This is a genomic window from Peribacillus sp. FSL E2-0159 (assembly GCF_038643155.1).
Lineage (GTDB): Bacteria > Bacillota > Bacilli > Bacillales > DSM-1321 > Peribacillus > Peribacillus simplex.
The window spans coordinates 1358946-1474288 of record NZ_CP152053.1; the positions used below are offsets into that span (position 1 = coordinate 1358946).

A 115343-nucleotide genomic window follows, 5' to 3' on the forward strand; every position below is an offset into this window, starting at 1 on the left:
TTCTTTTATTCATTGATGAATTACACACAATTGTCGGTGCAGGAAGAACAGATGGCGCACTTGATGCCGGAAATATGTTAAAGCCGATGCTTGCGCGCGGTGAGCTGCATTGCATCGGTGCGACGACCCTTGATGAATATCGACAATATATTGAAAAAGATCCGGCCTTGGAACGCCGTTTCCAACAGGTTCTGGTTCCTGAACCGGATGTGGAAGATACGATTTCAATTTTGCGGGGATTAAAGGAACGGTTTGAAATTCACCATGGCGTCAGGATACATGATCGGGCGATCGTTGCTGCCTCTGTCCTTTCGAACCGATATATAACGGAGCGATTTTTACCGGATAAAGCGATAGATCTTGTGGATGAAGCATGTGCGATGATCCGAATGGAAATCGATTCAATGCCATCCGAGTTGGATGAAATCACGAGAAAAGTCATGCAACTTGAAATTGAAGAAGCTGCCTTGAAGAATGAGGAGGACCCTCAAAGCAAAGCAAGGCTTGAGGTGCTTCAAAAAGAACTATCAGAACTTCAGGATCAAGCGAATAGCATGAAATCCAAGTGGCAAATGGAGAAATCAGCGCTTCAGAAGGTGCAGGATAAACGTGAAGAGCTTGAGAAACTGCGTCATGAACTGGAACAGGCAGAGAATGACTATGACCTTAACCGGGCAGCTGAACTTCGGCATGGAAGAATTCCGCAGCTTCAAAAAGAATTGGAAACAATGGAAGACGAATTGGAAAAGGAAAAACAGGAATCACGATTGCTTCGCCAGGAAGTGACGGAGGAGGAAATTGCCTCGATTGTTGCAAGGTGGACCGGAATTCCGATAAGCAAGCTGGTGGAAAGTGAAAGGGAGAAACTGCTTCGCCTATCTGATATCCTGCATGAACGCGTAATAGGTCAAGGAGAAGCGGTGGAACTCGTATCCGATGCCGTTTTAAGAGCAAGGGCGGGAATTAAAGATCCAAACAGACCGATCGGTTCATTCATTTTTCTTGGGCCGACTGGTGTCGGTAAAACCGAATTGGTAAAAGCTTTGGCAGAAACGTTATTCGATAGTGAGGAACATATGATTCGAATCGATATGTCGGAATATATGGAGAAACATTCCGTGTCCCGCCTAGTTGGTGCACCTCCTGGATATGTTGGATTTGAGGAAGGAGGCCAACTTACGGAAGCTGTTAGGAGAAACCCATACTCAGTCATATTATTAGACGAAATTGAAAAGGCACATCCAGAAGTCTTCAATATTTTGCTGCAAATGTTGGATGATGGAAGGATAACAGACTCCCAAGGCAGAACAATCAACTGTAAAAATACGGTAATCATCATGACTTCCAATATCGGTTCCCATTTCTTATTGCAGTCCAACCGGGAGGATGGTGGCATTGAAGAAGAAATAAAAGATCAGGTCTTTAAAGAATTAAGAGGCCATTTCCGTCCGGAATTTTTAAATCGCGTTGATGACATTGTTTTATTCAAACCTCTGACGAAACAAGAAATCGTTGAAATCGTGGATAAAATGGTTCATCAATTACAGGTAAGGTTAACTGAACAAAATATAGTCCTGAACGTCACAGAAGCGGCTAAGGAATTCATTGCGGACCAGGGATATGACCCGGTATATGGAGCAAGACCGCTGAAGCGATTCATCCAAAAGCATCTGGAAACGAAAATCGCCCGTAAAATCATAGCTGGGACTGTTGAGCTTAAAGAAGGAATAACGATTGATCATGATCATGATGAATTGGTCCTCATATAAAAACGTTGAAATGTAGTTTACACGTAAGCAAAGTACGGTATAACAAAAAGGACATCCTAAAAAGGATGTCCTCTTTTGTTTCTTCTTAATGTTGATGAGAGTCTTTAGCTGGCCCGGCAGGCAAGATAGCAGGGATGATAAGAATCAGGATAGCAGCAGCTAATCCTAGAATCGTTCCCTGCGCAGCATCGTATGAAAGTCCGATCATGGAAGAAACAACATATACAGTCATATGCACTAATAAGAATGTCCAAAAAATTGCCCAAGCATAACGCATCGAATTTCACCTCATTCCACTACATTCATTTTTATCTTACCATAATTAATATACAGTTAAAACGTGTTTTTAATAATAACCTTTAAATAATTCAATACATTAAATCATAAGAGAACTTTTTCCGGCAGACAAGTTGGTTCCAAACCCTAAATGGGAGATCATAGGGGGGAATTAAAACAAAAATCGTTCCTGCTTGGTTAATTTAAGATAAGAAGTTAGGCGTTTCCACTGACCCTTTCTATTTTTCGTCATAAATTAATATAGTAGTAGTAATATTCCTTAAAGGAGTTTGAACGATGGAACAACGAACTTTTCAAATTGATGACCAATGGAATATCATCTATTATCCAGAGCGGCCCAGTGGTTTTTCCGTAATGGTAATTGGAGACCGTAGTCATTTTGTCGAAAAAGACAGCAGCTTTTGGCTGCAGCATCCTGGCAGGCTGCAGATATTGGAATATTTAAAGGAATACGGATACACGCTATTTTCATCGAATTTTCACGGAGCCAACTGGGGTAGTCCTAAAGCACTGGACCTTTCTCTTAACCTATATATTCTTTTCTTGAAAAAAGAAATAGTCAATCAAAGGGTTCATATATTGGCAGAGGGGACAGGCGCGCTCCTTGCCTTAAAGTTAATGAATGAACTTGGTAATAAAATACGGTCTGTCGTATTGATCGATCCTGTTTTATCCTTGAAAGCACAACTGGAAAAAGAAAAGGAAAATAAGTTCTTCTATAAAAAGTGGCTGTCCGAGGTCGCTGCTGCATATGAGCTCGATCTGGCAGAATGTGAACAGCATATCCTGGACACTGAAGATTCAGTAATCGCAGAGAATATCCCCATGAAAGTGATCCAGGTTTTTGGAAGCTTACGGAAAGAGCAAGCCTCCCTTTATCGGCAAATCCAGCTGGCTAGAAAAGCAGACTTGCAGCTGACGTATATATTGCCCGAAAAACGTTATAAAATCCCCTATCAAATACAAAAGTTTTTCAATGAGAATGAAGAGACTTTATGAGAAGAGATATATTTTTACAATAGTTTGCATACGATACAGCATCTAAAAAAACTAGACGTGCCGGATGAAGTGGGCTTGATGGCATACGAGGAGGCTGTATTTATGCAAACAAACATTGTCATTGGCACTTATCGATTCGTGGGATTCTATGTGTCTCAATATTTATTGAACCAAGGTGAAGAAGTAATCGGAATCGATTGGGCTGATTCAGAAGCAAGTCAATATATTATGGAAGAAAAGGAACTTGAAATAGGCAGGAATTCAAATTATATATACTTTCCGATAAATAAACTTAAATTATTGGATATTAAACAGCAGGACACGGTGTTCATATCTTGTTACGATATTCAAAGCGGAAAAATGGACAAAATCGATTTTGTAATAGGCGAAATCGTTTCCCTCATTGAGAAATGCAAAAAAAATGGCAAGAATGAAACGCCAAATTTCGTTCTTTTCATGCCCATTGAAAAAGATGTCAGTATATTTCAGTCCATATTAAACTCGATTCGTGGAATGGATTCTGCAAAAATCATATTTTTACCGACAATTTATGGACCTTGGCAATCGGAAGGCATGAGCTTTGAAGCTGGAATCAATCAGCTTGGACAGTCTGATATCAAAGCGGCAATTGCTGCCGAATATACCGGAGATGTTCTCTACATCACTGATTTAGTTAATGCTTTGGAAGCAGTGCTTACCTCTTCTTCCGATAGGGACATCCAATTGTGCAGCAGTATTGATGATCATTGGTATAAATGTGCCAAGTTAATATTTGATGAAAGTATGGATTCGTTTACTTCCCAATCAACAACGACTAAAATCAATAAAGGGAAAATATTTGAGGTGCAATGCAACATGGAGCCAGAAGAAGGCATTGCTTTACAAAGAAAACATAATAAACGATTAAACTTACTTAAAACATGGAGAAAGCGTGATTAACAGGGAGACCATAATCAAATATGATATCGGATTTTTTGTTATTTTGGGAAGGACGAAACTGCATATTTGCCTCTAATCCATATGTCTTGTACTATAATGTTCAAGGATAGGAATTATCTTCAAAAGATATTCATGATTTTATATGTGCGCACTTTACGAAAGGGGCATGTGGAATTATGATAATATTGAGGTTTATTTGGGCATCACAATGATCACAAAAGATAGGGGGAAAGCGAATGAGTTCAGATAAAACTCTTGAATTTATGGGAATCGCCATGAAGTACTTCCCAGAGGCTAAAGCGAAGCTTGAAGCAAGCGGGATTCCATTCTCAATGGAGATGGCAGAGCCCTTCATGGAGCTCTTTAAAAGCGTAATGCAAGAAGCTTATGAGCTTGGAAAACAAGATGCTCAGCGTTAATTAAAGGCAGGCTGTCCGGTAAAAGGGCAGCCTTAAATTTTTTTATTCTTTTTTCAAGAACTTGGCGATCAATGGGTTAAGATTAATTTTATCAATGGTCGGTTTGTATTGACTGTATAAGCCCATCAATGTTTCGACTCTCTCCATCAATTGCATGGAATCAACCTTCGATTCCTCTTGCACAGGTTCAGCTTTCCTGCCAAACATCAAATTCGAAAAATGATCATCCTGGTCTCTCTCGCTGTTGCGATTGAATATGTCCATAATAAATGCCTCCTATCTCCTTTTATTAATAATGTATGTCCCTAATTTCGCCTGGCATAGGCGCTTGTCCGACTTCGGAAAGAGATTTCTTTAGCTTTTCAAATTGTTAACTCTTGCAAGGAAGTGTTTTTTTATATAAAATTAGTACCAGGTAATAATAGATGATTATAATATCTCATTAAAATATAAGGGGATGGCAAGATGAATGCTGGAATACTAGGGCTTGGCCGCTACTTACCCGACAAAATCGTTACAAATGCGGATTTAGAGAAAATTATGGACACTTCCGATGAGTGGATTCGGACTAGGACGGGTATTGAGGAAAGAAGAATTGCAAAAGATGATATTGATACATCAGATATGGCTTATGAAGCCGCAAAAGCTGCATTGAAAAATGCGGAAATTTCGGCTGAAGAGATAGATTTAATTCTTGTAGCTACTGTTACACCGGATCAGTCATTTCCTTCTGTCGCTTGCATGATTCAAGAGAAATTGGGAGCGATGAAGGCAGCTGCAATGGATGTAAGTGCTGCATGTGCCGGTTTTATGTATGCAATGATCACGGCACAGCAATTTATTAAGACAGGTGCATATAAGCATGTGTTGATTGTCGGTGTTGAAAAGCTTTCGAAAGTAACCAATTGGGAAGACCGTAATACTGCTGTACTTTTTGGTGACGGAGCGGGTGCAGCTGTACTTGGACCTGTATCTGAAGGCAAAGGGGTCCTTTCCTTTGAATTAGGCGCAGATGGAACTGGTGGGAAGCACTTATTACAGGAAGGAGATTTCATTCATATGAATGGACGTGAAGTATTTAAATTTGCTGTCCGTCAGATGGGGGAATCCAGCCTGGGTGTATTGGACAAAGCTGGTTTGACAAAAGAAGATGTGGATTTACTTGTTCCGCATCAAGCAAACATACGCATTATGGAAGCCTCAAGGGAACGCTTGGGTCTCCCACCTGAAAAAATGACAAAAACGGTTCATAAATATGGAAATACTTCATCAGCGTCCATTCCAATGGCCCTTGTGGAAGAAATGGAAGCAGGAAGAATCAAGGACAATGACTTAATCGTCATGGTCGGTTTTGGTGGTGGCCTTACATGGGGAGCTATCGCTCTTAGGTGGGGTAAATAAAAGAAGAAGCAAAACGTAAGAGCTTTAAAAATAGGAAGGAGCCATTTTTAATGACTAATCGCCGTGTAGTTGTAACAGGTATTGGAGCAATCTCTCCAGTTGGTAATGATGCAGAAACTGGATGGAAGAATATAATCGAGGGGAAGTCGGGGATAGGGCCTTTAACTCGTTTGAATGCTGAAGAATTCCCCGTTAAAGTGGCTGCTGAAATCAAAGATTTTGATATAGAGACATATATAAATCGTAAAGAAGCACGCAAAATGGACCGTTTTACCCATTATGCAATTGCAGCTTCCGTTATGGCATATAATGATAGCAAGCTGGAAATAACCGATGAAAATGCTGCACGAGTCGGGGTCTGGATCGGTTCGGGTATCGGCGGACTGGAGACACTTGAAACACAGCATGAAAACTTTTTAAACAGAGGATATAAGCGGGTGAGCCCATTTTTCGTTCCAATGATGATTCCGGACATGGCAGCCGGCCAGGTTTCTATCTTACTGGGTGCAAAAGGAATCAATTCATGTACGGTGACAGCCTGTGCAACAGGAACAAATTCAATTGGTGACGCGTTTAAAGCCATTCAACGGGGCGATGCCGATGTCATGATCACAGGTGGAGCCGAAGCGCCAATCACAAAAATGTCGGTTGCAGGCTTCTGTGCAAATACGGCCTTATCGACCAACCCTGATCCACAAACGGCTAGCCGTCCTTTTGATCTTAATCGTGATGGTTTCGTAATAGGAGAAGGAGCTGGAATTATCGTTCTGGAGGATCTTGAACATGCATTGAATAGAGGAGCCAAGATTTATGCTGAAATAGCTGGTTATGGCTCAACTGGAGATGCCTTCCATATTACCGCTCCGGCACCAGGTGGAGAAGGCGGGGCAAGAGCGATGAAAATCGCAATTGAGGATGCAGGTTTGAATCCGGAAGACATCCAATATGTGAATGCCCACGGAACGAGTACGCCATACAATGACAAATACGAAACGATGGCAGTCAAAGAAGTCTTTGGCGACCATGCTAATAAACTTGCAATAAGTTCCACTAAATCAATGACAGGCCATATGTTAGGTGCAGCAGGCGGTGTGGAAGCAATATTCACGATTCAGGCAATCAGGGACAGCATTTTGCCTCCAACCATCAATATTGAAACACCAGACCCTGAGTGTGATTTGGACTATGTTCCGAATCAAGCAAGGAAGGGCGAAATTAATGCAGCCATCAGCAATTCACTTGGATTCGGTGGGCATAACGCAACTATTCTTTTCAAGAAATATCAATAAGTTTTGAAGGAAGGGCAGATCTTTTGGGATCTGCTCTTTTTATGTTGAAGGGAAAATGCAAATGCAAAGGATGTAATATGTGTCAACCGCCCTCTTTAAATCATACGATAATCAATAGAAGCGGAGGTGTATGGGAAATGGGAGTCATTTCAACCAATGAATGGATGAGGAAGGATTTCAACCGCCCGGTCCAGATGATGGAAAGACTTAAAAGTACATTCAACAACCTTAATGCGGACATGATTTATCATCATTTATTGAAGCATGGCATGTATTCGCCGAATCAAAAAACAAAACTCACATGGGAAGACTTAAAAGAAAATAATATATGGGAAAAAACACAAAGCTTGTTTACAGCTTATAAGAAGCTATGGGGAGGGCCTGATGTTCCCATATATATTTTTCCGCTCATGTCTTCAGGGATATGGAATAAAAAAGTTGAAACGAAGTCAGGGTTGGCATTTAAAGATAAACTATTCCTTTTTTACGGAAAGGGGATAGCCGAAAAGGAAATGGAGGCACTGTTGATTCATGAATATCATCATGTTTGCCGTCTGCATCATTTGAAAAAGGACCAAAAAGAATTCACTCTCCTGGATACGATGATCATGGAAGGACTGGCGGAAAGAACGGTAGGAAAATATTTAGGAGCAAAATTTTTAGCGAAATGGACTACGTTATATCAGGAAGATAAACTACGAGAATTTTGGAGCAAGTATTTAGAGGAAAAGCACATGATAAAACGTACAGATCCTCTTCATGATGTACTTCTGCTTGGGACGAAAGGATATCCATATATGCTTGGATACTGTAGCGGCTATTATCTGGTGAAAAATTCTGATAAACTCTCTGTGAAAAAATCATTCACTATTCAATCTGAAGAATTCTTATCAAAAAAGAGCTAATATATACGTTCTTTTTTTCTTAATCTGTTTTCTAGAATAGGAATAAATTGTATGGTTCCTGCCTATACTGATTGACAAACAGAAATTTGTTTAAGTGAGGGATGAATGATGCTATATCTTCATGATGTATGGGTTAACTGGTTTGAAGGAGAAGAAAACGGCTATAATATTTGTCATTTTCATGAATGGAGGAAGGATGATGGGATTGAACTACTAGATCAAGTTCCTTTGTTGAAAGTGTCATCAACATTGTTCCACTACATAGAAAACGACTTGTCGGAATTACCTAAGCCATTGCTGAATGATGTGTATCAAAAAGCATATGCAAGGAAAAATCATGAACGAATACAGCTTGACTATTGTTTTATCGTGACTGACGGAAATGGAATTTTAGCTGTTGATACGATAGGTTATCATATTCCGATAAGGAAAAGCAGAATAATTCCCCGGCAGGAACAAATTGTTTATGACATGATAGAAAACCATGATGAGATGGATTACACCTTTACTGAAAAACCTACATCTGAGAAAGAATATCATATTTTGTCGCCGTCTCCCTTATTCATGAACGGTTTGACAAGAAAAGAAAGACAGCTTAAGCAATTGCTATTCATGGCCATGGACCAATTATTCACAGCGAAAAACACTGCTGAAATCCGCTATTGGTACACAGAATGGGCCCCTGAAAAATATGAAAGCATTCAAGAAATGGATTTTCAGATAGCTTGGCTTGAGTTATATGAAGAAATGAAGGAGGGCTGGTCAGAGAAACACCTTCAACTTTGTGAAAATCTTGTTAAGGGTCAGCCTTTTTTTGAAAAGCTCTGGCAAGTGGAGGCTGGCGATAGCCCATCAATATTATGAACAAAAAAAGACGATCCGTTGAGGATCGTCTTTTTTTTATCTCTTTCTCCCAAGTCCCATGCCATTATACATTTTTCTGATCATTTTATTGGCTTCAATGTTCGCCTTTTCTGCACCGCGGTCCAGAATTTCATCCAATTCAGGCGAATCGATCAATTCATTATAGCGTTCCTGGATTGGTAGGATTTCTCCAAGAACCACCTCAGCCAAATCACTTTTAAAGTCACCATACCCTTTGCCCTCATACATCTCTTCAATTTCTGAATAGGATTTTCCACTGAAGATGGAGTATATGGACATCAGGTTGGAAACGCCCGCTTTGTTTTCCTTATCGTAACGGACAATTCCTTCCGAATCGGTAACTGCGCTCTTGATGTTTTTTTCGATTTGCTTCGGATCATCCAATAGGGCAATCGTTGCCTTTTTATTAGGATCAGATTTGCTCATTTTCTTGGTTGGTTCTTGAAGGGACATGATACGGGCCCCTTCTGTAGGAAGGCTGATTTCCGGGATTTTAAATATATCATTATGCTTTTTATTGAACCGTTCAGCTAAATCGCGTGTCAATTCAAGATGCTGTCTTTGATCTTCCCCGACAGGAACCACATCTGTACTATAAAGGAGAATATCGGCAGCCATCAATGGCGGGTAAGTAAGCAGTGCTGCGGATACCCCTTCTTTGCCAGCGGATTTGTCCTTAAACTGCGTCATTCTCTCAAGTTCACCAATATAGGAGATACTTTGTAAAATCCAGCCCGCCTGTGCATGCGCTGGTACTTCTGATTGAATGAAGATGGTATTCTTTTCAGGATCCAAGCCAATGGCCAAATATAAAGCGGCCAATGTTTTAATGTTTTTCCTTAACTTTATGCGATCTTGTGGAACTGTAATTGCATGCTGGTCAACAATACAAAAGAAACAGTCATATTCATTTTGTAAGTTAACGAATTGTTTCATGGCTCCGATGTAATTTCCTAAAGTAACGGAACCGGATGGCTGAATGCCGGAGAAAATCCTTTTCAACTGCTAGTCACTCCTCTAATTACGTTTATTGATAAATGGATATTCGCTCTTCATTATTGTAAGGATAAATAGAAAATGAATCCACTTTCTTTGAAAGAAATGTGCGGTGCTCCCATGATAGGGAAACGCTCATTTAAATCTTGTGGAGGGCCGTTTTGTCCTGTATCGATGCCATTCTGAGAATACGAAATGTCCACTATACTGTATTTTAGCATTTATTCATATTAAATGTATAATCGAAAAGGCAAACAAGCAAATAGAACGGTTTTTCCGTTTCTTTTTTTTGAATATGGAAGAAATGAAGGGTTCAAGGAAAATCAAACCGTTTAACATATTTCACAATGAGCAGACCATTTTAGGGAAGGATACTCACAAGGGAATACAGGATTGTTAACGTATTCTTAAAGCTGAAACTTTGTAAGGCAAGTTTTTTAATTATTTATAATATATAGGATTAAAGTTAATTGTTTGTGGTATTAAAGAAAGGGGTTTATTATATTTGTTGAATATTGATGACTGATGGCGAATGAGGTGGAGAAAATGAAACCAATGTGTAAATGGTTGATGACAGGTATGTGCATATTCCTGATTCAACAGCCAGTTCATGCACAAGACATGAACGAAGCCAGGCAGGTGGCATTAGAAAATAAAGAATTGCCTGCGAGCGTACCGCGTTTTGTTTTTGATTCGGGGTTGAAATTTGGCTATCCGGATGCTGTGCGCGGAATATATGTGACCGCACCTGCAGCGGGTGGCAATAAATTGAATGAACTTATTAAATATGTAGATGAAACCGATTTGAATGCAATGGTCATTGACATTAAGGATGACAGGGGGAACGTTACGTATCAAACCGAAGATCCCGATTCTCCATATGCTGGGATTGGTAAAGACTACATAAAAAATCCAAGGGCAATGCTGAAAAAATTTGAGGATAAACAGATTTATCCGATTGCAAGGGTAGTCGTCTTTAAAGATTCCCTTCTGGCTAAAGAAAAGCCTGAATTATCATTTTTAGATGGTGAAAAGGTATGGAAGAATGGTCGAGGGGAAGCCTTTGTTAACCCATTCTTAAAAGAAGTGTGGGATTATAATGTCGGTATTGCCATTGAAGCGGCAAAGATGGGTTTTAAAGAAATTCAATTTGACTATGTCCGTTTTCCTGAAGGATTCGAAAATAAAGAAGAAGATTTGAAATATGATGTTGGTGAATATGATGAAGCGAAAGTAAGTCATACAGCCAAAAGGGTTCAGGCAGTGACAGATTTCGTAAGTTATGCGAGGAAACAACTGGAGCCATATGGTGTTGAGGTGTCAGTGGATATTTTTGGATATGCAGCTACGTTGCCTGAAGCTCCTGGAATTGGGCAAAACTTCACTAAAATCTCTGAGAATGTCGATGTAATTTCCTCGATGATCTATCCAAGCCACTGGACATCTTATTTTGGTATCGATAAGCCAGATTTGGAGCCTTATAATCTCGTAAAGGAATATGCGAAATTGGAGAACGGGAAGCTGAAGGAATTAAAAACACCACCTACTTCAAGACCTTGGCTACAAGATTTTACTGCCTCATATTTAGGAGAGGGTAATTACCAAAGGTATGGTAAGGAAGAAGTGGAAGCCCAAATAAAAGCATTGAATGATAATGGTATTGATGAATACTTATTATGGAATGCAGCAAATCGATATACAAAGGGAGTAGACTATACCCCATAAAAAAAAGGATGACCTTGGAAGATCCTTCCGGTCATCCAAATTCTCTCTGAATTACCGCTTTTTATTCCCGCCAACTTGACTCCACCCTGACTGAATTCGTTTCGATTGATCGAAAATATGAGAGTGACGTTTCCCGCCAAACCATTTTTCGCCGATGCCATTCGTCACAACGCCATTCACAGCTGTAATGCCAATAACGCAAGCAGCGACTAAAAAAAAGTCCAAAAAGTAACTAATCATCAAAACCCTCCTAATATTTTCAAGCTATTCAAGTTCCATTGTAGTGGATAAGAAAAAATCTGGAAAGTATAAACTAGCAAATGAGGAGATTAAATTATGAATTGGTATGAAAAGCTAAACCAGTATTTCCCTATTGAAGAAATGAAGTCCAAAGAGCATATAGAAGTTCTTTTAGAAGATAAGCAGGAAATATATAAAAAGGATGAAGGTCCCGACCATGTTTTATTGTATGTGGAAGGGGAAGAGTTTATATTCGTTGATTACCTTTTTGTATCCAAGAAATCAAGGGGGCAGGGACTAGGAAGGAAATTGATTCAAAAATTACAAAAGAAGCAGAAAACGATCTTGCTGGAAGTAGAACCAGTACAAGAAAATGATGATGATACATTTAAAAGGCTGAAATTTTATAAAAGGGAAGGATTCCAGCATGCTTCTTCGATTTCCTACAGCAGAAAATCACTTGCGACTAAGGAGAATACGCCTATGGAAATCTTATATTGGCCGGCAGATCCATCTGTTGATGAAGAAGACGTATTTGATTTCATGAAAGAAATTTATTCTGAAATCCATACTTACAAAGATGATGATCTTTATGGGAAATCTTATCAAGATGTAGAAGATGTACTAAGCTTGAATGCAGGTCAGGAAACGGATATTTTTAAAGAGATGGAAGTTTGAGAAAAAAGGGCCGGTTGCACTCCGGCCCTTTTTAGTTTGTCGAAGAAAGTACGGAAGAGGACGAAAAATTGCGTGAACGGCCGAAAAAAAGCTCAGGATAACGAAAAAGTTCTCCAGCAGAAAACAACCGGAACATTTTTCACAGAAAAATTGAGGCAAACTGTCTTTTCATAGAATTTGTCAATAAAAGGAGGTTCGGAATGGTTTTACCCCGAACCATGTTTTTTAAAAGAAGACTTGGTTAACCTTCAATTTTCACTTTTTTTATTTGGATGTAACCCCCAATATATTGAAAGAATTTGCGACACTGCCGAAATACTGGCTTGGGAAGACCCCACAGGCGCTTGAGGCAAGGAGGCTTGGCAGACAATCGGCGGAAAGGGATCGGATTTCTGTAATCAACTGGATAAAATCGTTCTTTGAGGGATTGTAAAATTTGAAAGTTGCCTCAAGGCAGTCTCGTACCTTCCGTTCCAATCAACTTTGTTTTAAAATTCAGATAGAAACCATCCTTTTGACAAAAGGGTATTCGTAATAGTCTCATCCCGAACCATGATTTTAAACAAGATTAGATTATTCTTCATGTTTTTTTACTATAATCCTTTTTGGATTGAAGAAATTTGCGACACTCCTGCCGAATAACTGGCTTGCTGAGACCCCACAGGCGCTTGCGGCGAGGAGGCTTGGCAGACAGTCGGCGGAAAGGGAGCGGATTTCTGAAATCAAGCTGGAAATTTAAAATAAAAAAACTGCAGGCAAATTGCTCTATATGTTTTTTTTTTTTGCATATTTTGCAGGAAAACGAATATCTATAACTTCTTGGATGGTAGATTGCTCCCTTATCGCTGATTTTTTCGAATTACCTTTTTTACTTTTGGAAATATATGTGCTAAAAGAATGGTTTTTCTTGTAAAAGGAGGAATTTGCTTTTTATTAAAGAAAATATATTAACATGATCTTGTTTATTGACAAAGATTGGGGGTAAATAAAAGTAACGAGTTAGTTAAAAAATCATGAGGGCCGTATTGAGAGTTAAATGAGAATGGTAGGTAGGTATTTTCAATTAGAAAAAGCGGTTTTAATGTATTACATAAAAAACAGAAATAGCTATAGTACAGGCAAAACTAGAAGTTTAAAAGGATTTTTCCAAATATCAAAAAGGGTATTCATTTTAAAAAAATTAGTGTATAATAAAGAAAATGAATTACTTATTTAAAATTATTTCAAATTAGAGTGGTACTTATGAATACTAATAGTAGATTTCCCCTCATAGATCACCGATTCTATATTTAGGGAGTGTGAGTAAACATGGTAACATTATATACATCACCTAGTTGTACTTCATGCAGAAAAGCAAAAGCATGGTTAGAGGAACATGAGATTGGATATAAAGAAAGAAACATTTTTTCAGAACCGTTAACGATTGATGAGATTAAAGAAATTCTTCGAATGACAGAAGATGGAACCGATGAAATCATTTCAACACGGTCAAAAACTTTCCAAAAGTTAAACGTAAATTTAGAGAGCCTGCCTCTTCAAGAATTATATAAATTGATCAAGGAGAATCCAGGTCTGTTGAGACGTCCAATTATCCTTGATGAGAAACGTCTTCAAGTTGGTTATAATGAAGATGAGATAAGACGCTTTTTACCGCGTAAAGTTCGTACCTTCCAGTTACGGGAAGCACAACGTATGGTCAACTAATAAGGTCTTTCAAGCTCTGCCAGGATATGTGCAGGGCTTTTTCTTTATACATAACCGATTTTCCGCTGGTTTTTTTAACTTAATGACGGGGAACATAACAGGATTCATAGGCGACAGCAGACGTTTCCGATCTGCAGCAGGTCCCTTGAACCGGTCATCATTTAAAGAAAAAATAAGAATGCAGATCATAATGCCGTGTATATAATAAGGCATTAACGGCAGTAAGATTAAAATTGAATAAAGCATTATGATAGTTGCATGCGGATGAATTTTTTTATAGAATGAATGGAATATTAGGCAAACAATTGTTTTTTAGATAAGTAATGTTTTTTATTTCCCTTCTTCAAGGTTTTGTCATAAAATGATGTAAAATAGTCTGTTTTAATGACTATCATGATTTACAGTATTCACTTACGGGTAAAGAGCTTTTAAGAGCAATTTTCGCTTGGGGGTTATTATCCCTTCAAAATGAGAAAGGAAGGGAGAGGGGAATCATGGAAATCGAACGCATTAATGACGATACAGTAAAATTTTATATTTCCTATATAGATATTGAGGAAAGAGGCTTTGATCGCGAAGAAATTTGGTACAGCCGCGAGCGAAGTGAGGAACTTTTTTGGGAAATGATGGATGAAGTGCATCAAGAAGAAGAATTCATGATTGAAGGACCTTTATGGATTCAAGTTCAAGCCCTTGAAAAAGGCTTGGAAGTTTTGGTCACAAAAGCCCAGCTTGCCAAAGATGGTCAGAAACTCGAGCTGCCTCTTTCAGATGATAAGTTAAGGGATTTGAATGTATCAGACAAGATGGATACGCTTCTTGATCAACATTTTCATGGTAAAGATGAAGAAGGCGGTATGACATTCGAAGATGGTATGATTGAATTCATCACGATATTCGAGGATTTTGAAGATGTCATTTCATTAAGCAAGCGTCATGGCTTGGATGACTGGACGACAAAACTTTATGTTTATCAGAATAAATATTATCTTTATATCGAATTTTCCGAGGCAGAGATTGATGAGGAAGAAATCGATAATGTTCTAAGTCTTTTATTGGAATATAGTCAGGAGTCACCTATAACGGTGCACATGCTTGAAGAGTACGGGAAGATAGTTATCGATAATGATGTATTCACAACGGTCGATAAATATTTCGCATAGACTGTTGAGGCCGATTTCAGTAGAAATCGGCCTTTTCGTCCAAGAATAAATGTTTTTTACCTTAGCAGGGAGGTTTTTAAATGTGCCTGTGTTTGTTAATTGGAGGTAGTCTAGGTGAAGAATATAGTTGGCATCGGTCTGCTTATTCTCTTGTTGGTCAGCACTTGGTATTTTCTAATAAATGGTGTCGATAGCGGGCTGATTTTTTACTCTAGCCTTATATTGACCCTTTTCTTGGTGATAATTGGATTCAACATTTTCCTGGAAAACCGAGATCCCATCCAGACCATAACATGGATTGTTATTTTTGGCGCTTTTCCATTCATCGGTTTCATTTTTTACTTTTTGTTTGGCCGTAATTTTCGGAAAGAAAGGATATTTCGCAAGAAGTACTTTTTGGATAAACAGAGTTTCGTGAAAATAAGCGGCGAAGCTGAATATAATGAACGAATAAAGGAAATGGGCGAGAACCCTCAGCAGTTAATCACTCTTGCAAATAGACTGGGGAATAGCCCTATTTCATTTACAACTGAAACTCGAGTTTTAAGGAATGGTGAGGAGACATTTTCCAATATCATCGAAGAATTAAAAAAAGCCAGACATCATATTCATTTAGAATATTATATAGTGAGGGATGACCGCATTGGCGGTCTGCTAAAGGACATCTTGATACAAAAAGTAAAAGAAGGGGTAGAGGTCCGATTTCTCTATGATGCGGTTGGTTCTTGGAAGTTAGCTCGCTCTTATATCGATGAACTGAGGAATGGGGGAGTCGAAATGGTGGCCTTTGGTCCGTTGCACCTCCCTTTATTAAATAATAAATTCAACTTTCGTAACCATCGTAAAATAATTGTGATAGATGGCTCTGTCGGTTTCATCGGCGGCCTCAATATTGGGGATGAATATTTGGGACAAAATCAGAAATTCGGTTCTTGGCGGGATACGCATCTTATCATAAAGGGGGAAGCGGTCAGGACTTTACAGCTTATATTTCTGCAGGATTGGTATTATAGCACCAATAATAGTTTTTTAAGTGATGAATATCTCATGGCTGGCCTGCCGAACCACCACGGACATGGCGGAGTTCAATTGATTGGCGGCGGGCCGGATAGTGAGTGGACGATCATTAAAAGCATTTTTTTTAAGATGATAACTTCTGCAGAAAAGTCCGTCTGGATTGCCTCCCCGTATTTCGTTCCTGATGATGATATCTTACAAGCGTTGAAGGTGGCTGCTTTAAGTGGTTTGGATGTCAGGCTGCTCGTCCCGAAGAACCCCGATAAACGTATCGTATTTCATGCTTCGAGAACTTATTTTCCCGAATTGCTTGCTTCCGGAGCTCGTATATTCCAATATAATGAAGGCTTCATGCATAGTAAAATCATCATCGTTGATGACCAACTGGCCTCAATTGGGACAACCAATATGGATATGAGAAGCTTTCACCTGAATTTCGAAGTCAATGCTTTTCTCTACCGGACAGAAAGTACTCAGCAGCTGGTGAATGATTTTTTGGAAGATATAAAGGTATCCCAAGAGGTGGAGATTGATGCGTTTTCCAAACGGAATTTCGGTTTGAAAATATTGGAGTCCACTTGCCGTTTGCTTTCACCCCTTCTTTAGATACTTTCCTTTATGCCGATCAGGCATTTTTTTTTGCTGATTAAAAGGATTCCTAAGCGAAGCAGGCGAATGTAGTGGATGAGGAGGAGATTTATGCTAACTGCGATAAAAAAGGATGGGACATGGATTACCCTCCCTGAAAAGATATCGGCAAACGTGATTGATGAATGGAGAAAGTCAGCAGATTATTATTGTCCATGCTGCAAGATGGAAATGACCATCAAAGCGGGAAACGTCAGGATTCCGCATTTCGCCCATAAAAATGGTTCGTCATGCCGTGCTTTTTCAGAACCGGAATCCGCCTATCATTTAATGGGAAAAAGACAATTGTTTCAGTGGTTTTTATCACATGGTTATCAAGTGGATCTAGAAGCCTACCTTCCCGAAATTAAGAAAAGGGCTGATATTTTAGCTAGGATAGGAGGTAATCGCTATGCAATAGAATTTCAATGCTCAGTTATCCCTGAGGCTGAATTCATGGAAAGGACAAGAGCCTATCAAAGCATAGGCATCAAGCCAATCTGGATCCTCGCTGCAAAACGCTTAAAAAGAAAAAGCTTGTATGAATTCAGTTTATCCCGCTTCCAATGGCTCTTCGTCACCGGCAGCTTCCATCATCCGTTTCTTTGGATGTATTGCCCGGAAACTGATCATTTATCAGTTTTGAAGAACCTCACTCCTTTTACCCCTAGAACCGTCTTTGCCGAATTGACAACAGCTTCTTTAAAGCTGCTTCCCCCTAATCGTGCATGGCCCCAAAACTGCTTTAGTTTCCCTTTTCTGCCTGCGTGGAGATATAAACGAAATGGCTGGTCCCTCCATCGAGTGAAAACAGCACGCAAATGCGATCCTTTTTTCGAAGGGTTATATTTACATCATATTTCACCTGCGACACTTCCCATTGAATTGGGTGTTCCCGTCAGTGGGATGCTGTTAATCGAAACTGCCTCGATCGAATGGCAGGCATGGTTATACATGGATGTGTTTCAAGAGAAAAGAACAGGGGAAAAGATTTCTATGGCTGATATTATCCACATTTTTAGAAAGCGTTCAAAAAAAGGGGAGATAAAGTTCAGACCGTTGCCATTGCTCCATGAAAAACCCATCGAGTTTCCTGTAGGTCAATATATCATGCTTTTGGAGCAATTGGGTTATCTATCAAAGCTGGAAGAAGGGGTTTTTAAAGTTGAAAGGGAATTTCCCCTTCCCTTAACCAGTGATCAAGCTCAAATTTTGGAAAAAAGTTTCTATGATAAGCATAAATTGATGATGGAAAAGGGGAATATCCAGTATAATCAGTGATAACATCTCTATTTATCTTGAATTCAGGTGAATTGGCAGGATTATTTTTGTGAATGGAGAAATAGTAATAAGAACTGGGAATTAAAAACTTTAAAAAGAATGAACGCCGAATGAAGTATTGCGGCGTTCAATCCGGTTTAACGAGTTAGCCCAATGGCAAGTTTCTATGAGAATGGGGAGGAATTTTTTATGGCACAGGAAACAAAAGCGAATACATTACCCTCAAGAAGTGAAATAGCTCCTGAAGATACTTGGAGACTGGAAGATATCTTCGCAACCGAGGAAGATTGGGAAGCTGCCTTCAAAGCGGTAAAGGAAGACCTCAAGAAAGCGGGGGCACATAAAGGGACGTTAGGAGAAAGCGCAGAAAAATTATATGCGGCCCTTCAACTCCAAGATGAAGTATTCGAGAAGCTAGGGAAAGTTTATTCTTATTCACATATGCGCAATGATCAAGATACGACCAATCCTTTTTATCAAGGGATGGAGGATCGGGCAAAAGCTTTATACGCCCAGGCAGCGGCTGCGTTTTCATATATGGTTCCTGAACTATTGAGTATTGACGAAAGCAAAGTGGAAGGGTTTTTGGAAGAAAAAGAAGAATTGAAATTATATAAACATTCTTTAGAGGAAATTAATCTTCAGAGACCCCATATCTTATCTGCAGAGCAGGAAGAATTATTGGCGCAAGCATCAGAAGTACTCGATGCATCGGGCAATACTTTCGGAATGCTTAACAATGCCGATTTGAAATTCCCGACCATCAAGGATGAAGAGGGAAATGAAGTGGAAATAACTCACGGAAGGTATATCAGTTTTCTTGAGAGTGAAGATCGCCGTGTACGTGAGGAGGCATTTAAAGGGGTATACAGCAAGTATGGGGAGTTCCGTAATACATTTGCTTCAACCCTGTCAGGTGAGGTGAAAAACCACAACTTCAATGCCACGGTTCGAAAATATGATTCAGCACGGCAATCGGCGTTAAGTAATAATAACATTCCGGAGACCGTATACGATAATCTCGTTAAAACGGTCAATGACAACTTGCCATTACTGCACCGTTATCTTGATTTACGGAAAAAAGTACTGCAATTAGATGAACTTCATATGTATGATCTATTCACTCCCCTTGTTAAAGAAGTGAAGATGGAAGTGACATATGACGAGGCCAAAGATTATGTCCTTAAAGGTCTTGCTCCGCTTGGGGAGGACTATTTGAACGTTTTGAAAGAGGGATTTGAAAACCGTTGGGTCGATGTACATGAAAACAAAGGGAAACGAAGCGGTGCCTATTCTTCTGGTACATACGGGACGAATCCTTATATTTTAATGAACTGGCAAAATAACGTCAATAACTTATTTACGCTCGTTCATGAGTTTGGGCATTCGGTCCATAGCTACTATACACGTAAATATCAGCCATATCCATACGGGAATTATTCAATATTTGTAGCGGAAGTTGCATCGACTTGTAATGAAAACCTGTTGAATGATTATTTACTGAATTCAATCGAAGATGAAAAGAAACGCATCTATTTATTGAATCATTACCTGGAAGGTTTCCGTGGCACATTGTTCCGACAAACGATGTTTGCAGAGTTTGAACATACCATTCATTTAAAGGCTCAAAATGGGGAAGCGTTGACAGCGGATATGCTTACTAAGGAATATTATGAGCTGAACAAGAAATACTTTGGTGAGAACGTGACCATTGATGAAGAAATCGGTTTGGAATGGGCTCGTATTCCACACTTCTACTATAATTACTATGTTTATCAATATGCAACCGGAATCAGTGCAGCAACAGCATTGAGCAAGCAAATCCTTGAAGAAGGAGAGCCTGCTGTCAAAAGGTATCTGGAGTTCTTGAAGTCAGGAAGTTCCGATTATCCGATTGAAGTACTAAAAAAGGCTGGCGTCGATATGACAAAATCCGAGCCTGTACAAGAAGCCATGAATGTATTCGAAGAAAAATTAAACGAGTTGGAAGAGCTTTTGAAATAAATAGGATGTAGAAGGGACCCGAGCACTTCGGGTCCTTTTCAACTTATATGGATGTCCGTCATAATCCTTTAAAACGATTTCTCTGATTTAAGCTATGAAGAATTATGAATAAAACAAAAAATAAAATAGGGGAGGTAAAATACAGAGGAATGAGGTTCATGATACCGAGTAGCTGGACAAATAGCGACCCTATCAAGAGTATGAGTAGAATAAATCCTTTCAATTTGGTCACCTCCAACCTGGCAGCAGTAAAAGCTCATCTGCTCTTTATTAGATAGTATGTTTTAGAATAAGCAGTATTCTAAGAATATGACAATAATGTGAAGTTACGCACAAAGTTCTTGCAAATAAGGTGTATAATCTGCTATAGTACAGATATAGAAGTTATCACATCCCAAACATATACCCCTTTGTTTGTTCGTCGTGAAATTTCTCCCATCCCCTTATTCGTATAAATAGATGAAAACCCCAGCAAATTTCGCGATTTGCCGGGGTTTTTCATTTGCATAAAAAGTAATAAGATAAAAAATGGTACCGATTGTAACAAAAGTTGAACAAAAGATTAAGTAATAAATAGAAGTGATTTAATTATTATTGTGATATGATTCACAATTAGATTATTTCCCAATCTATATCAGATATCAAAAACACTTATAACTTAAATTTAAAAGGGCTCTTATTTAGCTATATTCCTGAAGGGATAATAAAAAATGAAAAATATATATTGTGAACAATTTGTGAAAAGTTACACATATTGTTGAAACATAAATGGGTTATCTGTTATATTATTTATTGTGAAGTGAATCACAAACAAACTTATACCCCTTTGTTTGATCGTGAAAAAAATTTCTCCCATCCCCTTATTTCTTATAAAAAAACCATGCAATCTTTCGATTTGCATGGTTTTTTCTTTTTTTATATAACAAATTAAAGAAGCAGTCAAATTCATGACTGCTTCTTTGTATATCTCCAAAACGTTCCGTATTTAGCAGGTATTTTCTCTGCCAACTGTTTTAAAACAAGTTTTTTCATTTCCAACTCGACGTTATTCTTATTCATATTATAAACCGTTTCAATTTCCTTTGTGGCCACTAGTTTGAAACAGCTTAAAAACTCTTCGAGAGAAGGGGGCTTTGCAGGGGCGGGAAGACCATTCAGCATATCTTCTAAAATTTGAACATATACCTCGTAAGAATAGACACCCGAAACTTTAATTCCCTCTTCTTCAATATTTTGATTGAAAAAAACAAGTGAAGGTATTTCAGTTACTTCCATTTCGCTTGTGATTTTCATGTCACATTGAAAGCCTTTGGCTGCACTGGAAGAATTGATGTCATAAAGGAATTCCTCCACATCCAATCCAACCATTTTGGCACATTCGGTCAGGACTTCGATATTGGATATATCCTTTTTTCCTATGAATACATATTCTTGAAGCTGCCTTAAAAAGCGAATGGCCAATTTACGGCCCTGCAATTCCGCTGCTTTTATTGCGATGGAAGCTGTGTATGGAGAAGAGATTGGGTTTTCGGACCAAAGGCTCCCGTCGCAGGACATTCCTGAGCGGCTGGCTGTCTTTTCCCAAACTTGAGCAATGTTTTCATAATTTTTATTTTTCCCCATATTAAGAGAATCGATTTTACCGCTTAAAACATGGCGTAAACTGAACAATTGGCCATATTCTATCTGTAATTTCCTAATAATTGGTTCTAAGCCCCAGCATTCGGGACAAAGCGGATCAACAAAAACATAAATTTCAATTGGCTTTTTTCCTATATCATAGCAATGCTGCGTCTTGATCCAATCGGAAATATTGAAAACTGGTTTTTGTGCGCTCAACTGCCTTCTCCTTTCCCGTCAGTTCCGGATGTATTGATCATATGCTGTGCCGTCAAATAGAGGCGGTGATAGAAAAACTCCCTAATCTCACCCTCAAGTCCAACTTCGTCCATAGCTTGATACATGCATGAGAGCCATGCTTTCGCACGTTCTGGTGTAATTTCAAAAGGTATATGTCGAGCCCGCAACATAGGATGGCCATGCTCTTCGGTATATAAAGAGGGACCGCCTAAATATTGAGTCATAAATTGTTTTTGTTTACGGACCGTTTCAGTTAAATCGTCAGGGAATATTGGCTGCAGATCCGGGTGTTGACTAACGTTGGAGTAAAACACATCAATTAATTTGTGTAATTGCCCTTCTCCAATTAATTCATATGGTGTAGGGTTCCCTTGCATCATGTTGATTACTCCTTTTAAAGAAAGATGGTTGATATTTATTCATATTTTATCAATGACGTACTGATATAACAAATATATAGCTTAAAGAAAATTTTACATCTGTAGTATGACACGGGGGAATGATCGGAAATGAGAGCTTTTGGGGAGCTTTACCATTTGTTCTGGATTCGTGGAATAAGCATATATAGACATGAAAAAACTGACCCGTCACAATAAAAACAGGGTCAGCTTGATTTAGCTTGAAAATGTGCCATAAACTTTTTGAACATAGTTCTGAGTTTCTTTAAATGGCGGGATGCCGTTATATTTATCGACGTTTCCTGGCCCTGCATTATAAGCAGCAAGGGCAACCTGGATGTCCCCGTTATAGCGTGCCATCATTTGACTTAAATATTTACTCCCGCCCATGATGTTTTGTTCTGGATCGGTTGCATCATCCACCCCAAGGCTTTTTGCAGTTGCTGGCATTAACTGCATAAGACCAGTTGCACCCGCATAACTGGTTGCTTCAGGGTTGAAGTTCGATTCTTGTTTAATGACAGACTTAATCAGTTTTTCCGGGAGATTGTATAAACTGGCCGCCTGGCTGATGATATGATCATAGTTTGTTGCGGTTTCGCTGTTCTGATTGTTAGCATGTGCAGTGGATATCGGGTTGATGTTCATGGATGTTAGGCCGCCGGGTTGAAGAAAGGACTTCGTTTCCGCTTCCACATTGGACAATAAGGAACCCAATGTCTGCGAAGTGCCTTCAAGTGCATCACCCGAAACTAGTTCCGAGAGCATGTCCTGGAAAACGGATCGAGATGAATTTGTATTTGTGATGTTGCCATTTGTGAATTGCTGGATTGGCTGCAATTCCATAAACGTTTTGAAATCTTGGATTTTCAAACTCTCCACCTCCGAATGGGTTCAAACAGGATTATTTCAGGAATTTGGCACGATAAAACCTCTTAACTTTATTTTCGGTTTCCCTTACCGGAATTTTAAGGGTTTCAAGGAGGGTCAGGAAATTTTTTTTCCCGGCTTTTGCATCCGTCACTTCATATTCAAGCTCAAAGTCTTCCTGATTCAAATACGAACTATAATCTAAAACAAGTAAACCCTCTTTGTAAGGAAATTCAAAACGGTCCGTCTTTAGTGTCCCAAAGCAGGTAAAGTCTTTTGGATCAATTCCGCATTCGAGGATAAGATGGTGGATCTCGCCATCAGGGAATGTGTTATGTTTCAGAAACGCATATGCGGTTTCTTCAGGAATATCTTGATTCGTTTCCAATAATCCTTCTGTAGCGGGCTGTTTTAAAGTCAGCTCATAACGCCCGTTTTTCTCCCGGATCCTAAGCGCAGAGTCTTGATTTTTCAAAGAGAATCCGAGTGTATCGAAGTAATGATTTTTCTGTGTTTTAAAGTTCGAAGCCCCGACATCAAAGTATTCGATCAGTTGACGAAATTCTTTTTCGGTTATGAGGTTTTTAAATTCAATTTCAATATGCTGGTTCATGTGTACCTTCCTTTCCGGCTGATTCTTAGGTTAATCATATAAGAACCATTCCAGCTGTCAAATTGAATTCAATAATTTTTTGCTATTGTACTTGAATATTTAGGAATCAATTGCAGGATATGATAAAATATAAACGTTGAGCATTGGAAATGGATTATCGTATATATAGAAATTTAATACATACTTTTTGCTAGAGAAAGATTTAATAGGATCCAGTGGTGAATTGGCATAAAGTCATGTGACTGCTGGATTTAGGAGAGCGTTCTGCCCATACCAGAGTTGAACAGGCGCTTTTTAGATAGATATAGGTGGTGTGGCAATGGAGAGTTGGGACGATTTCTTGGCGCCTTATACTCAGGCTGTCGAAGAATTAAAGGTTAAGCTAAAGGGATTAAGGAAACAGTTTGAGAGAGAGAATATTCACTCACCGATCGAATTTGTAACAGGCAGGGTAAAACCGATTGTCAGCATTTTGGATAAGGCGAGCCTGAAGGATATTCCCATTGATAAATTGGGAACTGAAATTCAGGATATTGCAGGGCTTCGCATGATGTGTCAGTTCGTGGATGATATAGAACAGGTAGTTGAACTATTACGAGGTCGCAATGACTTTGAGATAGTCGAGGAGAGGAATTATATTTCCCATAAAAAAGCAAGCGGCTATCGTTCTTATCATGTTGTAATCCGCTATCCGGTCCAGACGATTCATGGCGAAAAAAATATCCTTGCCGAAATTCAAATCAGGACTCTTGCAATGAATTTTTGGGCGACGATTGAACATTCTTTAAATTATAAATATAAAGGCATTTTCCCGGAAGATATTCAACTGCGACTTAAACGTGCAGCGGAAGCGGCGTTCCTGCTTGATGCAGAGATGTCACAAATCCGTACGGAAATCCAAGAAGCACAGCGTCTTTTTTCCAGGAAGAAAGATTCTTGAACGCATAAATGGGTTAACGAGAAGAAATCTAATTTGTGAGGTGGGATTACATGAAATTTGCGATTACGTCAAAAGGAGATGCGAAATCGAATACTTTAATGCAAAGGATGCGAACGTACCTTCAGGACTTTCATTTGGAATATGACGAAGATCAGCCGGATATTGTCATTTCTGTCGGTGGTGATGGCACTTTATTATATGCTTTTCACCGTTATAAGAATCGATTGGATAAAACCGCCTTTGTTGGAGTACATACAGGACATCTTGGGTTTTATGCAGATTGGACCCCTGATGAAATTGAAAAATTGGTGATAGCTTTAGCGAAAACCCCATTTCAAATAGTGGAATATCCACTGCTCGAAACGATCGTCCGTTATCAGCATGGAGGACGGGAAGCCAGATTTTTGGCTTTGAATGAATCAACAGTCAAAAGTGTTGAAGGGACGCTCGTCATGGACGTTGAAATACGCGGCCAGCATTTCGAGACGTTCCGTGGAGATGGTTTATGTATTGCGACGCCATCTGGAAGCACGGCGTATAATAAGGCGCTTGGCGGGGCCATCGTCCATCCATCAATCGATGCCATCCAGATTACCGAATTGGCATCCATTAATAACCGGGTGTTTAGGACGGTAGGATCTCCACTTCTGCTGCCGGCACATCATACGTGTATGTTCAGGCCGGTCAATGCGGTCAATTTTCAAATTACGGTCGACCATTTGTCCTTGCTTCAGGAAAATGTAAAGTCGATACAGTGCCGAGTGGCAGATGAAAAGATCCGATTTGCCAGATTCCGCCCTTTTCCTTTCTGGAAAAGAGTGCATGATTCATTTATTGCTAATTAAGGAGATATACTCACCTCATGTCAAATCAAAACTTTTCTTTGACCTGGTCGGTTTTTGAAGAGGATTCTGGCTCTTTATTGAGAGAGTTCCTCAGCAAATGCGATATTTCAAAACGAGCATTAACGGATATTAAGTTTAAAGGTGGATATATCCAGTTGAACGGCGAAGAAGTAACCGTAAGGGAACGGATTGAAACAGGCGACATCGTCACCGTCATATTTCCGCCGGAGCAGGCAAGCGAAGGCCTTTTGCCGGAACCCATCCCCCTGAATGTCAGGTATGAAGATGAGTTTGTATTGGTGGTGGCCAAGCCCCCTTCCATGAATACCATCCCTTCCCGCGAGCATCCCAACGGCAGTCTGGCGAATGGCTTGGCGGGTTATTATAGGAAGACTGGTATACAGGCAACGATCCATATAGTTACACGTCTTGACCGGGACACATCAGGTCTGGTATTAATTGCCAAGCACCGGCATATCCATCACCTTTTAAGTGAACAGCAAAAATCAGGACAGGTTAAACGGAGATACCAAGCCATAGCTGAGGGAATCGTTGAAGGACCAGTAGGAGAGATAGTGGCGCCAATCGGACGAAAATCGACCAGCATCATTGAACGGGAAGTCAGGGAGGATGGCCGTTATGCCCGTACCCTATTTAAGGTATTGGCACACACAGAGTCCCATACATTCCTTAATTTGGAATTACAAACAGGGCGTACACATCAAATCAGGGTCCATATGGCGCATATTGGTCACCCGCTGGCTGGTGATGATTTATATGGAGGGAACAGGAGAGGGATCCCTCGCCAAGCCCTTCATTGTTTTGAATTGAAATTTTTACATCCTTTCACCAAGAAGATGATGTTGTTTCAAGAAGCGTTACCAGAAGATATGACCCGTTTGCTCGAGGGAAGTAAAGGATGAGATTCCTGACTTTATAACGGGGCCGCATTAAAACGAATTCAAGTTTATGAAAAAATCCATAGACGGCAAAAAAAACTCACCAAGATGGCGAGTTTTTTTGGTTAATCAAAAGATGTCCTGAATTTTTCCGCTATATATGGCATGGTTGAAGGCACCTCTTGAAGTTCCATTTCGGGATAACGGACAGCCGTCAGTTTTCCACCGAAGACGCAGCCTGTATCAATGTTGTATGTATGATTGACTCGTCTAGCTTCAGGGACTGGTGTGTGTCCATATACGATCCATGTTTCCCCTTTATATGATTGGGCCCAGTCTTTCCTGACCGGGGACCCATCGGGATGTTTGGAGCCATTGATATCACCATAGAGGACAAAGGTTTTTACCTTACTGCTATATTGACCAATATAGTCACTGCGAATTCCTGCATGGGCAATGATTAATCCCCCTTCATCAATGAGTTGATAAAGTGGGGAACGTTCATACAGATCCATGAATTTTTTTCGGATCTTCTTCTGCTCCCGAATGTTCAGTGATTCATATTCAGCTACAGTAGTCTCTAAACCGTGTGATATTTGAACTTTATTGCCTGAAAAATAACGATACAATTTATTGCAGTGGTTACCTGGGGCATACCTTGCTATATTTTGGTTAATGACTAATTCATGGACAACCTCGATTACTTGAAGGGAGTTTGGGCCGCGATCGGTTAAATCCCCTACAAAGCCGAGAATCCTTCCAGAGGGATGTACAGGAACCCCAGTCTCCCAGGTATAGCCCATTTTTTCGGTCAGCTGCCTGAATTCAGCGAAACATCCATGAATGTCCCCTATGATATCGATGTTCATTTGACACACCCTTTGTTTGTTTTGTATATGTTTATGGTATTAGTATAGTATTATTTAAAAAAATAAAATATAAACGAGGAAATGAAAAAATATGTTTTAGGAGGTGTATGGCTTTGGAGGAGATGAAGGACCGGGAGCGGGAGAGTAGTCAAATGAATAACGAGCTTTTGCTTGAAGCGCTTAAAACGGAAAATCTAGAACAGTTTCGTACGGAGTTCCTTGAAATGCATCCGTATGATCAGGCTCAATTTTATACAAGCTTGTCAGATGAAATCAGATCCGTCGTTTACACATATTTGTCACCGGAAGAAATGGCGGATCTTTTTGAAAATATAGAAATAGATGAAGAGGATTACGAAAGCCTGTTGGCTGAAATGAATCCTTCTTACGCAGCCGATATGCTTTCCCATATGTATGCAGATGATGCGGCTGACGTCCTGAATGAAATCAATGATGAGCAGGCCGTCAGCTATTTGACCATCATGGATGATGAAGCGGCAAGTGAAATCCAGGAGCTTCTGAACTATGAGGAATCTACGGCAGGAAGTATCATGACGACAGAGTTCATTGCCATTGAAGCAAACGAAACGGCTCGATCAGCCATGCAGATCTTAAAAAGGGAAGCTCCGGAAGCGGAAACGATATATTATGTGTTCGTTACCGATCAGGATAAGAAGCTGCTTGGTGTTTTATCGCTCAGGACATTGATCATAGCTGATGAAGATGCTTTAATCGGTGATTTAATGGATGACAGGGTAGTTTCCGTACCTGTATCTGAAGACCAGGAAGAGGTGGCACGAAAAATAAGGGACTATAACTTCCTTGCCGTGCCGGTAGTCGATTTCCAAAACCATTTGTTAGGGATTATTACGGTTGATGATATCATTGATGTCATGGATGAAGAAGCATCCGATGATTATTCTAAATTGGCAGGTATATCTGATCTTGATCATGTTGATAAGAGTCCATTTTCTGCTGCAAAAAAACGGCTGCCATGGTTGGTCATCCTCTTGTTTTTAGGCCTGCTGACTGCTAGTTTGATCGGCCGATTCGAAGAGACACTAAGCCAAAAAGCGATTCTGGCTGTATTTATTCCATTGATTGGCGGCATGGCTGGAAATACGGGAACACAAGCATTGGCAGTAGCGGTCAGAGGAATCGCAACAGGTGAATTAGAACAGGAAAGCAAGTGGAAACTAGTCCTTCGAGAGGCTGGAACTGGCCTTATTATTGGCCTGACTTGCGGAATTGCCATCATTTTTATCGTTTATTTTTGGCAAAATGATTTAATGCTAGGATTATTAGTCGGTATTTCGATTTTCATAACATTAATCGTTGCCACACTTGCCGGTTCAATTGTCCCGCTTCTCATGCATAAAATGAAAATCGACCCAGCAGTAGCTTCAGGTCCTTTCATTACAACTATCAACGATCTTATCAGTATTCTTATTTATTTTGGATTAGCAACATTATTAATGGGCTATTTACAATAAGTCAAAGAAGGTCCTCTTGGAGGGTTATTGCCAGAGGACTTTAGAAAACGGTGTTTTTATCAAAGGAATTTTGATATACTGTCATTAGTAGCAGGTACTAATAACTTGTATTAAAAAATAGGAGGTCACTTACGATGACTTTTTCATTAGAGGGAAAAACGTTTGTCATAATGGGTGTAGCGAATAAAAGAAGTATTGCATGGGGAGTTGCCCGTTCCTTACATAAAGCAGGTGCAAAGCTGATATTCACTTACGGAAAAGACCGTACGGAAAAAAGTGTTAGGGAACTATCTTCTACATTGGAAGGGGAGCCTTCCACCATTTTACAATGTGATGTAACGAAGGATGAAAGCATTGAAAAATGTTTTGCGACGATTAAGGAAGAAACAGGTATCATTCATGGCGTGGCACACAGCATCGCATTTGCTAACAAGGAAGAGCTGGACGGTGAGTTCGTCAATACGAGCCGTGAAGGGTTCTTGCTTGCCCATAATATCAGTTCATTCTCTTTAACGGCTGTATCTAAAGCGGCGAAGGAAATCATGCCGGAGGGTGGCAGCATTGTCACAATGACGTATCTTGGCGGTGAACGGGTCATGCCAAATTATAATGTAATGGGAGTGGCTAAGGCTTCACTTGAAGCCAATGTCCGTTACCTCTCAAGTGATCTTGGCAAAGATAACATTCGAGTGAATGCAATTTCAGCAGGACCAATCCGTACCTTATCCGCTAAAGGTGTTCGTGACTTCAATACAATTTTAAAGAAGATTGAGGAAGAAGCACCGCTCCGTCGTACAACGACTCCGGAAGAAGTAGGGGATACGGCAGTATTTTTATTAAGTGACATGTCCCGCGGAATTACCGGGGAAAATATCCATGTGGATTCTGGTTACCATATAATTGGATGACAGTAAAGGAGGGGGCCGATATCGGTCCCCTTTTTTATTGTCCACTCTGTATATCTTGAATTGCTACATCCTCATTTGAAATCTTTCTGATTTATTCATTTTCAAATGTTTTAGTTTTCTCAGCTAATACCCAACATACTTAAGATTGGTTGATGTCCTTTTTTGGGGGAATGGCACATCCCCAGCATAAAGAAGGGTGAATCTCATATAAATGATACATAGCGCTGATATTCATTGTTTGCGAGAATCGGCAATAACCTGCTTTCAACCCTATTCGTGAAAAAGAAGGAGGGGCATCATGGACGTGAAGAAAGTTGGTCTGCCTTGTGCTGTTGGAAAACAAACCATACACAATACGCTGAAGAGACAAATTAATTTGAATGAAAAAAATATCAGCACTTCATATACCGCCGAGGAATTGGTGGAGCTATTATCCCGACTTCCAGCCTTTGCACCTAAGCCTGTATGTAAGTTCATCATCAATGACCGTACACTATTCGGGAAATTGGAACAAAAAAAAGAATCAAGTTTATTCATAAGGCATAAATTTGGGAAAAAAGTTGTCCAATACCAGATGGAACAGCTGCAGTCTGTGGATATTCTGAAATATTAAGGAGGGTTTTCATGTCAGAGAAAAATGGCGATAAGGAATCCAAACCCCTTTTATATGTCGATCAAGCAAAAATATCAGATCTGCGTGGGAATATGCAAAGTGATTTTAGAACGAAAAAAGGTACACCTCAAGACAGCGTTGAGCCGGAACTTCAGGAAGACGAGGAAAAAGAAGAAAAAATTGAAAAAGTCAAACGCGAATTTGGTGTTTATGATGCCATGAAGGAAATTGAAAAAGAGATTTCGGGATTAAGGAAAATCACCGGACAATATGTCCCTGAGCAAACTCCGGTTGAACAAATGGAACATCCTGAACAAATAGAACAGAAAAACGAAAAGCCAGTTAAGAGAAAAAGGAAAAAGGTGGAGAAGAAAGAATCTTCCCGGGACATCATTTCCCGCCTATCCAATCATCAAGGTTTTCCAAAGCCATTATGTGAGGCTGTTATTAACGGAGAAACGCTTCAGTTTTATGTGTTGGGAATGAAGGGGGAATCAGTGAAGATTAAAAGAGGGAACCATATTCGTTTCGTGGGTCTGCCGGATATTATCGATGCCAAAATAATTGAAGAATCCAAGTGAAGGAGCAATATTAGATGTTTCTCCCGCAAAATGAATTTACCTTATTTATTATATTAGGCTTGGCTTCCTTCAGGCTGACCCGCTTGATCGTTTTCGATAAAATCATGGAGCCGTTGCGCCGCCCCTTTTTTAAAGAGATAGAGGAAAAAAATGAAGAAGGAGAAGTGGAAATATTTTTAATGCCCAAGGAAAAGGGCCTGCTTGGCTGGTTTGGACAATTGCTAAGCTGTTTTTGGTGCGTGGGTGTCTGGGTCAGTCTTTTTCTGGTTTTTCTTTATATCCAATATTGGTTTATAGGCGACGTACTGATATTAATTCTTGCCGTAGCAGCAGTAGGAGCGATTATTGAGGTCATAATCAGCAAAATTATGGACAATTGATTGGAAACAACTTGTCTCTTCGTTCATATAATATGGTATAGATCTTAAAGGAGGAGTCATAAATTGAATCAGAAACAGAATCCATGGGCTTATGCCAAACCGATCAAAAAAGATCAGCCGGTCAAAATCAAAAAAGACTGTGGTTGTAATAATAACAATAAAAATAAAGGCTATTGAGTAAAAAAACCTTTCCACTTCGGAAAGGTTTTTTATTTCCTAATCCTACCATTCATAAAAATACAGTTAAACAAGAAAATAACAATAGAACGATAAATTAGGATGTGATTCAATGTTCAGACAAGGAAGGTATTTTAAGGGCAGCTTGCTGGTTTTTATAGTTGTTTTGTGTGTGCTTTCTGCATGCAGCAATAAGAATGATGGAAAAACGGAGAATTTAGCAATGATTAAACGTACGAATCCTGAACCGATGGATATCATTAATGGAATGGATGAGAAGGATGAAAAGGGACTGATCTCAAAGGTCAAGGAAACAGTTGCTAACGAAGACACGATCTATGATGTGATAGTCGTGAAAAACGAAAAAAAGATTATCGTCGCTTATAAAGTTAAGCATTTACAACGCTTTCATATGAAGAAAATTGAAAAGGCTGTTACTGAAAATCTGGAAGAGAAGTTTCCCAAAAATGATTTTATCGTATCAAGCGATTATAAAATCTTTTTGGAATCTGTAAGATTGAATGAGTTACTCAAGGAAAAAGATGTACCTGAGAAAAAGGCAAGGAAGAAGTTCAAGGAAATTGAAGAACTTCAAAAAGAATTAATTTAGAAGAGAGGTTCAGCACTATGAGCGGCAAGGAGAAAACGACCCCTGTGCAGGATGCGTATCAAGAGCTCCAAGGGAAGCATGAAATTAAAAGACCAATAGTGAAGAATTGTTTGAAAGCCTTTTTAGTAGGTGGCATTTTCTGCATAGTGGGACAAGCTATTTCCTACTTCTATATTTACTTTTTCAACTTTACGGAACAGACAGCCGGTGGTCCGACAACTGCTACCATGGTGTTCCTGGCTCTTTTGATGACCGGTTTCGGATTTTACGACCGCATTGGCCAGTTTGGTGGGGCAGGAAGTGCCGTCCCTGTTACAGGATTCGGAAACGCAGTCATTTCGGCAGCAATCGAACATCGGACGGAAGGTTTTGTACTTGGTGTTGGATCCAATATGTTTAAATTGGCCGGATCGGTCATTTTATTTGGAGTATTTTCAGCCTTTGTCGTGGCATTGATAAAAACGATTTATCAAATGATTGGGGGCTAAGCGGTGTTAAAGGGAAAACAATCATGGATGTTCACCAATAAGCCGGTCATCTTGGAAACAGGGGTAACAGGCGGGCCATTTGAAGCAAATGGAGAAATCGCGGGTGATTTCGATATTCTATACGACGATTTGTGGATGGAGCAGGATTCATATGAGAAGGCTCATCGACATTTGATTGAAAAAGCGGTTGAGCTTGCATTGGAAAAAGGTAAGATCGACAAGGAACAGGTACAATTTTTCTTGGCTGGTGATTTAATCAATCAGGTTACACCTACAAGTTTTGCAGCCAGAACTAATGGAATTCCATATTTCGGCTTGTTTGGAGCCTGTTCCACATCAATGGAAGGGCTTGCTCTAGCTGCCTTCATCACTAATTATGGCGGGGCTGACTATGTGTTGACAGGCGCCTCGAGCCACAATGCAGCTGTTGAAAAACAATTTCGCTATCCAACTGAATATGGAGGGCAAAAACCACCTACAGCTCAATGGACGATAACAGGAGCAGGGGTGGCGCTGGTTGCTCCTAATGGAAGCAAGCAAGGGGAATTTCCCCATATTGTCTCAGCCACTATCGGAAAGGTCATTGACATGGGATTGAAAGATCCTTTCAATATGGGGGGAGCGATGGCCCCGGCGGCCGTCGATACGATACTTGCCCATTTCAAAGATACTGGTTTGACCCCGGATGATTATGATTTCATCATTACCGGTGATTTAGGTCAAATTGGGAGGGAGACAGCGATTGACTTATTAAAGCAAAAGGGCTGTGACATCAATCAGGAAAAATTCAAGGATTGCGGATTGATGATTTTTAAAAAGGATCAGCCTGTTTTGGCTGGCGGGAGCGGTGCGGGATGTTCGGCAGTGGTTTTATACGGTCATATACTAAATGAAATGATTTCTGGTAAATATAAAAAAATCCTGCTTGTCGCAACAGGAGCATTATTGTCACCACTTTCGGTCCAGCAAAAAGATACGATTCCGTGCATTGCCCATGCGGTAGCCATTGAATATGGGATGAATTCATGAAAAAGGAGAGATTTCGATGTTAGCAATGTTTTTTTGGGCCTTTGTCATCGGTGGCTTGATCTGTGTAGTCGGCCAGCTTCTTTTTGATGTTGCTAAGCTGACACCAGCACATACGCTAAGCTTGTTCGTTGTAATAGGAGCTGTCCTTGGCGGATTTGATTTATATGAGCCACTTGTTGACTTTGCCGGTGCTGGAGCAACCATACCGATCGTTTCGTTTGGGAACTCGCTAGTGAACGGGGCGATGATGGAATCGGAAAAGCATGGTCTGGTTGGCGTACTGACTGGTATGTTTGAAATTACAAGTTCCGGTATCTCTGCAGCAATCATCTTTGGATTCATCGGAGCTTTGGTTTTCAGACCAAAAGGATAAAATAAGCTAATTAGGCAGCCTGGACTAGGACATGGCCTATACATATTTGTCCAGACCTACATATGTTATCAGTAAGCTTTAGCGAGAGCGAGGTGATATATATGTTTGGTTATGGTGGCTACGGTTGTTGTGTCAGCGGTTATGGATACGGCGGCGGTTATGGCGGAGGCTGCGGTGGCGGCGGTTCTACTTTCGCGATAATCGTTGTATTATTTATCCTATTGATCATTGTAGGGGCTTCTTTCTGCTAAGGTAAATGGAATAGGCAGAAGAAGCCTATTCCATTTATTTTTTTATTTGTATGGGCCTAGCACCATTTTTCTGATAATGCCATAGGATAGGTACAGAAAAGGGAGGGGCTTAGGTATGGATAATAACTTTTTTAAAAACATAGAAGGTAAAACGGGCGTAAATATGAAAGATGTATTAGAATTGGCAAACTCGCTGCAAGGGGCCAATTTCAAAGATGAAACAACAGTTAGGAACGTCATAAAGCGCGTATCAAAAATAGCGAACAAACCGGTCAATAAGGAAACGGAAGATAAAATCGTCCATTCCATCGTAGCAGAAGGGAATAAATTGGATTTCGGGACTATTTCCAATATGATAAATAAAAAGTGACAAAAAGGCCTGCTATCATGCAGGCCTTTTTATTTTATCAAAGCTTCAGGAAACGTGATGGATGGGCGGTCCGTCCGCGTCTAGTTTGCAGGATGGAAAGGTAAAGATCTCTTTTAGCCCTGGTTGCCGCTACATAGAGCAATCGTCTTTCCTCTTCAAGAGGGGATAGTTCCCCTTTTCGGTAAGATTCAAGTGCGAAATCATGAGGAATGCTGCCATCGACAGCAGCAAGAACATAAACGGTTTGATACTCAAGCCCTTTGGAACGGTGTATGGTTGTAAGCTGTATCGCATCCTTAAAATGTTTAGACAGCTGTTTTATCTCTTGGACCATGGCAGTCATATGGTCGACATGTTCAAGGAAAGCAGCGACTGTAGGAAAACGATTTGCTGCCACCTTTAGGTCGCGGATGTCATCGGAACCTTTTTCAAGGTTCGCTTCATTTCCGCGTTTTTTTACATATTCCTGGTATCCTAAATCTTTCTCGATGATTTCTAAAGCTACGAGCGGCGACATAATTTTTAATGAGCGGATCTGCCCTGGGATCGTTTTTAGTTTTCGTTCTTGAAAAGCATGTCCCGTCTTAACAAAAGCAAATGCATCAATAAAATCACAGTCCTGGAGGATTGTCTGTGCTTTTAACTCCTGTAATATACTTTGTTTTAAAAATAAGGCGGAAAGGACATCGGATGCTGCCTTGCTATCATGGGGAAATAAACTCAAGCGCATAAAGGCAAGCATGCCGCGAATGACCCTGCGCTGATAAAACGAATCCGCATCCTTTTCAATGACGAATGGCAGGTTGGAAGCGGCTAGCCGTTCAAAAATGGCCCTGGACATCGTGTGTGTCCTGTACAATACTGCAAAGTCCCCAGGGTTTGCTCCCTTGGATATTTTCTCTTGGATATCGGATACGATCATCGTTGCTTCCAATTCTTCATCATAAGGATAAAATAAAACAGGGGGATTTCCTGAATCATGCTGTGCCCTCATCTTTTTCTCCATCCGGTTCTGGTTGCGCTTGATCAATCTGTTCGCTGTAGCGACAATTTCATGGGAAGAGCGGTAATTCTCCGTCAGCTTCACAACTTGGGATTGAGGGAAATCATGATTGAAATTCAAAATATACTTCGGATCGCTTCCCCGGAATGAATAGATGGATTGATCATCATCTCCAACTGCACATACATTTTTTGATTCAGCAGAGAGGAGTTTTATCAGTTCATATTGAACTTTATTGATATCCTGAAACTCATCTACCAAAAAATAGTTAAACCTTTGCTGATATTTCTTTAAGAAATCCGGGTGATTTTTTAAAAATACATAACAGCCTACAAGCATATCATCGAAATCATACTTCCCTGTTTGCTGTTTATATTCTTCATATTTCTTATATAAAAATAAACACGATTTCTCCCAATCGTCCTTAGGGTGAATATCTTCTGGAAAGGCCAATGAGTTTTTCCAAAGCCCAATTTGTTGAAGGGCTTGGTCATATGCAAATTCCTTATCATCAAGTTCCATTTCCCTGCCAGCCTGTTTCAATATCTTTTCTTTTTCCCACTCCCACTTCAATAGGAAATCGCGCTGCCATTTGGTTGGTTCATGGAAAATCAGGATTTTATAAAAGATGCTATGAAAGGTCCCGCTAACGATTTGAGAAACAAGGGAAGGAGTCATATAGGGATAGCCGAGCAGACGCTGCTGCATTTCCTTTGCGGATTTCGCCGTAAATGTTACAAGCATGATGCTTTTTGGATCAATCTTTTTCACTGTAAGCATATAGGCAGTACGTACCGTCAATACGCGGGTTTTACCGCTGCCTGCTCCTGATAGGACGAGAATGGGACCATCGATAGTCATTACCGCCTTGAGTTGCTCTGCATCGAGAACTACCCCTGATGAGGATAATTCTTGAAAGTATGGTTCCTCAGATGGTGCCTGGCCATATGGTTTATCTGAATATTTCGGATTGCCGGTTATGGGCCGGCTTTTAAGGAAAGGTTCTGTAATGGTTTTTGTTTCAGTAATGGTTCGTGATGTAGGAATCCTAAATCCATTCTGTTCCATATATTCTAATGGCTTGTCCTCATTTATTGGTTCTGAAATTGGCATTTCACAGGGTCCCTGCGATGGGTCACTATGATAAAAATATGGTGTCTCATGGATTCCAATAAATAATTTCACTGGTTTATGACAAATGATACAAGAAAGCTGATCACGTTTTCCTTTTTCAAAAAGTGTCTGCAGCTCACCAGCTGAAACGGTATGTAAATGTACGATTTCATTGCCAGATTTTGCTTGATTCATATAAATGGATACCTCTAATCTATTAAAAATATCGGCAATACTCATCATACCAGAAGATTAGAAAAAAAGAATGCGGAAATCATGTTTAAATATTGTTCTGGATGGGTAATTAACTGGCAACACACATATTTAAATATAAGGATGGGTTACTATGGGATACATAGCACCTGTCACACAATTTGATTATATTCAATATGCCAACCGGACGGCCGAAGCTGCAGAGAAAGTAAGAATTGTTATAGGTACGACACCCATTCAACCTATCCGTTTTGATCAGGTGTTGGTTAGGGAAAGGGGATGCGTTGAAGGATTATATCAAAATCAAGATAATGATCGAGTAAGTACATATGGAGCAGGCACATATAAATATCAACGGGGCATGAGGGGCAGTGAAGAATTAATGGCTGAAATGACAGGAAAAGGCGGCCTTTTCAACGAAATTGTCTAGATATGCCATGAAAAACAAAAGAGGACACGTGAAGTGTCCTTTTTGTGTTGATTTCTTAGAGAATGTCAATTTCCACGATTAGAGCTAACAATAGTTGCAACAATAGTTGGATGTTAAGAGCGATTTGTGCATCAGTTGTTGTAATGTCGATATCACGGCTGTTTTCAACAATTGTTTTTTGGCGCGTGATTTGTTTAACATTTGAAGATTGGATTAATTCTTGAGTGATCTTTTCAGCATTATCAGCATCTGCGATGGAAATGCTTACGATGACCGCAATTGCAGCCTGGAGAGCAGCTTGTAGAGAAAGGGCCGCTTTAACATCCGTTGAAGTGATATTTACATTACAAGAATCTTTAATGTAAATAAGTTCTTCGGAAAGCTGAAGTTGATTATTATCCTGTTTTGCCTCTTGGTCAATTCGTGTGTCATCGTCGTTACAGAATCCTGACAGGGGATGTCTGGAAGCGGAATCCAGAGCCGACCATGATCTTTCAGAATCATCTGTGTTACAGTTGCTACGATATACATTTTGGTTCATGTTGTTTTTTCCTCCTTAGGTTTTATTCCCTATTAAAATATGCTTTGATGGGTAATCGGGTTGGACGAATAAATCAGTTAATTCGTCTATTTTTTAAATACTTAGATAAAGTATTAGTGTGTGGGGGATGAATAATAAAGAAGCTGGAGCTTTAGGAATGAAATGTAAGTGCTGCTATGTCTTGTTTTACTTATTTCTCGCCAGCAAGTAAGGTTTAATTAGGTGATATGGTGCATCATTTTTTTTTGGAATCCGTGAATTTGTTGTGAATGGAATTTGTAACTGGATTAACATCATGTTCCGTGATGTTCTTTTCTTGGTTTATGATTTTTTGTGATTGCTCTTGTAAATAGCGAATGGTTTCTTTAAGGTTGTTTCTCTCTTTTTCAGTTAAATCGACATTTTCCTTTTTGAAACCATGTTTTCTCATAGTCCTTGAAACCAACAGTTCCATCAGTCTTTTTTGAGACTCCTCCAGGTTAAATTCATTGTTACCCATAAAATTTTCCCTCCTTCTTGCTTTCTATATATAGACTATGTATTTTTGCGGAGATTGCCATTGAACGGAAATGGTTTTTTTATAAAACGATAATTTAAGTTCATGAACAAACAAAAAAAGCTGTCCAATCAGAAGACTGAAAGGACAGCTTTTTTATATCATAAAATGGTTTTCTTCATAGTTTTATGAGGAATGCCAGCATCCATGAATTCGTCGGAAACGATCTCATACCCTAATTTCGAATAAAAAGGGATCGCATGTACCTGGGAATCAAGCTTCAATTGAAGAACTTCTTGCTGGATTGCGTATTCCTCAATAGCATTCATGATCATGGCACCGGCACCATTTTTACGGCCCGATGATAGTACACAAATGCGCTGGACTTTACCGATGTTGTCGATGACCCTGAAGCGGCCGGCACCGATTGGCTGTTGCTGCTCATCATATAAAACGAAATGTGTAGACTCTTCTTCATATTCATCGATCTCTTCTTCAAGAGGGACGTTTTGTTCTTGGACAAACACTTTTTTTCTAATCATATAAGCATTTTCAAGCTCTTGGCTGTTCTCTGCGATCTTTACAAACACGAAATCATTCAGCTCCTAATCTAAATGTTTCATAAACGGTCCATGCCCCGTCTTCAAGTTGATACAGCAAGTGAACTCGTTTCACTTCTTCTTCATGGCTAATGTCAAGCATGCTTAGTTGGCCTAAAACATCAGAATGCTCATTATCGGATAAATCTTGAGCGATGGTAATATGAGGGACAAATGCATGTTCACTTTCACTTTTGATGAAGTCCTCATTGTTAAGTGCATCATGCAGCTCTTGAAGCCCTTCGGATAATTCCACTTTGAAATAAATAGTATTGCTTACGGGTTGGAAAGACTTCGTTTTCGTTACGCTCAACGTAAAAGGCCTGCACTTTTGAGCTATGCCTTTTAATTGTTCCGCGATTGTTGAAATTTCCATATCCGTCGCTTCGAACGTTGGTTTAAGCGTCAGATGCGGTGGTATGAAAGCATATTTCGTATCATACCGTTTGCGATAGGAGTTAGCTAAATCTTGAAGTTTTTTTGAAGGGAAAATTGCAACACCATATTTCATAAATAAAACCTCCTGATATTTTTTATTGTTGTATTATAGTTGGACATGTTATTTCAAGAAACCATCTCAAAGAGATGATTTCGAGTAAATTAGAACATTTCCAATAGTGCTCGTTTTAAATCTGCCTGCCAGTATTTCCAGGTATGATTACCTTCAAATTCTTCATAGAAGCAAGGAAATCCTTTTTGGTTTATTAATTTATGCAATTCCCTATTGGGTTCTATGAAGTTTGCCTTGTTGCCATCCGTAGTTGGAACATCTGTTTCACCAGTCCCAATCACATGGTAAAGTTCGAGGAGATGCGGATCCTCAAAATTTCGTACAGCATCCATTACTGCTTCATTGGCAAGTGGAGACTGCATGATGCATTTCCCGAATGTATGCGGATACTTTAGAGCGGCCAATAAAGAAACTGTACCGCCAAGAGAGTCACCGATCAAAGTTCGACCATGTCCCATTTGATAGGTTGGGAATTCATCATCTAAAAACTGGACAAGTTCATGGGCAAGAAAACGTATGTATGCAATGTGCTGTTCCCCGTCCGGATGATATTTGCTCCTGCGGTCAAAGCGGTCTTTATAGGGAACGCCGACAATGATGATATTCTCGATCTCATCGTTCCCTAACAGTTCATCTGCTACCCGACCAATTCGGCCCATTTGAAAATAATCACGGCCATCCTGAGCAATCACAAGCGAATATTTATACAATGGCGAAAAATTTGCAGGCAAGTAAACAAGTAGTTCCAATTCTTCTGCTAAAGCTTCGCTTTTAAACATGTACTCTTTAATTGTGCCTTTGCGTAAACTCATTCTTCCGCACCTCGATGATAATTAATAATGAAAAACAACTTACTTGATTATTTTAGCATAGCCTTGCGACTTTTTCTCGTGACAAGAATTTAGAATATAAAATTTTCGTTATATTTTCTAAAAATTTAAATTATAAGGTGGTATAATACAAGGATATAGAAAAATAATACAAAAAAGGTGGCGAATAAAATGGCAGATGTACACGTACACAGCAGGGAAGTAACAAAGGCGGCTAAGCGAACATTATTAGAGCGTGGTGTCAGTGTGGAGGCAATTGCAAAAATCGTTTATGAATTGCAGTTCCAGTACAAACCTGATCTTAAGCTGGAGGAATGCATCCACAGCGTTGAGCGTGTCCTGTTGAAAAGGGAAATTCAACATGCCATTTTAGTCGGTGTGGAGCTGGATAAACTGGCAGAGCAAAAAAAGCTATCAGAACCCCTGCAATCGATTGTTGAATCTGATGAAGGGCTATTCGGAGTGGATGAAACGATTGCCTTTGGTGCAGTACTCGGTTACGGAAGCATTGCTGTAACGACCTTTGGCCATTTGGATAAAAATAAAATAGGCGTCATACACGAACTTGATAAGAAGCAGGAAGGAATCGTGCATACCTTCCTGGATGATATCGTTGCAAGCATTGCCGCGAGTGCCGCCTCAAGGTTAGCTCATCGTCTGAGAGATGAAGAAGAATCGTTAACTGAACAGGAAAAGGACATCCAGGAAGAGGAAGAGTTAATAGGTTGAACCTTGATTAATAATCTTCATCCAGACCTGTCAAACCTGGCTTTAATGAGGCGGGCAGAAAGGATATTAGCCACTTTAAACGTCCGTTTTGTCTGCCTTAGAAAACAGAAAGCGTGAATATGACCTGGATAAATTTCAAGCACCTGAATTTTCCGCTGCGTAATCTTACCTTGTTCGGAGAGATAAATTATCTCCAATGGAGCATTTTCTTCCATATGTTTACGAAGTATATATTTCATTACCTGTCACTCCTTTGCTGACTTGCTTGCTATTATTGTATGCGAACGTACGTTTTATATGCAAGTGAAAAGGGATCGTTTGTTCGATTTTTTGGTGAGGGGAAATAAAATAAGATGAAATTAAAACTTTTTTTAAATAATGCGTTGACTTTTTAATGAAAAAACATATAATTAATTATGTACTTAAGTACAAACATGTTTATACATACGACTTGTTAGCTCAGTGGGAGAGCACTTCCTTGACAGGGAAGGGGTCGTGGGTTCGAATCCCTCACAGGTCATCAACTACCAAAGGCTCAAATCCTTGATATCACAGGGGTTTGGGCCTTTTTTATTTTGTCTTACTGGATGCGTTTAGATCAACGATAGTGATTTGCTCACATTTTGCTAACGGGACTTCTTAATGTAGGTAAACCTTGTTGAAATAACGGGTGCGTTAGCCGAGGATCAGAGCTGTCTTTAAGGCAGCCTTTTTCTTATGGCACTATCGGGGCAGGTTAGTGGAATAAAAAGTGATTTAATCCATTATTATCTGTAATATGTTAACTGCATAAATTAGTTGTACAGAGATAATAAAGTTGTTTAATTTGCAATTATTTTGCGGTAATGAAATTAAATATCAAATAAAGGAAATATCTTCTTGACAGTCGAATATTAGCCTAGAACCATAATTAACTATTCCGATGAGGAGGATTCTTGTGCGTCCACGACCATTATCTATTGAAAATCCAGAGTATGATAGGTATGTTAGTCTTGTGCCAGATGGAGATATTGAAGAAATACTTAGTAAGCAACGAACTAAGACCATTACCTTCTTGAGCAGCATATCAGAGGAGTCAGCAAGGAAGGCGTACGCACCAGGGAAATGGACTTTAAAAGAAGTGATTGGGCATCTGGCCGACGTGGAACGTGTGATGTCGTATCGAATGCTTGCCATTGCACGAAATGAAAGTGCACCACTCCCAGCAATGGATCAGGATCAATACGTTTCTGCGGCAAACTTCAACAAATTATCCTGGGAGCAGCTACTAGCTGGTTTAGACACGGTACGCTCCAACACGTTAAGTCTTATTTCAACCATTGATGATGCAGCGTGGGATCGTAATGGAACTGTAATGAACAGCCCAGTTTCGATAGGTACCTTTGCATATGGCATTGTCGGGCACGAGTTACACCATATGAAAGTGATTAGTGATAAATACTTATAAGTCTTTTTCTATTAATGAAAAAACCTAATTTCTCATTTAATGCTGAGAAATTAGGTTTTTTAATATTGAAACTTCCTTAACGTTGTAAATCCGCATTTTCCTGACTCTACCCCATATAGAACTAACGGGTGCGTTAGTTCCATAATCTCATCGAACTGAATATACTCAAAGGAACTATCTTTCAATGTTTCATTAACTAAATTGCCCCTTTACAAAATTAATGAAAATGAAAACCAAAACTATAACAACCTTAAATATAACTATCATTTCGTAGAAGGATTAGCAAGGGCCTTTTGGGAAGAAGGTCGATGGGAAGAAGTTTCAAAAGGAACGCACGTTCCATTATGCCGACAAGAAAAATATACCAATTCTATTATTTAAATAACATTGGAGAATCTATTAATAAAAACTAATTATGGTAAAATATAGCTAGATTGTTAACTAAGTAGAATGGAGAATGGAATAATGAAATCTATCTTATTGAGAACAGGATTATTAACATGTTTATTACTTGGTTTGGTCAATGAAGAAACCTCTGCCGCGTCAGAATTGTCTTCCAAATGCACAAAGTTTGGTGTAATTAAGCAAAATGTCAATCCCGATTTTCAGCATATTAACTGCTTACTGACGAATGCTGCTTTGGATGCAGAAATCCCTCCTGAAGTTGTAAAGGCTGTGGCTTGGAGAGAAAGTTATTGGGTGCAATTCATAGCGCCGGGCAAACCTAATATCTCCTCAGATGATGGAATCGGTATCATGCAGGTTACAGATATACCAGAGAAGTACGACGATGATGAGAAATTAAAATACGTAGAGAAATTAAAATACGATATCGCCTTCAATATTGAGGAGGGGGTCAAAATCCTCAACGAAAAGTACAATTATCTCGATAAAAATATTCTTCCAAAAATACAAGGTGCAGGAAGACAGGAAATAGAAAATTGGTATTTCCCTATAATGGCGTACAATGGAACAAAATCTATTAACGGTCCTGTCTATCAGAGTAATGGATTGAAAAATACAAACGCTTATCAAGAAGAAGTCTTTTCTTCTATTGAAAGTGATAGCTTCTTAACAAAAACTCAATTTTTAGCACAATTTCCATTTAAGAAAGAGCACTTCTCATACGACCCTGAAACCAACAATATTAATTTTTTACAGAAAACCTTTACACTAGTGGACCCATTGCATACTTCTGTCTACTTTGTAAAAAACGGGCAAGATGTAGTCGTAACAGGAGGGAATAGGTATTTAAGAGCAAAGCCTGCTGCTTCCAGTGAGATAAATTATATAGCTCCAAAAAATACTTTATTGGAAATCACAGGAGAATTGGCATATACCTTAAAAACAGAGAAAACAGCAAATGCAAATCAGTTTGTCTGGTTTCATGTTAAAACGAAAGATGGGAAATCAACTGGTTATATTTCCTCTGCTTATATTAAAAAGCTAGATTCGTCTTGGACACCACCTGTAGATAACGCAGCTCCTGCATTACCAAAAGTGAATGAAGTAACAGATAAAACGACGAATATTATAGGGGAAAGCGAACCTGGTTCCATCCTTATGGTTAAAGCCGGAACTACAGTAATAGGGGCTACTACAACAAGTACCGATGGTAAATTCACCGTCCGAATATCCAAACAAAAAGCCAGAACAAAATTAACAATTACTGCTACAGATAAAGCCGGAAACACAAGTGTAGCAAAAGAGATAACGGTTAAAGATGTAACAGCGCCGTCCACTCCAACTGTGGATGCCGTCTATGATAATGCGATGGTTATTGCTGGTAAAGCTGAAACCAATGCAAAAGTATATGCGATGGTGGGAAGAAATAAAATCGGGGAAGCAACAGCGAAAAACAGTGCTTATTCCATGAAGATTGCAAAACAGAAAGCCGGTACATCCATACTTGTTTATGCGGTTGATGTAGCAGGAAATAAGAGTGCAAGTAAATCGGTTAAAGTAATAGATAAAACAGCTCCATCTACCCCAAGTGTTAGTCCAGTTTATGATAATGCGACGACTATTTCGGGTAAAGCGGAAACGAATGCAAAAGTATATGCGATGGTGGGAAGCAATAAAATAGGAGAAGCCACATCAAAAAGCGGTTCGTATACTTTTAAGATTTCGAAGCAAAAAGCTGGCACTTCCATTGTTGTTTATGCGAAAGATGCTTCCGGGAATAAAAGCTCCAACAGAATCGTTAAGGTAATCGATAAAACAGCCCCACCTGTCCCAACGGTTAATAAAATAACTAGTAAGACCGTAACGGTTACTGGTAAGAGTGAAAAAGGCGCATCCATTTATATTTACAATGGAAGCAAGAAAATCGGACAAGGTGTAGTAGATAGCCGAGGAAATTTTAAAGTGAAAATCAAGGCACAAAAGAAGGGTTCTACTATAAAGGTATACGCTCAAGACAAATCAGGGAACAAGAGTAAAAGTAAAACAACTAAAGTAAGCTAATGTTAAATCAAAAGACACTAACAAAAATGGTCATACTTCTCCAAGTATGACCGTTCTTTTTTGTATATTCTATTAAACAATAATGTTGGTGCACTAGATTAATAGAACAGGTTCAACGCTTAACACAAAAAGAAGCTGCTGCTTATAATTCTAATCATTCATCTGTAAGGATATATAAATTAGAACGACGTCGATTCCTCCATTTGGTAGACGATACTTTTTATTATTTCTTTTGACTAAAAAGCAGGTCCCATATCTTGTGACCAAACCATATCGCCATCCATTTTCTTTTCAATTTCTGAACCAAATATCGTATTTCTTGAAATGTCTACGTTTACTTAAATTCATCCATCAAACAATCTACTATTTGATTCTTGAAATCTGGACTTCCCACTTTTATTTACCTTTCCTGTTTCCTTTTGTAAAACAACTATTGATTAAAATATTGTTACAAGAGATAATAAACCGTGCTAAAAGAGACACCATACAGGGGGAAAATGATTAATGAAGTTTTTAAAAGTATTAATAATAGGTTTATTGTCTGTCATTCTTTTATCGGCATGTTCAGACAGTTCAAACGGAGATGTCAAAAAGGTTGAAGAACCGAAGAAAGAGCAAAAAGAATTCTCAACATTGGAAGATTTCTCTAAAATAGATTTTGAGAATCCAGATAAAGAGGCATGGGCTAAAATTTATATGCCAAAAAAAGATTTCAAAACAATTCTAAAACAGATGGCTGGTCCTGATGACGAAGGCACTATCGCCTATAAAAGCATGGAATTAAAAGATTCCAAAACAATTGAAATGAAAGTAAACAATTCAGACGGCGGAAGCTTTGAAAACAGCATGCAAGCAGCAATTATGGATGCCTACATACGAGAACTATATAAACACTCTGAGCTCTACGATGATAAAAAAGAACCTACTATCCGTACCGTTGATTTGAGCAACACAGTTATTGCGGAAAACAAGAAGCCTATTGAATTCGATGAAGATTCCGAACAAAAACCTAAAGAGCTTGGAACCTTTAAACTAGGTGAAAAGGTAAATGTAGAAGGTCATATCATAACATTAACAAATGCACATTATACAAAGGAAAGAAACGAATTCGAAGAAACACAGCCCAAAGAAGTATTGGGATTTGATATTGAATACCAAAATGGTACAAAAGAAGAACAAGTAGTTAGCGCAGGAGATTTTGAAGTGTATGACAGCAAAGGTGAAAAGATGGAGGTATATGCTCTCGATACATTAACCGAGAGTGTTCAAGCTGGTAAGCATGTTAACGGACCTGCTGCTTTCGGAGTAACCGGTAATGCACCTTATGAAATCTTTTACACAGATTATACTTCGGGTAGCAAAGCAAAATGGATTATGGAAGTGGAATAATCGTTTTCATGTTCATTTTTTGAAGCAAAAATTTTAGGCGTCAAGAAGGATGGTAGCCAACATCGAAAGCGGCTAAGAATCCTATCTAACATCCACTTCCTTCAATTGACCAAGGAAAGCGTTTGGTTGATTGTACTACCGATTTATCATATTATGAAATTGAGCATGTGGCTAACATGTTGGTTAAGGTAAATGACAAGGCTACAAGTTGCATTCATGCAACAGATTAGACGCAGATTGTCTATTTTGGAGCGTCCGTTGGTTACTTCAAGAGGGGAAGGAAAAAGCTATATATATGCTAATTTTAACCCTAAGAATGCCCAATATGCTTTAACCATCCTTGTAACTTTCTACAACTTCTGTTTGCCATACAATTCATTGGATAAAGTGAAGGCTACACCAGCTCAAAGATTGGGAATTGCCGATAAACAATTTACGATGAAGGATATTATTTATTTTAAGTAGGTTCTGTTATCTTTCGTTGTTGATTTACTTTATTAAACTATTGGGAAGTTTTGTTGAACAAGTTGTAAATTTAATATTTTAAAATAAGAGCATTTCTTTGTAATGAGAAATGCTTTTTATTTTTGTCAAAATTAAAAGGATGTAATAATAACAATAATAATATAATTAAAAACGATATGAGTTTATTGTAAAACAATAAAATGCGTGTTAAAGTCATTTTATTATAAAAATCAGTGAGGTGCTTTAAATGAATGTTAAACAAGGTTCAACCACTTTCTTAAAGGTAATTATTTTTCTGATTGGAATTGCGATGCTTGCTTTATGTATCTATTGGTTGCCTGAGATAGCCATTAAAGATGCAAAGGTACATCCAGATACGGCTTATTTCCTAATCCCCTTTTTAGTATGTGCATATGGATTCTGTATTACGTTTTCTGTTGCGTTGTATCAAGCATTTAAACTTCTAACCTATATCGAAAAAAACAATGCTTTCTCTGAATTATCCCTTAAATCTTTGAAGGTTATAAAAAAATGTGCTTTTACAGTCATTTTCCTCATTCTGTTAGGAATAGTAAGCTTAAAGGTGCTTGCTAAAATCACAGGAGACGACCCAGCAGGTCCTATATCACTAAGTCTAATGGGTATTTTAGCAACAAGTATCATCGCAGCCATTGTGGATGCACTTCAAAAGCCATTAAAAAATGTCCCAGATATTAAGTCAAAAATTGATTAACGGTTTGAGAAAATTTAATTAACGAGGTACTTTTTATGAAACAAGTTACGACACTCTTTTTAAAGCTAGCTGTTATTTTTATAGGAATCCCAGTTCTTGCATTGTGTATATTTTTAGTGCCCCATATGGCGAATTTCGCAACAAAATTGTATCCAAATATTGCCCCCAATGAAATATCTCGTTTTCTTCGTGATGTATGGAGCGGCTGTGCCTTTTTACTTTGCTCTCTATCAGGCTTTCAATCTTTTACGGTACATTGACGAGAAACACAGCGTTCTCGGAATCATCTGTAAAGGCGTTAAAGAACATAAAGTGCTGTACGATTACAATCAGTGGTTTGTATGTATTAGGTTTGCCACTCTTTCATTTTATAGCGAAGAAAGTTGACCCTCCTATTATATTAATGGAACTCATCATCATTTTTGCTTCGTTGGTTATCGCCGTTTTTGCTGCTATCCTCCAACGGCTTCTACAAGAAGCGATTAACATAAAATCAGAGAATGATTTGACGGTCTGAGGTGAAGGATATGGCAATTATTGCAAAACGAAAAATGAGCGTAACGTAGCTTTCTGAGAGGGTTGGAATTACTATGGAGAATCTTTCCATTCTGAAAAATGGGAAAGCAAAAGCGGTTCGTTTTTCAACATTAGAAGCGATATGTAAGACTTTGGATTGTCAGCGCGGGTGATATTTGGGAGTACAAAAGCGATGAGGACTCTCAATAAAAACAGACAACAAATTTATTTAACTAACGGGAGTCGATAGAGAATTTAAGGGGTAGCCATTAAGCTATCACTTCTTTGCGTATGTTAGGAAAGGGACATTTTTTGTTGGGTTTTACTTAGGATACAAATTTCCGAAATGCTGGCGATACCGCTTCTAACATCATTTTCGATTTTCACCCATTCAAGTTTTTTCCTTTTGAATTTTAGCATTCGATGTGTGTTCCTAATGAATTCACAAAGAAAGCTTTAATCAATCAACTACCTTTTGGATTTATCTTTTATAGTTTTTACTATGGCTAAAAAAACTATAAATCCAACTATACCCGCGAAACCTAATATATTAATTATAGTGACAGTAAACAAACCGAATCTTCCTTTCTGTTGATAATCTTATTCTTTTTCTTGAATCACAACCCTAAAGGATCCGAAAGTTTGTTGACTCTCATAATTATCAGGACTTACTCCATAAGGAAATGGAAAGGCGATGAGTTGGAAATTTTCTTCGCTTTCAACTTCAGGTAGTTTAAAATCAAAAAGATGTCTAGTATCTGGGGGAACAGTGGTATATAAGACGTCTGTGTTATCTTTAACTGCAACTTGTTCCCAATCTTTAAAAGCTATGATTGCATATCCGATCTCATCATTCGTCTCATTTCCGGCAGAGAACTTAAGCTTCTTGTCTTCATTTTCAGTCATAATTGATTGCAACTTTTCCTGACTATTTGTGATAGATATATTTTCATTTAAACCATCCTTCACAATAGCATCAGGATTTACTTCCTTTACTTTTTTAACATTTCTCTCGTTGTCAGCTTTGTAGATGGAAAACCGCATACTTAAAACTTGTTCCAAAATTCCTGCCTTAATTAGATCGAGCTCCTTCAATTTATACTCTGGCTTTTGCACGATTACAAAAGTCAATTCACTGGAGTCGGAACGAATAGGAACAGAAACATTGATGTTTATGGAGCTGTTAGGTTTCATATCAAAGAAATATTTATTTACGTCCTGCTCCTTATTTTTAACTTTAAATTTTACTTGTTTATAATCTTCAAAAACAAGTAAAGCATACTTTCTGTCCTCATCAATGTCGTTGTCTACTGAGGCAACAACTGACACTTCATTGTCTGTACTATGAAGTGTACTTCCTTCATCGATAACTTTACCTTTCAAATTTTCCAACCCATATCCAATCGAACCATAATCAGCCGCATTCGTTACTTCTCTATCTTGTTCAATATCAACCATATCAGAAGTGCGTAATTCTTTAGGTGTAGATGAAGAATACAACCAGTAAAAAACTCCAAGCAATAACAACACTGATAACGCAACTAGGTAGTATTTTTTCATATACCAATCTTCTCCTAATTAAAAGAGATATGCAATAAAACAGCCTAAAAAGAGGGTGTAAACGGTTCCTTCAAACTAAACGAAGGTGTATAGGAATGTAATTAATTGTCGAAAGAATCTAATATCATCGGAGATTGCTAAAGGTTATTATTAAATAAACTGGTAACATATCGCATATAAAATGGTCGTCTGTTTAAACAACAAGGCTCAACTTATTGCAGCCGGTGGAGGGATTTTTGTGAGTATAGCTATCGAAGAAAAACCGTCATTCCTATGTGCTAATTTTGAAGATGGAGTATTAATAGAAAAGGTCCGGCAAGGAAATATGGAGGCACTTGAAGTTCTGATGAAGAAATATCAATCTTTTGTAAAGATTAAGGCTAACAGATACTTCTTAATTGGGGCAGATAGAGAAGATATTATCCAAGAGGGGATGATAGGATTGTTCAAAGCCATTAGGGATTATAATGGCGAGAAACAATCTTATTTTAAAGCGTTTGCAGAACTATGTATCACGAGGCAAATCATTACAGCCATCAAGGCAGCTACTCGTCAAAAACATACTCCGTTAAATTCTTCTATTTCGCTTGATATGCCTATATATGAAGAAAATCCGGAACATACTCTTATGGAAGTAATGACAGACACCGTTATTTCTGATCCCGTTGCGATATTGATAGATAAAGAATCTGCTGATGACTTGGAATTAAAATTATCTGAAGTTCTAAGTCCATTAGAAAAGAAGGTTTTGGCTTTTTACTTAGAGGACCTTACCTATATAGAAATGTCTGATAAATTAAATACTCACGCCAAGTCTATAGATAATGCGTTGCAGAGAGTGAAGAGAAAATTGGAGAGTTTATTGGAACTTAGAAATAGACACGCAATTGAAGGTCACATTCAATAGATAAAAGAGCCGTTTACTATTAAGTTGCTCTTTTGGCTAAAGGGTTTTATAGCCCTTTGGCTTTATGTGTTTGAAAAACCTTAATAGTATTTCATAGTGAAATAAAAATACAACAAACACCGGTATGGAAGGAAGGGCACTGATGTTAACAGAAAGATTAAAACGAATATCCTCTCAACAAGCAAGTGGAATAGACTATGCCATTCTACTAGCACCAATACTGTAATTAGCTACTTAATTTCTCTAGCTCACCAATATGGTGAACTTATTTTTTATGGGTACCCAACCTTCTTTACACTTATTTAATTCAGTTAAACCCGTTTGATTAAATGAAACAAAATTGACAAGGAAGGGGTCGTGGGTTCGAATCCCTCACAGGTCATCAACTAAAAAAGGCTCAAATCCTTGATATAACAAGGATTTGGGTCTTTTTTGTTTTCAAAGATATAGTTCATTATGTATTATTTACTCAATTGGTGGCGGATAGAGAAGGATTAAAAGGTATTACAGGACAATTTTTTGTAATAATTAATATTTCAAGGCACTGTAGGTAAAGCCTTATGCTTATTCAGCTCACGATGGATGTTAAAAATAAGACCGTATTTTTGGCTTTTCTTTAAAAGGTACATAATCATATTCTTCGGTAAAACCCACTGTTACTATAATGTGTTGGATTACCTTTACTACCAAATACCATGCACGGGAATACTTCTTGGAAGCTCTGAACATGACGTATGTAGACTTTGTTAAATATTGGTAAATGATGAAAGACTTCAGAGATAAATTTTCGTTCACAGAGAGAGTGGTTACAACGAATCTGTCCCCTACTTTGATATTGCGCATAATGTAGCACTTCATTACGTTTCTTGGCTTGAAAGGTATAATACAATGCCTTCACTTGAAATGATGGTAGAACAATATCAAGAAGAATTACAACCAATGATAGAAAGTTATAAAGTGAAATAAATAGAAGGAGGAAAGTATGGTAGAGTAATTAGAAGCAAATTCCTTTCCTATTAGGGGATTAATCACACTTCTCGTAGGATTTACCCTCCAATTCAGTATTATATAGTAAATATTTCCTTTACTTTTAACTGTGTGATTTTAATATCTCAACAGTTTATTATATTGATAAAGGAAGAATAACTTAATCTACTACTATAATGAAGTAAGTCTTTAAAAAGGGAAGTGATAGTTAAATGCTTTATATAAGCGATATCGAAAAGATAATTAATAACACATTAAATGAGCACAATTTGGATATTATTTATGAGTTTGACAATAATCTAAGTGCACCTATGAGTTATAACGTATCGACTAATACTATAAAATTCAATTACCTTCAAGTTAACGGTTATAAAGGGAAAATTAGAATTAAAGAGACAGAGGAAGACTTTGTTAAAATTATTCTTTATCGTATGATTGGTTATTATTTAGATTTTAAGAAAAACAAACATGATTTAAGGATTTTAATGTATGGTTACGAAGAAGAAAAAGAAAAGCTAAAATCTGAAATAGAAACTAATGCTTGGGATTATGGGAGAACATTAATACCTGAACAACTATTGAAGTCATATGATAAAGTACGTGAATTAGATAAAATGCTAATAAATTAATGTACTCTAAGAAAATGGAGACCCGACTTTAAACTAAAACAAGAAAAAGAAGCCTCCTTGGAGAATCTCTCTGGAGCTGACTTTTGAGTGAGAAATTAAACTGATATCCAATAAGACAAGACCCAGAGAAATAGGAGTTGTCTTAGAAAGCTTGATAAATAAACAAATAGAAAATGAAGTTCAAAGTTCGTGCTCAATTTTTAAGAGAAAACATGGAAAAAGCATATCGATTACTTGACTAAAGAAATACACTGAACATACTTCTGATGAAAGGTTTTATGAACAACATATACTAGATAAAAAGGAAAGAGAATTATTGTTGAAGTGGGCTACAGAGAACGATTGCGTAGATAAGGATTATGACCTGCTCATCCAACAATTTGTTCATAGCAGTAATTTCGATACAGCAGACCATAACTACGATGTTTTTATCCAACCAAACTTGAAGCAATTTAATTGAGAACAATTTCTTGCTATATGATGGTATTAACAGAAACCGTCAATGTTATGCGCATAGATTTGGACGCTTGTGCTATCATAGAAAATTCGGTTTTATTAATATTTCCTTTTGTATATATGATTATAGGAAAAGTGATACTTGGTGTTTAAGTTTTTGATAATACTGATGATCTTTCTTCAATTAACAGGTGCTTTACTTCAATATGAGAGTTGCTTTGGCAGCTCTTTTTCTTATGGAACTATCGGGGCAGTTTAGTTGAACAAGGAATTAGATAATTATGCTAATATTAGACTTAAGTTAGGGGGCGATAATGTGGAAGACAAATTAATGGAAATGCCCTTTCCAGAACTTATCTCAAAATTAGCGGTAGCACCTTTATATATTTTAGTGGTAATAGTGGCTATTTTAAATGTAATACTAAATAGAAAAAATAAAGGATGTTTTAATTTTTTCTTGATAATGGGTTCTTGGGTATACATTTGTATATATTTATTAGCACTGTATTTCTTTTTCTTTGGAAAATAAATAGTTATACAACTACCATGAAAATAAGTTTCTTTAAAAATGAAAAATGACAATACTTAAGAAGACCCTGCTCAATCGTTTAAAAAAAGAGGAGAGCGTTAATTAATTAGTCTATGGATTAGGGTTGACTGGATTAAGGTCAGTATCAGTATTGACACTTCCTAACCATTTTCATTCTTTGTGGTGAATCGCCGATTTTTGCGATTCATGGATGGCTAACGGGTGCGTTAGTTCTATAGGGTGTAATAAAAGAGAGTACAAGAAGTAGTCTCTTTTATTTATACATAATCAACATTAATGTTTCACAAGTCTAAATAGATGGACAGTCAAAGGGGACACTCATAAATGAGGTCCCCTTTCATAATGTATTACGGTAATAAAGTTTTATATTGTTCCATTAAATCACCTGCATATAAGCTTGTTATCATTAAGAAAATGGCAAGCCCAATGTATAATGAGAACCAGATGACTTTTGTTTTGAGACTCGATGAGTAATAGGATTTCTCTTTATCCCTAATTTCAGTTTGTTCTTGCACTTCTTTAAAGAACGTTGCTACTATTCGTTCATACGTGCCTATATTTTCAAAATCGGTCGGTCCGTACTGGTATTCATTCGAATTAGCAGCATCCAGTAAGGACCTATAAATATTTAATTTTACCTCGGTCAGCTGTTTTTCTTTAAGCTTATTATCATCAAATAGCGGGATATGCCAACTCTTCATGTTGTTAAACTTTTCATGTAGTTGGCTTAATTCCATATTCCAAATATTAACCAGGCGAATTTTTTCTTCATCTATTGCACCTGCATATTGTTCTAGTTGCTTTAAACCAAATTGATTCAATTCAATGATGTTGTCTCTTTGATTTCTGGTTGTCTCGCTACGGAATTCTTTCCACCACTTTGAAATACCCAATAATAAGAAAAGAATTAAAAATGGATTTGGATGGAGAAACAAATATACAACCATTCCGATAATCCCTAATATCCAAAGCTTTGTGGAGATGACTCCCACTATACGTCCTCCATCAAGAGGATGCACAGGCATTAGATTAAATAGGTTAATCATGGCTCCAAGTGTAATAACTAAAAGCCAAAATGGATTTTCCGTCATCATAAATAGGGGGATGGCTGGTAGAAATGCTAATGTACCTAATAAAGGACCTCCGAAGGCAAGATAAGCTTCTTGGTTAGCATTCTTTGGTTCTTGTTTAAGGGCAATTAACGCTCCGACAAACGGGATGAAAATGGCATTGGATGTTTTGATGCCTTTTCTCTTAGCAGCAAGTAAATGCCCCATTTCATGGATGTAAATTAGATAGACTAGGGCTACGGCAAATTTCCAACCGTAAACCAAGGCATACGCTCCTAATGAAACGAAAATAGAAATCAGAGAACCTACTTTTGCTATTTTCAATAGCGCAAATAACCATTTCATTTTCCCTAGGAAAAATAACCCGATTGCCCCCAAACTTAACCATCCTTTATTCGATTTAGATTCTTTCAAAATGTACCTCCTAGAGTAAATGGGAAAACAGATGACCCCAGTGACACTATGTCTATCTGAGCTCCTTCTTGATTTATCATCTGGCTAACATCCTTATTATATCGTATTCGATAATCCTTTTCTTTTCCTTTGAGGAAAATTTTTCTAGATTATTAACTTTCAAGATAGAGTGCACCTATCACAGAAATACTAGATGGAGGTAATGAACATGATTTTTGATAAAGAAGCTGTTGATGATTTAGAAGACTATGGGAAATTAGTCCCTGCAAAAGAAGTGCCATAGAAAGTACATTAGAAGAAAAAAGTATGTTTTTCCAACCGGATTATAAGTACGGAGAGTAAAAAAGGCTGAAAGAAATGAGGTTAGCAATGCGAAAAATGGTGAGAAAAAGTAATACAGTCCTGGTATTATTTATTAGGAGAATAAATGAAAAATTTAATCCGCTTAGCAATATGGATTACTGAAAGAATCCCAACTTAGTGAGGTAGTATATTATTTTAGACAACCTTACGATTGGCTTGATGTGATAGGGGGGGCTTTTCACCAAAACAATGGTCTCGTCAACAGATTCAATGAGTAGAAGTTCCACCCCTACGCCTAGCAGAGTTATGTTATCTAGCCTGTATATCACCGTTTTAGCGTACTTTCCTTGATAACAATTTTTAAAAATGAATAATAAAAGTCCTTTCTTAATATGAACTGTGTCCTTCAAAAAGGACAGTCTTAAAAAAAGTCCTATAATTTAAGCAGTTAATAAATAACTTGCTTATTGTGCGGGAGTCATTCTTTTTAGGCTCCATTGGTAACGATTTTTATTGTAATCTTCCATATACTCTTCAATTAATTGGTGTAACTTATTAAATGATTGACACTTCAAATAATCCACTTCATCTTTAAAATGGCCAAAGAATGATTCCATAGGGGCATTGTCCCGGCAGTTCCCGCTTTCGGGACATTGATTGTTTTAGCCCTAGTTCTTTTTACTCTGCTCTGGAACTCAGGGTGGGTATAATGAGCGCCTTGGTATATTAGGGTTTCACTTGACGAATTGTGGCCTTAAGATTGAAATTGTGCATGAGCCTCCAAATCTTTTAATAGTTCATCGTGACAAAGTGCTTATTCTATAAAATCATTTTGATGGAGAGTGCACCTGCTTTTTTCGTATTTGCCTTAAATATTTCCTTAATAAGATCATAATCCTGCCAATCTTTCTTAATGTGCGTAAGACGAATCCTTCAGCGAGTATCCAGGCATGATATCCACTGCGAATGACTTCGGCTATTTCACAAAAAAACGTCCTTATTGATAAGATTATATTGACCAATAATTTGTTCGATTAACATACATTTTTTACTCGTTGTTATGTTTCCTTCTTCGAAGCTCCTTTCGAGTTCGTCTAGCTTTTTTAGGAATTCAAATTCTGCCTCTTTTTTAACTGATCTTCCTGTTCTTCCTTTCCCACGTCGTTCTCTAGAAGCCACTCTTCCCATATTGTTCAAACGTTTTCCCCCAACATTTTAAGAAACCTAATAAATCTTACCGATTTTGATTTCCCTAGCCCTATATCTAAAATGATTATCCAACCGGTTCCAATAAAAGGACATTGAAAAATCCACAACTCTTTTGTTTAACTTCTTAAAACGTATAAAACTAGTAGATTTTTGTTGTTTTTGATTAGACTTATTTTTACTTATGTACCATATTGTACAAGCAGTTTTTCTAATAATGAATAAAATATCTCGAAATTAAAAAAAGAAAAAGGTGATTAAAATTAAAAATTATAATCCCGTCTATGTGGTGTCTACAAAGGTATTACAATGTGAACTAAAAAAGAAATGTGATCAAAAGCAACCGGACTGTTATTGTGGTCAAAAGAAACACGATGACTGTCAGTGTGGTCAAAAGAAACACGATGATTGTCAGTGTGGTCAAAAGAAACACGATGATTGTCAGTGTGGTCAAAAGAAACACGATGATTGTCATTGTGGTCAAAAGAAACACGATGATTGTCATTGTGGTCAAAAGAAACACGATGATTGTCATTGTGGTCAAAAGAAACACGATGATTGTCATTGTGGTCAAAAGAAACACGATGACTGTCATTGTGGTCAAAAGAAACACGATGACTGTATTTGTGATGAAAAGAAGTACGATGACTGCCATTTGTGCCATAAGAAACATAATGACTGTCAGTGTGACTTGAAAAATAATCTAGTACGAGCATCTGCTTTTAGAGCAAATAAGAGCGTTTCACAGCGTTACGAAGCAGCGGTTACTCCCTTTGTAAAAGTTTTATACCAAACTGAACAATTTGACTTAGCAAATGAATATAATCCGCATATATCAACATTTATTCCAACTAAGAATGGAATTTATGAGATTACTGCAAAGGCTTCATTTTGTCCATCAAAAAGTAAAAAAGACAATTGCTCAAAAAACAAGGAGGATAATTACAAATGTGATTATTGCAAAAAAGATAATTGCAAATGTGATTATTGCAAAAAAGATAATTGTAAATGTGATTATTACAAAAAAAGTAAATCTTCAAAAGACAAAAAAAAGCATTCTTCAAAAGAAGAATATGTAGCATCTATTTCAATTTATGTAAACGGAGATGTTTTAGATATCGATAATGGCTTCTTTGATAAATCAAGAACCATTGGACTATCTGTTACTACAATCCTTCAGTTACAAGCAGGAGATCGAGTAGAAGTAATATTTAGCGCAGGTGCAAACGGAGAAATTTTAGGAGAGGCTCCTTTAACTAACTTTCAAGCAGTCAGATTTCCCTCTCCAATGTAATAGTCTTATTGGTTAAGTCTTAGATTGAGTATGTAATATTCTTGGGGTATACACCTCGAGAATCATCTTCTTATGGAAATTACGATAGCTATAAATGCTTTTCTTTTATACCCAGACGAAATTAGATGGGGTTTCAGGCGTTATCCTTCTCCGGAAAAAGATAGTCCAACTTGGTCTGGAAGATTTGATGAATTTAAAGCGAAAATGGAAAATGTAGAAATACAGGGACGTAGTAAGTAGTTATTGAGCTAACGAGTTTAACTTAAGATCGGAGCTGTCTTTAAGGCAGCCTTTTCTTTATGCAACTAACGGGGAGGGACAGTCATTGAAGAGTGAACCATTGGTCTATTTACCCCTTTAATTCGTATTATATTAATGTATATAACGAATTAAAGGGGTAAATGAAAGCGATCGTGTACACTAAGTACGTTCTCCCCGACGTTCTTCAACTGAAAGAGTTTGAAAAACCTAACCCTAAAGAAAATGAAATTATGGTAAAAGTAAAAGAGACAACCGTAACAGTAGCAGATATTCGGTCATGGAAGCTCCACTTTACACTTATCGATTCCCACTTCTTATACACGACCTCAGCTGATCCAATATTCTCCAACCTGATACAAAAAGTCAAGTGAAGCAGGCCAGTTTAAAATACGGATTCCAGATTCCAAAAAGGGCCGACCTATTTTCCACTTCTAATATATAAAAAATAGTAGTGCAAACCAATGCCTTGGTCTGCACTACTAATCTTAGTATGTTTAAAAGTGGGTACCCTGAAAATTAAAATTACCGGTTTAATTTTTAATTGTGGGCCTGATTGATTTGTTTCCAGTAAGTTAATAAGTACGTTCAAAATTGAACTAAATTTTCAAATTGTAATAAAAAGGTACCGCTAGAATGCAGAGAAAAACCTCGGATGTTTGCTTAGTAATTAGGAGAGTTTTTTCTTGCTTCCCCAACAACCGCATCCACCACCTGATTTTTTTTGAATAACTTTTTTTCCAGTTGAGGTGGTGTTAATTATTATTGGATTGCTTTTTGGTTTGGGTATTTTCTGTTGTAGGCCATTTTTAATATTCAAATTAAACAACTCCTTCGCGTTATATTATAGTATAAGCGGTTTTATTAAAAAGATATGGGCTAATGCGTGGGTGAAATTAAAAAAGGGCGTTCTTTGTATAATCCGTTGCTTATGTCGTAGCATTTCACTTTTACAACATTCAATTTGTAAGAAACAATTACTAATTTCACTGAAGGATCAGGGTGATTGACAATATCCAAATAGGAAGGTACAGGTGTTGTTGAGGGATGAGAGTGATAAATTGCTAAAATGTCTTTTTCCTGCTTGGAAATTTCTCGGACAGTCTCCTCAATTTTATTCTTACTGATGAAGAAACGCCGATCCGATTTTAATTCATTTTCAAGTTTCCAAATAGAGTCGACTTCGTTGTTTCTTCCAGCTAAAATCCCGCATGCCTCATAAGGCAGATTTAAGCTGCAATGGTCAATCATCATATCATACTGGATACCATGAATAATAAACTTATTTTCCTCCATTTGAGTTTTCCCTTCTAAACCTTAGTTGTTATTAACCGTTAACTAAAGTCAATCCTGCGTCTGATCAGATTGTTCATTTTCTATTGGGGTTTGTTGCTTTAATTTACCTTTAGTATCTTGTGTTTGATCAATATCTTCCGGAATATTATTTTGAAGATTTGGTATTTTCGTGTTGTTCATGGCTAATTTGTTCATATTATTCTTGAAAATGTCTAATTGATTTTGATTTTTTTCAGGTTTTGCATTTCTTCGCATTGGATTTATTTTTGATGTCCCTATGCCCTGGCCTGGGACGCTGTTAGAGAATATAGAATTTTTATTGTTATTTAATCCACTAGTGGAAGGGATGTTTTGTGGGGAATTTTGTTTAATGTGATGGTTTAATTGGTTTACATTTACATCGTTTGATCCTGTAAAAGTTCTTTTTTGATCTGGTGGGAAATGCGTTTCATTGGATGTTTGGAGTAAATTTTGAAGTTTTTTGTAACTAGATGGCAGTAAGTTTGAATTTTGATAAGATAGATTATTGACATGGTGTTCAGGAAGGGATTCCTCTTTTTTTATGTTCACTTTATTATTGTCTTGTTCAGATGCAGATATTAAAATCTGTTGAAGTTCTATTAAGGTATTTAATTTATCATCTAGCTGAGTAACATTACGTATATTTATTGTGTTTTTTAAGTCTGTCAGTTCTTGCTGTAAATATTTTAAAAGATCATTTGCATCTTGAAACTGATCGGAATTTTTTTTATTCTGTTCCGCATAGTGTGATAGGTGACTTGTCTGAGTTTCTTTAATCTTTGTGATGACTTCTTCTAAATTCTTAACCTGTCGTTTTATTTCTTGATTTTCCTTTTTTGTAAATAGATAATCATTTACTACCTCGCCTTCTTTTATTGATTCCAAAATCTGTTTATAAGTATCGAGTTTATTCTTTAATAATTCGATATCTTTTAGGCTATAAAGATTATTATGATTCATCACACATACCTCCATCGTTTATTCTTACATACATCTATTTAAATCTAAATTGAATTTAAAATCGGAAATCTGCTCTAATCTCTTCACCCATCTTTAATTACCATCATATGCTACAAACGTGCAAGACATTAATATGAATTTGGAGGTGTTTGCTTTATGCAAGCAAAAAGTTTATCGGGGGGGCAGGAACTCCTCTGTATTAACACTACCAAGGTGTACGATTGGATTGTAAATGAAGCAACGTTTGATGTTTCCATGTGTGTGGACTTAGAGGATACAGATTGTGATGAAGTAGAAACGGTAACATGTGAGGTTGAACCACTTAAATCCGTAGTTTTAAATAGGCAAGATAGGGAATTTATAATTGATGGTGAACCGATTACCCTGCAGTTGGTTACCATACAAAAAACTTTTGAGGTGACAGTTTTTGTTACCAAAACGAACGGCGCAACATGCCAAGTAGACAGTCAAACTTTTACGCGGTGTGAACAAGTCATATTATGCGCACCGGATGGTACTAAAGTTAAGGTGGATTTCACGGATGTAGATTGCTTTGTATGTGTATTGGAATGTAAAAGAACTTCTGGAGGTCCATTGACTCTAGAATTGGGCGTTACAGTCCGTTTATGCCAAAGTATTCAAGTTACCTTTCCTGTAACTCTTGAGATAGTAGCGGAATTTTGCCAACCAAGAGATATCCTTCCTTTCAATCCTGCTTGTCCTACTCCAGCCATTCCGTTACAATGTCCTGTTCTTTTCCCGACTACTCCAGAATAAGTAAGCACTAAAGTAAAAGAGAGGAGGAAATCTCCTCTCTTTATAACTTAAGGGGGGATAATGAGAAGAAAACCCAGATTACTGAATTTAAACAAAAGATAAAGTAAATGGATTAAATTGTCACATCCCATATCGATATAAAGATTATTACAGATATAAAAACAAAACACGATGTTAATGTAATCAGCTATTTTACATATTCAATAGATATCTCACGCAATAAAGAAAATTTATTGAATGGGACATACCATATTCGTAACTTGGGAAATAAACTTGTCAAGAATCCATATATTTGTATTAAACTACCTCAAAATTCTCCATTTACAATGTCCTGTTCTTTTCCCGACTACTTCAGAATAAGTAAGCATAAAAATAAATGGGAGGAGGAAATCTCCTCTCTTTATAACTTAAGGGGTGGTATATTGTGAAGAAAACCCAGATTACTGAATTTAAACAAAAGATTAAGCAAATGGATCAAATTGTTACATCCAATATCGATGAATTTAAAAAAATTATTACAGATATTAAAACAAAACACGATGTTAATGTAATCAGCTATTTTACATATTCATTAGATATCTCACACAATAAAGAACAAGAAAATTTATTGATTGGGACATACCATATTCGTAACCTAGGAAATAAACCTGTCAAGAATCCATATATTTGTATTAAACTACCTCAAAATTCTCCATTTACCTTTTCCGGTAAAATTATTAACAATAAAAATAAAAATAAAATATTAATGAGCGCTCCTGGTGCCTGGGAACGAATCAACGATGAAGCAAGTAGTCAAGAATTTTGGCTGAAACCGGTTAATGTACAATTATTGCCACCTTCAGAAACGATTACCTTTCAAAACTTCCAATTGAAGTGGATTGCCTTAGACTCCTATTCAGGCAATATTATGGGATTCACCTATTGTGATGAATTTAAAGAAGGCAAACCAGCAATCAATCAAATTTCAATTAGCGGTAATATTAATTCGTGAGGTGAAAGCAATGGAAAATAAAGATGCTCAAGAACAAAACCTGTTGTTTAAACAATTAACCCATAAATTTATTAAAGAGCAGCTGGAAGATCTAAAAAATAACAAAAACGACAAAAACGGAAGTTTTATTTATTTGGAAAGCAAAACTTTAAACATGTTTATATTGTATATGTTACTTAACTTGGAAAATAAAAAAAGTACCATTATAGGTAATGATGATGATGATGATGAGACTGTTTTTTTGCCCGAGGAACTGGTAAAGGACATAGATTCTGTTATTGATAGGAACAAGTTAGCTATTGATGAACTAATTAGCTTATTAAAAGAAGATGAGTAATTATTACTTTTTTTGTTGTTTCAGGTGGATATTGGAAAGTAACCATAATTTTTTTTATTGCATAATGTAAGGGAAATGTGCTTTTGACCACTATGTAATGGGAGGCTTAGAAATTGAAATCAAATTATCCCCCTAACTTCAATATGGTGAATGACCCTATCCAGTTGCAACAACAAATTATTCACTACAGATCGGAAATTACGAAGTATAGAGATATTGTGAACAATTATAAAAAAAATTATCATTATTCACAGTTGGATGAATTAAAAAAACAAAATTTTCAGTTGCTCGAGGAAAAGCAAGAAATTTCGCAGAGATTAAACGGTATAAGTATAAAGATGCAGAATTATATAAAGGAAACCGAAACGAATAATGCAGCTATTAAGCGTCTACAGGATGATATTTTTGGATATAAAAAAAGACACACAGATTTTGAAAAAGAAATCTCCATTCTTGACAAGGAGCGTCAATCCTATAAAAAAATAAATCATTCTTTAAATGATGAAATGAAAGCATTGTCCGAAGAATATAAAAACTTACTAAATAAATTGAAGTTGTCCGAATCGAAACTTCAGAAATTAGAATCTGAAGTATATGTATTATCAAAAGCAAATAAAAATCAACAAATAACGATAAATCAGTTCGAGACTAAAAACAAGGACTTAAACGAGAATCAAAAACAGTTACATTCTTCAATAAAACAGTTGGAATCAAACCTGAAAAACGAGCAACTCCAACAACAGCCACTTCATGAGGAAATTAAAAAACTTCGTATTGAGCTGAATGGAAGCAATGAAAAAATCATCTTGTTTGAGAAAGAAAATACCCATTTAAACTCCAATATTTTGCTATTGAAGAAGGAACAAAAACAATTAGAAGTATCGTTCGCCCAAATAACGGATGAAAAGAACGATATAGAATTAACAACTTTTGAATTGGAACAAAAGTTAAATGATGAGAAAAAGCAAACCCAAAAAGTAAGTGCGGAAAATGATCGATTGAGAAATGATATTACAAATATAAAAGCTTTACGTCAACAGGATCAACATTTTATAGAGGAAAAAGAGGAAACTATAAAAAAATTAAATAGTAAAATCATTTCACTAAAAGAGGAAAATGAAGCCTTTAACCAACAAGAAGAAATTAATAAAGAAACTAATAAGCGACATCAAGATGAAATTCTTAAATTAAATAAAATAAACACAAATCTTGAGGGTGAAATATCTACACGAGATAAGGATCAACAGTCCTTAAAAAAAGTTAACCAAGAGTTAAAGGATGAAGTTACTGCATTATTTAAAGACAACCAACAATTAAAAGATGAGGTACAAACGGCCGAGTCTGAATACCTCGAATTGCAATTGGAGGTAGAACAATTAACGGAGACCAATCAAACTTATCAAAATACTGTAATTCAATTGGAGAAAGAAAACAATGAATTAATCGGGAAAAACAAAGAATTAGTTTCTTCAAACAATCAGATAGAGTCGAATCAAGAAAAGGAACGAATAAAGTTCCAGGAATCGTTAGATCAAATGAATAGTGAAAAAAACGAACTGAAATTAACAACACTGGAATTGAAGCAAAGGTTAAATGATGAGAAAAGGGTATCCCAAGAATTATCTACACAAATAGATTTTTTAACAGAAAATGAAACAAAAATGAAAGCACAACATCAACAGGATCAACAGTCCTTAAAAAAAGTTAACCAAGAATTAAAGGATGAAGCAACTGCTTTATCTAAAGACAACAACCAACTAAAAGATGAGGTACAAACGGCCGAGTCTGAATACCTCGAATTGCAATTGGAAGTAGAACAATTAACAGAGACCAATCAAACTTACCAAAATACTGTAATTCAATTAGAGAAAGAAAACAAAGAATTAATCGGGAAAAACAATCTGTTAGAGTCAAATCAAGAAAAGGAACGAATAAAGTTCCAGGAATCGTTAGATCAAATAAATGGTGAAAAAAACGAACTGAAATCAACAACACTGGAATTGGAACAAAGGTTGAATGATGAGAAAAGGGTGTCCCAAGAATTATCTACACAAATAGATCTTTTAACAGAAAATGAAACAAAAATGAAAGCACGACATCAACAATTAAAAGATGAGTTACAAACGGCCGAATCTGAATACCTCGAACTGCAATTGGAGGTAGAACAATTATCGGAGACCAATCAAATTAACCAAAATACTGTAATTCAATTGGAGAAAGAAAACAATGAATTAATCGGGAAAAACAAAGAACTAGTATCTTCAAACAATCAGTTAGAGTCAAATCAAGAAAAGGAACGAATACTGTTTCAGGAATCGTTAGATCAAATAAATAGTGAAAAACTCGAACTGAAATCAATAACACTGGAATTGGAACAAAGGTTGGATGATGAGAAAAGGGTGTCCCAAGAATTATCTACACAAATAGATCTTTTAACAGAAAATGAAACAAAAATGAAAGCACGACATCAACAATTAAAAGATGAGTTGCAAACGGCCGAGTCTGAATACCTCGAACTGCAATTGGAGGTAGAACAATTATCGGAGACCAATCAAATTAACCAAAATACTGTAATTCAATTGGAGAAAGAAAACAATGAATTAATTGGGGAAAACAAACAGCTAGAGTCAAATCAAGAAAAGGAACGAATGCAGTTTCAGGAATCGTTAGATCAAATAAATGGCGAAAAACACGAACTGAAATCAACAACACTGGAATTGGAACAAAGGTTGGATGATGAGAAAAGGGTGTCCCAAGAATTATCTACACAAATAGATCTTTTAACAGAAAATGAAACAAAAATGAAAGCACGACATCAACAATTAAAAGATGAGTTGCAGACGGCCGAGTTTGAATACCTCGAATTGCAATTGGTGGTAGAACAATTATCGGAGACCAATCAAACTTACCAAAATACTGTAATTCAATTAGAGAAAGAAAACAATGAATTAATTAGGAAAAACAAACAGCTAGAGTCAAATCAAGAAAAAGAACGAATGCAGTTTCAGGAATCGTTAGATCAAATAAATGGCGAAAAACACGAACTGAAATCAACAACACTGGAATTGGAACAAAAGTTGAATGATGAGAAAAGGGTGTCCCAAGAATTATCTGCACAAATAGATCTTTTTACAGAAAATGAAACAAAAATGAAAGCACAGCATCAACAGGATCAACAATCCCTCAAAAAAGTTAACCAAGATTTAAAGGATGAAGCAGCCACGCTATCTAAAGACAACAAACAGCTAAAAGATGAGTTGCAAACGGCCGAGTCCGAATACCTCGAATTGCAATTGGAGGTAGAACAATTATCGGAGACCAATCAAACTTACCAAAATACTGTAATTCAATTAGAGAAAGAAAACAATCAGTTAGAGTCAAATCAAGAAAAGGAACGAATACAGTTTCAGGAATCGTTAGATCAAATAAATAGGAAAAAAAAAGAGCTGATATCAACAACACTGGAATTGGAACAAAGGATGAATGATGAGAAAAGGGTGTCCCAAGAATTATCTACACAAATAGAGCTTTTAACAGAAAATGAAACAAAAATGAAAGCACAACATCAACAGGATCAACAGTCCTTCAAAAAAGTTATCCAAGAGTTAAAGGATGAAGCAACCGCATTATCTAAAGGTAACCAACAATTAAAAGATGAGTTGCAAACGGCCGAGTCTGAATACCTCGAACTGCAATTGGAGGTAGAACAATTAACGGAGACCAATCAAACTTATCAAAATACTGTAATTCAATTAGAGAAAGAAAACAATGAATTAATCGGGAAAAACACTCAGTTAAAGTCTAATCAAGAAAAGGAACGAATACAGTTTCAGGAATCGTTAGATCAAATAAATGATGAAAAAAACGAACTGAAATCAACAACACTGGAATTAGAACAAAGGTTGAATGATGAGAAAAGGGTGTCTCAAGAATTATCTACACAAATAGATCTTTTAACAGAAAATGAAACAAAAATGAAAGCACAACATCAACAGGATCAACAATCCTTCAAAAAAGTTATCCAAGAGTTAAAGGATGAAGCAACCGCATTATCTAAAGACATCCAACAATTAAAAGATGAGGTACAAACGGCCGAGTCTGAATACCTCGAATTGCAATTGGAGGTAGAACAATTAACGGAGACCAATCAAACTTTCCAAAATACTGTAGTTCAATTAGAGAAAGAAAACAATGAATTAATGGGGAAAAACAATCAGTTAAAGTCTAATCAAGAAAAGGAACGAATACAGTTTCAGGAATCGTTAGATCAAATAAATGATGAAAAAAACGAACTGAAATCAACAACACTGGAATTGGAACAAAGGTTGAATGATGAGAAAAGGGTGTCCCAAGAATTATCTACACAAATAGATCTTTTAACAGAAAATGAAACAAATATGAAAGCACAACATCAACAGGATCAACAGTCCTTCAAAAAAGTTATCCAAGAGTTAAAGAATGAAGCAACCGCACTATCTAATGACAACAAACAACTAAATGATAAGTTAAAGACGGCCGAGTCTGAATACCTCGAATTGCAATTGGAGGTAGAACAATTATCGGAGATCAATCAAACTTATCAAAATACTGTAGTTCAGTTCGAGAAAAAAAACACTGAATTAATCGGGAAAAACAAAAAATTAGAGTCTAATCTAGAAAAGGAACGAATACGGTTTCAGGAATCGTTAGATCAAATAAATGGTGAAAAAAAAGATCTGAAATCAACAACACTGGAATTGGAACAAAAATTAAAAGATGAGAAAAGGGTGTCCCAAGCATTATTTATACAAATAGATCTTTTAACAGAAAATGAAAAAAAAATGAAAGCACGCCATCAACAGGATCAACACTTTAAAGAGGAAACCATTAAAAACTTAAATAGCAAAATTATTTCACTAAAGGGGGGAAATGAAGCCTTAAGAGAAAAGATAAAACGTGAGAGGGCTACCCATTTTATACCTTCAATAGAGCATGCCCCTGACAGTTTACAGTCAAGTGATAAAGTAGGAGGTTTTGGTGCTTTTGTGCAATTAGAACAGCAAATTCATGGAATGCTGAAACAATCTTTTGAATACGAAGAAAAATTGGATTCCAGGATTCTTTTAATAAATGAACTAGAGAATAAGTTACAAGAATTAACAAAAGAAATCGAAGAAATACAATCAAATTTAGCGGTACAAGAAACACCTTCCGATAACCCAGTAAATGAAAGTTAGCATGTACGAAAGCAACTAACTAAAAAGAAATATAACCGAAAAAATGGCGATATTTATATCGGCATTTTTTCGGTTATATCCATTCACTGCGTTAATTAGATATAAAAGTACTACTAACAAATAGGAGAGTGAGAAATATGCTGCATTTCAAACAATTAGAGCTTTCCTTTTTAGTCCCTCTATAATTATGGCTTAAATATGTTTATTAACAGATTAATCCCGAGGATCCTTCCCTTGATCCAGTATACAATCGAAATACCGTAAACATCGATTAGGAGATGAAACATTAGACATCGTTCTTGAACGGGTAGTAACAAGCTCTAGTAAAAGGGTTCACATTATCCCTAGCTTGACATTTGAGCATATGCAAAGCTCGACGAGGGTAAGAAGGACGTATAAGCGAATTGAGCCATCATGTGCTAAACGAAGCATTGTCAGTTTTTGGGGGCTATAAGCCGGGAGCAAAATCAAAGTCATACTCGACCCGAATCATTTCAACCGATCAAAAGGAAATGGTTATCGGATAACAAACTCGAAGAATGCATAAATGAAACAGATCCATGGGATGAAAAAAAATCCAGACCCATAACCATATGACATAATTTTATCTCCCTTTTATAATTTAGTAGAGAAATTCTTTTCTCTCTTATCATATAGTATTTAGTAGAGGTAGATTTTGACCAAGCTTGTACCCATAGGGAATAGCACATTTATTCATTTAAGTCGTGTGATGTAAAGAAATTTAGAAATAAACTCATTTCGTAGGTGCTTTGAAAACGTTGAATTACGAAAATCAAGCTTCAAGTTGTACAGAAACTGCGCGTGACGGTGAATCGTTCGTTGCATGACGTTACCCACTTTGGTACACTATGCAAAAGTGCATTTCACTTTGATAGCTAGGAGGATTTACTATCGAGTGGCATAGATAATATGTATATCTTTACATAAATCATGGTCCTTGTAAGCGGTGGGGTGATCCAAAACGAAACATGAAATGGACCTCGTTTTACTGCACTCACTGAAGACTTGTGGAAATTAGGGAATAAAGGGACAAAACCTCATTATTTTATGATATAAAACCCATTAACAACTTAACATTTTAAATGTGTTTGTAAGGAAAGACCATCTGTTCCCTCATACAGCAGGAGTTGTATGGGGGCTTGTATTTTATCAAGAATTTTCTGTTTAGAGGGCTATACAGTAATAGGAGGAAGCAATGAACAATTATAAATTGACCATTCAATATGATGGCGGGCGCTATAAAGGCTGGCAACGACTCGGTAATAGTGATGATACGATTCAAGGAAAAATAGAAAATGTATTAACGGAAATGGTAGGGGAAAAAATCGAGATCATCGGATGCAGCAGAACGGATGCCGGTGTACATGCCCTTGCTCAAATCGCCAATTTTAAGATCGGTGAAAATTTGACTGAAGCTGAAATCATGAATTATTTGAATAGATATTTACCAAGAGATATCAGCATTGTCGAGGTCAGGCTAGTTCCTGAACGTTTTCATGCCCGTTATAATGCTAAGGATAAAACCTATTTGTATAAGATCTGGAACGAGCAATATACAAATCCTTTCATGCGAAAGTACAGTATGCATGTAGAGAAAAAGCTGGATATCACAAGAATGAAAAAAGCATGTCAACATTTTATAGGTGAACATGATTTCACTGCTTTTTCAAATGCAAAGTCTAAGAAAAAATCCATGGTGCGTGAAATATATTCCATTGATATAGAAGAAAATGCCGGTTTCATCCAAGTTATAGTGCGAGGCGATGGATTTCTTTATAATATGGTTAGAAAGATTGTCGGGACGTTGATAGAAGTTGGGTTGGGTGAAATAGATGCTGAAAGTATACCAAGTATTTTAGAGTCAAAAGAAAGAGTCCAAACGGGCCGTATGGCGGAGGCAGCTGGGTTATACTTGGTAAAGGTTGATTTTTAGACCAAATATTGATGCATCGGTTAATGCATGTAAAGTGTACAGGCAGTAGAATAAGGGAAGTAAAAGGGAAGAATGGTAAAAAAGAAGGAGAGATTTTCATGAGATTAGCAGGAAAGAAAATAATCAGTCTTGTGCACCATGATTTTGAAGATTTAGAGCTCTGGTATCCGATTTTACGACTAAAAGAAGAAGGAGCTATTGTTCACCTCGCTGGAGAAAAGGCGAATGAAACATACATTGGAAAATATGGTGTACCAGCTATATCTGAATATGAGTATGGCAGTATTAAGGCTGAAGAATATGATGCCATTCTTGTACCGGGCGGATGGGCACCTGACAAAATCCGCCGGTTTCCCGAAGTGATATCACTTATCCAAAGCATGGAAGAAAATAAAAAACCCATCGGGCAAATTTGTCACGCTGGTTGGGTGTTGATCTCAGCTAAAATTTTACATGGGAAGAATGTAACGAGTACACCGGGCATTAAAGATGATATGGAAAATGCAGGGGCAACTTGGATAGATAAGCCCGTCGTCGTAGATGGAAACCTTGTATCAAGCAGGCGTCCGCCTGATCTACCGGATTATTTAAGGGAATTGATAAACGTGATTGAAAAGAGTTAAATCATCCTAGGCTGAAAAAGTGGTTTTTTCTTCTGGAAAAACCACTTTTATTATTTCTGCTATCCAATTGCCCGAATGTGAAATATTAAAATAACAAGGAGTATTTTCACGCATTTATTCCAGTTTAATTTTATGAAACAAAATGGACAGGGAAGGGTCCCGGGTTCGAATCCCTCACAGTTCATCCGAATGGCGAAAGCAATGTTCATGCCGATTTTTATTTTTCCAATATAAAAGACTACACAGAACTCCACTTATGGGCGCATTTGGACTCAGCTTTTTCACAGATTACTTTTATTAAGATATTAGTTGTACAGGGTTTATGTTATATCTAGAGGGACCGTGTGATACAAGGTAATGGAAATTACTGATGGAATATCTGAAGCTGTTTATTGGTCAAACCATGATATAGGTTGGTTTATTGTTAAGATATTTATTATTAATCTTGATTGTGATTTGAAATGCAAAAAATCATTCTCTTGAATGATCCTTAATCAAATCAATATACAAATTTCCTTTTGTCCCTACGACAGCATACGAGATATCAAAAACATCAAGGTTTCTTTTTGTGAGTTCAGTCATTAACCATTCGTCATCGTAGGAATGTTTGTATAAGTTATCATATAAAATCTTCCCGTCATAGACCAGTTCAATCGGTACAGTTCCTGCTGAGGGCAGTAAAGGTAAATCCTGCTTGGTGGTATTTTGGTATTGTTCTTTTTTTAATACAGAAAGGGAGCCATTTATCTCTAAAATGGCACATTCCACTTCTTCTATGTTGAAGATATCTTTTCCACGCAAAGCCTGATTAAGAGAATCCAGTGAATATCCCATTCGTTCCATTGACTCTTCGAGAATTATTCCTTTTTGAATTAAGGTAGCAGGTTCTCCAGCGATCCATTTCCCGAAGCGCGGATTTCGAACCGCTAGAAGATTCAGCATAAAAACGACGGTACCCATAATAATAATTGCAATGATAAAATACAGGAATTTAATTTTAATATTGAATGCTAGATTTCCTGCAATTGTCCCCATCGTAATTGAAGCAATATAAAGGTGATAGGTACTCTGGGCAATCGTCTGTTTACCGAGGAGATGGACAAATACCCATAATAAAATAAAAGAGGTAAAGGTTCGAAAGATGATTTCAACAGCTTCTGACATGACTATTTCTCCCTTACAAAACTCCCGACAGTTAGTTTGTGATAGTATGTTCTTGCACCTTGCCGTTTATTCTGTAACTAAAAAGGAAAAAGACAAGAAATCGTTTTGATTTGGGAACCCATCTTACATAAATTGATAGATTGATTCAATAGGTGCGATAGATCAAGAATAAAGTTAAACAAATAAAAAGAAGCAAGTAGTTCGATACTTGCTTCTTTTTATTTGTTTCATAAATCCATGGATATGTTTACTTAGTATCGATTAAGAAATTTCTTCGAATAATAGTATCAAAATACATTTGCACGGGGGTATGTTTTGAGAAATATTCGGGAAATTTTCATTGACGATTTAAAAAGCATTTATAAAAATTTCTTTGTTTGTATCGTAGTAGTTTTTCTCATGTTCATCCCTTCCATTTATGCATGGTTTAATATTGTCGCATCTTGGGACCCATATGCAAATACGGAAGGAATTCTTGTCGGTGTTGCCAATAATGATAAAGGTGCGGAGTTAAATGGCGAAGCCGTGAACATAGGCAAGGAAGTCATAGAGGGGTTAAAGGAGAATAAGGATTTAGGCTGGAGATTCACTTCGGAAAAAGAGGCGAAAGCTAAGGTGGAAAAGGGGGATTATTATGCATCCATCATCATTCCGGAGAACTTTTCCGAACATATTGCGACAATCATGACCGATGACCCTAAAAAGGCGGAGATTGATTACTATGTGAATGAAAAAATCAATTCCATTGCTCCTAAAATTACGGCAGCGGGTGCAAACAGCATTGTGGACAATGTGAGCAAAACCTTTATCAAATCGGCCAGTGGGAGTATCCTTGCGATCTTTAATGAACTGGGAATCACATTGCAAAACGAGTTGCCGACAATTCAAAAAATGAAGAATATGGTGTATTTATTAGAGGGTCAACTGCCTGAGCTTGAACAAAATATCAAAACCGTTCAAACACATGTTAAAAAGGCTGAAGATATCATTAAGAAGGTCAATGATGGATTGGATTCAATAGAAGGAATAACGTCGCAGAAGGACAAATTGGTATCGGACGTTTCTAGTTATGTAGATTCAACAAGGCAGGCATTCGAAGGAATCAATTCCCTCTTGAAAAATGATATTGCGAACATCAGGAGCGATAATGAATCCGTTTTAGTACTGGCAAAACGGTTAACGGGTCAGGATTTGCCTGACAATGAGTCGAATCAGCTAGTGGAACAAGGGGTAACGAGGATAAATAAAGAGCTGTACCTTTTGGACAGTATGTATAATTTATTGGTGAGAGTAAATAAATTTAATGAGAAAAACTTGCTTCAGCCAGAAATTCAACTAGTTGATGAATTAAGGGATAATACTTCGAACCAACTTCAAGCTCTGGATAACCGATCCTTCGGCAATCTTATCGAACTTGGCGGGAACAATGATCAAGTTTTGGCGAACTTCCAGGAAAGTTATTCAAAAGAAACAGCGCCAAAATTCAATGAAATCTGGAACGAAACGGAATCAATATTGAATAATGTCCAGGTCACGATGGCGGAGGGAACCAAGGTTCTTCCTGAGGTGAGGACGCTGTTGAATGAGACCAATCGAACACTGGAAACACGTACAGGGGATATCGATAAGTTAATGAATAAGTTTCCGGAAATCGAAACGAAAATAAAGGCTCTAGCTTCTAAAATGAGGGAAATCGATAAGTCTTATGATATGGAAGAAGTGATTGATTTCCTAAGGAATGATATTGAACAAGAAAGTGAATTTTTTTCAGAACCAGTGCTGCTCAATAAACACAGTCTCTTTCCGATTCCGAATTATGGATCCGCCATGTCTCCTTTCTTTACGGCACTTTCCCTTTGGGTCGGCGGTACAATATTGATTTCCATGCTTAGCGTGGGTGTTTCTCAAAAAGTCTACAGTCCGTATCAAATTTATATCGGGAGGTATCTTATATTTTTCATCATTGGGGTAATGCAGGCTCTTAGTGTTTCCATTGGGAATATCATCCTTATCGGTGTTTATGTAGCGGATAAATTTGAGTACATCCTGTTTTCTGTTCTGATAAGTACAGTATTTACACTCATTGTCTACACCTTCGTATCCGTTCTTGGAAATGTTGGAAAAGGGATAAGCGTCGTCTTGATGGTCCTTCAAATATCAAGTTCTGGCGGCACTTTCCCCATTCAAGTCACTCCGCCCTTTTTTCAACATATAAACCCTTTCTTGCCATTCACCTATGCTGTGGGTTTACTTCGTGAATCTGTTGGGGGAATAACATGGAGCGTAGCTGGCAAGGATATTTTTATCTTAATTCTCTTTTTAATAATCACGCTCATATTAGGTATCATTTTGAAAAAGCCTCTGCATGCAAGGACACAAAAAATGAAGGATAAATTGTATGGAAGCAGGATTTTTTAATGTTATAGAAGTGGATATTAAAATTAGCCTGAACCCTTACAAGGGCTCAGGTTTTTTATTTGCTGAATGGAATTTGCCCGTATATTTTTATGTGAGTTTGGAATATTTATCAATAAATTGACAGTTAAATAGAAAGATACCGATAAATTAGAATTTTTGCATTTTTATAGTTGACAAAAACCATTGGATTAATCATTATTAAGAAATAATGTTTAGTAAATCGATGTGATGTAAAAGTGGGGTGACTTTATGTATTTAACAATAGATGGCATTGAAAAAAGTTTTAAGAATGAAAAGAAAGAAAGCATAAAGGTGCTCGATAAGATAAACATAGAGGTCGAGAAAGGAAGCTTCGTTTCGATCGTCGGCCCTTCAGGATGTGGAAAATCCACACTCCTTTATCTAATTGCCGGCCTTGACAAGGCAGATGTAGGTGAAATACGTGTAGCTGGGAAAAAAGTGATGAAGCCAGGTCCGGAACGGGTCGTAGTGTTTCAAGAGGCAGGGTTATTTCCTTGGTTGACGGTCCTTGAAAATGTTACATACGGATTGAAGTTAAAGAAAATTCCCAATGAAGAGGCTAAAGCCAAGGCATTGGACATTTTAAAGATGGTTCACCTCAGCCGATATGTTGACTCCTATCCACATCAACTCTCAGGGGGCATGAAACAGAGGGTAGCCATCGCAAGAGCGTTGGTGATGGAACCGGATATCCTGTTGATGGATGAGCCATTCTCTGCACTTGATGAGCAAACAAGGATGGTCTTGCATAAAGAGCTGCTCGAAATCTGGAGAAAAACTAAAGTGACAATCTTTTTCGTGACCCATAATATTCGTGAGGCTGTACAGCTTTCCGAAAAAATCATCGTCTTTGCAACCCGTCCCGGGAAAATTAAAGAGACGATTTCCGTCCCTTCCATGAAAGATGGGGTTATGCCGGATAGTGTAACTTTGCATACAGAACAAAGGGTTCTATCGATTTTACAGGAGGAAATTGAGAAAGTGCTGAAGGAGGAAATGGGGAATGATTACAGCTTTAAGACGAATCATATTCATCGCGATGATAGCGGGGATATGGGAAGTCACATCTAGACTTTCCAGTCTTCCGGAATTCATGTTCCCAAGCCTGACTCAGGTTTTGGAAACTCTTTTTAATGGACTGATGAGCGGACAAATAACCGAAGCGATCGGAAAAAGCCTTGGCCGTATCCTGATCGGCTTTACGATTGCCATTATAGTAGGGCTAATATTAGGATATTTCATTTGGCGCTTTAAATTGGTTGAAGACACTTTAGGATTCGTCGTGACGGCATTACAGTCCATCCCGAGTATCGTCTGGTTCCCTTTAGCGATTATTTGGTTTGGATTGAATGATTTTTCGATTCTTTTTATCGTCACCATCGGCGCTACTTGGACGATGACGGTTAATGCAACTAGTGGATTCCGGAATGTACCCCAATTGTATCAGCGGGTTGCCAAAACATATGGATCGACAGGATTTCATTTTCTTCGTACCGTGATTTTACCAGCATCCGTCCCGCAAATAATATCCGGTCTGCGAATTGCATGGGCCTTTTCCTGGCGTGCATTGATGGCCGGTGAATTACTTGGCGGGGGAGGCGGTCTTGGACAAATGCTGGAAATGGGCAGATCACTGGGACAAATGGATTTGGTCATCTCTGTGATGATCATCATCGCAATCATCGGAACAATCGTGGATAATGTTGTCTTCTCCCGCCTTGAACGTAATGTTCAACTGAAATGGGGAGTGAATCAACGGTAGTTTAGTAAAATAATAGTTAAAAAGGAGAGAAAAATATGCTGAAAAAATCATTTTTTGCCCTTATACTGTCTGTATTGTTAATTGGAATAGTAAGCGGATGCACTCAAACCAGCAGTAATGATGAAGAAGGAGAAGGTTCTGGGAAAAAATCCGTGAAAATCGGTTATTTTCCTAACTTAACTCACAGTGCAACGATCATTGCACTTGAAAAAGGCTTTTTCGAAGAAGAGTTCGGTAAAGATGTTAAGATTGAAACCAAAACAGTGGCCAATGGCGGATTATTCATGGAAGCAATGGCCACAAACGCCATTGATGTCGGAACGGTCGGACCTGGTCCATTGCTTAACTTTTACGTAAAAAACCCTGAATACCACCTGATCTCCGGGGCTGTTAATGGAGGTGCCGTACTAGTGGCTAGCGAGGGCAGCAAGGTTACGGATTTAAAAGATTTGGACGGTAAAAAGGTAGCGATTCCCGTCATTGGGAGCACACAGGATGTCATGCTTAGGAAGGCCCTTCAAGATGTTGACTTAAAACCGACTACGAATGGGGGGACAGTCGAGCTGTATGCGTCAGCACCTGCTGACACAACAGCCCTTTTTGTCCAAAAATCTGTCGATGCAGCAGCAACTCAGGAACCATGGGGTTATGTATTGGAAAACCAGGCAAAAGGAAAGTTATTGCTTGACTGGGATCAATTTGCATGGGGGAAAGATTCACCTAACACGGTAGTGGCTGCAAGCCAGAAGTTCTTGGATAAAAAGGGGCTCGCTGCTTCCTATTTGAAAGCGCATGAAAAAGCGGTGAAATTTATTCAAGACAACCCTGAAGAAAGCCAAGAACTGGTTATTAAGCATTTAAAGGAACTGACTGGTAAAGAATTAAGTAAAGAAGAAGTGGCTTCAGCATTTTCACGCCTTGAAGTGACAACTGAAGTTAATGAGCAAGTCATTCAGGAAATGGCAGACATAAGCAAAGAAGCTGGTTATATCCCTAGCAGTGATGTAAAAGGCATGATCGATTTATCAATTCTTGAAGAAGTGTCCAAATAAATTGAAATAAGCAAGCGCCTCAGTCATCCTGGCTTTGGCGCTTTTTTTGTAATCAGGTAAAGGCCGGAATAATTCCTGAAAAGGTCGAAATAATCCCCAATTTAGGTCGGTTTATTCCGTTGTATTGGACCTGGGAATATAATCATACATATAAACTCGGCAGGGAAATGATCGCTGTCATGATAAAGAAATCATGCACATCCTGTTATGGACAGGCTTGATCCAGCGCTTGGATAACTTGATCAACCTCTTCCCAGGAATGGATGGTAGCGCCTGAAGCCAGTGAATGTCCTCCTCCATTGAATTGACGTGCGACTGAATCGATGGGTATATTCCGTGAACGTATCCTGACACGGATTTCAGAAGGATATTCGATGAAGAAAGCCCAGATTTTATTGCTCCTTACACTTGATAGCGTATTAACTAAATTCGAAGCTTCGAGTCGATCTACACCATACATTTTTAAAAGATCCTCCGTAATAATGAAGTAAGCTACCCCTTTATCGGTTACCTTGAAGCTCATGAGAATGTCTTTTTGAAGTCGGGAAGCGTTTTTCGCCTTTACATTAAGGTTGTTGTGGATTCTTTCTGGCTGAATATTATAAGTTCTTAAGTGCGAAACAATTTTTAATGTCCTTGGAGTGGTATTCCCATTCATGAAATTACCTGTATCACTAAGTATTCCTGCATAAAAGGATTTAGCCGCTTCTTTATTCATGATAAATCTTTCTGGAAATTCCAAGAATAAATCAACAAGCATTTCACTGGCAGAGCTATAAGAGGGGTCGACCCAAGAAAGATCACCAAATTGCTCATAATCGGGATGGTGGTCAATTTTGATTAGCATGTCCCCGTGATCAAATCGGGAATCACTGATCCGTGAAATGTTGGCAGTATCACAAACAATCACTAAGGCACCTTTGTATTTGTTTTCGGAAATGACATCCATATCACCAATGAATAGAAGCTTATCCACTTCCTCGCCTACCGCATAGACTTCTTTAGAAGGATAGGAATGCTTCAATAGTTTCTTTAAACCGATTTGTGATCCCAATGCATCCGGGTCCGGATTAACATGGCGATGAATGATAATTGTGTGGTATTTCTTAATCGCTTTGATTATTTCCGCTTTTTTATTGCCCATATCGCCATCTCCTTTTAATCTTTTCTTTTCTGTCGAGCGATAATTGATAGTATGAAAAATTCATATATTGACAGTTATGCATATTCAATCATCACATGCCTCACGAATAAAGGCAATTTCCGATAACTCTGGATTGAGGGATGTATTTTTATATTAAACGGGAAGTATGCTAAAGAGTATTTCAATGGAAGTAATAAAAACACCTGAACAAAATTATTGCAAAATTCAAATAATGGCTCTATACTTAATTTACCAAACCGATGACAGCAAGTTACCTTGCTGCATGGCCGGCTTGTCATAAAACTGTAATCCATAAAAATTGACTTGGTTCACTTGATCTTCCTTTGCAGGAAGACAGTTCGTGGATAAGGGTCAGTGAAACATTCAATGTAATGACATTGTTGGTTTTACTGGCTCTTTTTTGTGTATCCCGACAGTTTGAAAGGGGTGATGATATGAATGGAGCTTTGGAAGGAGTCAGGATTATCGATGTATCCCGTGTTTTGGCGGGGCCGTTTTGTTCAATGATCCTCGGTGATTTGGGTGCCGATGTAATTAAAATCGAGCATCATGAGTCGGGTGATGAAACGAGAGGATGGGGTCCGCCATTCGCCCAAGGAGAAAGCGCTTACTATTTATGTGCCAATCGAAATAAGCAAAGCATGACCTTGAATTTAAAGTCGGAACAAGGGAAAGAGATTTTCCGGAAGTTAGTGGCTTCAGGGGATATAGTGATTCAAAATTTTAAGACGGGTACGTTGGAAAAAATGGGGTTAGGTTATGAAAATTTAAAGGAATACAACCCTAAACTGATCATGGCCTCGATTACGGGATTTGGTTTAACCGGTCCTTATAAAGATTTACCTGGCTATGATTATATCATTCAAGCGATGAGTGGTTTGATGAGCATCACAGGAGAAAAAGATGGAAGCCCCGTGAAGGTCGGGGTGGCCATAGCTGACATATTGACTGGATTGTATACATGCATTGGCATTTTATCCGCTTTGCATCATAGGGATAAATCGGGGGAAGGACAGGAAATTGATATTTCGTTAATGGATTGTCAGGTTTCTTCATTGGTGAATGTCGCCAGCAACTATTTATTCAGTGGCCAGACCCCTGAACGAATGGGAAACCAACACCCCAATATCGTTCCATACCAGACGTTCCGGACAAGTGATGGGGAGCTTGTTGTGGCTGTAGGAAATGATGATCAGTTCAGGAGGTTTTCAGCCGTTATAGGCAGACCTGATTTAGCCGAGCAGGAACAGTTTAAGCATAATGAAAAACGTTTGCTGAACAAGGAAGGATTAATACCGATAATAGAGGATTTGTTGAAAGGAAAGACAAAGAAAGAATGGAAAAGGCTATTTGATGATGCAGGGATACCCAATGGTCCGATTAATGATATCGCAGAGATGTTCGAGGATCCGCAAATCATCGCAAGAGGCATGTTGGTGAACATGGAACATCCCACAATCGAAGAACTTAGAGTGACGGGATCGCCCCTGAACCTTTCAAAAACGCCGGTTACGATGAGAAAGCATCCGCCATTGTATGGTGAGCATACCGGTTCCATTTTATCTGAAATTGGATATAGTCCAGACCAAATAAGCAAATTCAAGGAAAATAAAATTATTTAGGAGGAATTTTAATGATGAATTTCGAATTAACAGAAGAGCAGCAAAGTGTGAAGAAAGTGGTAAGGAAATTTGTGGATAAGGAAATTATCCCATACATTCAAGAGTGGGATAGGCAAGGTCAATTCCAGCCGCATATTTTAAAAAGGTTAGCGGAATTGCAGTTGATGGGCGTTTGTATACCCGAAGAGTATGGTGGAGTCGGAATGGATTATAATACCCTTGCCATCGTTTGTGAAGAGCTGGAGCGAGGCGATACGGCTTACCGAACTGCAGTTTCTGTACATACAGGGTTAAATAGCATGACCTTGCTGCAATGGGGGACGGAAGAACAAAAACAGAAATATTTAGTGCCGCAGGCAAAAGGGATCAAGATTGGCGCTTTTGGGCTGACTGAACCGAATGCAGGGTCTGATGTTGCGGCAATGAAATCAACGGCAAAACGTGTTGGGGACCATTATATCTTGAACGGGTCAAAAACATGGATTTCGCTCTGTGATTATGCGGATCATTTCCTCATTTTCGCCAAGACTGATCATGATGCAGGTTCAAGGGGAATCACTGCTTTTATTGTGGAACGGACTTTCGAGGGAGTGGAGTCGAAAGCCATTAAAGGTAAATTAGGAATTCGTGCAGGGAATACAGGCGAAATCTTTTTAACGGATGTAAAAGTTCCGGTGGAGAATAGGCTTGGTGAAGAAGGTGAGGGCTTTAAAATTTCCATGTCGGCATTGGACAGCGGCCGGTTTACAGTGGCCGCAGGTGCTGTAGGGTTAATAGAAGCAAGCCTGGAAGCAAGCTTGAAATATTGCCATGAACGAAGTACCTTCGGAAAAGAGATTGGCAGGCATCAGCTCGTTCAACAGATGATTGCCAAGATGACCGCAAATTTAGAGATTTCAAGATTGCTGGTCTTTAAGGCGGGTACCTTAAAAAATCAAGGAAAAAGGAATACGAAAGAAACATCACTTGCCAAGTGGATATCATGTAATGCTGCTAACGAGGCGGCCAATGATGCTGTTCAAATTCATGGTGCCTATGGCTACTCCGATGAATATCCAGTCGAACGTTTTCTGCGGAATTCAAAAGCACCGGTCATTTACGAAGGAACCCGTGAGATTCATACTGTAATGCAGGGTGAATATGCACTTGGCTACAGACAAGATAAAGAGCTTCGTAAGCAATTGCCTGCATGGCCCTTCGAGCAAGTTTCCGTACATTAACTATAGATAGAGGAGATCAGATGATGAACACATACCTTATTGCAGGGCATGCAAAGCTTCCACAAGGGATGGCGGCGAGAAATATATATGATTCCATCACGATTACGGTAGAGCTTGACTTTAAATATGGAGTAATAGTCGAGTCTTCCTGTACACTTGCTACAGAACATGGCAGGGAATTCATTCGTCAACTGCTGCGCGGTTATTGCCTGAAAGATGGTATCGAAGAATTGATTGATCGTGTGCAAATGCATTATCGTGGGAAGGCTGGTCAAGCCATTCAAGCAGGGCTGAAGGATGTGTATGCACAGTTCGAATTGGTCTCCGTTAAATAAGCGAAACTTGAAGGATCCTACCTTATGTATGAGGGGAGGGTCCTTTTTTATTGTTTAAGGAAAGGGACATTTGACTGGATTTAACGATCGTGATAATTTTAAAAACACAAAACTCGCCCCTACCTATAGGACGAGTTTGTGTTTTTTTATAGAAATTGGACTTTAAAGTAAAGCTTAATATCCAGTAAAAAAATATTAGTTGTACATTAAAACGGTACCATGAAACTAGAAGCACCTTTTCCGTTTATTGCGAAAGTTATTGCCGCAAAGCCAACTGCAGTGGTTGGACGAACACCGGTTTCTGTTGGAGCGCCTTTGTCTGCTGCAAGTGGACCTTCTCCTGCTAGTACGCCTTTGCGTACGGAAAGTGGACCTCCTCCTGCTAGTGCGCCTTTGCGTACGGAAAGTGGACCTCCTCCTGCTAGTGCGCCTTTGCGTACGGAAAGTGGACCTCCTCCTGCTAGTGCGTCTTTGCGTGCGGAAAGTGGACCTCCTCCTGCTAGTGCAACGTTTAGTGCTTCTGCGGCGGGAAGTTCGCCTATTATTGTTGTTTTTACGTGAAGAACGGCCTTTTGAACATGGGTCATTATGCATGAAATAGCCTAACCCGAAGGAATTGGCTCTATCCACCGCATTTTGTATATTTCGAATGATGTCAGACATATTTATTTATCCTCCTTTCTATACGTTAAACTATGCGCTTGTACGTAATATGCCAGAGATAATAGCACAATTTTTTAAAAAAATTTGTTTTTGGTGACACCCCTCGCTTTTTTTCATAATTTAATATGAAAGTGAAAGGGAAGTGAAGGGTTATATGAATTCTGACAAGAAGCTGCCTGTGTACCAGCTTTTTATTCCACCAGTTAATTTAATGGAACTTCGCAGAGATATATGGTGCAATGATCCTTTACCGGCAAAGTTAGCACTTAACAGAAAAAAATTGGATATTGATATTGTTTACCGTGGCTCACATATCCGCGGTTTTCGCAAAAAATCCTATAATGTAATCTTTTATAAACCTAATACTTATAAGAATGCCAAGGAAGTTCATTTAAATGCCGAATATAAAGATAAATCTTTACTAAGAAATAAATTATCTTTAGACTTTTTTGCGGATATAGGCACCTTATCGCCAAACTCCCAGTTCGTTTTCCTGAATCTGAACGGAAAGGACGAAGGGATATACCTGGAATTGGAATCGGTGGATGAATATTATTTGAAGAAAAGGGGGCTGCCCAAGGGGTCCATTTTCTATGCAGTGGATGGTGATGCCAATTTCTCATTGATGAGCGATTTGGATAAAGGAATCAAAAAATCATTGGAGATGGGCTATCAAAAAAAATGCGGGACAGCAAAGGATGAATTATATTTACAAGAGTTGATCATTCAGATTAATACAATTTCAAGAGTGGATTTTGAAAAGGAAATCGTAAAATATGTCGATGTGGAAAAGTACCTCCGCTGGCTGGCCGGTGTCATATTCACGCAAAACTATGATGGGTTCGTTCATAACTATGCCTTGTATCGAAATGGAGATACTGGACTCTTTGAAATGATTCCATGGGATTATGATGCGACATGGGGCAGGGATGTTAACGGGAAAGAGATGGAAGAGGATTATGTGGGAATTGAGGGATTCAATACATTGACTGCTAGAATCCTTGATGTAAGGGGATTTCGTGTACGATACCAAGAACTTCTTAAGGAGATTTTGAACAATCATTTTAACGTGGCCTATATGAAACCTATCATTCAGGAAATGCATGATCAAATAAGACCTTATGTTTCAAAAGATCCTTATATCAAGGAAAATATTGTGAAATTTGATAATGAGCCCGCATTCATTCTAAAGTTCATTGAGGCCCGTGCAGAGTATATAAATAGCCGGCTGCATAAATTGGATTAATAATTCCTTTCCTTTAGTGATGGAACATTGAAAAATTTAAGAGCAGGAGTGTTGAAAGAAAAGCATTCCTGCTTTTTTCTGTTCGATTCCATTTGCTTTTCTATACTATTACAGCTATGTTTGATAGAAAGATATAATCTAAAGTAATGAAGGATGGGAATGGATTGACTAATCATAGCCGCAAACCGGCATATATATATACGTTTACATGCAGCCCTGACGAACGCTCATTATCTAAAATGGAGATGCGCTCGTTCTTTGGCTTTGAGACTTCAGGAAATATATTGAAAAGTGATATAGCAATTGAACCGAGCAGGAGCCCTTTTATAAAAGGGCGGGTCGACGTCATGTTTGAAGGGGAAAACATATCCGAAATCGTTGAGCAAGTTAAGGATATTCATTTGCCTGATTCGACGTTCAAAGTATTATTCGTGAAAATTAATGATTTGAATAAAGAAGCAAAAATAGATTATGATGGACAGCGTGAAATTGAACGGGAGATTGGCTGGCACATTCAGGGAAATGCCGATGTACGTAATCCTGATCAGGTTTTTGGGATCGTGACCCTTGGTGGACGTTGGTATTTTGGGAAGTATGTCAAACCTGAAGCGGTTTGGTTAAAACACATGAAGAAGCCCCGTGAATATTCAACAGCGCTAAGCACAAGAGTGGCGAGGGCCATTGCCAACATAGCCGTTCCACATCCGGATGGAGTGAAGGCAATTGATCCATGCTGCGGAATTGGAACGGTATTGGTAGAAGCCCTGTCGATGGGGATCGATATTGATGGCCGCGATATCAACCCGCTTGTTACCGACGGTTCCAGGGAGAACATTGCCTATTTCGGACTCGAAGGTGATGTAACTACAGGTCCGATTTCGGAGGTCACCAGTAAATATGATGTAGCGATTATCGATATGCCTTACAATTTATATACACATGCGACGCCGGAAGATCAGCTATCGATCCTTAAACATTCCAGAAGCTTTGCTGACAAGGTCGTCGTCGTAACGATCGACACGATGGATCATATGATTGAAGAAGCAGGATTTGAAATTGCTGATCGCTGTGTGGCCAGGAAAGGCATTTTTTCCAGAGAGGTTGTAGTGTGTGTGTAAGTTTCATCAGCAAGAAAAGGCTGAAATCTTTAATGATTTCAGCCTTTTTTGATGTCATTTAGCTTGATAATGAATTACATTTTCAACGAGTTGCTTCGTGACCTTCCCCTGATATTCTAAATAATCCAAATGGCCGATGATTTCCGACATGACGAGCGGGAATTCTGCTATATACTTTTGTTTGTAAAACTCCTTTGCCAGTTCATTGCCGGTAGAAATTCCGGATTCTATCAAGGCCAGGATTTTTTGTGATTTTCTCTCTATGCTGTTGAGTCTTTTTTCAATCAGATGACCGGGTTGTTCAATGATGTTACCATGACCAGGAAAGAGGAGATTCACCTGAAATGCTAAACATCGTTTTAATGAATCGATATGATCAACAAGAGTCAGCATTCTATTACCGTTTTCATCAGGTTCGATCAAGGCGTTGCTTGATATATGTTCAATCAATAAATCACCGGCAAGAAGCCGTTTCCCTTCTTGGTCAAGGAAAGCAATTTGATCCGGGGCATGCCCGGGAAATTCGATCACTTCAAAATTCAGCCATTGTTTTTCCGTGATTGCGATGATGTCACCATTCAGTTTTTGATCTTTATTATTATCGACCGCGTTGAATAGGTAAGCCACTTGTTTATCTCCAAGTTCACCACAGCCCATCTCAAGATAAAGCTGCTTATAAAATTCAATTCTCATACTTAAGAAGTCAGGGTCCCTTTTTAAACGGGGAATGGATTTAGAATGGGCATAAACGGGAATCGGATGAAGTTCGGTAATCCGGTTGACCAAACCAACATGGTCTCCATGGTGATGGGTTAACAAAATTTCCGTGATATCTCCAACCGTAAATCCATTTTCCTTTAATGTTTGCTGCAGTGCATTCCAGCAGACGTCATCATTCATACCTGCATCGACTAAAGTTAAAGATTCATCCTGTTTAACTAAATAAAAGTTTATACTTTTTAAAGATAAAGCGCTTGGAGCTATAATTGGATAAATTTTAAATGTTGTATTCGTTTTCATGAACGTCCCATATCCTCCTAAATCGAGATAAACTTCATCTGGAAAATTGCGATATTACTAATGACCGAATAGATTTAAAGGGTTATTATTCTATGATTAGTTGAATGAACTGAAACTGTCAAGCGGAAGCTTCCAGGCAATCGAGAAATTTAATAGTAAGATTGATTGGAAATGGATGGTCTATTTATCTAGTTTATTTTAAAATTGAATAAACAAGCCAGTAATTTATCCAATATTCTTATAATTAATTATTGTGTAATGAATACTGAATGTGACGAATGGTGCAAGAATGCGTTCCATGGAACGAAACGGTATAGGAGGTTATGGTTTGAAGCCAAAAATTTATATTACAAGGAAATTGCCAGAACAAATCATCGAAGGTCTTAGCCGGAAATATGATGTCAGGATGTGGGATCAAGAGGATATACCGGTCCCTAGAGAAGTCCTTGAAGAAGAAATGAAAGAAGTCGAGGGGCTGCTTTGCCTATTGACGGAACAAATCGATGAGTCACTGATTGAACAGGCGCCTAATCTGAAAATCATCGCGAATATGGCAGTGGGCCATAATAATATTGATGTTCAAAGTGCAACAAAACGGGGCATCATGGTAACGAACACACCGGGGGTTTTAACGGAAACGACTGCTGATTTAACCTTTGGCTTACTGCTTGCAACGGCAAGAAGGATGATGGAGGCAGAAGATTATTTAAGGAGTGGAAGGTGGGAAACATGGTCGCCGATGCAGCTGACCGGACAAGACGTACACGGCGCAACCCTTGGCATAATCGGATTAGGTAGGATTGGGGAAGCCCTTGCAAAAAGAGCTAAGGGATTTGATATGAACTTGGTTTATTTTAATCGAAGCCGTAAATATGAACAGGAAAAAGAATTAGGAATCGAATATCAGCCCCTTGAAAAATTGCTCCAAATATCGGATTTCGTTTGTGTCATGCTGCCGCTCACTCCGGAAACCACTTATATGATTGGCAAGGAACAGCTGGAATTAATGAAAGGGACGGCTGTGCTCATAAATACCGCAAGAGGCGGGATTATCGATGAAAAAGCGTTGTACCAGGCGCTGGAAAATCGAGAGATTTGGGCGGCTGGTTTGGATGTATTCGAAGAAGAGCCCGTCCCTGTGGACCACCCGCTGCTAACATTGCCCAATGTGGTTACTTTACCGCATATCGGGAGTGCAAGTATTGCCACAAGATTGAAAATGGCAACTCTTGCTGTACAAAACTTGATGGAGGGATTATCTGGTGATACTCCCAGAAATTTAGTATTGTTGAATAAATCAAAATGACCATATAAGGGGGTTCGGAATGGAAAACAACTGGCACGTTTTTTTGAGGGTTTGTAAAATTTGAACGTTGACTCCAGGCACTCACTTTTCGCGGGCGGTCGCCCCCGGCGCTCATTGCACCTGTGGGGTCTCCCTTGGACACGCTTTTCCCGCAGAAGTCTCGAACACCCGCTCCAATCAACTTTGTTTTAAAATATAGATAGAAACCCTCCTTTTGACAAAAGGGTATTCGGAATAGTCTCATCCCGAACAATGATTATAAAGCAAGAATAGATTATCCTTCATGTTTTTTTACTATAATCCTTATTGGATTGAAGAAATTTGCGACACTCCTGCCGAATAACTGGCTAGCCGAGACCCCACAGGAGCTTGCTTTGATGAGGCTTGGCAGACAGTCGGAGAAAAGGGAGCGGATTTCTGAAATCACCTGCAACCTTTTTTAATAAAAAAATGCAGGCAAACTCGCTTTCTTCGAATTTGTCTACAGTCTGAAATGACCCTGAAATGGGGTCATTTTTTATGGGGAATTGTTTGGAACTTTAATAGTTTTTCTTTGGTTAGAAGTATCTTCAAATATATTTCCTGATTTAAGATTTGTCCTTTTTAGAAGATTTCTGAGTTTTGAAGCATTACTTAATTGAGTGCTGGAGGGAAGAACCAATTCAAGGGAAGCATACTTATCGTAAATTGTTCGGATCTTTTGTAAAATAAAGAAAGTCGAGTTTTATTTAGGAAAAACAATTAGTTGAAAGGGATAGGGGTAATAATGATTGAAATGAAGGAATCGATATCATCAGGCAACGAAATGACTAAATCCAAAAGGCTATTGATGGCTCTTATGCTGGGATCTTTTGCAGCGATTGGACCACTGTCACTTGATATGTATTTACCGGGACTCCCTACACTGGCAGAGGATCTGAAAAGCAGTACATCTTTAGCCCAGCTGAGCTTGACTGCCTGCTTGTTAGGATTGGCTTTAGGCCAAATTTATTTAGGGCCACTAAGTGATGCAAAAGGAAGGCGGACACCGTTAATCATATCTTTATCCATTTATTGCATTTCATCTCTATTATGCGCTTTTGCTCCAACCATTGAATTGCTTTTATTATTACGTTTTATCCAAGGTATTGCGGGAGCGGGAGGCATTGTCATTTCAAGGGCCATAGTTCGTGACCTTTTTTCAGGAACGGATTTGACCAAGTTCTTCTCCATGTTAATGTTGGTGAATGGGGCGGCACCGATATTGGCTCCGGTTTTTGGTGGTCAACTTTTGCAGTTTACTTCTTGGCGGGGAGTTTTCGTTGTCATTTCAGTATTAAGTATCATTATGGTTGCGGCTGCATTTTTTGGGATAAAGGAAACTTTATCGTCTAATCTCAGGAGTGCCGGTGGGGTAAATGATACTATCAGGACATTTGGGAACTTATTGAAGGATCGTGTGTTTATGGGCTATGCTTTTTCACAAGGGTTCATAAGTGCCGCTATGTTCGCTTATATTTCCGGATCGCCTTTTGTTCTTCAGAACATTTATGGGGTTTCCCCACAGACCTTCAGCCTGATCTTTGCAATTAACGGAATTGGGATCATCATCGCTTCACAAGTTGCCGGGAAGCTGGCAGGGAAGGTTAAAGAAGAAAAACTGCTTCAAATGGGATTATTTCTAGCTTTGTTTGGGGGAATATTTCTTCTTGCCTCAGTCCTTCTCGAAATTGGGTTGGCAGGAATCTTGGTCGCTTTATTCCTCTCCGTCTCCAGCGTCGGTATTGTCGGTACAACGAGTTTTTCTTTAGCGATGCAAAATCAGAAAAAAACTGCAGGCAGTGCTTCGGCTTTAATTGGCTTGCTTCCCTTTATATTGGGATCACTAATGGCTCCCCTGGTGGGATTAGGTTCAGGTGAGTCACCCCTGCCGATGGGAATTGTGATGGTAAGTTGTCATGTCATCGCCATGTTCGCTTATTTACTCCTTGCCCGTCGTGGGTTAAGGCGAGTGGCTTAATAAGGAAAAGCTGAAATCCTAATGTGGATTTCAGCTTTTTCCTTTAAGGGGGTAAGTATGAATTATAATAGTGATTCTGCTCCATCGATATAAACTTCCGTGCCCGTAACATGGGAAGACATGTCTGATGCTAGAAACAATACGAGATCACCAGCTTGTTCGGTAGTCCCCGCTTTCTTCGCCAGGGGCTGTGAGCCTTGCGGATATTCAATGGGAATCCTGATTTTTTTCAAGTTTTCATCTTCCGGGAATGTGTTATCGTGAATGTTCGTATCGATGGAGCCGGGACAAATGGTATTTACCCTGATTTTATATCTTGCCAATTCGAGTGCAGCCATTTTTCCGAAAGCGACTTGACCAGCTTTGGATGAACTATAAGCGGAAAAACCAAAATTCTTGAAATATCGATTTCCATTGATGGAGCTGTTGATTACGATGCTGCCACCCGTTTCCTTCATGTAGGGAATGGCGTATTTGATGGTGAGAAAGGTGCCTTTGAGGTTGATGGTATGTGTCTGATCCCAATCTTCTGGTTTTATATCTTCTATGGGGGCAATCACTCCGTTGATGCCTGCGTTTGCAAATACAAAATCAATTTTCCCAAAATGTTCATATGCCAACTTGTAGGCATTTTCAACTTGCTCAGCCTTGGAAACATCGGTTTTAATGATTAAAGCCTCTTGACCAAGGTTTTCCACTTCTTCCTTCACTTTTTCGGCATTTTCGACTGTTCGGTCAAAAAAGATGATGTTCGCGCCGTTTTCAGCTAATTTCAGTGCCGCGCCCCGGCCAATTCCCGAGCCTCCACCTGTAATGATGGCAACTTTGTTTTTCATTAATTCTGTCATAAACTTCACACGCTCCTTTTAAGTCTTCTTTTCCCATTTAGGGAGTATGTAGAAACATCATGGCAGTGGTAATATAAAAAATTATAAACGAATATTGCCTAAAAAATCCAATTTAAACAGTTGCGAGTGTTCATTATACTTTGTTTTTCAGTGAAATGTCTGTATATTGAGGACATAATTAAGTTCGCTTGAAAGGGGATAGGATGTTGATAAGATTAGGAGTAATAGGTACAAATTGGATCACGGAACGATTTTTGGAGGCTGTAAAGCATGTAGAGGATTTAGCATTAACCGCCGTGTATTCACGTACAGAAGAGAAAGCAAAAGAATTTGCCAATAAATACGAAGTACATACGACTTTTACGAATTTAGAAGCAATGGCCGCCAGCGATGAAATCGACGCTGTATATATAGCTAGCCCTAACTCACATCATTGTAGGCAAGCAGTTTTGTTTTTACAAAATAAAAAACATGTATTATGTGAAAAACCAATGGCCTCAAATGCGGCAGAAGTAATGGAAATGGTTGAGGCAGCAAAACAAAATGATGTGCTATTGATGGAAGCGATGAAATCGACCATCATGCCGAACTTCGAAAGTATAAAGGGGAATCTGGATAAAATCGGGAAGATACGACGTTTTTCGGGAAGCTTTTGTCAATATTCATCACGATACGATTCGTATAAACAAGGCACTGTGCTGAATGCATTCAATCCTGAATTCTCCAGTGGCTCTTTAATGGATCTAGGTATTTACGTCCTCTATCCACTTGTAGTTCTGTTCGGTAAACCAAATAAGGTGCAGGCATCAGGAACGATGCTTGAATCAGGAGTTGATGGGCAGGGGACGATTCTGCTTTCCTATGATGAAATGGAGGCAGTCGTCACGTTTTCCAAGATTACTGAATCCAATTTGCCATCGGAAATTCAAGGTGAACTTGGAAACATCATCATTCAGAAAATTTCAGGACCGCAAGCGGTGGATATTCAGTATCGGGATGGAACCACTGAAAATATTTCAGTTAATCAGGATATGCCTACCATGTATTATGAAGCGAAAGAATTTGTTGATTTGATACAGCAGGGGAAAATGGAGTCCGATATAAATTCATATTCAAATTCACTGTTGACTATGGAAATCATGGATGAGGCAAGAAAGCAAATCGGCATCGTCTTTCCGGCAGACCGATTATAATTGGTCATGGCCAAGTAGGAAGGGTATAAATGGATGTTACTGATACCCTTTAATTGGGTAGAATTTATACATGGATAATTTTATTGTTGGAGGAATGGACATGAAATGCAAAATTAATCGTAATGCAGCAAAGGTCTTACAAAAAATGCTGAGCACTGAAGAAGCCGAAGGGAAAATGATTCGTGTATATATCACCCATATGCATGGCGATCATGCCCATTATGACATGAAACTAGATACACCGACCGAGCATGATGAAATCGTCAAAACAGATAAAGATATCGATATTTTGCTTGATTCACGTGAAGAATTTCTGGATGGTGTTTGGATTAAATATTTTTATGTACCTGAAGAAGGCTTTGAAATCACGAACCCTTCTAAAGAACCGCACGGACATCATCACCATTAAGAGTAAAGGGGGAGGATTGGCATGAATCAAAAATACGAAAAGATCTTTCAACCATATATATTTCCATCAGGGGTAGAAGTGAAAAATCGTATCATGATGGCTCCTATGACCACTTATTCTTCGGATGATCAAGGCGTTGTAACCGATGATGAACTGGCCTATTACGCTGAACGCTCGGCTGGTGTAGGCGCAGTGGTCACTGCATGTGCCTATGTATCTGCTGGAGGCAAGGGATTCCCGGGCCAACTTAGTGCAGATGACGATTTCTTTATCCCATCCTTGAGAAAACTAGCTGAAACGATTCAGTCAAACGGGTCAAAAGCGATTCTACAAATATATCATGGAGGCCGGCAAAGTCCGCCGGAATTATTGCCTGATAACCAACCTATATCTGCAAGTGCCATTGCTTCCAGCGAGGAAGCACCTGTACCGCGGGAAATGAGTGAAGATGAAATACAAGACGTTATTAAGGCATTTGGCGAAGCAACAAGAAGGGCCATCGAAGCAGGATTCGATGGTGTGGAAATCCATGGTGCCAATACGTACTTGCTTCAACAATTCTTCTCGCCGCACTCGAACCGTCGTACGGATAACTGGGGTGGAACACTGGGAAAACGATTGATTTTCCCGCTTACCATTGTGAATGAAGTCGAGAAAACGGTTGCTGAGCATGCGAAAAAGCCGTTTATCATCGGCTACCGCCTTTCTCCTGAAGAAGGCAGCAATCCTGGAATCACTTTAGATGATACGATCCAATTCATTGATAGATTAGCGAATCAAAATCTGGATTATCTACATATATCGGTAGGTCACTTCTGGAATGGCTCATTCCGTGAGAGTGATAGGACAAAGTCGCGCATCGTTAAAATTTACGATAAAGTAGGTAATCGTATCCCGGTGGTCGGTGTAGGATCACTGCATACACCCGATGAAGTTGCAGAAGCTATGGAAACGGGTGTCCCTTTTATCGCCCTTGGCCGTGAACTTCTTATGGAACCGCATTGGATTGAAAAAATCAGGTCGGGAAAAGAAGCGGAAATACGGACTACCCTCTCAAAAAAAGATCAGGATGAATTGGTCATTCCAGATCCGCTTTGGGAAAAGTTGATTCAGATAAAAGGTTGGCTCCCGGTTGTGGAGTGATTAGCAACATCTTGAATATGTATAACCCGTCCTCCAAAGGTGGACGGGTTTTGTATGTGTTCATATGAAACTAAAAAACGAGATGTAAGTTATTCTTCTATTGTTAAAAAGAGAGATTGATTCAGCAGAATTAACGTCCTTTATTTTAGTATTGATTCTGGATTTAATCATTCCATGATAGTGAATACTATCTTGAATACTTATGTTTTACAAATAGTCAAATATGAATTAAAGTAATATAACCAAAAAATATTTGTACCAATGAATAAAATATATTATCATCAATTTAATAAGATGGTATGAAAACGGAGGGTTTATAATGAAGTTTCCACACGATTTTTTATTCGGAGCTGCTTCTGCTTCTTTTCAAATAGAAGGAGCATGGGATGAAGATGGTAAAGGTATAACGAATTGGGATGTCTTTTCAAAGATTCCAGGGAAAACATACGAAGGTACAAACGGGGATGTAGCGATAGACCATTATCATCGTTACAAAGAAGATATTAAATTAATGGCAGAGATGGGACTTGAATCATATCGGTTTTCCATTTCATGGGCACGTATTTTGCCAACCGGTGACGGGGAAACCAATGAAAAAGGCTTGGAATTTTATAATAATGTTATTAATGAATGTTTAAAATATGGGATTGTTCCATTTGTTACGCTGTATCATTGGGATTTGCCTTTGACGCTTGAACAGGATGGGGGATGGACGAATAAGCGAACAGCTGAAGCGTTCGTCAAGTATGCGGAGATTTGTTTTCGCGCATTCGGAGACCGCGTCAAACATTGGATCACGTTTAATGAAACGGTTATGTTTTGCGGTTTGGGGTATTTAAAAGGCGCGCACCCTCCTGGAATCCAAAACGATGAAAATAAATACTTTCAAGCGACACATTACGTTTTTTATGCACATGCAAAAGCGGTAGAGGTATACAAGGCACTGAATCATTACGGTGAAATTGGAATTACCCATGTATTCCTGCCAGCCTATAGTATTGATGACAAACATGAGAATGTATTAGCTGCTCGGCATGCCAATGAATATGAAACTTTTTGGTATTATGACCCAATTTTAAAAGGGGAATATCCATCTTACGTGGTTGAGCAATTAAAGGAGAGAGGCTGGACACCAAGTTGGACCGAAGAAGAACTGGATACGCTAAAAAGAAATGCGGAGAAAAATGATTTTATTGGTCTCAACTATTATCAGCCCATTCGCGTGGAAAAAAATCGGGAAGCCGTTTCAAACATGGAGCATTCAAGAGAAACTTCTACTCTAGCTCCAGGAAATCCGTCTTTTGATGGCTTTTATCGGACCGTAAAAATGGAAGATAAAACATATACAAAATGGGGCTGGGAAATCTCACCTCAAGGATTTTTAGATGGGCTGCATATGTTAAAAGAACGTTATGGTGATATTAAGATGTATGTTACAGAAAACGGACTTGGTGATGAGGATCCGATTATCGATGGTGAAATAGTGGATGTTCCCCGTATTAAATATATTGAGGAACACTTAAAAGTGATTAAGCGTGCAATCAAAGAAGGCATCCATTTAAAAGGGTATTACGCATGGTCTGTCATTGATCTATTAAGTTGGTTAAACGGGTATAAGAAGCAATACGGATTTATTTACGTGGATCATCATGATCAGTTAAACCGAAAAAAGAAGCTCTCGTTTCATTGGTATAAGCATATTATCGAGACGAGAGGAGAAGAGCTGTAAACTGAAAGAAAACCTCTTGATTTTAATCAAGAGGTTTTGCGTATATAGAGTCTTGAGTTTTTGTCAGAGCATGTTTTGAGCAATCTTTCTCAAAACATGCTTTTTCTATTGGTTATTAATCAAGGTTTCCGGTATGGGAAATTAGTCCAAAGTTCAAACCTCCTGATTCGTAGTCTGAATCTCCGGCTTCAAATTAACTAGACTGGAAGTATGGTCCCGGATTGTAATATGCATGTAAAAATATCCAAAAGATTGTAAACAAATGTTTACATTGCTAATAATGTACAGTTTTACGTTTTACTGTATAATGTTGAAGCGTGGTCGAGACCATGTCAAATAACTTAACATAAGGAGATTACATATGACGATTATTTCTTAGTTATGAAAAGTCCCCCGTATGGTTTGTCCCGTTGGAAAAATATCCTCAACAATAGTTAGATTAATTTCGATCAAGCAACTCCCTCTAAAATGAAAGAATGTCATTTTTCCTGATGATGGTAGATCCCAACTTAAAAAACGACTAAGGATGTGAGTTTGAAAAAGATGATAAAAGATTCTAGATTTCAAGGATATAATATGAAGGGTTTTCAAAAGGACGTAACGGCAGGATTGGTCGTAGGTGTTGTAGCCATTCCTTTAGGATTGGCTTTTGCAATTGCTTCAGGCGTCGAACCGATATACGGGTTATATACGACCATCATCGCTGGAATCCTCATATCTATTTTGGGTGGCTCCAAGTATCAAATCGGAGGGCCAACCGGGGCGTTTGTTCCGTTATTATTTGGAATCGTTATGCAATATGGGTATGAAAGTTTGCTTATTGCCGGGTTTTTAGCGGGGATGATGTTAGTCTTGATGGGTCTTCTTAAGTTAGGCAATTTGATGAAGTTCATTCCCCGTCCAGTCATCATTGGATTTACAACAGGAATTGCGATAATAATCTTTTCAGGGCAAATTGCCAACTTCTTTGGTATGAAAGTGGAAAAACATGAAGCGTTCATGGCTAACATGAAGGAACTGGTAATTAAAGCAGACACGTTCAATATATATAGTGTGATTGTTGCTATTATATGTTTTGTCGTCATACTGCTGGCACCTAGACTTCTGCCACGAGTGCCAGGACCACTTCTGGGTCTGTTAATATCAACAATGGCAGCTTACCTTTTATTTCCCGATAAGGTGGCTACGATTGGTTCCACGTATGGAGCGATTCCGAGAGGTTTTCCGGAATTCCAAGTGCCGGAGCTTTCAGTGGAAGTCATTATCACACTCCTTCCCGTTGCTTTTACAATTGCTTTGTTAGGCGGTGTCGAATCATTGTTATCCGCTACCGTGGCCGATAACATGGGGGGAACCAAGCATGATAGTAATAAGGAATTGGTTGGGCAGGGAATCGCGAACATCGCGACCCCATTTTTCGGCGGGATACCTGCAACAGGTGCTATTGCCAGGACAGCTACCAATATAAAAAGCGGGGCAGTCTCCCCGATGTCCGGAGTCATTCACGGAATTGTCGTTTTACTGGTTTTGCTAGTACTTTCTCCATATGCAGAGCATATACCTTTGGCTAGCATGGCACCCATATTGATGTTTGTTGCCTGGAATATGAGTGAAAGAAAGGAATTCGCTCATGTATTGAAAACGAAGACGACAGATTCTGCGGTTTTGCTAGTCACCTTCCTCGTCACTGTCTTCACTGATTTAATCATGGGAGTGGGAATCGGCTTATTGATTGCATTCATCACCTTCATTGCAAAAATGAGCCACACGTTAAAGGTTAGGGAAAGAAGTCATGAGATTACTGAGATTGTTCCAATTGATAATTCGGATTCAAAGATCAATGTGTATAACTTGGAAGGTCCCCTCTTCTTTGGTTCGATAGACGTCCTGGAGTCATCGATATTGGCAAACTTGGATAATAAGACGAAAGTGTTGGTATTGAGCATGCGCCGGGTAACATATATGGACACTTCAGCAGAGGCTGCTCTATTGGCGATTGTTAACCGCATCGGAAACTATAAGGGGAAATTAATCATTTCCGGAATCCAGCAGCAACCAAAGGAATTGTTACTCAGCACTGGTTTGTATCATAAGATAGAAAAACAGCACTTTTTTAAATCGAAGGAAGATGCCCTGTTTTTTGCCAAGAAGCAGTTGAAGGGCAATTCGGATAAAGTAGTCTAATAGATTCATCCTCGAGGTCACCTTATAGGATAGTTATGTTATAGTATCGTTAACAGTAGATTTTAAAAGAAGGTGACTATCTGGGTGAATATATATCGGATTGGCCAGCTTGCTGAACTTGCAAATGTTTCGAGAAGAACCATTGACTATTACACACAATTAGGGATGCTGAACTATGAAAAAACTGGGTCAAGATATCGATATTACACAGAAGATGCTTTAAATCGTCTTCAAATGATTAATCGGTATAAAGAACAGAATTTGCCGTTGACTGAAATCAAGGAACGGTTACTTGTCTGGTCTGAAGCCACTGTTGATTCTGAGCAAGTGCTCTTGATGGTGGACAAGCTATCTACAGACCTTAAAGGACTGGAGAATGAATTGCTTGAATTAAAGCCGTTACTGGAACAGCTCGATGAACAGCAATTAACATATGCTGCACAACAGCTTTCCGTTCGGGGCAGCTCTTTATTGAGCATCATTGCCATGCTCACTTAAGCTTTTTGCCGACTTCAACAAAAAAGACCTGATTGGGTCTTTTTTTGTTGAACTGGTCATTTGAAAATCTATATCCAATTACGATTCAAACTCATAACCTGAGCTTTATATACGATAGCTGTACTTTATTTTGGCTGAACAGACCATATAGATCTTTTTTCGATAAAGATGAAGGATATAAGGGAATGGAAAAAGAAGAACTTAAGTATCTATTACTATATGAAGAGGTGAAAAGGAATGATTGGATCAATAGTTACGACGGTAAAAGGACATCTTCAAGGTACTATGGAAAACGATATATGCGTTTGGCGTGGAGTCAGGTATGCGAAAGCGCCGATTGATGGTCTGCGTTTCCGCTCACCGGAGCCAGTTGATAATTGGAGCGGTGTCATGGATGCGGTGGATTTTGGTCCCATCCCCCCGCAGCCGATGGATCGGGCGGTAAGAACAGGAATGACCGGAAATGAAAAAATGGATGAGGATTGCTTGTTCCTGAATATTTGGTCGCCTAGAGCTGATGATAAAAAACGCCCGGTCATGGTGTGGATTCCTGGAGGAGCATATATAACGGGAGCTGGATCGCTTGATATGTACAATGGACACTTGTTGGCGAAAAATGGAGATGTGGTCGTGGTAAGCATCAACTATAGGCTGGGGGCACTGGGATATCTGGATTTTACCGAGTTGGCAGGTGATGGGGAAATATTTGAAACCAATTTAGGTTTACGTGATCAAGTTGCGTCTCTGAAATGGGTTAAAGAGAATATAGAAGCATTTGGCGGCGACCCTGAAAATGTTACGATATTTGGTGAATCAGCTGGAGGTAATGCGGTGACGACTTTACTTACTGTTCCTTCAGCGAGAGGTCTTTTTAAACAGGCCATTGCAGAAAGTCCTGCTCCAACATCTGTTTATGGAAAAGGATTTGCGCGCCAATTCAGTGAAAAGTTCCTTGAGATATTGGGCATTGGAAAGAATGATATCCACCGGTTAAAAACACTTCCAGCTCAAGAGATTGTCGCGGCCTCCTACCAACTCTTACAGGAAAATTCACAGGCCATGCCGGGCTCACTATCATTTGGACCTGTCGTAGATGGTGACTTCCTGCCCGATTATCCACTCGATTCGATTCGATCAGGAAAAGCAAAGGGAATATCCTTGCTTATAGGAACAAATAGGGATGAAGCGACGTTTTTCGACCAGATGGATCCCCCGTTAATCCCAACCAATGCGGCGATGATTCATAAAATGTTCGAAAACACTGATCCAGAGGCGAAAGAGCGAATTACGAATGCTTATATAAATTACCCAGAAAAGGAAGCTGTGCTTGGCATTGGCCGTGATGCGACTTTCCATATTCCCTCGGTTTGGTATGCGGAGGCATACAGCCGCTTTGAAAAAACATGGATGTACCGTTTTGATTATAAAACGGCGGCAATGCGCATAAGTAAATTAGGGGCGACGCATGGTATGGAAATTCCTTTTGCCTTCCAGACTTTCGACTCTGCATTGGGGAAACGGATTACTTCATATGGTTCCAGGCCAGCTGCCCTAAAGGTTTCCCATAGAATGCAGGGCCATTGGGTCAACTTTGCGAAACATGGAAACCCCAATCCCCCGGAAGGCGAAATCTGGCCGAAATATGATGAAACGAACCACTACACAATGATTTTTGATAAAAAGGATTATATTGAAAGAGATCCTAATAGAATGATAAGGTTGGCATGGGAAGGGGTAGGGATTTACAAGTGAAAAATAGTGGAATGGAGGAAAGCGAGGAGAACATGGATATCAATAATTTCATGTCAACGAGAGTATGCGAAAACTTTTGATTTACCGAATATGATTCGTTTAGCACCTGTTGCTCTTTATACCTCTTTTCAGAAAGTCTATGAAACTGTACAGGTACTAAAAAAGATCATGGACGGCAGATTATATGAAAACTATCAAAATAAAAGGGGAATCATTGCCTAGAATGGGAGTAACATATGGAGAAAAATAAGCTGCATCGTGAATTATCATCGAATCAAATCACTATGATAGCCATGGGGTGTGCAATTGGCACCGGATTATTTTTGGGCAGCGGCCTTGCAATTTCAACAGCAGGCCCAAGTGTACTTATCAGCTATGCAATAGGTGCATTCATTGTCCTTCTACTGATGGGCTGTTTGGCGGAAATGACTGTAGCCTATCCAACATCGGGATCCTTTGGAACCATTGCTGAAAAATATATAAGTCCATTTGCTGGTTTTGTTGTGAGGTATTCATATTGGATAGCGAATGTCCTAGCCATTGGTGTCGAAGTGAGTGCGATCGCTGTTTATATGAAATATTGGTTCCCGGATGTACCTGGAAGCGTTTGGATTTTCCTTTTTGCTGCACTGCTAATCTATGTAAATGCGACGAGTGTCAATACATTCGGGAATTTTGAGTATGTATTTTCAATGATTAAAATCAGCGCCATCGTCATATTCATTCTACTGGGCGCCTACGTGGTGATTGGCGCCGAACCTCCAAGCGGGATCGGTGTAGAGAACTATGCAAATGATGGAGGGTTTATGCCTTTCGGGTTTTGGGGGCTCTGGGTCGCCGTATTCATTTCGCTCTTCAGCTTTTTAGGAACTGAGTTGATTGCGGTGACGGCGGGAGAAGCAAAGGATCCGGATGTTGCCGTCCCTAAAGCTTTGAAGGCTACTGTCTTCAGGCTTGCCACTTTTTATGTACTGACAATCGGGATCATGTTAATGATTGTTCCCTGGCAATCGGCTGGTATTGATAAAAGCCCATTTGTTAGGGTAATGGAAATCCTGAATATTCCCGGAGCATCAGGGATAATGAATTTCATTATTTTAACCGCTGCTTTATCTGCAATGAATAGTCAATTATATGCCTCCACCAGAATGATATATTCATTATCCGAGCAACAGCAGGCTCCAGCGCTATTTCAAAAAGTGAGCAGGAAAGGAGTCCCGGTAAGGGCCCTTCTCATATCCACTTTGGGAATATTTCTTGCTGCGGGAGTAAAGGTCCTGCTTCCTGATACTTCATATGCATTCATGATGGGGATATCGATGTTCGGAGCCATTTTAACTTGGTTTATGGTGTTCATTTCCCATTTATATTTCAGAAAGAGGTGGGAGAAATCAGGGGGACGCAAATTACCGGTTAAAATGTATGGATTTCCATATCTAACGATTCTTGGTGCATTTCTTTTGTTAGCTTTGACGGTATCTACCTGGTTCACTGGCCCGTTTAAAATCGTGCTCCAGTTCGGTGTTCCTTGGCTGATCTTTCTTTGCATCGTTTATTTATTGATGTCGAAAATCAAAAGAATGTAAAGGGAAAGAGGGATAGTATGGATAAGGGACCAAGAGATGAACATCGTTTGGAAGAAAGTATGGTAACTGATTTTGAAAAAGATATGTCCTATGAGGACTACCTGCATTTAAATCAAATATTATCAAGTCAGCATCGGCTTTCATCCCATCACGATGAAATGCTGTTCATCATCATTCACCAAACTAGTGAATTGTGGATGAAATTGATCCTCCATGAATTGAATGCGGCAACAGACCACATTCAGGCAGGACGTTTGGAGCCTTCCTTTAAGATGCTATCCAGAGTGGCCAGGGTCCAACAGCAACTTGTTCAATCCTGGAATGTGCTTTCGACTTTAACTCCATCCGATTATATGGAATTCCGGGAGAAACTAGGAAACTCTTCAGGGTTTCAATCATTTCAGAACAGGTTGATAGAATTTGCAATGGGTCAAAAGAATTCGCAAATATTGGCCGTTTTCCGTCATCAGCCCGAGCTTTATGAGTCGATGATGGCAGCCTTGAATAAACCTAGTATTTATGATGCGGCTGTAGGGGCTTTGGCTGCAAGAGGGCTTCCCATTGATCAATCGGTCTTGAACAGGGATTGGTCTGAAATTTATCAGGAAAATGCAAGTGTTGAAAACGCGTGGCTGACAGTTTACCGTGATGTGCATAAATACTGGGATTTGTATGAGTTGGCCGAAAAACTCGTTGATATTGGAAGTCAACAACAATTCTGGAGATTCAATCACATGAGCACCGTAGAACGGATCATCGGTAATAAAAAGGGAACTGGCGGATCGTCCGGTGTAAGTTATCTGAAGAAAGTGGTCGAACAGTCTTTTTTTCCTGAGCTTTGGACATTAAGGACCAAACTTTAAGCTTTGACCGGAGGGAGAAATACATGAATCAAGGGTTAAATATTACTCAGCGCCTGAATGAAAATAAGCCATATTGGCCATGAGATACGCAATCTCTTAATTCATCAATGGCTGAAGGGTCATCTGTCAATGTAGGGAAATCCGGATGAGTACCCATTTAGGAACTTATATTGATGCTCCCTGTCATTTTGATGGAAATGGAAAAAAATCATCGAACTTGATCTTGATTTATAAATTGGCACTGCTACTGTAGTTAAGGTGGACGAAGCTGAAAGCAATGGCATTAAAGATTTTGAAGGCATAGGGATCCGGTGGTTGTTGCTGGCAACAGGTCAATGGAAGGAACTCAGCCGTTTTCCTGAATGGATTCCATCGGTTGAACCAATTTAGCTCCCTTCCTTGCAAATAAAGGGGTGGTTGGGCTCGATTTGCCTTCTGTTGACTATCTCGGCAGCAAAGTATTTCCTGCGCGCCATGGACTGTCAGCCTGTGTGTGTGATTCATATCCTCGAAGGGCTGGCCCTTGGGAGCCTCGGATGTACGATTTGGCTGCATTGCCGCTTGCATTAGAAGCTGGGGACGGGAGTCCGGTCAGGGCCGTGTTGAAAAAGAAAGGTTGATGAGGGGGATAAAAGGATGGGCAAAATTGGAGTTTATGGATCTTCCTTCGATCCGGTCACGAATGTGCATTTATGGACAGCATCGACCATTGCGCATCGCGCTAAGCTAGACAAGGTGATTTTTTTGCCTTGCGCGGATGGCCGTATTGATAAACAGATGAAAACGAGCAATGAACACCGTTGGGAAATGCTCAAGCTGGCCATAGGGGGCAATCCACTATTCGAAGTTAGTGATTATGAAATAAATGAACGAGCCGGAACGAGTAAACAATATACTTGGTATACGATGGAATATTTTAAATCACGATTTCCAAAGGACGAAGTTTATTTCATAATGGGTGCAGATTTACTTGAAGATATTGATAATCAGGAGTTACCGGTACACTTACGATGGAAATTCAGGGAAAAATTGATTGCCAATCATAAATTCATCGTCATGGCACGGGATGGGATCGATATGCTGAAAATCATATCAAAAAGTCCATTGCTAAGGAATTATGATGATGGCAATACATTTCACCTTATTGATAAAGGTCTATCCATGGAAATCAGTTCTACATATATAAGGGATGAATTCGCGATGGGCGGGGAACCAAGATATTTGCTGCCTGATCAGTGTTATCAGTATATCGTGGACAATAAGCTGTATCAAAAAAGATCAAATTCTTAAGTTTTGGGCTCGATCTCTCAGTTGGATCGAGCTATTTCTTTTGGAAAATTCTTTAATCTTCTATTCGTGAAAGTGTTTAAATAAAAGGGCTTGTTTATTTATAAAACACAGTTGACAACTTGGTATACTTTGCTTTATGTTAATGATACATAAATTCAGAATATTTGCTGATCAGAGAACTGAAGGCATACTATCTCCTAGAATAAAAATAAAAAGGGAAGTAGTGTGCTTTTTTTGTTGCAAAAAAACAGGGGGGATACCATGAAAAAGATGATGATATTGACAAGTTTGATTTTAGCCTTCGGTGTACTTGCAGGATGCAACTCGGAAAAAACGGAAGGGGATGGGTCATCAAAGTCAGTCGAGCTACTGAATGTGTCGTATGATCCGACACGAGAATTGTACCAGGAATTCAATGAAGCGTTCGTAAAGCACTGGAAAGAAGAATCCGGTCAGGATGTAACGATTCAACAATCCCATGGCGGATCTGGTAAACAGGGCAGGGCAGTCATTGATGGATTGGAGGCGGATGTCGTTACATTGGCATTGGCTTATGATATTGATGCCATATATGAAGCTAGTAACCTGTTAGCGAAGGATTGGCAGAAACGGTTACCGGAAAACTCGACACCATACACATCAACCATTGTGTTTTTGGTGAAAAAAGATAACCCTAAAGGCATTAAAGATTGGGATGATCTTATTAAAAAGGATGTATCCATCATTACACCAAATCCAAAGACAAGCGGAGGGGCAAGGTGGAATTACCTGGCTGCCTGGGCTTATGCGGAGAAGAATTTCGATAATGATGAAACAAAGGTGAAGGATTTCATGAAAAAACTTTATCAGAATGTTGAAGTCCTGGATTCAGGTGCACGCGGTGCAACCACCACTTTTGTAGAAAGGGGAATTGGTGACGTACTTATCGCTTGGGAGAATGAAGCCTATTTAACTCTGGAAGAATTCGGTGCTGATAAATATGAAATCGTCAATCCTTCAATCAGTATATTAGCAGAGCCACCGGTAGCTGTTGTCGATGAAGTGGTCGAGAAAAAAGGAACAAAAGAAGTGGCTGAAGCCTACCTGAAATACCTATATACGGATGCCGGTCAGGAAATTGCCGCGAAAAACTTCTATCGTCCAAGGGATGAAAAGGTTCTCGCTGAATATAAAGACCAATTTGCCAATATAGATATGGTGACGGTTGATGATACGTTTGGCGGGTGGAAAAAAGCCCAAGAAACGCATTTTAATGATGGTGGTACATTTGACGAAATTTATCAACCGCAATAAGCATGAAGGAGAAGATGGCTTACCGTCTTCTCCTTCATAAATCAGAAAAAGGGCTGAGGCGAAGCGATGAATATAGTGACAGAAGGTAAACAGACGAAAAAGAGGACCATACCCGGTTTTGGATTGACGATGGGTTTTACGCTGCTGTATCTCTCCATCATCGTTTTGATCCCGTTATCCATGGTTTTTCTAAACACATTTTCAATGGGGTTCCAGGATTTTTGGGCGACCATAACTGAACCAAGGGTTCTCGCTTCATATAAATTGAGTTTTATGACAGCGTTAACTGCGGCCTTCGTGAACGCAGTTTTTGGTGTGTTAATTGCCTGGGTGCTTACTCGTTATGAGTTTCCCGGCAAACGGATCATCGATGGATTGGTTGATTTGCCTTTTGCCCTCCCGACAGCTGTGGCAGGGATTACTTTGACCACTTTGTACTCACCGAACGGATGGATCGGGCAATTTTTCAGCTTTAAAGTCGCTTTCACTCCTGCGGGGATCATCATCGCCCTAATATTTATCGGTCTTCCATTCGTGGTGCGGATGGTTCAACCAGTACTTGAAAATATCGAAAAAGGAATGGAAGAAGCATCTGCCTCTTTAGGGGCGAATCGAATGCAGACATTCATTAAAATTATTTTCCCGGAATTGATTCCAGCGATATTGACGGGTTTTGCACTTTCTTTTGCGAGGGCACTTGGAGAGTATGGATCCGTTGTCTTCATTGCCGGAAATATGCCGTTTAAAACGGAGATTTCCCCGCTGATCATTATGACAAAGCTCGAACAGTATGATTATGAGGGTGCAACAGCTGTTGCAGCCGTCATGCTCATTATTACATTTATAATTTTGTTCACCATCAATATCTTACAATGGTGGACCGGCAAAAGATATTCAGGGAAGTAGGAGGGGACATGATGGAAAATGATAATTCAGTGGTTGCTAATAAAACGAATCACCCAGTCATTTTTACGAGAAACGCAACAAAAGAGCCTAAATCCATACAGTGGGTCCTTATTTCCATTGTCTTGCTATTTCTGACTTTATTTTTAGTTGTCCCATTAATCGCGATCTTTGTAAAGGCCTTTGAAAAAGGTGCCGAAGCTTATTTTGCGGCCATAACCCATCCTGATGCCTTGGCTGCAATTAAATTAACATTGATCGTTGTACTCATCACTTTGCCACTCAATGCCATATTTGGGGTAGTTGCTGCGTGGACCATAACAAAATATGATTTTAAGGGAAAAAACTTCTTAATAACATTGATAGATTTGCCTTTTTCCGTTTCACCCGTCATTGCTGGGTTGATTTTTGTCCTTCTGTTTGGCTTACATGGAACACTTGGTCCACTGCTGCAATCCTTTGACATTAAAGTGATTTTTTCAATACCGGGGATTGTCATCGCCTCCATTTTCATTACCTTCCCATTCATTGCGCGCGAATTGATTCCGCTCATGCAAAGTCAGGGGACGTCTGAAGAAGAGGCCTCACTCACGCTGGGGGCGGGAGGGTTTAAGACATTTTGGTATGTGACGCTTCCAAATATAAAATGGGGACTTCTATATGGAGTCATCCTTTGCAGTGCAAGGACAATCGGGGAGTTTGGAGCTGTATCGGTCGTATCGGGCCATATAAGGGGCATGACCAATACGATGCCGCTTCATATTGAAATCTTATACAATGAATATCAATTTTCGGCTGCCTTTGCCGTTGCATCCCTGATGTCCATTTTTGCAATTATAACCTTGATCATTAAAAGTTTCATAGAATGGAAAACGGACTTTAAATCAACCAAAGCGAGTTAGGAGGAATGAAATGAGTATCATCATTGAAAATGTTACAAAATATTACGGTTCTTATCAAGCACTCCAAAACATCAATTTGGAAATAAAGAGCGGTGAACTCGTAGCCCTTCTTGGCCCTTCTGGATCGGGAAAAACGTCATTACTGCGTATCATCGCGGGTCTTGAACAAGCAGAGTACGGAAAGATCCTCTTCAATGAAGAGAATTACACGCATAAGCATGTAAAAGATAGAAATGTGGGTTTCGTCTTTCAGCATTATGCCCTTTTTCGTAATATGACCATTTTTGATAATATCGCCTATGGATTAAAGGTCCGTCCTAAAAAAATAAGGCCCAGTAAAGAAGTTATTGAACAAAAGGTTACTGAATTGCTTCAGCTCGTCAAGCTGGAAGGATATAAAGATCGTTATCCATCCCAATTATCAGGCGGCCAGCGCCAGCGTGTCGCATTGGCAAGGGCACTTGCGGTTGAACCGAATATCCTTTTGCTTGATGAACCATTCGGGGCATTGGATGCCAAGGTTCGCAAAGAACTTCGGCGTTGGCTAAGAAGGCTTCATGATGAATTCAATGTTACTAGTGTGTTCGTGACGCATGATCAGGAAGAGGCGATGGATGTTGCTGATCGGGTCGTAATCATGAATGAAGGGAAAATTGAACAGATTGGAACTCCGGAAGAAGTATATGATCACCCGGAAAATCCCTTTGTTTATGATTTTCTCGGCAGTGTCAATCTTTTCAAAGGCAATGTTCATCAAGGTAAATTGGTAACTGGGAATGTAGAAATGAATGCCCCGGGCAGCGAAGATGGTGTGGGCACTGGTTATGTAAGGGCTCATAACTTTATCATAGAAAGAGAACCATCTGAAAAGGGTTCGATTGCATCCATAATTGACCACATCCATACAATTGGCCCCATCGTTCGGATAGAAGTCATTCGTCAGGATACAAACGAACCGCTGGAAATCGAACTGACGAAAGAACAATATTTGAATCTGGAAATAAGCAAAGACGAAAGTGTATTTGTCCGACCAAAAGAAATGAAGGTTTTTGTCGACTATATGGCTGGAATTTAAGAATAGGTCGAAAATTGACGAAAAAACCGCTGATGGGCGGTTTTTTTGTTTTTTTAATAGGGATGTCAGCGGACCTTCCTGTATGTAAGGGAAATAAGCTGCAATCTGTTTCAAAAGGGCTTCCATCATTCGGAAATGGTCAGTGTTAATCTGCCAATAGTCTGTGGTCCCTTGGTGCTAAGCACTAGATAGAAAGTCTTGCATCAAAATACGAAGGTCGTTATGTAAAAAAATGGTTGTTTTATCACACGAAAAAGTCGAATTTTTATGTTTTATGTTAAAATTGAAATATAATTGTAATATTGCTATTACGCATTTGACAAAATCTGATGATATACTACGACTTAGATGAAAACATAGTAGAGTTTAAGAAATGTATTTAATATAATTACAATCTTAGAAAATTACATAAAGAGTAAAAAAAATAGAGAAGAGTTCCCAGCAATTTATTTTGACTAATAATTTTTCATAGAGAAAAAGAAGTGGGTCGATGGAAATGCAAGGGGAGGAAAGCAGGGGAAATGAGTTTGAAGAAAAAACTTATCGTATTGAACACGACAATTATGCTTGGATTAGGGAGCGCTTTTGCCATACCATCTGTAAAAGCTGAATCTATCTCGGATATTCAATCGCAACGCACAGGAATACAATCAGATATTTCAGAGGCAGAACAAGTTATTCAGGAATTGAAAAAAGAACAAACGAAAATGAATTCCCAAATTGCCCAGATAGAATCGGCAATGAAAGAAAATGACCAAAAAATCAAAGATACTAAACAAGAAATTAAAGACACCGAAAAAGATATAGATTCTTTAAAGAAAGAAATTAAAGCCTTGGAAGAAAGAATCGCAAAACGCGAGGAAGTCTTGAAAGAGCGCGCCCTTTCATTCCAAGAGAGCGGCGGGGACGTTGAGTACCTAGAAGTTGTTTTAGGTTCTAAAAGCTTTGGTGAATTCGTTAATCGTGTGGGAGCGGTAGCCACTATCGTGGAAGCTGACCAACAGATTCTTAGCGAGCAGGAAGCGGATAAAGCTGACTTAGAAAAAAAACAAGAGACTGTTGAGAAAAAATTGCAAAGCCTTAAGGATATGGAAGTAGAACTTAAAGGCATGCAATCTCAAATTGAAGATCAAAAAGCTGAAACTGTCAATATGAAGGCAAAGATTGAAAAGAAAGAATCGGAAACAGAGGCACTTAAACAATCTTTAGAAAATAAAGATGCTGGTTTAGAATCACAAATAGCTTCCATTCGTGAAAATATCAAAAAAGAGGAAGAACGTAAGGCATCAGAGAAAGCTGATCTTGACCGTGCTGCTGAAGAAGTGAATTCTTCAAATTCTTCTAGTGAAGAATCTTCAAGTTCTTCTAGTAAAGAATCAACAAGTTCTTCTAAAGCTGAATCGTCAGCATCTGGTTCGTCTAAAGGTGAATCATCATCTAAAATCAGTTCTGCTGATAAGCCTGCAGCAGCTAGTAAGCCTGCAGCCAGTAAAACTGAATCATCAAGCAAGCCTAGCAGTGCAAATACAGGCTCTGCCATTACAGCAGGTTATAAATATATCGGTAACTCCACATATAAATTTGGTGGCGGAAGAACGGCATCCGATATCGCTAACGGTCTTTTCGATTGTTCAGGATTCGTTGCATGGGCTTATAAACAAGCTGGTGTGAACCTTCCAGCAAGTACGGATGCATTGAAAAGTGCAGGACGTCAAGTATCTAAGAGTCAAATACAACCTGGAGATTTAGTGTTCTTCAATACCTATAAAACTGATGGGCATGTCGGTATTTATGTCGGCGGCGGCAAATTTATCGGTTCCCAAAGTTCAACAGGTGTTGCAATCGCCAATATGGAAAGCGGATATTGGGCAGGTGTATTCAACGGGCGTGTCGTTCGTGTAAACTAATCGTTCTTTAAGTAAGCAGGGGAGAAAATCCCCCTGCTTATTTTTTTTTGAAAAAAATCGAAAAAAAATGAAACTTATTTTGAAATTCAACGTAAATACTATAAGATAAAACAAGGATAGGTGATGTGGACTTTCAGTAATCTGGGTAAAGATATAATGAAACAACATTCCATACTATTAAACGGAGGCAAAAAAAACATGATGAAAAAATTTATGGCTGCATTACTTACAATTACACTAGCATTCTCGCCAGTCGGCACTTATGTATTCCAAGATCATTCGGAGTCAGTCGATGCAAGGGGTTACAAGTCTGGAAAAAGAAGTTTTAACAGCAACAACAATAACAATTCGAATTTCCAAAATAAAGAAACGAAGAAGTCCGATGCTACTACTACTAATAAAGCGAAGACTGATACAAAAAGTGGAAACTCATTCACAAAAGGCGGCTTAATGAAAGGAATTATGCTAGGTGGACTGGCAGGTTTACTTTTTGGTAGCCTATTCGCCAATATGGGCGCGCTTGGTTCTATACTAGGACTATTAATCAACGTGATAGCAGTTATTGCATTAATCGTTGTAATCCGTAAAATATTCACATATTTCAAAGATAAGAAGAAGAAAGAGGATCCAAACCCATGGAGAGGCTAAAGATTTCCGAACAAGATATCATCAACGCGGTTTGTGTTTATATTGGCCGTAAAAAGCAGGTACAACCTAATGAGGTAGAAGTGGAGTTAATGTATGATGATGATTATGGCTTTTCGGCAGAAGCGTTTGTCGATGGCCGGAAACAAGTGTTAATTACCATCAACTTGATAGAAGCGCTTCGCTTATGGCTGGATGAATATATGAATAAAGATCCATACTCAGGTATTGAACTTGTTTTGGATGATGAAGAAGGCATAGTGGCTTTAGTAAGTGAAAGTAATAGATAAGTAAAAAAGGATGCCGTAAACGGCATCCTTTTTTTTATTTAATAAGGCACAAGTCGATCTGTGCGGAGGAAAAGGATAAAAGTGAAATAGAATAATAGTAAAGCGAACTAAGCAAAATCCTAGATTACCAACACTTATTTTAAACTCAGAAATATATATTTTCCATTTGTTGCAAAAAATGGTCCTTGGAAGTAGGATGGATATATGTTCAAGTAAAAGGAGGAGAAAAAGTGAAAGGTTATATTGAAGATATCACTTTTTTAAATGAAATGGCCATAAAGTTCGGCAATGAAAAAGTGGAAGCGATACTTGCGCCATCTTTAGGAAGCAATCTGCTTTCGTTGAAGTACAAGCATAAGGATATTGAGTTGCTGCGCACTCCGGATAGTGTGGAAGAGTATAAAAAAGCTCCCATTTTGTACGGAATGCCAATCCTATTTCCTCCTAATCGAATTGAAGATGGTCAATTTACATATAAGGGGACTGTGTATAAGTTTCCAATCAATGAAATGAAAAAATCCAATCATATTCATGGTTTTTTGCATGACAAGCCGTGGCAAGTCTGCAAAAAGGAAGTGAACGGGAAAGAAATCGTCATTAATACTGAATTTTCAAGCAGTGATTTTGATCTAAAAGGTAGCTTTCCACAAGATATCACTGTGAATATGTCTTTGTCTTTAAGAGCTGAAACATTGGATATCCAATTGGAAATCACCAACAAGGGCATTGAACCCTTTCCATGGGGAGCAGGTTATCATACTGTATTCAATTTTCCATTTGGACCAGGGAGTAAATTGGGGGATTGCAAAATATCTCTTCCCGTCAATAAACAATGGGAGTTGAATGAAAGGTCATTGCCCACTGGTGCAATTCATGAAACGGCCAATACATTGGAAATCCAAAACGGTTTTAGCTTGGACGGCCGGCTGTTTGATGACCTATTTGGCTATGATGAGGAAAGAGCTCTGGAAAACGCGTGCATTCTCTCCGACCAAGAGGCGGGCATACAGGTCATCTATCATGGCGATCAACATTTTAAGTTTTGGGTATTGTTCAACCAGGAGGGGTTCGTATGTCCTGAACCATATACATGGGTAACGAATGCTCCTAATTTGGATTTGTCTGCAAAATTGACTGGATTGAGGGAGTTAAGCTCAGGGGAAACGGTTCAGCTGAGAACTAGATTGGCAATAAAGGAAATATAAAAAAACACCTTGGTGAATGCCAAGGTGTTTAAGGTTATGATTTTTTTCTCATCCAGAGCGGGTATAGGACGATTCCGAATACATATAAGGCAATGCCAAGTATGAATGTATTCATATCAGCTGTACCTGTCTTGATGACCCAGATCGAGTAGATTAACGCCAGGATGGTGATAATGCCATCACGTACCCTTGAACCTTTCATGATGTCATAGGTTTCCCCAGTCATGACTAGTTTCAATTGATACAGAACGGATGCAAGATACGGGATTAAGTAAGCGAGTGTAGCGACGATCATTGAGAATTTATATGCTTCCAAAATCGTACCCGAAATAGTGGAGAATAAGAATATCTGTGTCATGATATTTGTTATTGTCATAGAACGTACGGGTGTACCATTTTTGTTCGATTTCGCAAAATAGGCCGGAAACAGATCCGATTTCGCTGCCTGGTAAGGAACCTCAGATGCAACGACAATCCATCCGATTGTAGATCCCAATAAGGAAATGACGGCAAGAGCAGCCATTATATATGTGCCGCTTGAACCAACTACAGCTTGCAGTGCGTCAACAAGCGGTTTTTGTGATATTTTCAAATCTTCTTGTGATATGGCACCCATCGTCAATAAAGTAATGCCGATATAAATGGCAACAGCGATAAGTAATCCAAGAATCGTCGCTTTCTTTACATCATTTTGTGACTTGGCACGGTTTGAAAGCATGACGGCAGCTTCAATACCGATGAAGGCCCATAATGTTGAAATTGCAGCAGCATTTACTTGATCACCTAAAGAGATTGCAGATCCCGTCTTATCATAAAATTCAGCTCCGTTCCCTAGATTGGAAGAATCGAAGATGAAAATCGTGATAATGATGAAAAATAAGAATCCAAGCACTTTGGTAACCGTAGCAAAAAGATTCATTTTCCCAGCACTGTTAAAACTTCTTACCAAGATTGCCTGAATCCCCCAAAGGGCAATGGAACATACCGCAAACGTTAATGCTTTACCTAGCTCAAGTTGAAACGAACCCGCTGTATAAATCACTTTCGAACTATGCATCACCGGGAAAAACGTTGATAGGTAACCAGCAAATGAAATGATGACAGAAGCTGTCGCAGCCCAATTCGCAGCCCAATAGCCCCAAGCCATGCTATACCCTGAAATCCTTCCTTTAGCAGGAGATTTAAATAATGATTGAGCATAACTTTGCGGTCCAGCCTTCAAATCCGGCTTCCGGACTGCCAGGTTACCAAACACCAAAGCTATTAGAAAAACTCCCAGTCCAGTAACAATCCATGCCAAGGTGGCCCCTAATGGACTGGATACTTGTGCTAATTGAGCAGGGAGCATGAAAATTCCGCCGCCGACCATATTTCCAATTACGAATGTGGTCAAAATCAATAAACCCCATTTTTTATTTACCATTTATATCGAACCTTTCTTAAATACAAAGTGTGTGTTTATACCGACAACTTATACTAAAATAGTATATCTCAAATAGTTTAGTTTGGTAAAGTGGTAAATAAGTAAAATGTAAAACGCAGACTAATCAGAAAATTTAAATTGAATATTGACAAAAGGGTTAAATTGGATTATATTAGTAAATACCAAGTTAATTGGTAAGAATAATATGGTTTGTCACTTTAAAAACGTATTTTTCTATAACGAAAGCAACACCTGAATATTGCCGATTAGTCAACTAAAGGCACCCTTAAATCTAATTTATTAGATGGCGGGTGCCTTTTATTTTTTATAGTGAGGGGAGGGGAATATGGAGGTCCTATTAACTGGTTATTCTTATACGGAAAGTAAAGTGATGAGGATATGATAGGTAAACCAAGTTCCTCAAGAAAATATTGAAAGTGGGAAGCGAACTTGTGCTTTTCGTTCGATCCTTTTTAACATTAGGCATGAAACGAAGCTTTATTACCAGTAGTGAAGGGGAGATATTATGGAAAAGAAAGAAGAATTGAAAATCAGGCATATCATTTCAAGCTTGGAAGATCTGCAATATGGATCCGTGATAATAACCATACATGATGGTGAAATAACACAGGTGGATACAACCGAGAAGAAACGATTCCCATTAGCGAAGAGCCGGGCTGTTAAAGCCAGATGAATAACAGTTATTAAGGGAGCTTTCGATATGAAGGCTCTTTTTTTATACAAAAATCTATTCAATTTGGAATTTCGATGAAGATTGTACTGCTTTTAACATGGTAGAATAAGTTAGGTGATAAGGGAGTTTTTTATAGGGGATTAAATGATATCTAAGGGAGGAACAGGGAATAGATGACCTTACAAACTATAGAACATGATATCTTGGCATTAATTGAAACATTTAATGGGAAAATCGCATATAAAATTGAAAATGGTCTTGGGGACACGATTGGATATCACGAGAATGAATCCTTTCAATCAGCGAGTTTGATCAAAATACCAATGATCATCGAAGGTTATCGTCAAAATGAACAAAAGAAAATCTATTTGAATCAACCAGTGACCATCCCGCCTAATGAAGTGACTGGGGGATCTGGGGTCCTGCATGTCTTATCGAATAAGGTATTTTTAACCGTAGAGGATTTATTGACATTGATGATAACTGTTTCCGACAATACATCCACGAATATGATGATGAACCTGTTGGGCTTTGAGGAAATCAATCAATGCATCAAAGAACTTGGTTTGAAAAATACGGTCCTTGAACGAAAAATGCAGGATTTTAAGGCATTAAAAGAAGGGCGCGACAATACCATATCGGCGGAAGATACGATTACCTGTTTAAAAGCCATACATACAGGCAACTTTTTAACGAAAGAAAGCCAGGAAAGAATATTGCGTGTATTTGACAACCAGCAATTACGGGATAAACTTCCATCACTGATGGGCAGAGGGGTCAAGGTCGCAAGCAAAACGGGCGGAATTCGGGGAGTTGCCCATGATTGTGCAATAATTCGTTCAGAAACACAAACTGTTTATGCTGCAGTTCTTACTGAAGATATAAAATCAGAGGAAGAAAGCCGTCAAGTAATCAGTAAAATTGGAAAATTAATATATGATGATATGGTTGCGGAATAAACTGTCATAATGAATATTGGAAAAAGCGGGAAGCCTTTCATGATTTCCCGCTCTTCGATCTTAGTTATATAGGGGATAGTAGGAAATAATGTTGAATAATGAAAAGAAAATGAAGCGGGGAAAAACTTTGAAAAGGGCGATGAAATTTTTTGTAATAAGCGCTATTGCAGTACTGGGGTATTTTGGATTTTTGCATATGAAAATTCAAGAAAGTATTCACCAGCAAATTCCGGAAAATGCCGATTACCTCATTATTCTTGGAGCAAGGGTCAAAGGTTCGGTTCCATCATTATCCTTACAATACCGGATTGATAAAGCTGCAGAATATTTAACGGCGAATAAACATACTTTGGTCATTGTATCTGGCGGCAAAGGACCGGGAGAAGATATATCGGAAGCAAAAGCAATGCAACAGGGGCTAATCGCCCAGGGAATTGAAGAAGCACGCATTATGATGGAAGACAAATCTACAACAACTTACGAAAATATTGTTTTCTCTAAAGAACTCATTCCTGATACTGCAGTTTTAGGATTGGTCGTAAGTAATGACTTTCATATCTATCGGGCAGTTGAAATAGCAAAAAAAGAAGGCTTGGACTTGAAGGGAATACCGGCAAAGACTCCAAAAGTGTCACTTTTGAAATCATATACCCGTGAATATCTTGCAATTACCAAATATTATTTGACAGAGTTGATTGGGAGGTAACATCCAGTGGTTTTAATTTGATTTCTCCTAAAGGTGGGAAGGGTGCTTTCATTATTCGACTTCCACGACAACATTGGGAACTTCCCAAAAATCTTTCTCTTGATATAGCTCCTTAAGTGTCTTATAAACGGGATAACCGGTATAGGAAATCTCGACTTGTTCATCAGCATCCACTTCTTCCACATCTATATCATCAACAAAACCAAGTTGATCATCGATTTCCATTAAATAAAATCCGAGTGCCTCATACCCGCTATAGGCTACAATAACCTTACTTTCAAGACCGCTATTAGAAACTTTGTAATATTTCATTGATTGACCTCCTTGTTGTAAATTCTTTAAGTGAATATGGTTACTTTTTCTTATACTCTGATATACCCGTTAATCGATATCTGAATCATTCAATTGATGAATAAAGAAAATAAAGGAAATAGGAAGGAGAACCCGTATTTTTAAAAATATTTCTAGAAATTTGCAATCTTTATCATTTCATGTTAATCTAATAAAGAATTGTTTTTGATTGTGGAAGAGGATAATAATTATTTTCCAAAATGATTAAAAATAGTAATACAATGTGTGTTATGCACTAGGAGGCAACAACAATGGAACAAGGTACAGTTAAATGGTTTAATGCAGAAAAAGGTTTTGGATTTATCGAACGTGAAAACGGAGACGACGTATTCGTACATTTCTCAGCTATCCAAAGCGAAGGATTCAAATCTTTAGACGAAGGTCAAAAAGTAACTTTCGACGTTGAGCAAGGTGCTCGTGGAGCTCAAGCTGCTAACGTTCAAAAAGCTTAATTTTAATATTAAATCGTAACCTATATAAACAGACTTCCCGATGGGGAGTCTGTTTTTTATTGTGCTAAAAAATAAAAGCAAAAAAAATCCCACTCTGAGCTGAGTAGGGTTTTAGGAGACGTGTTATTAAGATTTTTTTAATTCTTCCTCAAAGAAAAAAGTAGTTGGATGTTCTTTTACAGTATAAGAATATCTTTTCATGTTTTTTACATATGCCCATTTATTAATGGTTACTAATTCATTAGTATCCTGAATAGTTACTGTTTCACCAGTATTATACTTATTGCTTTTCAATTTAGCCACCCTCTTTACTAATAGTATAACATATTTGGGAATGAAAGATGTATCCAAGATATTACAAGGATATATTAGGTTTAAAAAATCATCCTATGTATACGGCACTGAGCTGATATTAAGAGGAAGTTAAAGGGGGATGGTTTAGCGATGACAGAAGGTGAAGCGCGGAATGCGGTTTTTAGCTGAACAAGGAATGGATATCACAGTTTGTGATTATGCGGAGTCAAGTAACGAGATCCACCTAAAATAAGAGAGGAAAATTGAATTGAACATAGATATAGGGTTTCTCTTCCTTGTTCTTTTATCTCTAACAGGATTAATATTGTCTATTAGATATACTAAAGAGCAAGATAAAGAGCAGAGTGAAGTAGTAAGTGGAGCAGGAATCTTCGGTAATTTTGTTTATCTATTGATAACTTCACTACCATTTAGGGTAAGAA

The 115343-nt window shown here is 38.5% G+C and carries 111 protein-coding genes, 1 tRNA gene and 5 pseudogenes (1 of these 117 only partly in view); 87 read left to right on the top strand and 30 right to left on the bottom strand.

Annotation, left to right across the window (positions count from 1 at the left end; genetic code table 11):
- Positions 1–1769, top strand: partial view of an ATP-dependent chaperone ClpB gene (gene clpB / locus NYE63_RS06755; RefSeq protein WP_342604573.1) — the 3' portion only. Its footprint begins 820 nt before the window's first position; 1769 of the gene's 2589 nt are visible here — the last part of the coding sequence; its start codon lies beyond the left edge, outside the window; it ends in the stop codon at positions 1767–1769.
- 85 nt (positions 1770–1854) lie between these two features.
- Here clpB and NYE63_RS06760 read toward each other — a convergent pair whose 3' ends face one another.
- Complete coding sequence (locus NYE63_RS06760) at positions 1855–2046, bottom strand: YjzD family protein (RefSeq protein WP_098371300.1); 192 nt, start codon at positions 2044–2046, stop codon at positions 1855–1857.
- A 296-nt stretch (positions 2047–2342) separates the two neighbouring features.
- Between NYE63_RS06760 and NYE63_RS06765 the strand changes: the two genes are divergently transcribed.
- The 3 genes from NYE63_RS06765 (at position 2343) to NYE63_RS06775 (ending at position 4423) form a co-directional block, all read left to right on the top strand.
- The gene (locus NYE63_RS06765) at positions 2343–3065 is read left to right on the top strand and encodes a hydrolase (protein WP_342604574.1); all 723 of its coding nucleotides are present in this window, start codon (positions 2343–2345) and stop codon (positions 3063–3065) included.
- A gap of 102 nt (positions 3066–3167) precedes the next feature.
- A complete protein-coding gene (locus tag NYE63_RS06770) occupies positions 3168–4004 on the top strand; it encodes a hypothetical protein (RefSeq protein WP_342604575.1) in 837 nt (278 codons plus the stop codon).
- A gap of 236 nt (positions 4005–4240) precedes the next feature.
- On the top strand, positions 4241–4423 hold the full coding sequence (locus tag NYE63_RS06775) for a ComZ family protein (RefSeq protein WP_034314525.1): 183 nt from the start codon (positions 4241–4243) through the stop codon (positions 4421–4423).
- 42 nt (positions 4424–4465) lie between these two features.
- Here NYE63_RS06775 and NYE63_RS06780 read toward each other — a convergent pair whose 3' ends face one another.
- Positions 4466–4687 (bottom strand): hypothetical protein, encoded by a 222-nt coding sequence (locus NYE63_RS06780; protein WP_342604576.1) that lies wholly within the window; start codon positions 4685–4687, stop codon positions 4466–4468.
- 201 nt (positions 4688–4888) lie between these two features.
- Between NYE63_RS06780 and NYE63_RS06785 the strand changes: the two genes are divergently transcribed.
- The 4 genes from NYE63_RS06785 (at position 4889) to NYE63_RS06800 (ending at position 8882) form a co-directional block, all read left to right on the top strand.
- On the top strand, positions 4889–5824 hold the full coding sequence (locus NYE63_RS06785; protein ID WP_342604577.1) for a beta-ketoacyl-ACP synthase III: 936 nt from the start codon (positions 4889–4891) through the stop codon (positions 5822–5824).
- A 50-nt stretch (positions 5825–5874) separates the two neighbouring features.
- The gene (fabF, locus tag NYE63_RS06790; RefSeq protein WP_063232185.1) at positions 5875–7113 is read left to right on the top strand and encodes a beta-ketoacyl-ACP synthase II; all 1239 of its coding nucleotides are present in this window, start codon (positions 5875–5877) and stop codon (positions 7111–7113) included.
- 137 nt (positions 7114–7250) lie between these two features.
- Positions 7251–8018 carry a DUF2268 domain-containing putative Zn-dependent protease gene (locus NYE63_RS06795; protein ID WP_342604578.1) on the top strand — a complete coding sequence of 256 codons (768 nt, stop codon included), beginning with the start codon at positions 7251–7253 and terminating at the stop codon, positions 8016–8018.
- Between the two features lie 108 nt (positions 8019–8126).
- A complete protein-coding gene (locus tag NYE63_RS06800; RefSeq protein WP_034314514.1) occupies positions 8127–8882 on the top strand; it encodes a YjbA family protein in 756 nt (251 codons plus the stop codon).
- Positions 8883–8918: 36 nt separating this feature from the next.
- On the opposite strand, the gene trpS is transcribed toward NYE63_RS06800, so the two are convergent.
- Positions 8919–9905, bottom strand: a complete 987-nt coding sequence (trpS, locus tag NYE63_RS06805) for a tryptophan--tRNA ligase (RefSeq protein WP_063232183.1) — start codon at positions 9903–9905, stop codon at positions 8919–8921.
- Between the two features lie 573 nt (positions 9906–10478).
- Between trpS and NYE63_RS06810 the strand changes: the two genes are divergently transcribed.
- Positions 10479–11624, top strand: a complete 1146-nt coding sequence (locus NYE63_RS06810) for a putative glycoside hydrolase (protein WP_342605697.1) — start codon at positions 10479–10481, stop codon at positions 11622–11624.
- Between the two features lie 51 nt (positions 11625–11675).
- On the opposite strand, the gene NYE63_RS06815 is transcribed toward NYE63_RS06810, so the two are convergent.
- Entirely contained in the window at positions 11676–11864 is a 189-nt protein-coding gene (locus NYE63_RS06815; RefSeq protein ID WP_034314508.1) for a hypothetical protein, read from the bottom strand.
- Between the two features lie 96 nt (positions 11865–11960).
- Between NYE63_RS06815 and NYE63_RS06820 the strand changes: the two genes are divergently transcribed.
- From NYE63_RS06820 to pepF, 6 genes are all read left to right on the top strand, one after another.
- Complete coding sequence (locus NYE63_RS06820) at positions 11961–12542, top strand: GNAT family N-acetyltransferase (protein WP_342604579.1); 582 nt, start codon at positions 11961–11963, stop codon at positions 12540–12542.
- A gap of 1308 nt (positions 12543–13850) precedes the next feature.
- Complete coding sequence (gene spxA, locus NYE63_RS06825) at positions 13851–14246, top strand: transcriptional regulator SpxA (RefSeq protein ID WP_034314502.1); 396 nt, start codon at positions 13851–13853, stop codon at positions 14244–14246.
- Between the two features lie 494 nt (positions 14247–14740).
- On the top strand, positions 14741–15409 hold the full coding sequence (mecA, locus tag NYE63_RS06830; protein WP_342604580.1) for an adaptor protein MecA: 669 nt from the start codon (positions 14741–14743) through the stop codon (positions 15407–15409).
- 114 nt (positions 15410–15523) lie between these two features.
- The gene (gene cls / locus NYE63_RS06835; protein ID WP_342604581.1) at positions 15524–17032 is read left to right on the top strand and encodes a cardiolipin synthase; all 1509 of its coding nucleotides are present in this window, start codon (positions 15524–15526) and stop codon (positions 17030–17032) included.
- Positions 17033–17125: 93 nt separating this feature from the next.
- Complete coding sequence (locus NYE63_RS06840) at positions 17126–18334, top strand: competence protein CoiA family protein (RefSeq protein ID WP_342604582.1); 1209 nt, start codon at positions 17126–17128, stop codon at positions 18332–18334.
- A 189-nt stretch (positions 18335–18523) separates the two neighbouring features.
- Positions 18524–20338: an oligoendopeptidase F gene (gene pepF, locus NYE63_RS06845; protein ID WP_342604583.1), complete on the top strand. Its 1815-nt coding sequence runs from the start codon at positions 18524–18526 to the stop codon at positions 20336–20338.
- A gap of 945 nt (positions 20339–21283) precedes the next feature.
- On the opposite strand, the gene NYE63_RS06850 is transcribed toward pepF, so the two are convergent.
- The 4 genes from NYE63_RS06850 to NYE63_RS06865 form a co-directional block, all read right to left on the bottom strand.
- The gene (locus tag NYE63_RS06850; protein WP_260398031.1) at positions 21284–22150 is read right to left on the bottom strand and encodes a ClpXP adapter SpxH family protein; all 867 of its coding nucleotides are present in this window, start codon (positions 22148–22150) and stop codon (positions 21284–21286) included.
- A 23-nt stretch (positions 22151–22173) separates the two neighbouring features.
- On the bottom strand, positions 22174–22578 hold the full coding sequence (locus tag NYE63_RS06855) for a globin (RefSeq protein ID WP_048686552.1): 405 nt from the start codon (positions 22576–22578) through the stop codon (positions 22174–22176).
- Positions 22579–22812: 234 nt separating this feature from the next.
- Positions 22813–23469 (bottom strand): lytic transglycosylase domain-containing protein, encoded by a 657-nt coding sequence (locus tag NYE63_RS06860; protein ID WP_342604584.1) that lies wholly within the window; start codon positions 23467–23469, stop codon positions 22813–22815.
- Between the two features lie 31 nt (positions 23470–23500).
- A complete protein-coding gene (locus tag NYE63_RS06865) occupies positions 23501–24079 on the bottom strand; it encodes a CYTH domain-containing protein (protein ID WP_342604585.1) in 579 nt (192 codons plus the stop codon).
- Between the two features lie 319 nt (positions 24080–24398).
- Here NYE63_RS06865 and NYE63_RS06870 point away from each other — a divergent pair, with 319 nt between their 5' ends.
- Genes NYE63_RS06870 through NYE63_RS06880 form a run of 3 tightly spaced genes read left to right on the top strand, consistent with a single transcriptional unit; the run spans position 24399 to position 26787 of the window.
- The gene (locus tag NYE63_RS06870) at positions 24399–25019 is read left to right on the top strand and encodes a GTP pyrophosphokinase family protein (RefSeq protein ID WP_034314484.1); all 621 of its coding nucleotides are present in this window, start codon (positions 24399–24401) and stop codon (positions 25017–25019) included.
- Between the two features lie 50 nt (positions 25020–25069).
- Complete coding sequence (locus NYE63_RS06875) at positions 25070–25864, top strand: NAD kinase (protein ID WP_053534153.1); 795 nt, start codon at positions 25070–25072, stop codon at positions 25862–25864.
- 17 nt (positions 25865–25881) lie between these two features.
- The gene (locus NYE63_RS06880) at positions 25882–26787 is read left to right on the top strand and encodes an RluA family pseudouridine synthase (protein ID WP_342604586.1); all 906 of its coding nucleotides are present in this window, start codon (positions 25882–25884) and stop codon (positions 26785–26787) included.
- Between the two features lie 101 nt (positions 26788–26888).
- On the opposite strand, the gene prpE is transcribed toward NYE63_RS06880, so the two are convergent.
- Complete coding sequence (prpE, locus tag NYE63_RS06885) at positions 26889–27632, bottom strand: bis(5'-nucleosyl)-tetraphosphatase PrpE (protein WP_342604587.1); 744 nt, start codon at positions 27630–27632, stop codon at positions 26889–26891.
- A gap of 122 nt (positions 27633–27754) precedes the next feature.
- Between prpE and mgtE the strand changes: the two genes are divergently transcribed.
- The 11 genes from mgtE to NYE63_RS06940 all read left to right on the top strand — a co-directional run bounded on the left by mgtE (position 27755) and on the right by NYE63_RS06940 (position 34905).
- On the top strand, positions 27755–29125 hold the full coding sequence (mgtE, locus tag NYE63_RS06890) for a magnesium transporter (RefSeq protein WP_342605698.1): 1371 nt from the start codon (positions 27755–27757) through the stop codon (positions 29123–29125).
- Between the two features lie 134 nt (positions 29126–29259).
- Positions 29260–30033, top strand: coding sequence for an enoyl-ACP reductase FabI (fabI, locus tag NYE63_RS06895; protein ID WP_342604588.1), 774 nt, complete (start codon positions 29260–29262; stop codon positions 30031–30033).
- A gap of 298 nt (positions 30034–30331) precedes the next feature.
- On the top strand, positions 30332–30646 hold the full coding sequence (locus tag NYE63_RS06900; protein ID WP_342604589.1) for a hypothetical protein: 315 nt from the start codon (positions 30332–30334) through the stop codon (positions 30644–30646).
- An 11-nt stretch (positions 30647–30657) separates the two neighbouring features.
- Positions 30658–31227 (top strand): hypothetical protein, encoded by a 570-nt coding sequence (locus tag NYE63_RS06905; protein WP_342604590.1) that lies wholly within the window; start codon positions 30658–30660, stop codon positions 31225–31227.
- Between the two features lie 14 nt (positions 31228–31241).
- The gene (locus NYE63_RS06910; protein ID WP_342604591.1) at positions 31242–31607 is read left to right on the top strand and encodes a DUF1360 domain-containing protein; all 366 of its coding nucleotides are present in this window, start codon (positions 31242–31244) and stop codon (positions 31605–31607) included.
- Between the two features lie 289 nt (positions 31608–31896).
- Positions 31897–32394, top strand: coding sequence for a YhcN/YlaJ family sporulation lipoprotein (locus tag NYE63_RS06915; protein WP_342604592.1), 498 nt, complete (start codon positions 31897–31899; stop codon positions 32392–32394).
- Between the two features lie 17 nt (positions 32395–32411).
- Complete coding sequence (spoVAC, locus tag NYE63_RS06920) at positions 32412–32882, top strand: stage V sporulation protein AC (RefSeq protein WP_063232163.1); 471 nt, start codon at positions 32412–32414, stop codon at positions 32880–32882.
- Positions 32883–32885: 3 nt separating this feature from the next.
- Positions 32886–33911, top strand: a complete 1026-nt coding sequence (gene spoVAD / locus NYE63_RS06925; protein ID WP_063232162.1) for a stage V sporulation protein AD — start codon at positions 32886–32888, stop codon at positions 33909–33911.
- Between the two features lie 16 nt (positions 33912–33927).
- Positions 33928–34284 carry a stage V sporulation protein AE gene (gene spoVAE / locus NYE63_RS06930; protein WP_057278904.1) on the top strand — a complete coding sequence of 119 codons (357 nt, stop codon included), beginning with the start codon at positions 33928–33930 and terminating at the stop codon, positions 34282–34284.
- A gap of 101 nt (positions 34285–34385) precedes the next feature.
- Positions 34386–34535: a YjcZ family sporulation protein gene (locus tag NYE63_RS06935; protein ID WP_342604593.1), complete on the top strand. Its 150-nt coding sequence runs from the start codon at positions 34386–34388 to the stop codon at positions 34533–34535.
- Between the two features lie 115 nt (positions 34536–34650).
- Positions 34651–34905, top strand: a complete 255-nt coding sequence (locus NYE63_RS06940) for a stage VI sporulation protein F (RefSeq protein WP_034314458.1) — start codon at positions 34651–34653, stop codon at positions 34903–34905.
- Between the two features lie 37 nt (positions 34906–34942).
- On the opposite strand, the gene NYE63_RS06945 is transcribed toward NYE63_RS06940, so the two are convergent.
- Positions 34943–37216: an ATP-dependent helicase gene (locus NYE63_RS06945; RefSeq protein WP_342604594.1), complete on the bottom strand. Its 2274-nt coding sequence runs from the start codon at positions 37214–37216 to the stop codon at positions 34943–34945.
- 151 nt (positions 37217–37367) lie between these two features.
- On the opposite strand from NYE63_RS06945, the gene NYE63_RS06950 reads away from it, so the two are divergent.
- Positions 37368–37664, top strand: a complete 297-nt coding sequence (locus NYE63_RS06950; RefSeq protein WP_342604595.1) for a hypothetical protein — start codon at positions 37368–37370, stop codon at positions 37662–37664.
- 55 nt (positions 37665–37719) lie between these two features.
- Here the strand turns inward: NYE63_RS06950 and NYE63_RS06955 are convergent, their stop codons facing one another.
- The 5 genes from NYE63_RS06955 to NYE63_RS06975 form a co-directional block, all read right to left on the bottom strand.
- Complete coding sequence (locus tag NYE63_RS06955; RefSeq protein WP_342604596.1) at positions 37720–38205, bottom strand: spore coat protein; 486 nt, start codon at positions 38203–38205, stop codon at positions 37720–37722.
- Positions 38206–38440: 235 nt separating this feature from the next.
- A complete protein-coding gene (locus NYE63_RS06960) occupies positions 38441–38704 on the bottom strand; it encodes a hypothetical protein (RefSeq protein WP_063232158.1) in 264 nt (87 codons plus the stop codon).
- Positions 38705–38862: 158 nt separating this feature from the next.
- Complete coding sequence (locus NYE63_RS06965) at positions 38863–39291, bottom strand: GNAT family N-acetyltransferase (protein ID WP_063232157.1); 429 nt, start codon at positions 39289–39291, stop codon at positions 38863–38865.
- A 4-nt stretch (positions 39292–39295) separates the two neighbouring features.
- Positions 39296–39811, bottom strand: a complete 516-nt coding sequence (locus tag NYE63_RS06970) for a YjcG family protein (RefSeq protein WP_063232156.1) — start codon at positions 39809–39811, stop codon at positions 39296–39298.
- Between the two features lie 89 nt (positions 39812–39900).
- A complete protein-coding gene (locus NYE63_RS06975; RefSeq protein ID WP_342604597.1) occupies positions 39901–40623 on the bottom strand; it encodes an alpha/beta hydrolase-fold protein in 723 nt (240 codons plus the stop codon).
- 189 nt (positions 40624–40812) lie between these two features.
- Here NYE63_RS06975 and NYE63_RS06980 point away from each other — a divergent pair, with 189 nt between their 5' ends.
- On the top strand, positions 40813–41370 hold the full coding sequence (locus tag NYE63_RS06980; protein ID WP_063232154.1) for a phosphatidylglycerophosphatase A: 558 nt from the start codon (positions 40813–40815) through the stop codon (positions 41368–41370).
- 17 nt (positions 41371–41387) lie between these two features.
- Here the strand turns inward: NYE63_RS06980 and NYE63_RS06985 are convergent, their stop codons facing one another.
- The gene (locus NYE63_RS06985) at positions 41388–41609 is read right to left on the bottom strand and encodes a hypothetical protein (RefSeq protein WP_076367067.1); all 222 of its coding nucleotides are present in this window, start codon (positions 41607–41609) and stop codon (positions 41388–41390) included.
- A gap of 209 nt (positions 41610–41818) precedes the next feature.
- Here NYE63_RS06985 and NYE63_RS06990 point away from each other — a divergent pair.
- The 8 genes and pseudogenes from NYE63_RS06990 (at position 41819) to NYE63_RS07025 (ending at position 48596) form a co-directional block, all read left to right on the top strand.
- Positions 41819–41890: transfer RNA gene (locus tag NYE63_RS06990), tRNA-Val, on the top strand.
- A 417-nt stretch (positions 41891–42307) separates the two neighbouring features.
- The gene (locus NYE63_RS06995) at positions 42308–42817 is read left to right on the top strand and encodes a DinB family protein (RefSeq protein ID WP_098373234.1); all 510 of its coding nucleotides are present in this window, start codon (positions 42308–42310) and stop codon (positions 42815–42817) included.
- Positions 42818–43282: 465 nt separating this feature from the next.
- Positions 43283–45283 (top strand): Ig-like domain-containing protein, encoded by a 2001-nt coding sequence (locus tag NYE63_RS07000; protein ID WP_342604598.1) that lies wholly within the window; start codon positions 43283–43285, stop codon positions 45281–45283.
- 504 nt (positions 45284–45787) lie between these two features.
- Positions 45788–46672: a hypothetical protein gene (locus NYE63_RS07005; protein ID WP_342604599.1), complete on the top strand. Its 885-nt coding sequence runs from the start codon at positions 45788–45790 to the stop codon at positions 46670–46672.
- A 39-nt stretch (positions 46673–46711) separates the two neighbouring features.
- Positions 46712–47137, top strand: a pseudogene (locus tag NYE63_RS07010) (insertion element protein); the annotation flags it as partial.
- A gap of 247 nt (positions 47138–47384) precedes the next feature.
- Positions 47385–47870, top strand: a complete 486-nt coding sequence (locus NYE63_RS07015) for a DUF2975 domain-containing protein (RefSeq protein ID WP_342604600.1) — start codon at positions 47385–47387, stop codon at positions 47868–47870.
- A gap of 35 nt (positions 47871–47905) precedes the next feature.
- A pseudogene (locus NYE63_RS07020) lies at positions 47906–48387 on the top strand (DUF2975 domain-containing protein).
- 10 nt (positions 48388–48397) lie between these two features.
- Positions 48398–48596, top strand: a pseudogene (locus tag NYE63_RS07025) (helix-turn-helix transcriptional regulator).
- Between the two features lie 390 nt (positions 48597–48986).
- Here NYE63_RS07025 and NYE63_RS07030 read toward each other — a convergent pair.
- The gene (locus NYE63_RS07030) at positions 48987–49946 is read right to left on the bottom strand and encodes a hypothetical protein (RefSeq protein ID WP_342604601.1); all 960 of its coding nucleotides are present in this window, start codon (positions 49944–49946) and stop codon (positions 48987–48989) included.
- Between the two features lie 181 nt (positions 49947–50127).
- Here NYE63_RS07030 and sigH point away from each other — a divergent pair, with 181 nt between their 5' ends.
- The 4 genes from sigH to NYE63_RS07050 all read left to right on the top strand — a co-directional run bounded on the left by sigH (position 50128) and on the right by NYE63_RS07050 (position 53454).
- Positions 50128–50853: an RNA polymerase sporulation sigma factor SigH gene (gene sigH / locus NYE63_RS07035; protein ID WP_342604602.1), complete on the top strand. Its 726-nt coding sequence runs from the start codon at positions 50128–50130 to the stop codon at positions 50851–50853.
- A 1199-nt stretch (positions 50854–52052) separates the two neighbouring features.
- Positions 52053–52469: a hypothetical protein gene (locus tag NYE63_RS07040; RefSeq protein WP_342604603.1), complete on the top strand. Its 417-nt coding sequence runs from the start codon at positions 52053–52055 to the stop codon at positions 52467–52469.
- A gap of 319 nt (positions 52470–52788) precedes the next feature.
- Positions 52789–52929 carry a hypothetical protein gene (locus NYE63_RS07045; RefSeq protein ID WP_342604604.1) on the top strand — a complete coding sequence of 47 codons (141 nt, stop codon included), beginning with the start codon at positions 52789–52791 and terminating at the stop codon, positions 52927–52929.
- Between the two features lie 312 nt (positions 52930–53241).
- Positions 53242–53454 (top strand): hypothetical protein, encoded by a 213-nt coding sequence (locus NYE63_RS07050; RefSeq protein ID WP_098177392.1) that lies wholly within the window; start codon positions 53242–53244, stop codon positions 53452–53454.
- A gap of 368 nt (positions 53455–53822) precedes the next feature.
- On the opposite strand, the gene NYE63_RS07055 is transcribed toward NYE63_RS07050, so the two are convergent.
- A complete protein-coding gene (locus NYE63_RS07055) occupies positions 53823–54959 on the bottom strand; it encodes a site-2 protease family protein (RefSeq protein WP_342604605.1) in 1137 nt (378 codons plus the stop codon).
- Positions 54960–56243: 1284 nt separating this feature from the next.
- Positions 56244–56459, bottom strand: a complete 216-nt coding sequence (locus NYE63_RS07060) for a hypothetical protein (protein WP_342604606.1) — start codon at positions 56457–56459, stop codon at positions 56244–56246.
- Positions 56460–56824: 365 nt separating this feature from the next.
- Here NYE63_RS07060 and NYE63_RS07065 point away from each other — a divergent pair, with 365 nt between their 5' ends.
- The 3 genes and pseudogenes from NYE63_RS07065 to NYE63_RS07075 all read left to right on the top strand — a co-directional run.
- Complete coding sequence (locus NYE63_RS07065; protein WP_342605887.1) at positions 56825–57163, top strand: hypothetical protein; 339 nt, start codon at positions 56825–56827, stop codon at positions 57161–57163.
- Positions 57091–57297: pseudogene (locus tag NYE63_RS07070) on the top strand (ABC transporter permease); the annotation flags it as partial. The gene NYE63_RS07065 and the pseudogene NYE63_RS07070, both read left to right, overlap by 73 nt.
- An 866-nt stretch (positions 57298–58163) precedes the next feature.
- Positions 58164–58301: pseudogene (locus tag NYE63_RS07075) on the top strand (NAD(P)-dependent alcohol dehydrogenase); the annotation flags it as partial.
- 389 nt (positions 58302–58690) lie between these two features.
- Here the strand turns inward: NYE63_RS07075 and NYE63_RS07080 are convergent.
- The 3 genes from NYE63_RS07080 to NYE63_RS07090 are packed head-to-tail and all read right to left on the bottom strand — an operon-like array spanning position 58691 to position 60297.
- Positions 58691–58840, bottom strand: a complete 150-nt coding sequence (locus NYE63_RS07080) for a hypothetical protein (protein WP_342604607.1) — start codon at positions 58838–58840, stop codon at positions 58691–58693.
- A 59-nt stretch (positions 58841–58899) separates the two neighbouring features.
- Positions 58900–59316: a M67 family metallopeptidase gene (locus tag NYE63_RS07085; RefSeq protein WP_342604608.1), complete on the bottom strand. Its 417-nt coding sequence runs from the start codon at positions 59314–59316 to the stop codon at positions 58900–58902.
- Between the two features lie 48 nt (positions 59317–59364).
- Entirely contained in the window at positions 59365–60297 is a 933-nt protein-coding gene (locus NYE63_RS07090) for a hypothetical protein (RefSeq protein WP_342604609.1), read from the bottom strand.
- Positions 60298–60453: 156 nt separating this feature from the next.
- Here NYE63_RS07090 and NYE63_RS07095 point away from each other — a divergent pair, with 156 nt between their 5' ends.
- The 6 genes from NYE63_RS07095 to NYE63_RS07120 all read left to right on the top strand — a co-directional run bounded on the left by NYE63_RS07095 (position 60454) and on the right by NYE63_RS07120 (position 70195).
- Positions 60454–61074 carry a hypothetical protein gene (locus NYE63_RS07095; RefSeq protein ID WP_342604610.1) on the top strand — a complete coding sequence of 207 codons (621 nt, stop codon included), beginning with the start codon at positions 60454–60456 and terminating at the stop codon, positions 61072–61074.
- A 424-nt stretch (positions 61075–61498) separates the two neighbouring features.
- Positions 61499–62065: a hypothetical protein gene (locus NYE63_RS07100; RefSeq protein WP_342604611.1), complete on the top strand. Its 567-nt coding sequence runs from the start codon at positions 61499–61501 to the stop codon at positions 62063–62065.
- A 10-nt stretch (positions 62066–62075) separates the two neighbouring features.
- On the top strand, positions 62076–62402 hold the full coding sequence (locus NYE63_RS07105) for a hypothetical protein (RefSeq protein ID WP_342604612.1): 327 nt from the start codon (positions 62076–62078) through the stop codon (positions 62400–62402).
- A gap of 113 nt (positions 62403–62515) precedes the next feature.
- Positions 62516–67618: a hypothetical protein gene (locus tag NYE63_RS07110; protein WP_342604613.1), complete on the top strand. Its 5103-nt coding sequence runs from the start codon at positions 62516–62518 to the stop codon at positions 67616–67618.
- A 1216-nt stretch (positions 67619–68834) separates the two neighbouring features.
- Positions 68835–69572: a tRNA pseudouridine(38-40) synthase TruA gene (gene truA / locus NYE63_RS07115; protein ID WP_342604614.1), complete on the top strand. Its 738-nt coding sequence runs from the start codon at positions 68835–68837 to the stop codon at positions 69570–69572.
- Between the two features lie 98 nt (positions 69573–69670).
- Positions 69671–70195: a type 1 glutamine amidotransferase domain-containing protein gene (locus NYE63_RS07120; protein ID WP_063232117.1), complete on the top strand. Its 525-nt coding sequence runs from the start codon at positions 69671–69673 to the stop codon at positions 70193–70195.
- Positions 70196–70666: 471 nt separating this feature from the next.
- On the opposite strand, the gene NYE63_RS07125 is transcribed toward NYE63_RS07120, so the two are convergent.
- Entirely contained in the window at positions 70667–71359 is a 693-nt protein-coding gene (locus tag NYE63_RS07125; RefSeq protein ID WP_342604615.1) for a DUF421 domain-containing protein, read from the bottom strand.
- A 315-nt stretch (positions 71360–71674) separates the two neighbouring features.
- Here NYE63_RS07125 and NYE63_RS07130 point away from each other — a divergent pair, with 315 nt between their 5' ends.
- The 4 genes from NYE63_RS07130 (at position 71675) to NYE63_RS07145 (ending at position 76612) form a co-directional block, all read left to right on the top strand.
- Positions 71675–73777 (top strand): YhgE/Pip domain-containing protein, encoded by a 2103-nt coding sequence (locus tag NYE63_RS07130; RefSeq protein ID WP_342604616.1) that lies wholly within the window; start codon positions 71675–71677, stop codon positions 73775–73777.
- Positions 73778–74026: 249 nt separating this feature from the next.
- A complete protein-coding gene (locus NYE63_RS07135; RefSeq protein ID WP_063232114.1) occupies positions 74027–74869 on the top strand; it encodes an ABC transporter ATP-binding protein in 843 nt (280 codons plus the stop codon).
- Positions 74802–75560 (top strand): ABC transporter permease, encoded by a 759-nt coding sequence (locus tag NYE63_RS07140; RefSeq protein ID WP_342604617.1) that lies wholly within the window; start codon positions 74802–74804, stop codon positions 75558–75560. The genes NYE63_RS07135 and NYE63_RS07140 overlap by 68 nt, the downstream gene beginning before the upstream one ends.
- Before the next feature lie 35 nt (positions 75561–75595).
- Positions 75596–76612: an aliphatic sulfonate ABC transporter substrate-binding protein gene (locus NYE63_RS07145; protein WP_342604618.1), complete on the top strand. Its 1017-nt coding sequence runs from the start codon at positions 75596–75598 to the stop codon at positions 76610–76612.
- A 205-nt stretch (positions 76613–76817) separates the two neighbouring features.
- Here NYE63_RS07145 and NYE63_RS07150 read toward each other — a convergent pair whose 3' ends face one another.
- Positions 76818–77756, bottom strand: a complete 939-nt coding sequence (locus NYE63_RS07150; RefSeq protein WP_342604619.1) for a bifunctional oligoribonuclease/PAP phosphatase NrnA — start codon at positions 77754–77756, stop codon at positions 76818–76820.
- Between the two features lie 455 nt (positions 77757–78211).
- Between NYE63_RS07150 and NYE63_RS07155 the strand changes: the two genes are divergently transcribed.
- The 3 genes from NYE63_RS07155 to NYE63_RS07165 are packed head-to-tail and all read left to right on the top strand — an operon-like array spanning position 78212 to position 80954.
- Entirely contained in the window at positions 78212–79399 is a 1188-nt protein-coding gene (locus NYE63_RS07155; RefSeq protein WP_342604620.1) for a CoA transferase, read from the top strand.
- 14 nt (positions 79400–79413) lie between these two features.
- On the top strand, positions 79414–80619 hold the full coding sequence (locus tag NYE63_RS07160; protein ID WP_054400504.1) for an acyl-CoA dehydrogenase family protein: 1206 nt from the start codon (positions 79414–79416) through the stop codon (positions 80617–80619).
- Positions 80620–80642: 23 nt separating this feature from the next.
- Positions 80643–80954: a DUF3870 domain-containing protein gene (locus NYE63_RS07165; RefSeq protein WP_342604621.1), complete on the top strand. Its 312-nt coding sequence runs from the start codon at positions 80643–80645 to the stop codon at positions 80952–80954.
- 206 nt (positions 80955–81160) lie between these two features.
- Here NYE63_RS07165 and NYE63_RS07170 read toward each other — a convergent pair whose 3' ends face one another.
- Positions 81161–81541 (bottom strand): hypothetical protein, encoded by a 381-nt coding sequence (locus NYE63_RS07170; RefSeq protein ID WP_342604622.1) that lies wholly within the window; start codon positions 81539–81541, stop codon positions 81161–81163.
- 230 nt (positions 81542–81771) lie between these two features.
- Here NYE63_RS07170 and NYE63_RS07175 point away from each other — a divergent pair, with 230 nt between their 5' ends.
- Together NYE63_RS07175 and NYE63_RS07180 are read left to right on the top strand one after the other, a co-directional pair.
- Positions 81772–82863 carry a CotH kinase family protein gene (locus NYE63_RS07175; protein WP_342604623.1) on the top strand — a complete coding sequence of 364 codons (1092 nt, stop codon included), beginning with the start codon at positions 81772–81774 and terminating at the stop codon, positions 82861–82863.
- Positions 82864–83027: 164 nt separating this feature from the next.
- Entirely contained in the window at positions 83028–83981 is a 954-nt protein-coding gene (locus NYE63_RS07180) for an RNA methyltransferase (RefSeq protein ID WP_342604624.1), read from the top strand.
- A gap of 54 nt (positions 83982–84035) precedes the next feature.
- Here the strand turns inward: NYE63_RS07180 and NYE63_RS07185 are convergent, their stop codons facing one another.
- Positions 84036–85001: an MBL fold metallo-hydrolase gene (locus tag NYE63_RS07185; RefSeq protein ID WP_342604625.1), complete on the bottom strand. Its 966-nt coding sequence runs from the start codon at positions 84999–85001 to the stop codon at positions 84036–84038.
- Between the two features lie 328 nt (positions 85002–85329).
- Between NYE63_RS07185 and NYE63_RS07190 the strand changes: the two genes are divergently transcribed.
- Both NYE63_RS07190 and NYE63_RS07195 read left to right on the top strand, forming a co-directional pair.
- Positions 85330–86307: a D-glycerate dehydrogenase gene (locus NYE63_RS07190; protein ID WP_342604626.1), complete on the top strand. Its 978-nt coding sequence runs from the start codon at positions 85330–85332 to the stop codon at positions 86305–86307.
- Between the two features lie 775 nt (positions 86308–87082).
- On the top strand, positions 87083–88306 hold the full coding sequence (locus tag NYE63_RS07195; protein ID WP_342605699.1) for a multidrug effflux MFS transporter: 1224 nt from the start codon (positions 87083–87085) through the stop codon (positions 88304–88306).
- Between the two features lie 62 nt (positions 88307–88368).
- Here NYE63_RS07195 and NYE63_RS07200 read toward each other — a convergent pair whose 3' ends face one another.
- Positions 88369–89154: an SDR family NAD(P)-dependent oxidoreductase gene (locus tag NYE63_RS07200; RefSeq protein WP_342604627.1), complete on the bottom strand. Its 786-nt coding sequence runs from the start codon at positions 89152–89154 to the stop codon at positions 88369–88371.
- Positions 89155–89360: 206 nt separating this feature from the next.
- On the opposite strand from NYE63_RS07200, the gene NYE63_RS07205 reads away from it, so the two are divergent.
- The 20 genes from NYE63_RS07205 to NYE63_RS07300 all read left to right on the top strand — a co-directional run bounded on the left by NYE63_RS07205 (position 89361) and on the right by NYE63_RS07300 (position 110021).
- Complete coding sequence (locus tag NYE63_RS07205) at positions 89361–90347, top strand: Gfo/Idh/MocA family oxidoreductase (protein WP_342604628.1); 987 nt, start codon at positions 89361–89363, stop codon at positions 90345–90347.
- 100 nt (positions 90348–90447) lie between these two features.
- Positions 90448–90756: a hypothetical protein gene (locus NYE63_RS07210; RefSeq protein ID WP_063232103.1), complete on the top strand. Its 309-nt coding sequence runs from the start codon at positions 90448–90450 to the stop codon at positions 90754–90756.
- 21 nt (positions 90757–90777) lie between these two features.
- Entirely contained in the window at positions 90778–91899 is a 1122-nt protein-coding gene (locus NYE63_RS07215; protein WP_342604629.1) for an NADH-dependent flavin oxidoreductase, read from the top strand.
- A gap of 319 nt (positions 91900–92218) precedes the next feature.
- Positions 92219–93628 (top strand): GH1 family beta-glucosidase, encoded by a 1410-nt coding sequence (locus NYE63_RS07220; protein ID WP_342604630.1) that lies wholly within the window; start codon positions 92219–92221, stop codon positions 93626–93628.
- Positions 93629–94171: 543 nt separating this feature from the next.
- On the top strand, positions 94172–95812 hold the full coding sequence (locus NYE63_RS07225) for a SulP family inorganic anion transporter (RefSeq protein WP_342605700.1): 1641 nt from the start codon (positions 94172–94174) through the stop codon (positions 95810–95812).
- 84 nt (positions 95813–95896) lie between these two features.
- Positions 95897–96310: a MerR family transcriptional regulator gene (locus tag NYE63_RS07230; protein WP_342604631.1), complete on the top strand. Its 414-nt coding sequence runs from the start codon at positions 95897–95899 to the stop codon at positions 96308–96310.
- A gap of 237 nt (positions 96311–96547) precedes the next feature.
- A complete protein-coding gene (locus tag NYE63_RS07235; protein ID WP_342604632.1) occupies positions 96548–98062 on the top strand; it encodes a carboxylesterase/lipase family protein in 1515 nt (504 codons plus the stop codon).
- Positions 98063–98298: 236 nt separating this feature from the next.
- Complete coding sequence (locus NYE63_RS07240) at positions 98299–99648, top strand: amino acid permease (RefSeq protein ID WP_342604633.1); 1350 nt, start codon at positions 98299–98301, stop codon at positions 99646–99648.
- A gap of 17 nt (positions 99649–99665) precedes the next feature.
- Positions 99666–100511 (top strand): tryptophan 2,3-dioxygenase, encoded by an 846-nt coding sequence (kynA, locus tag NYE63_RS07245; protein ID WP_342604634.1) that lies wholly within the window; start codon positions 99666–99668, stop codon positions 100509–100511.
- A 145-nt stretch (positions 100512–100656) separates the two neighbouring features.
- Positions 100657–100764: a hypothetical protein gene (locus NYE63_RS07250; protein WP_342604635.1), complete on the top strand. Its 108-nt coding sequence runs from the start codon at positions 100657–100659 to the stop codon at positions 100762–100764.
- Between the two features lie 175 nt (positions 100765–100939).
- Complete coding sequence (locus tag NYE63_RS07255) at positions 100940–101131, top strand: hypothetical protein (protein WP_342604636.1); 192 nt, start codon at positions 100940–100942, stop codon at positions 101129–101131.
- A gap of 16 nt (positions 101132–101147) precedes the next feature.
- Positions 101148–101801: a nicotinate (nicotinamide) nucleotide adenylyltransferase gene (nadD, locus tag NYE63_RS07260; protein ID WP_342604637.1), complete on the top strand. Its 654-nt coding sequence runs from the start codon at positions 101148–101150 to the stop codon at positions 101799–101801.
- 261 nt (positions 101802–102062) lie between these two features.
- The gene (locus NYE63_RS07265; RefSeq protein WP_342604638.1) at positions 102063–103094 is read left to right on the top strand and encodes a sulfate ABC transporter substrate-binding protein; all 1032 of its coding nucleotides are present in this window, start codon (positions 102063–102065) and stop codon (positions 103092–103094) included.
- A 66-nt stretch (positions 103095–103160) separates the two neighbouring features.
- A complete protein-coding gene (gene cysT / locus NYE63_RS07270; RefSeq protein WP_063232096.1) occupies positions 103161–104000 on the top strand; it encodes a sulfate ABC transporter permease subunit CysT in 840 nt (279 codons plus the stop codon).
- 11 nt (positions 104001–104011) lie between these two features.
- Positions 104012–104899, top strand: coding sequence for a sulfate ABC transporter permease subunit CysW (cysW, locus tag NYE63_RS07275; RefSeq protein ID WP_342604639.1), 888 nt, complete (start codon positions 104012–104014; stop codon positions 104897–104899).
- A gap of 10 nt (positions 104900–104909) precedes the next feature.
- On the top strand, positions 104910–105974 hold the full coding sequence (locus NYE63_RS07280) for a sulfate/molybdate ABC transporter ATP-binding protein (protein WP_328103449.1): 1065 nt from the start codon (positions 104910–104912) through the stop codon (positions 105972–105974).
- Between the two features lie 521 nt (positions 105975–106495).
- Entirely contained in the window at positions 106496–107881 is a 1386-nt protein-coding gene (locus NYE63_RS07285; protein ID WP_342604640.1) for an NlpC/P60 family protein, read from the top strand.
- Between the two features lie 201 nt (positions 107882–108082).
- Positions 108083–108529, top strand: a complete 447-nt coding sequence (locus tag NYE63_RS07290; protein ID WP_063232145.1) for a hypothetical protein — start codon at positions 108083–108085, stop codon at positions 108527–108529.
- Positions 108517–108816 (top strand): YxcD family protein, encoded by a 300-nt coding sequence (locus NYE63_RS07295; protein WP_251431205.1) that lies wholly within the window; start codon positions 108517–108519, stop codon positions 108814–108816. The genes NYE63_RS07290 and NYE63_RS07295 overlap by 13 nt, the downstream gene beginning before the upstream one ends.
- A gap of 230 nt (positions 108817–109046) precedes the next feature.
- Positions 109047–110021: an aldose 1-epimerase gene (locus tag NYE63_RS07300; RefSeq protein ID WP_342604641.1), complete on the top strand. Its 975-nt coding sequence runs from the start codon at positions 109047–109049 to the stop codon at positions 110019–110021.
- Positions 110022–110055: 34 nt separating this feature from the next.
- Here the strand turns inward: NYE63_RS07300 and NYE63_RS07305 are convergent, their stop codons facing one another.
- Positions 110056–111444 carry an amino acid permease gene (locus tag NYE63_RS07305; protein ID WP_342604642.1) on the bottom strand — a complete coding sequence of 463 codons (1389 nt, stop codon included), beginning with the start codon at positions 111442–111444 and terminating at the stop codon, positions 110056–110058.
- Positions 111445–111970: 526 nt separating this feature from the next.
- Between NYE63_RS07305 and NYE63_RS07310 the strand changes: the two genes are divergently transcribed.
- The 3 genes from NYE63_RS07310 to NYE63_RS07320 all read left to right on the top strand — a co-directional run bounded on the left by NYE63_RS07310 (position 111971) and on the right by NYE63_RS07320 (position 113803).
- Complete coding sequence (locus NYE63_RS07310) at positions 111971–112138, top strand: YezD family protein (RefSeq protein ID WP_069981673.1); 168 nt, start codon at positions 111971–111973, stop codon at positions 112136–112138.
- A gap of 173 nt (positions 112139–112311) precedes the next feature.
- On the top strand, positions 112312–113097 hold the full coding sequence (locus NYE63_RS07315; RefSeq protein ID WP_342604643.1) for a serine hydrolase: 786 nt from the start codon (positions 112312–112314) through the stop codon (positions 113095–113097).
- An 88-nt stretch (positions 113098–113185) separates the two neighbouring features.
- Positions 113186–113803, top strand: a complete 618-nt coding sequence (locus NYE63_RS07320; protein ID WP_342604644.1) for a YdcF family protein — start codon at positions 113186–113188, stop codon at positions 113801–113803.
- A gap of 51 nt (positions 113804–113854) precedes the next feature.
- Here the strand turns inward: NYE63_RS07320 and NYE63_RS07325 are convergent, their stop codons facing one another.
- The gene (locus tag NYE63_RS07325; protein WP_342604645.1) at positions 113855–114115 is read right to left on the bottom strand and encodes a hypothetical protein; all 261 of its coding nucleotides are present in this window, start codon (positions 114113–114115) and stop codon (positions 113855–113857) included.
- A gap of 290 nt (positions 114116–114405) precedes the next feature.
- On the opposite strand from NYE63_RS07325, the gene cspC reads away from it, so the two are divergent.
- The gene (gene cspC, locus NYE63_RS07330) at positions 114406–114606 is read left to right on the top strand and encodes a cold shock protein CspC (RefSeq protein ID WP_010331195.1); all 201 of its coding nucleotides are present in this window, start codon (positions 114406–114408) and stop codon (positions 114604–114606) included.
- 126 nt (positions 114607–114732) lie between these two features.
- Here cspC and NYE63_RS07335 read toward each other — a convergent pair whose 3' ends face one another.
- Entirely contained in the window at positions 114733–114900 is a 168-nt protein-coding gene (locus NYE63_RS07335; RefSeq protein ID WP_169803969.1) for a hypothetical protein, read from the bottom strand.
- Positions 114901–115343 lie beyond the last annotated feature (443 nt).

Bases quoted from the DNA above. Each gene is read 5' to 3' on its own strand.
- NYE63_RS06970 (WP_063232156.1), bottom strand. From the start codon at position 39,811: ATGAAATATGGTGTTGCAATTTTCCCTTCAAAAAAACTTCAAGATTTA.
- pepF (WP_342604583.1), top strand. From the start codon at position 18,524: ATGGCACAGGAAACAAAAGCGAATACATTACCCTCAAGAAGTGAAATA.
- NYE63_RS07210 (WP_063232103.1), top strand. From the start codon at position 90,448: ATGAAATGCAAAATTAATCGTAATGCAGCAAAGGTCTTACAAAAAATG.
- NYE63_RS07125 (WP_342604615.1), bottom strand. From the start codon at position 71,359: ATGTCAGAAGCTGTTGAAATCATCTTTCGAACCTTTACCTCTTTTATT.
- NYE63_RS07120 (WP_063232117.1), top strand. From the start codon at position 69,671: ATGAGATTAGCAGGAAAGAAAATAATCAGTCTTGTGCACCATGATTTT.
- NYE63_RS07310 (WP_069981673.1), top strand. From the start codon at position 111,971: ATGGAAAAGAAAGAAGAATTGAAAATCAGGCATATCATTTCAAGCTTG.
- NYE63_RS07325 (WP_342604645.1), bottom strand. From the start codon at position 114,115: ATGAAATATTACAAAGTTTCTAATAGCGGTCTTGAAAGTAAGGTTATT.
- NYE63_RS06955 (WP_342604596.1), bottom strand. From the start codon at position 38,205: ATGAACCAAAATGTATATCGTAGCAACTGTAACACAGATGATTCTGAA.
- NYE63_RS07095 (WP_342604610.1), top strand. From the start codon at position 60,454: ATGCAAGCAAAAAGTTTATCGGGGGGGCAGGAACTCCTCTGTATTAAC.
- cysW (WP_342604639.1), top strand. From the start codon at position 104,012: ATGGAAAATGATAATTCAGTGGTTGCTAATAAAACGAATCACCCAGTC.
- truA (WP_342604614.1), top strand. From the start codon at position 68,835: ATGAACAATTATAAATTGACCATTCAATATGATGGCGGGCGCTATAAA.
- NYE63_RS06980 (WP_063232154.1), top strand. From the start codon at position 40,813: ATGGCAGATGTACACGTACACAGCAGGGAAGTAACAAAGGCGGCTAAG.
- NYE63_RS07160 (WP_054400504.1), top strand. From the start codon at position 79,414: ATGAATTTCGAATTAACAGAAGAGCAGCAAAGTGTGAAGAAAGTGGTA.
- NYE63_RS06870 (WP_034314484.1), top strand. From the start codon at position 24,399: ATGGAGAGTTGGGACGATTTCTTGGCGCCTTATACTCAGGCTGTCGAA.
- NYE63_RS06985 (WP_076367067.1), bottom strand. From the start codon at position 41,609: ATGAAATATATACTTCGTAAACATATGGAAGAAAATGCTCCATTGGAG.
- NYE63_RS06915 (WP_342604592.1), top strand. From the start codon at position 31,897: ATGTTCAGACAAGGAAGGTATTTTAAGGGCAGCTTGCTGGTTTTTATA.
- NYE63_RS06815 (WP_034314508.1), bottom strand. From the start codon at position 11,864: ATGATTAGTTACTTTTTGGACTTTTTTTTAGTCGCTGCTTGCGTTATT.
- NYE63_RS07090 (WP_342604609.1), bottom strand. From the start codon at position 60,297: ATGAATCATAATAATCTTTATAGCCTAAAAGATATCGAATTATTAAAG.
- NYE63_RS07215 (WP_342604629.1), top strand. From the start codon at position 90,778: ATGAATCAAAAATACGAAAAGATCTTTCAACCATATATATTTCCATCA.
- NYE63_RS07030 (WP_342604601.1), bottom strand. From the start codon at position 49,946: ATGAAAAAATACTACCTAGTTGCGTTATCAGTGTTGTTATTGCTTGGA.
- NYE63_RS06910 (WP_342604591.1), top strand. From the start codon at position 31,242: ATGTTTCTCCCGCAAAATGAATTTACCTTATTTATTATATTAGGCTTG.
- NYE63_RS07040 (WP_342604603.1), top strand. From the start codon at position 52,053: ATGCTTTATATAAGCGATATCGAAAAGATAATTAATAACACATTAAAT.
- NYE63_RS07225 (WP_342605700.1), top strand. From the start codon at position 94,172: ATGATAAAAGATTCTAGATTTCAAGGATATAATATGAAGGGTTTTCAA.
- mecA (WP_342604580.1), top strand. From the start codon at position 14,741: ATGGAAATCGAACGCATTAATGACGATACAGTAAAATTTTATATTTCC.
- NYE63_RS07305 (WP_342604642.1), bottom strand. From the start codon at position 111,444: ATGGTAAATAAAAAATGGGGTTTATTGATTTTGACCACATTCGTAATT.
- NYE63_RS07295 (WP_251431205.1), top strand. From the start codon at position 108,517: ATGGAGAGGCTAAAGATTTCCGAACAAGATATCATCAACGCGGTTTGT.
- NYE63_RS07145 (WP_342604618.1), top strand. From the start codon at position 75,596: ATGCTGAAAAAATCATTTTTTGCCCTTATACTGTCTGTATTGTTAATT.
- NYE63_RS07015 (WP_342604600.1), top strand. From the start codon at position 47,385: ATGAATGTTAAACAAGGTTCAACCACTTTCTTAAAGGTAATTATTTTT.
- NYE63_RS07235 (WP_342604632.1), top strand. From the start codon at position 96,548: ATGATTGGATCAATAGTTACGACGGTAAAAGGACATCTTCAAGGTACT.
- NYE63_RS06770 (WP_342604575.1), top strand. From the start codon at position 3,168: ATGCAAACAAACATTGTCATTGGCACTTATCGATTCGTGGGATTCTAT.
- NYE63_RS07170 (WP_342604622.1), bottom strand. From the start codon at position 81,541: ATGACCCATGTTCAAAAGGCCGTTCTTCACGTAAAAACAACAATAATA.
- NYE63_RS07105 (WP_342604612.1), top strand. From the start codon at position 62,076: ATGGAAAATAAAGATGCTCAAGAACAAAACCTGTTGTTTAAACAATTA.
- NYE63_RS06785 (WP_342604577.1), top strand. From the start codon at position 4,889: ATGAATGCTGGAATACTAGGGCTTGGCCGCTACTTACCCGACAAAATC.
- cspC (WP_010331195.1), top strand. From the start codon at position 114,406: ATGGAACAAGGTACAGTTAAATGGTTTAATGCAGAAAAAGGTTTTGGA.
- NYE63_RS07250 (WP_342604635.1), top strand. From the start codon at position 100,657: ATGAGTACCCATTTAGGAACTTATATTGATGCTCCCTGTCATTTTGAT.
- NYE63_RS07265 (WP_342604638.1), top strand. From the start codon at position 102,063: ATGAAAAAGATGATGATATTGACAAGTTTGATTTTAGCCTTCGGTGTA.
- NYE63_RS06900 (WP_342604589.1), top strand. From the start codon at position 30,332: ATGGACGTGAAGAAAGTTGGTCTGCCTTGTGCTGTTGGAAAACAAACC.
- NYE63_RS07285 (WP_342604640.1), top strand. From the start codon at position 106,496: ATGAGTTTGAAGAAAAAACTTATCGTATTGAACACGACAATTATGCTT.
- NYE63_RS06975 (WP_342604597.1), bottom strand. From the start codon at position 40,623: ATGAGTTTACGCAAAGGCACAATTAAAGAGTACATGTTTAAAAGCGAA.
- NYE63_RS07315 (WP_342604643.1), top strand. From the start codon at position 112,312: ATGACCTTACAAACTATAGAACATGATATCTTGGCATTAATTGAAACA.
- fabF (WP_063232185.1), top strand. From the start codon at position 5,875: ATGACTAATCGCCGTGTAGTTGTAACAGGTATTGGAGCAATCTCTCCA.
- prpE (WP_342604587.1), bottom strand. From the start codon at position 27,632: ATGAACATCGATATCATAGGGGACATTCATGGATGTTTCGCTGAATTC.
- spoVAE (WP_057278904.1), top strand. From the start codon at position 33,928: ATGTTAGCAATGTTTTTTTGGGCCTTTGTCATCGGTGGCTTGATCTGT.
- NYE63_RS06950 (WP_342604595.1), top strand. From the start codon at position 37,368: ATGGGATACATAGCACCTGTCACACAATTTGATTATATTCAATATGCC.
- sigH (WP_342604602.1), top strand. From the start codon at position 50,128: ATGGTCGTCTGTTTAAACAACAAGGCTCAACTTATTGCAGCCGGTGGA.
- NYE63_RS06765 (WP_342604574.1), top strand. From the start codon at position 2,343: ATGGAACAACGAACTTTTCAAATTGATGACCAATGGAATATCATCTAT.
- NYE63_RS07195 (WP_342605699.1), top strand. From the start codon at position 87,083: ATGAAGGAATCGATATCATCAGGCAACGAAATGACTAAATCCAAAAGG.
- NYE63_RS07150 (WP_342604619.1), bottom strand. From the start codon at position 77,756: ATGGGCAATAAAAAAGCGGAAATAATCAAAGCGATTAAGAAATACCAC.
- NYE63_RS07280 (WP_328103449.1), top strand. From the start codon at position 104,910: ATGAGTATCATCATTGAAAATGTTACAAAATATTACGGTTCTTATCAA.
- NYE63_RS07240 (WP_342604633.1), top strand. From the start codon at position 98,299: ATGGAGAAAAATAAGCTGCATCGTGAATTATCATCGAATCAAATCACT.
- NYE63_RS06810 (WP_342605697.1), top strand. From the start codon at position 10,479: ATGTGCATATTCCTGATTCAACAGCCAGTTCATGCACAAGACATGAAC.
- NYE63_RS06800 (WP_034314514.1), top strand. From the start codon at position 8,127: ATGCTATATCTTCATGATGTATGGGTTAACTGGTTTGAAGGAGAAGAA.
- NYE63_RS07175 (WP_342604623.1), top strand. From the start codon at position 81,772: ATGAATTCTGACAAGAAGCTGCCTGTGTACCAGCTTTTTATTCCACCA.
- NYE63_RS07320 (WP_342604644.1), top strand. From the start codon at position 113,186: ATGTTGAATAATGAAAAGAAAATGAAGCGGGGAAAAACTTTGAAAAGG.
- nadD (WP_342604637.1), top strand. From the start codon at position 101,148: ATGGGCAAAATTGGAGTTTATGGATCTTCCTTCGATCCGGTCACGAAT.
- NYE63_RS07155 (WP_342604620.1), top strand. From the start codon at position 78,212: ATGAATGGAGCTTTGGAAGGAGTCAGGATTATCGATGTATCCCGTGTT.
- NYE63_RS06760 (WP_098371300.1), bottom strand. From the start codon at position 2,046: ATGCGTTATGCTTGGGCAATTTTTTGGACATTCTTATTAGTGCATATG.
- spoVAC (WP_063232163.1), top strand. From the start codon at position 32,412: ATGAGCGGCAAGGAGAAAACGACCCCTGTGCAGGATGCGTATCAAGAG.
- NYE63_RS06875 (WP_053534153.1), top strand. From the start codon at position 25,070: ATGAAATTTGCGATTACGTCAAAAGGAGATGCGAAATCGAATACTTTA.
- NYE63_RS06795 (WP_342604578.1), top strand. From the start codon at position 7,251: ATGGGAGTCATTTCAACCAATGAATGGATGAGGAAGGATTTCAACCGC.
- NYE63_RS06935 (WP_342604593.1), top strand. From the start codon at position 34,386: ATGTTTGGTTATGGTGGCTACGGTTGTTGTGTCAGCGGTTATGGATAC.
- NYE63_RS06775 (WP_034314525.1), top strand. From the start codon at position 4,241: ATGAGTTCAGATAAAACTCTTGAATTTATGGGAATCGCCATGAAGTAC.
- spxA (WP_034314502.1), top strand. From the start codon at position 13,851: ATGGTAACATTATATACATCACCTAGTTGTACTTCATGCAGAAAAGCA.
- NYE63_RS06865 (WP_342604585.1), bottom strand. From the start codon at position 24,079: ATGAACCAGCATATTGAAATTGAATTTAAAAACCTCATAACCGAAAAA.
- NYE63_RS06855 (WP_048686552.1), bottom strand. From the start codon at position 22,578: ATGATGCAAGGGAACCCTACACCATATGAATTAATTGGAGAAGGGCAA.
- mgtE (WP_342605698.1), top strand. From the start codon at position 27,755: ATGAAGGACCGGGAGCGGGAGAGTAGTCAAATGAATAACGAGCTTTTG.
- NYE63_RS07140 (WP_342604617.1), top strand. From the start codon at position 74,802: ATGATTACAGCTTTAAGACGAATCATATTCATCGCGATGATAGCGGGG.
- NYE63_RS07135 (WP_063232114.1), top strand. From the start codon at position 74,027: ATGTATTTAACAATAGATGGCATTGAAAAAAGTTTTAAGAATGAAAAG.
- NYE63_RS06780 (WP_342604576.1), bottom strand. From the start codon at position 4,687: ATGGACATATTCAATCGCAACAGCGAGAGAGACCAGGATGATCATTTT.
- NYE63_RS07220 (WP_342604630.1), top strand. From the start codon at position 92,219: ATGAAGTTTCCACACGATTTTTTATTCGGAGCTGCTTCTGCTTCTTTT.
- NYE63_RS07185 (WP_342604625.1), bottom strand. From the start codon at position 85,001: ATGAAAACGAATACAACATTTAAAATTTATCCAATTATAGCTCCAAGC.
- NYE63_RS06820 (WP_342604579.1), top strand. From the start codon at position 11,961: ATGAATTGGTATGAAAAGCTAAACCAGTATTTCCCTATTGAAGAAATG.
- NYE63_RS06960 (WP_063232158.1), bottom strand. From the start codon at position 38,704: ATGGGTAACAATGAATTTAACCTGGAGGAGTCTCAAAAAAGACTGATG.
- NYE63_RS06880 (WP_342604586.1), top strand. From the start codon at position 25,882: ATGTCAAATCAAAACTTTTCTTTGACCTGGTCGGTTTTTGAAGAGGAT.
- NYE63_RS07005 (WP_342604599.1), top strand. From the start codon at position 45,788: ATGAAGTTTTTAAAAGTATTAATAATAGGTTTATTGTCTGTCATTCTT.
- NYE63_RS07000 (WP_342604598.1), top strand. From the start codon at position 43,283: ATGAAATCTATCTTATTGAGAACAGGATTATTAACATGTTTATTACTT.
- NYE63_RS06840 (WP_342604582.1), top strand. From the start codon at position 17,126: ATGCTAACTGCGATAAAAAAGGATGGGACATGGATTACCCTCCCTGAA.
- NYE63_RS06940 (WP_034314458.1), top strand. From the start codon at position 34,651: ATGGATAATAACTTTTTTAAAAACATAGAAGGTAAAACGGGCGTAAAT.
- NYE63_RS06905 (WP_342604590.1), top strand. From the start codon at position 30,658: ATGTCAGAGAAAAATGGCGATAAGGAATCCAAACCCCTTTTATATGTC.
- NYE63_RS06945 (WP_342604594.1), bottom strand. From the start codon at position 37,216: ATGAATCAAGCAAAATCTGGCAATGAAATCGTACATTTACATACCGTT.
- NYE63_RS07290 (WP_063232145.1), top strand. From the start codon at position 108,083: ATGAAAAAATTTATGGCTGCATTACTTACAATTACACTAGCATTCTCG.
- kynA (WP_342604634.1), top strand. From the start codon at position 99,666: ATGGATAAGGGACCAAGAGATGAACATCGTTTGGAAGAAAGTATGGTA.
- NYE63_RS07200 (WP_342604627.1), bottom strand. From the start codon at position 89,154: ATGACAGAATTAATGAAAAACAAAGTTGCCATCATTACAGGTGGAGGC.
- NYE63_RS07085 (WP_342604608.1), bottom strand. From the start codon at position 59,316: ATGGAGGAAAATAAGTTTATTATTCATGGTATCCAGTATGATATGATG.
- fabI (WP_342604588.1), top strand. From the start codon at position 29,260: ATGACTTTTTCATTAGAGGGAAAAACGTTTGTCATAATGGGTGTAGCG.
- cysT (WP_063232096.1), top strand. From the start codon at position 103,161: ATGAATATAGTGACAGAAGGTAAACAGACGAAAAAGAGGACCATACCC.
- NYE63_RS07165 (WP_342604621.1), top strand. From the start codon at position 80,643: ATGAACACATACCTTATTGCAGGGCATGCAAAGCTTCCACAAGGGATG.